Here is an 82,778-nt window from a genome sequence, read left to right as displayed (position 1 = left end):
CCCTCGCTGGTCGAGTAGCCCGTGAGGAACGAACGGGCGTATCGAGACCCCCGCGGTCGTCCACTCGCCGGTTGAGCAGCCCATGGGAAACGCCCTAGCCACCCTCGCCGGTCGAGTAGCTCGCGAGGAACAACCAGGCCTCCCCTCGCCGGTCGAGGAGACCGCGCGCAACGAACGGGCGCCCTGCTCGCCGGTCGAGTAGCCCGTGAGGAACGAACGGGCGCCCTGCTCGCCGGTCGAGTAGCCCGTGAGGAACGAACGGGCGCCCTGCTCGCTGGTCGAGTAGCCCGTGAGGAACGAACGGGCGTATCGAGACCCCCAACCGTCCGCATATCGCCCACACGCGCCCACCACCCCAGGGAACCAGTGGCCCGTCTGAGGGGTTTACCTGTGAGTACGTCTCTTTACTGGCGCCCGGACTAGATCACTGGCCATGATTGATCCCGCCGCCCAGCTCTGGGTTTGGGAGGGAGCTCGGACGGTAGTCCCGGGTCGCGTGTATCCCCGTGTGCGCGACCCGGGCACCCCCCTCGCCTCTGTGTGCGAGGTCGAGTACAACGAAGGCCGGGCCCGCCGCTCTCGCGACGATCCCGGCCTCCTGGCCCTGCTTCCCGCTCCTACGCCGAGCGGGACTCCGCGACGTCCATGCCGCTGTGGTACCTGCTCCGACAGGGGCACGGCCAGCTGTCGGTCGGCTCCCCACACGTCTGTCGCTTGGGCTTCATGCCCGGCACCAGCTTCTTGACCCGCTCTCCAGCGGGCAGCTCGTGGACACGATCGTGCCCACATCGGGGACAGTGGTCCGCCACCGTGAATCACTCCAGGCTTCGCTCGTCGTTCGGGTCCCCGTGCGCCTTCGAGTCTGCCTACGGAAACCGGTGAGCGGAGCGACTACGCAAAGGATCACACCCCAGGGATCCGCGCCTGGGGTCCGCCGGAACGGCCGCACACACGTGGCGCCCACCACTGGCATGATCCGCCCATGCCCAGCGCACTCATCACCGGCATCACCGGCCAGGACGGCCTCTACCTCGCCGAGCTCCTGCTCTCCAAGGGGTACGACGTCCACGGCCTGGTCCGAGGGCAGAACAACCCCAAGGGCTGGCTGGTCGAGCAGCACCTCCCGGCCGTCAAGCTGCACTACGGCGACCTGACCGACATGTCGAGCCTGATGCGGGCGCTGCGCGAGTCCGATCCCGACGAGGTCTACAACCTGGGCGCGGTCTCCTTCGTCGCCTACTCCTGGGAGAACGCCCAGCTCACCACCGACGTCACCGCCAAGGGCGTCCTCAACCTGCTCGAGGCGCTGCGGCTGCACGCCGGCGACCGGCCCGAGCACGTGCGCTTCTACCAGGCGTCGAGCTCGGAGATGTTCGGCAAGGTCCAGGAGACTCCCCAGCACGAGCGCACCCTGCTCTGGCCGCGGTCGCCGTACGGCGTGAGCAAGGTCTTCGGCCACCACATGACGATCAACTACCGCGAGTCCTACGGGATGCACGCCTCGTCGGGGATCCTCTTCAACCACGAGTCCCCCCGCCGCGGCCCGGAGTTCGTGACCCGCAAGATCAGCCAGGCGGTCGCCCGGATCCACCTCGGCCTCCAGGAGGACGTCGTCCTGGGCAACCTGGACGCCGAGCGCGACTGGGGCTTCGCCGGCGACTACGTCGAGGCGATGTGGCTCATGCTCCAGCAGCCCGTGGCCGACGACTATGTGGTCGCGACCGGCGAGACCCACTCCATCCGCGACTTCCTGGACATCGCGTTCGCCCACGTCGGTGTCGACGACTGGGTCCCCTACGTGCGACAGGATCCGCGCTTCATGCGGCCCGCCGAGGTCGACACCCTGATCGGCGACGCGAGCAAGGCCCGCGAGGTGCTCGGCTGGAAGCCCAAGGTCTCGTTCCCCGACCTGGTCGCGATGATGGTCGAGGCCGACCTCGACGCCATCCGCCAGGGCTGGTGACATGCCCCGCGCCTTCATCACCGGCATCAGTGGGCAGGACGGCAGCTACCTCTCCGAGCGCCTCCTGGCCGAGGGGTACGACGTCCACGCCCTGGCCTTCTCCAGCGAGCCGACGCCCTCGTCGCCCGGGGTCGTCCTGCACCGCGGCGATCTGACCGACATCGACCGGGTCCGGAGTCTGGTCGTCGAGATCGCTCCCGACGAGATCTACAACCTGGCCGCGATCAGCTCCGTGGCGCGGTCCTGGCAGGAGCCCGACCTCACCGCCCGCGTCAACGGTCTCGCCGCGGTCGGCCTGCTCGAGAGCGCCCTCCAGGCCCAGGAGGCCACCGGCAACGCCGTGCGTTTCGTCCAGGCCTCGAGCGCCGAGATCTTCGGCGAGCCGTCCCACTCACCCCAGGACGAGCACACCCCGCTCCGCCCGGTGAACCCGTACGGCGCCGCCAAGGCCTACGCCCACCTGATGACCGGCGTCTACCGGGGCAGAGGCCTGCACGCCGTGAGCGCGATCCTCTACAACCACGAGTCCCCGCGCCGCCCGGCCCAGTTCGTGACCCGCAAGATCACCGCCGGCGCCGCGGCCATCGCCCGTGGCGAGGCCGACTCGATCTCGCTCGGCAACCTCGACGCCCGTAGGGACTGGGGCTGGGCCCCCGACTACGTGGACGCCTTGGTCCGCGCAGCCCGGGCCGACCGCGCGGACGACTACGTGATCGCGACCGGTCAGAGCCGCAGCGTCCGCGAGTTCGTCGCCGCGGCGTTCGCGAAGGCCGGGGTGAGCGACTGGGAGAGACACGTCCGGGTCGACCCCGCCTTCGTCCGCCCGGCGGACCCCTCCGACCTGACGGGCGACCCGGCCCGGGCGCGGGACCTCCTCGGCTGGCGCCCCACGACGACCTTCGAGGAGATCGTCGGCCGCATGGTCGAGGCTGACCTGAGCCAGGGTGACTAGACCTTTCTAGGACTTCCCAGGCTGCGCGAACCCCACGTGCACAACATCACTCAAAGAATGCCTCAGTTTTCCTGCACGGCTGCCACCGCTGGATCAAGAATGCGTATGGCAACGAAGCCACCGCATATTCGACTCGCCCTCGCCCGGGCGGATCCATGGGGACCTCCAAATGTCGATCATCTCCGAGCAGCGCGCACGGCTGATCTCGGCGACCCCGAGCCGGTCGCTGCGGTATCTGCCCGCGACCGCGTTCATCGCGGACCTCACGATCATCAGCGCCTGCACCATGATCGCCGTCCTCGGCCGCAAGGAGCTTCGCTTCTTCGACGCGCCGGCGGATGTCTCCGGTGATGTCGCGATGGTCGGCCCGTTCATCGTGCTCGGCTGGCTGATCACCCTCTTCATCTACGGCGCCTACGAGAAGAGCGTCTTCGGCGCCGGCACAGACGAGTTCAAGCGGGTCACGAACGCGACCCTGGTGTCCGCCGCGCTCGTGGGGGTCGGCTGCTACATCGTCAACGTGGATCTCAGCCGAGGCTTCTTCGTGCTCGCTTTCGGGCTCGCCCTCCCCGTACTTCTTCTCGGCCGTGGGGTCCAGCGGCGAGCTCTCCACAGCGCGCGTCGGCGCGGCTTGCTGCGCCACCGCGTCCTGATCGCTGGCTCCCCCTCCCACATCGACGAGATCGCCGGAGTCCTCCGTCGAGAGTCTTGGCTCGGCTATCAGGTCGTGGGTTGCCTGACGCCCGCTCATGACCTCACCGAGGAGACAAGCCTGGGCGTACCCGTCCTCGGCAACTCGGATGACGCGACCTCGGTCGTGCTGGCCTCAGGCGTCGACGTCATCTTCTTCGCAGGTGGTGCACTCGGGTCGGCCAACCAGATGCGCAGGGTCGTCTGGGACCTCGAGCACCACGACGTGCAGGTCGTCGTCGCCCCCAGCGTTAGCGACATCTCCAGCGAACGCGTGCAGGTGCGCCCTGTAGGTGGGTTGCCGCTCATCCACATCGATCCGCCGGCCTGGCGAGACGCCTCGCGCTGGGGCAAGCGGACCTTCGACGTCGTAGGATCCGGGGGCCTGATCCTGGCTTTCGCGCCCATCTTCCTCTTCGCCGCATTGCGGATCTGGATGTTTGACCGGGGCCCGATCTTCTTCCGTCAGACCCGGATCGGCCGTGACGCGGAGCCCTTCGGCTGCTTCAAGTTCCGCACCATGGTGGTCAACGCCGAGGCGATGGTCGCGAAGATGCAGGAGGAGCTCGGACAGAGCGCCCTGCTCTTCAAGATGAAGGACGACCCGCGCATCACGAAGCCCGGCAAGTGGCTCCGACGCTTCTCGATCGACGAGCTCCCTCAGCTGTTCAATGTGTTTCTCGGCGACATGAGCCTGATCGGCCCACGCCCGCAGGTGGCTCGCGAGGTGGAGCTCTACGACCACGCCATGAGTCGACGCCTGCACGTGCGACCCGGCATGACCGGGCTGTGGCAGGTCTCGGGACGCAACGATCTCAGTGCCGAAGAGGCCATGCGGCTTGACCTGTACTACATCGACAACTGGTCGATGGTTCAGGACGTGTCGATCCTCGCCAGGACGTTCGGGGCTGTCTTCTCCAGCCGCGGCGCGTATTGACCCTCCCCGGCCGCTGCCTCTAGCAAGCAGCAAACCCACCGAGATTCACCAGCATTCAAGAGGCATCTTGATTCATGGTGACCTGACTCACGCCCACTGTGCTTGCAACTGCTAGCAGCAGCAAGCACAGTGGAGGCATGGCAAAGGGCAAGGTCGGCAAGACCGTCGAGACCCTCGGCGACTACCTCCGGGAGCAGCGCACCACGGCTCAGCTCTCGCTGCGTCAGCTCGCCGAGCAGGCGGGCGTCTCCAACCCCTACCTGAGCCAGATCGAGCGCGGACTGCGGCGGCCCTCGGCCGAGGTGCTGCAGCAGATCGCCAAGGCACTGCGGATCTCTGCCGAGCAGCTCTACATCAGGGCGGGGATCGTGAGTCCCGAGGACGGCGTCGGCGGGTCGGTCGAGCTGGCCGTCCTCAACGACACCGGGCTCACCGAGCGCCAGAAGCAGTCGCTGCTGGACGTCTATGCGTCCTTCCTGGCGCTCAATGCCGCCTCGTCACCGCCGGAGTCGCCCGACCCGCCGGTCGACGCACCCTGACCATCGCCCCACCACCGAAGGAGATCGACATGGCCAAGACCACGTTCGACATCAAGTCCACCCTCTACGCCGGCGCCGGCGTGGCCGACCTCGCGGTCGAGGCCGTCCGCGACGTCGTGACCGACGTCCAGAAGCGGTTCGTTGACGTCCAGAAGGACGTCCAGACCCGCGTGGCCGACGTCCAGAAGACGGTCACCGGCTTCGAGTTCGAGCCGAAGGCGTTCCGCGACCAGGCCGTGACGGTCGTCAGCGCCCGCGTCGACGCGCTCTCGAAGGACGCCAAGGCCCGGCGTACCGCGATCGAGACCCGCGTGGCCGAGCTCCAGGGCGAGGCCAAGACCTTCCCGGGCAAGGTCCAGGGCTTCGTCGACGACAACGTCGCCACCGCCACCAGCGCGTACGGCGACCTCGCCAAGCGCGGCGAGGTGCTCGTCGGCCGGATCCGCCGTCAGGAGTCGACGAAGGCGACCGCGACCGCGGCCAAGACCACCACCGCCAAGGCCAAGACCACCCGGACCCAGGCCACCAAGGCGACCAAGTCGACCGCCAAGAAGGCGACCTCGACGGCCAAGAAGACCACCGCCGCCACGAAGAAGACGGCCGCCAAGAAGGCCGCCGCTCCGAAGAGCAGCGCCAAGGCGACCGCGACCGCGGCCAAGAAGACCGCCTCCAGCGCGGCCCAGGCGACCACCGAGGCCGCCGCCAAGGTCGGCGACTGACCACTGGCACGAGTCGAGGCCCCGCGGGATTCCCGCGGGGCCTCGTTCGTTCAGTACCCTGACGCCATGCCAGATGTCGACTCCGGGGTGAGCCTCGTCCTGCTGGTGGTGAACTTCGCCATCATCGTGGTGTCGATCTACGCCTTCGTGATGAGCCTGACCTACTCCGCCGAGGCCTACGACGCCGCAGGCAAGTGGAGCAAGCCGGGCTGGACGATCGTGCTCGGGCTGGGCGCCTTCCTCTCGATCATCGGGCTCGGCATCAGCCCGCTCATCAGCATCGCGTTCCTCATCGCCGCGCTCGTCTTCCTCGCGGACGTGAAGCCGGCGCTCGCCGGACTTCGTCGGCGCTGAGGAGCTGGACCGGCGCAGACTGTGAATGTGGTCTCCGCTCGTCCCAATCAAGTTCCGAAGGCTGTCCCAGCCCCTAGGCTCGAAACATGTACCGGCTCCGCAACGGCGTGCAGAACTACCCCTGGGGTTCTTCTGACGCCATTCCGCGCTTCCTCGGCGAGCGGCCCGACGGTACTCGTGTCGCCGAGGTGTGGATCGGCACGCACGCCCTGCAGCCGTCGACGGCGCTGACGGGCGACGGCAGCTCGAAGCCCCTCTCCGACCTCACGGGCGATCTGCCCTTCATGCTGAAGGTCCTGGCGGCCGACCAGCCGCTCTCCCTGCAGGTCCACCCCAGCAAGGCGCAGGCCGAGGCGGGGTACGCCGAGGAGGAGCGGGCCGGTGTCCCCCTCCACGCCCCGCATCGGGTCTACAAGGACGCGAACCACAAGCCCGAGATGGTCTACGCCCTCTCGACCTTCGACAGCCTCATCGGCTTCCGGCCGACGGCGGAGATCCTGCGGGTGCTCTCGCCGTTGGAGACCCCGTTGACGAAGCGGATCGTCGACGACCTGCGCGCCGACCCCGGTTTCGCCGGCATCGTCCGCCGCGTCGAGTGGTTGCTCTCCCAGGAGGTGACCCCGGCCGAGGTCGGCGAGGTGGTCGGCGCCTGCCGTGCGCTTGGGCGGATGGGCCTCGACATCAAGCGCGCGTACTCGACCGCCGTCGAGGTCGCGGAGCACTATCCCGACGACGTCGGCGTGATCATCTCGCTGATGCTGAACCGGATGACGCTGCAGCCCGGCGAGGCCGCGTTCCTCGGCGCCGGCATCATCCACGCCCACCTGAAGGGGCTCTGCCTCGAGGTGATGGCCTCCTCGGACAACGTCCTGCGCGCCGGCCTGACCAAAAAGCACATCGACCGTGACGGCCTGATCAGCTGCCTCGGCGAGACCGGGATGGCCCGACTCGCGCGGGTCAGCCCGGAGTTCGTGCTGGCCGAGACCGAGGTCTTCAGTCCCGCGGGTGTCGAGTTCGCGCTCGCCATCACGCAGGTCTCGAACGCCGATCCCGACGGCGTCGCCGTCGTCAACGCCCAGCAGTCGATCCTCATCTGCACCGGCGGCGAGGTCGAGGTGCGCTGCGCGCGCGGTGAGCGGGTGTCCCTGGGCCGCGGCGACTCGGTCTTCCTCGGCCCCGACGACCGCGACTGCGTCATCGTCGGACTGGGTGAGGTGGCTCAGGCCTACGAGCCGGCTCAGCGGGCCCTGCACTCCCGCCTGGTCGACGTGGTCTGAACCAGTCGCACGTCGGAACGCCGAGACGGGGCCTTTCTGTGTCGCCCGGTGCACAGGTCGTCCTCACCTCGTCAACAACTGTGCCGAGGTTCTTCAACAAGTTGATTCAGCGGTCCCGCAGCCCGTTCGCGTTCCCTAATGTTCGTGTCACCTAGAGACGAGCCGTAGGACGAGCGGCTCGCCTGACTCAGCTGGGGGGCTGACGAAAATGATCGGTGATTCCGACACGCGACCGTGGGGCTCGTGGCACATCCTCGACGAGGGGCCTGGCTACAAGGTCAAGCGCATCGAGGTGCTCCCGCACTCGCGACTCTCCTACCAGACCCACGACCACCGCAGTGAGCACTGGGTGATCACCTCGGGCAAGGCCACCTGCGTGGTCGACGGCATGACCCGGATCGTCGGCCCCGGCGAGTGCGTCGACGTCGAGCTCAAGCAGCCGCACCGGATCACCAACATGGAGGACGAGCTGCTCGTCGTCATCGAGGTGCAGCGCGGGGAGTACTGCGGCGAGGACGACATCGTGCGTCTCGAGGATGACTACGGGCGGACCGTCTGAGCTTTCTTTGCGCCGACCCGGTGGTCGGCGAGTAGTGCGGGGTCCCGACGGTGTCGGGGCCCCGTTCTGCGTTGTGAGGCGCACGCAGGATGGGCGTGCTTCGGAGCCCGTTGGTTGGCTCACCGGGTTTCGAGACGGGACTTCGTCCCTCCTCAACCACCGGGGGGGCGGGAGGTGTGAGGCGGTGGGCCGTCAGCTGGTGCAGTAGCGGGCTAGGGCTGCGAAGGCGTCCTCGGGGACGAAGCCAGTGGCCTCGATCTTGGCGAGGTCCAGCACGCTGTTCGTCGGCCGGGGTGCCATGTCCTTGCCGGCGGTGTACTCCGCCGTGCTGGTCGGCGACACGTCGTCGGACGAGCGGCCACTGAGGCGGTAGACCTCGGCGGCGATCTCGTGCCAGGAGGTGACCTTGCCGCCGTTGCTGAGGTTGTAGGTGCCGAAGGCCGCACCGACGTCGAGCAGGTGCTTCGTCGCGCGGGTGAGCTCCGTGGTGAAGGTCAGGCGCCCCAGCTGGTCGTCGACCACGCTGGGCGAGACGCCGTTGCCGGCGAGGGTCTGCATTGTGCGCACGAAGTTCTTGCCGTCGCCGATGACCCACGAGGTCCGCACCAGGTAGTGGCGGGGCGCCAGGCCGACCGCGATGTCGCCGGCAGCCTTGGTCTGCGCATAGACGCCGAGCGGGCTCAGCGGCTCGTCCTCCGTGTGCAGCTCGGCCGTGCCGTCGAAGACGTACTCGGAGGAGTAGTGGACGAGCGTGAAGTGGTGCTCGGCGGCGAGCCGGGCCAGGGTGGCGGGCGCGGTGGCGTTGGCCGCCCAGGAGATCCGGCGGCCCTCGATCGTCTCGGCGGCGTCGACGGCGGTGTAGGCGGCGGCGTTGAGCACCAGCGCGTACTCGTGCCACGGCCACGCAGCGACGGCAGCGGTGTCGGTGAGGTCGAGGACGGTGACGCCCTCGGCGGCGACCATGTCGACCAGGTCGCTGCCGGGGAACTCGGCGTTCAGCGCCCGGCCGAGCTGGCCGTTGGCGCCGATGATGAGCGTCTTCTTCGGAGCCATCCGCTCCGCGTCCGCCAGTGACGGGTTGGTGCGGTCCTTGTCCGAGATCTCCGCCTCCGCGAGCGGGATCGGCCAGGCGATCGCGGCCGTGGCGTCGGCCAGGTCCAGGGCGGGGTACGGCGTCGCCGGGCGCCAGTGCTCGTTGACGAGGTAGGAGTAGGTCACCCCGTCCTCGAGGGTCTGGTAGCTGTTGCCGACGCCGCGAGGCACGAAGACCGCGGTCGCAGGATCGAGCTCGACGGTGAAGACGGCGCCGAAGGACTCGCCCTCGCGCATGTCCACCCAGGCACCGAAGGCCCGGCCGTTGGCGACGGAGACGAACTTGTCCCACGGCTCGGTGTGGATGCCCCGGGTCGTGCCGCGCTTGGCGTTGAACGACATGTTGTTCTGCACGGGACCGAAGTCGGGCAGGCCGAGCGCGATCATCTTCTCGCGCTGCCAGTTCTCCTTGAACCAGCCGCGGGCGTCCTCGCGCAGATCGAGGCGGAGCACGACGAGGCCGGGGATGGGGGTGGTCTCGAGGGTGGGGAGGCTCATGTGGCGCTGCTTTCCGTCGGGGCTGTGGTCATTCTCGCTGGTGGGCTGCGGGGGTCTCGACGGGCGCTCACCCGCTAGCGCGGCTTCGCTGCTCGACCACCGGCTCCGCTAGGGCGGCTCGATCGCCGGTGGTCTCGATACGCCGTCGTTCGTTCCTCACGACGGCTGCTCGACCAGCGATACGTCTACTGGCCCTTGGCGGCGTAGGTGGCTTCGGTGGCCTGCTTGGCGGGGCGCCACCAGTCGGCGTGGTCGACATACCACTGGATGGTGTTGGTCAGGCCCGCCTCGAAGTCGGCGAACTGGGGCTGCCAGCCGAGCTCGGTGCGGAGCTTGGTGGAGTCGATGGCGTAGCGCAGGTCGTGGCCGGCGCGGTCGGTGACGTGGTCGAAGTCGTCGGCGGCCTTGCCGAAGTGCTGGAGGATCATCTCGACGACCTCGAGGTTGTTCTTCTCGCCGTCGGCGCCGATCAGGTAGGTCTCGCCGATCTCGCCCTTGTTGAGGATCGTCCAGACGGCCGAGGAGTGGTCGTCGGCGTGGATCCAGTCGCGGACGTTGAGGCCGGCGCCGTAGAGCTTGGGCCGGATGCCCTCGATCACGTTGGTGATCTGGCGGGGGATGAACTTCTCGATGTGCTGCCAGGGCCCGTAGTTGTTGGAGCAGTTCGAGATGGTCGCCTGCACGCCGAAGCTGCGCACCCAGGCCCGCACCAGCAGATCGGAGCCTGCCTTGGTGGAGGAGTAAGGGCTGGAGGGGTTGTAGGGCGTCTGCTCGGTGAACCGCTCCGGGTCGTCGAGCTCCAGGTCGCCGTAGACCTCGTCGGTCGAGATGTGGTGGAAGCGCACCCCGGCCTTGCGGACTGCCTCCAGCAGCGTGAACGTTCCGATGATGTTGGTCTGCACGAACGGGCTCGGGTCGGACAGCGAGTTGTCGTTGTGCGACTCGGCTGCGTAGTGCACGACCGCGTCGTGCTCGCCGACCAGTGGCTCGACCACCGCGGCGTCCGCGATGTCGCCCACGACCAGTGAGACCCGGTCCTCGGGAAGCCCGGCCAGCGACTCGCGGCTGGCGGCGTAGGTGAGCTTGTCGAGGACGGTGACCGTGGCGTCGGTGTGCTCCACCAGGTGGTGGACGAAGTTGGAGCCGATGAAGCCGGCGCCGCCGGTGACGAGGATGCGCTGCATGGGCGCCAGTCTAGGGATGACGGGCCGCAGGGCCTTGATTGGCTAGGGTCCCTCCATGCGCGGAATCATCCTGGCCGGTGGCACCGGCTCACGCCTGCACCCGATCACCCTCGGGATCAGCAAGCAGCTGGTGCCGGTCTACGACAAGCCGATGATCTACTACCCGCTTTCCACGCTCATGCTGGCGGGCATCCAGGACGTCCTGATCATCACGACGCCGCACGAGGCGTCGCTCTTCGAGCGGCTGCTCGGTGACGGCTCGCAGTTCGGCATCTCGATCACCTACGCCCAGCAGCCGAGCCCCGACGGCCTGGCCCAGGCGTTCGTGATCGGCGAGGAGCACATTGGCTCCGACAAGGTCGGCCTGGTGCTCGGCGACAACATCTTCTACGGCGAGGGCCTGGGCACCCGCCTGCGGCGCTTCGAGGACCTCGACGGTGCCGCGGTCTTCGGCTATCGGGTGGCCGACCCCACGGCGTACGGCGTCGTCGAGTTCGACGAGAAGGGAGTCGCGCTCTCCCTGGAGGAGAAGCCTGAGAAGCCGAAGAGCAACTACGCCGTGCCGGGCCTCTACTTCTACGGCAACGACGTCGTCGGCTACGCCAAGGACCTGAAGCCGTCGGCCCGGGGCGAGCTGGAGATCACCGACCTGAACCGGATCTACTTAGAGGCGGGGCGCCTGCAGGTCGAGGTGCTCCCGCGTGGCTCGGCCTGGCTCGACACCGGCACGTTCGACGACATGAACGACGCCAGCAACTTCGTGCGCACCATCGAGCACCGGCAGGGCACCAAGATCGGTGCTCCCGAGGAGGTTGCCTGGCGGCTCGGCTTCATCGACGACGATGGTCTGGCCGAACGCGCATCGAGGCTGATGAAGAGTGGGTACGGCGCCTACCTAATGTCCTTGCTGCACTACTAGCGAGGCAACTTTGCCCAAGTGCCAATCGCACTGACCATGAATTCCTACAAGTTGGCCCGTCAGGTCTTCCTGGACTTGAGGATCTTCGCCGGGTTTCCACCCACTACGGAAAACGCCGGCACATCCTTCGTGACAACCGCTCCCGCAGCGACTACTGCGCCACGACCGACCGTAACGCCGGGCAGAATTATTGCCCGTGCACCAATCCAAACATCGTCCAAAATTACGACTGGATCTGGAACCGTCATCCCCTGACGGATCATAGGCCTTGAAATGTCGCTAAACTCGTGACCCAATGCAAAGATCATTACTTCCGGCCCCATCATCACATCTCTTCCGATCTCGACGGGGCCGTCGAGTCGTGAGTTTTGACCAATCCCCGACCGATCCCCGATAGAGACCCGGTCACCCTTACCGAAAGACACTCCCGGCTCGATGTTCACATCGTGGCCAAAACTCTTGAAAAGTGGTCCTACGGTGGAACCGCGAATCCTCTTCCAGAGTCGGCCGCCCGGATAACGAGCCGAGGGAAGTTTCTGGACAATTAGCCAATACAGAGCGAGCCGTATTAGGGTCTCGAGCCTACGCATCATCCGACTCACGTCAGGCACCTCCCAATTCCTATAAGCATGAGCGACCTCCGGACGAACCGACCAAATCTTCAAAAAGCGCGTTCCACTTCTCCAGAATGCCAATCTCCGATAACACCGACCGTCTTTGCCTACGCGATTCAGTCGACATATCAACGGCGCGCGCGAAATCAAACGCCTGGATCGCTCTCGCAAGATCGCTGGCGTCACCATCGTACGTTTCGCCGGGAACGAGAGACGGAATGAACTCTTCCGCAACCCGCGACCGACGGGAGAGCACTGGAACATTCGCCTCGGCGGCCTCGAAGTACACCATGCCGAAGGTTTCACCAGCACTCGGGTGGACCAGTAGATCGCTCGCCGACAATTCGCTGACTACCGCCGGGCCATCAACGCGGCCCGCGAACCGCACCAACGCCGATATCCCTTGACTCTCTGCAAACTTCTCCAATTCCTGTCGCTCCGGGCCGTCTCCAACAATGGTCAACCTATATTTGTCGCCGAGCAGAGTGAGCGCGGACAACACGTCTACAACACCCTTCGTTCGCGTTAGCGCACTGACGACAACCAAGTTCCGCCACGCGGCACTCTGTCGGCACTCTGTCGCCACCAATTCAGGATCGAACTTTATCAAGTTTGGAATTGACGTTACCCGCGACTTGGGCGATAAGCGAAGAACATCTGATTGGGTCACCCCGCTTACCGCTACCACCTCCCGAGCTAAGGGATACAAAAAGCGTGCGAAGTAGGACAGCAATCGCAGCTTTGGAGCAGTCGCAACCTTCTCTCTGATGAGCGAGTGCTCCCACACCAAAACCGAAGACCGAGACGAGAAGGGCCGCGCTAAAAGGCACGGGACCGCCACCCACACTCCTACTAGGATCGCGATGTCCGACCTTCGCATGCGACGGAAAGCGCAGATGCCACGGTACCAACTTTTCCAGCCCCGCGCAGAGCAGACTTCGAACTCCACCCTTGGATCCAATTCGAGGGGCCTCGTCCCCCGAAAAGTCGTGAGCCGCACTGGCCGTTCGCGACACAGTTCGTTCATGAGCCTGATGGCAACTCGTTCCATTCCCATCGATGGAGTGGCGTAGGCCATGATAAAGGTGACTGGATCGCGCCCAGAGATCAACGCAACCTCCCCATTAAAGATTCCATTGTGCCTCTCGACAGCACGCCTGCGAGACCAATCGCCAATGTCGACAAAGAGGGCAGCCTCCGCGCCATACGTAGCTCCTTGAAGACTTCTGCGACCCCTTCCCTATCCCGACCCTGTATCGCATACCGCAGTGTCTGAGCGGCCAAGAAGTCGCAGTAAACTCGTTCATCCACAGGTCGGAGTACAGTGCGCGCCCACAGAAGTGATGGTCGCCAATCCGGAGCCGCTGAAATAGAACCAGCGGAGCCGAGACTAATTTTCACTAGAGGCGTCTCCAATTGGCTCAGGATGACGTTCGGCAACGCCGTAACGCGGATGATCCAATCCCAATCCTGGTGTCGCCGCAACGACTCATCCCAAGGCGCCTCGAGGGCCAGAGAACGCTCAACTAGAAGAGTCGAGGTGTAGATAGAAGGACGCCCGCCGCCGGGGCGCCTCTTACGAAAGAGATATGTAGCGACGTCTCCTCTTCGATAGGCCCTATTAGGTATTGGCCCCGATTCTCGGCCCGATGGATCGATCTGCATGTGCCTGGATGCCAGGACGGGTCTTAACCCCGCCTTCTCTACAACTTTCGCACGCAATACTTGCTGGTTCAGCTTGTCCGGCATCCACGCATCATCGTCATCCAGATACGCTACGTACTTGCCTCTTGCGACCGCCGTCCCCAGGTTGCGAGCAAAAGCGCCCCCCTGCCCTCCGGTCCAAAGCACCTGGTCCGCGAGATCGTCTTGTCCGTCTGGAAGTACGTGCGAAGGATCCTTGTCAACGACAACGATTATCTCGATTCGACCGACTCCGGTTTGAGAACGCGCACTCTCGATGGCCCGGGTCAACGAGGGCCGCCCGGTGGTGGGTATCACTACAGACACCTCAACGGTCTCCACTGTTCGTCCCTTTCAGTCCAGTTCTGCCGTTTCGAAGAAAGAGGATCCAATATGCCGTGGCACCTACGAGCGATGCCCCGGCCAAGCCGAGGGTCGCGCCCTCGGCGCCGTCCACCACAGCCCCCAACGCTGCTAGACCAAGCGAAAGGGGCAACACCATCAGGCGAACCCTCGCCACTGTCCGTACTGAGCCAGCGACACGGAGCCCTTCAGTCGGTGCCACCCCGGCATAGGTAAGCACGAGCCATAAGCCTGTCGGGAGGGCCAGATCTGAAGCCGAACCCCACGTTTCCCCCAACAATTTCACACCAACGTTTGCCGGAATCGTCACGAGAAGGAGCGTAGTAGCGGCGGTCAGCGCGATTAGGATGAGGCTCAGCAGAAGATATTCTCGGGCGTACCCTCGCTCTCCGCCGCGGAAGCTCTTAACGGCACGTGGAGAGACGACCAGGGTCAGGCCCGTGGACATGGCGGTAACAGGCCCAAACAGAGTTTGCGCGCCGCGCAGAGCTCCGACAGAAGACGCGCCCGCTGCCGCTCCCACAATCATTGGAGAGCCATGTCCGATGACGGACATCACAAAATAGTCGAGACCCATTGAGCGGACGGTGGCCGAGTGCGACTTCCACCATCTCATGCAATTGCGAGATGGACCGGTTCGAAGCATCACCATCCCGCTGGCGACGCCTACCGTCGCCCCCGCTGCCCAGGCGAGATAGAGATTAAAACCAGTCGCGTGTCCCGAGAACGCCAAACCAAGCGAGCAGAGAAGTTGAGCGACGAGCCATCCGCCATCGTTCACTAGCGCCGCCGAGGAACGATTTGTTGCGAAAGCAAGGTACCGAAGTGCGTCTTGAAGGCACAGGACCGGCGCTGCTATGGCTATGACAGCCATATATCGTCCCGTCGTCCCGCCCAAGCTTAGGGAGAGTAACCCAAGTAGTCCGGCGCCTGCGAAGCCGTACACGATGGCGCATCCGAGCGCCCGCCTCGCATCGTCACCCCCGCCGGGTGCGCTAACTCCAGATAACGTGAGCGTAATAACGTGGCCCACAAAGCCTCTGCCCATAAACTGCAGGACCAAGTAGAATAGAAAAGCGATGCCGAACGAACCGAATTCCTCGACCGAGGATGACCTGGCCACAAGAATGCTCAGCGTAAGATTCGAGAGACTTGTCAACGCTTGATCTGACACGCCATATAGGGCGCCAGATCGATGCAGTCTGCCTGACATCGGCTATGCGGGTACGTCGCGCGATAACGCACGCACGAAACGAGCGGGAACTCCCGCGATCAAACTGTTAGGTTCAAATTTGCCACGGACAATGGATCCGGCACCTACGACGCACCCCGGGCCAATTGAAGTACCGGGCAGGATGACGGAGTTAGCCCCAATCCAAACGTGATCACCTATTTCGATTGACTCAACATCGTATGCGTCGCGCCACATTTCGGCCGTTGAGTCAATCACATGGTTTCCGTCGTGGAAGGAGACCCGTTCCCCAACACGCACGTCAGATCCTATCTTCAACGACTCGTAGACAGAGATTTGGACGTCCTTGTTCAAGAAGACTCGGTCGCCGAATGAGAGCTTTCCCTGGCAGAAGATCGAAGAGTTCTGCCGGATGTCCAGACCCGGTCCAGCCTCAATCTTTGCCGAACCTCGGAACACCCAAACGGCGCCGGCACCCAATCTCACCGGCGGCATTCCGGACAGGTGCCGGAAGTTCCTATACTTAAGAAGTAGCCACCTAGGCCGACCCCTGAGCTCCCTGACCGCGATCTCGAACTTCGATGCTCGGACCTGGATCACGCGCCGGCGTGCCACGACCATCTACCTCCCTAGACTGCGTTTCGGAACCTACGCGTCGTTCGTGCGCTGTCGCGAAGATGATGAGCGGGAAGAAGAGGAACAGAGTCCCGTCAATCGCCAGCGGGTTCCACGCTAACTCAGTCAGGCCCCGCAGAAGGACGAAACCCACTAATGTGGTCGCCACCACACTCATCCGTGCGTCTCCTTGACTCAGGGCAGCACAGACGACAAGCGCGTAGAGCAGCACGGCAACCGCCCCTCCGCCGTATAAGAGGAGCAGTGATTGGCTGTGCATGTAATTTCGGGCCAGGACCTCCGGAGTCCAAGAAGACAATCCGCGACCGAGGATCCAATCCTCGCCCAGGGCTCGGGTTCCAATGTCCCAGATTAGCCCTCGATTGGAGAAGGCATCAGTAGCCACCGAGTAGTTGAGCCACACGCCCAAGCCTAGAACGGAAAAGGGGACGACCGTTGAAACCATGGGACGGCGACCTATACTTGTTCGCATTGCGAGAACCGCAAGAACAAGTGCGATTGCGACGCCGAGCTGGGTAGTTCGCGAGTTTGACGCGTAAAGGACCACTCCTGCAAGGAGTATCACTAGGACTCTGGTGCGTCCTGTGGCAACAGTCGCCGCAGTGAGCGCGGCGAGCCCGGCCGTGGCCGCGAAGTAGTTCTCCGACGAGAAGGGGCCAGCGAACAACTGACCCAAGGGACCGCACTTGAACTCTGTGCACGAAACCCAAGCTTGCGGCGCGAACGCCGTCATGGCGCAGGCTAGGCCGAACCCGAACATGACGGGCTGGAGGACAGTGTCCGGACCGGGGGGTACGGCCAATATCGGTAGCAAAGCAAGCACAACGATGACCGGGAGCAACCGCGCGAAAGTTCCGGGCCCATCGCCAATCGGGTAGCGAACTACGTCAACGAGAAATAGCCACACTGGCAAGGCGCTGACAAGAAGATGTCGTCCGTTTAGAACTATTCCCTCCGACTGCCGACGCACCACTGTCGTCACGAACATGGCCGAGAGGGCGATCGTTGCCACGCACCCGACCACTAGAGTCACCGTCGATTGAAGCCACGACTGATTCACGATGGCTGTGGCCACGATAGTCAGGCGCGCCGCAGTGACAGTGCGCGCGGGATCCGGTGGGCCAAGTCTCAGTGCCACGACGATAGTCAGGAAGCCGATCGCGCCGACGAGGAGCGGCAGTATCGTCGTCAATTTGATTTCCTGTCAGCGACGTGTCACTAAAAGCTTCGGTCGCCTATCGTCGGGGCGCTAACTCCCAGTATTGATCATTCCTGCGCCAACAGTAACGCCAGTCGCCTCGTCGATCAGGATGAACGAACCCGTGGTGCGGTTCTGCGAGTAGGGGTCGCAGAGCAGCGGCACCGTGGTGCGCAGCTGGACGCGGCCGATCTCGTTGACCCCGAGCTCCTTGGTCTCCTGGTCGCGGTGCAGCGTGTTGACGTCCAGGCGGTACTGGATGTCCTTCACGAGGGCACGAGCGGTGCGGGTGGTGTGCTTGATGGCCAGCTTCTGCCGCGGCCTGAGCGGGGTGGTGGTCATCCAGCAGACCATCGCGTCGATGTCCTGGCTGGGCGTGGGCGCGTTGCGGACCCGGGCGATCATGTCGCCGCGGGAGACGTCGACGTCGTCCTCGAGGCGGACGGTCACGCTCATGGGCGGGAACGCCTCGTCGATCTCGCGGTCGAAGAGGTCGATGCCGGCGATCTTCGAGGTCATGCCGCTCGGCAGCACGACGACCTCGTCGCCCGGCTTCAGGACGCCGCCGGCGACCATGCCGCCGTAGCCGCGGTAGTCGTGGTGCTCGTCCGACTTCGGGCGTACGACGTACTGCACCGGGAAGCGCGCGTCGATCAGGTCGCGGTCGGAGGCGACGTGCACGTGCTCGAGGTGGTGCATCAGCGTCGGGCCGGAGTACCAGCTCATGTTCTCGGAGCGGTTCACGACGTTGTCGCCGGCCAGGGCCGAGATCGGGATGACCTCGAGGTCGGGGATGTTGAGCTTGGTCGCGAACTGGGTGAACTCGGCGTGGATCTTCTCGTAGGTCTCCTGCGAGAAGTCGACGAGGTCCATCTTGTTGATCGCGAGCACCATGTGCGGGACCCGGAGCAGGCTGAGGATCACCGCGTGCCGGCGGGACTGCTCGGTGAGGCCGTTGCGGGCGTCGACGAGCACCAGGCCGAGGTCGGCCGTCGAGGCGCCGGTGACCATGTTGCGCGTGTACTGCACGTGGCCCGGGGTGTCGGCGATGATGAACTTGCGGTTGGGCGTCGCGAAGTAGCGGTAGGCCACGTCGATGGTGATGCCCTGCTCGCGCTCCGAGCGCAGGCCGTCGGTCAGCAGCGCGAGGTCGGTGTAGTCGTAGCCCTTCGACTGGCTGGTGGCCTCGACGGCCTCCAGCTGGTCCTCGAAGATCGACTTGGAGTCGAGCAGCAGGCGGCCGATGAGGGTCGACTTGCCGTCGTCGACGGAGCCGGCGGTCGCGAACCGGAGCAGGTCCATGTTGGTGGGCTGAACGGTGTCGGCCATCAGAAGTAGCCCTCCTTCTTGCGGTCTTCCATGGCCGCCTCGCTGAAGCGGTCGTCGCCGCGGGTCGCGCCACGCTCGGTGAGCTTGGCGACCGCGATCTCCTCGATGATCTCGGGGATCGTCGAGGCGGTGCTCTCCACGCAGCCGGTGAGGCTGATGTCGCCGCAGGTGCGGAACCGGACGGTCCGCTCCTCCACGACCTCGCCCGCGCGCAGCGGGTTGAGCGGGGTCTCGCTCATCAGCATCCCGTCGCGCACGAAGACGCGACGCTGGTGGGAGAAGTAGATGTTGGGGATCTCGATGCCCTCGCGGCCGATGTAGTCCCAGATGTCGAGCTCGGTCCAGTTCGAGATCGGGAAGATCCGCATGTGCTCGCCCTCGTGGAGCCGCCCGTTGTAGAGGCTCCAGAGCTCGGGGCGCTGGTTCTTGGGGTCCCACTGGCCGAACTCGTCGCGGTGCGAGTAGACGCGCTCCTTGGCGCGGGCCTTCTCCTCGTCGCGGCGCCCGCCACCGAAGGCGGCGGTGAAGCCGTTCTCCTCGATCGCGTTGAGCAGGGTGCCGATCTGCATCCGGTTGCGGCTGGTCTTGCCGTCGTCGACCACCACGCCGTTGGCGATGGCGTCGTCGATGCTGGCCACGACCAGGCGCACGCCGAGGCGGTTGACCCAGTTGTCGCGGGTCTCCAGCACCTCGGGGAAGTCGAGGCCGGTGTCGACCTGGAGCACGGGGAACGGGATCTTCGCCGGGTAGAAGGCCTTCTCGGCGAGGCGCAGCATCACGATGGAGTCCTTGCCGCCCGAGAACATCAGGACGGGCTTCTCGAACTCGGCGGCGACCTCACGGAAGATGTGGATCGACTCCGCCTCCAGCTGGTCGAGCTGACTCAGCCGGTAGTCGGCGTGCGTTTCGGTCATGACTAGCGGGGGACCTCTCGTCGGGACAGCAGCGGCCATCGTATCCGTCGGCGCCCCGCTGCCCTCATGCTGGACAAGTCGAGTGTGTTGGGTCACCTAGGGGCCTGTCGACCGAGTCCCGGGAGGTGGGCAGCGGTGTGTGACGTTCCCGTGAATCTGGGCGATACGCCGTACGTCCCACCCGGGCGGCGCCGTACGCTCGCCGGGTGAAGATCGCGATCGCCGGCATCGGCTACGTCGGCCTCTCCAACGCCGTCGTCCTGGCCCAGCGCCACGAGGTGCGGGCCATCGACCTCGACCCCGAGAAGGTCGCGATGGTCAACCGGCGCGAGTCGCCGCTGGAGGACGCCGAACTGGTCGAGTACCTCGCCGAGCGCCCCCTGCAGCTGGTCGCGACGCTGGACAAGCACGAGGCGTACGCCGACGTCGAGCTGGTCGTCATCGCGACGCCCACCGACTACGACGAGCGCACCAACTACTTCAACACCGGCTCGGTCGAGGCCGTGATCCGCGACGTGCTGGAGCTCGCGCCGGACGCGACCATGGTGGTCAAGTCGACGGTCCCGGTCGGCTTCACCGCCCGGATGCGCGAGGAGCACCCGGACGCCCACCTCATCTTCAGCCCCGAGTTCCTCCGCGAGGGCCGCGCGCTCTGGGACAACCTGCACCCGTCGCGGATCGTCGTCGGCGACAAGGGTCCGCGGGGGCGCGCCTTCGCCGACCTCCTGGTCGAGGGCTCCGAGGACGACGACGTGCCCGTCCTGCTCACCGACTCCACCGAGGCCGAGGCGATCAAGCTCTTCGCCAACACCTACCTCGCGCTGCGGGTGGCCTACTTCAACGAGCTCGACACCTACGCGCTCACCCACGGCCTCGACTCCGCCCAGATCATCGAGGGCGTCGGCCTGGACCCGCGGATCGGCAGCCACTACAACAACCCGAGCTTCGGGTACGGCGGCTACTGCCTGCCGAAGGACACCAAGCAGCTGCAGGCCAACTACCGCGACGTACCGCAGAACCTGATCAGCGCGATCGTCGACGCCAACACGACCCGCAAGGACTTCATCGCGGCCGACATCCTGCGTCGCAGCCCCCGGACGGTCGGGATCTACCGGCTGATCATGAAGGCCGGCTCCGACAACTTCCGGATGTCGTCCATCCAGGGGGTCATGAAGCGCCTGAAGGCCAAGGGCGTCGAGGTCGTCGTCTACGAGCCGGCGCTCGAGGACGACCTGTTCTTCAACTCGGAGGTCGTGCGTGACCTCGACGAGTTCAAGAAGCGGTCCGACGTGATCGTGGCGAACCGGCGCACCGACGTCCTCGCGGACGTGGCCGACCGGGTCTACACGCGCGACATCTACGGCCGCGACTGACCTGACCGGTTCCCGGTGGCGACGTACTCCGGGTCCTCGAGCTCCGCGACGGTCGGGGCGCCGAACATCGGCAGGCCCTGCTCCTTGCGCAGCAGGCCCCACACCAGTGGCACCAGGACGAGGGTCGCGATCCCGACGCCCGCGATGAGCATCGGGTGCGTCTCGTCGGCACCGAGGACCGACCAGCCGGACTTGTCGAGCAGCGCGACGCCCGACATGGTCAGCACGACCACGATGCCGCGGCGGATGTAGGACTGCGGGACCTTCGGCGCGAGGGTGCTGCCGAGCAGCGTGCCCGGCACCGAGCCGGCGACGAGCGGGATCAGGATGCCCAGGTCGATGCCGTTCAGGGCGATGTTGGAGATGGCGGCCGCGAGCACCAGCGGGACGGCCTGGACCAGGTCGGTGCCGACCAGCTTCACCGCGGACAGGCCCGGGTAGAGCATCAGCAGCGCGACCATGATCACCGAGCCGGAGCCGACGCTCGTGATGCCGACGAGCAGCCCGCCGAGCGCCCCGACCAGGAGCGTCGGGATCGGGCGCACCGGCGGGTTCGGGTCGCCGGTCGGTCCGCCGGCACGGACCCGGCGCAGGTTGATGTAGAGCCGCAGGGCGTACGTCGAGGCCGCGAGCAGCAGCGCGAAGCCGATGCTGAGGATCAGGGCCTGGTCGAGGTCGTCGGGGTCGGTGAACCAGGCCAGGACGTGCGGGCCCAGCAGCGCCATCGGCACGGAGCCGATGATCAGCCACTTGGCCAGGCTCAGGTTGGGCGAGCCCTCCCGGGCGTGCACGACGGCACCGCCGGTCTTGTAGATCGCCGCCGCCGTGAGGTCGGCCGTCACGACCGTGGCCGCCTCCCCCACCCCGAGGAAGATCAGCGCCGGCGTCATCAGGGCGCCGCCACCCATCCCCGTCAGTCCGACGACGATGCCGACAAGGAACCCGGCGACCAGGATGGACAGTGCGGTCATGGTGACCAGGTCGGTCACCGCGCCGCCTCCCGCGCTCCGAGGAGGGCCGGTACGACGACCCGCAGCAACCGCTCGATCCCGGCGGCGGCGGTCTCCGCGGCCTCGGCACCCTGGCGGTAGGGGTCGCGCACGTCCAGGCCGGCGTCGGCCGCGCCGCGGCGGCGGGCCGCCTCCGTGACGAGCTCGCGCCCGGACAGGTCCGGGTCGAGGGCCTGGACGGTCTCGGCGAACTGTCCCAGCGTGAAGACCTTGCGGAACAGCTGCGGGTGGTCGTCGAGGATGAACGTGCGGTGGGCGGCCTCGGCGGTCAGCACGACGTCGGCCTGCTCGAGGAGGTTGCGGTCGAGCGGGCGCGAGGCGAACGACGCCACGTCCGTGACCCCGCGTGGGGCCAGGGTCGCGGCCATCACGTCGTCCATGGCGTGTGCCTGGAAGCCGTGCGTGCCGGCACCGCTGAACACCACGTGGGCGTCGGGACCGGCCAGGTGGCGGGCCAGGAGCTCCATGAACGGGGAGCGGCAGATGTTGGCGGTGCAGACGAAGAGGACGTTCAGGGGCGCGTCCGCCTCCCCTGCTTCGTCCCCACCGCTGGTTGAGGTGCGAGGCGCGCTAGCGCCGAGCCTCGAAACCCCTTCAGCTCGAGCGTCGTCGTCGGGTGCGGGGGTCTCGACAACGTCAGGACTTCGTCCTCCCTGCTCGACCACCGGCGAACCGCTGGTTGAGGTGCGAGGCGCGCTGGCGCCGAGCCTCGAAACCCCTTCAGCTCGGACGCCGTCGTCGGGTGCGGGGGTCTCGACAACGTCAGGACTTCGTCCCTCCTGCTCGACCACCGGCGAACCGCTGGTTGAGGTGCGAGGCGCGCTGGCGCCGAGCCTCGAAACCCCTTCAGCTCGAGCGTCGTCGCCGGGTGCGGGGGTCTCGACACGGTCGGGCCCGGGGGTCCCTCCCTGCTCAACCAACGGCGGGGCGCCCTGCGTCACCACCGGGGTGGTGAGGTCGAGGAAGCCGGTGGTGCGCAGGGCGGCGATGACGTCGTCGAGCGCGTCCTCGATGGTGCGGCCGGTGGTGTCGACGACGACGTCGGCGTCGGCGGGCTCCTCGTAGGGCGAGGAGATGCCGGTGAACTCGGGGATCTCGCCGCGGCGGGCCTTGGCGTAGAGGCCCTTGCGGTCGCGGCGTTCGCACTCCTCCAGCGGGGTGGCCACGTGGACGAGGAAGAAGGCACCGCCGGCGTCGTCGACCATGGCCCGGACCTGCTGCCGGGTCTCGTCGTACGGCGCGATCGGGCTGCAGACCGCGACACCACCGTGCCGCGAGATCTCCGCGGCCACCCAGCCGATCCGGCGGATGTTGGTCTCGCGGTCCTCCCTGGAGAAGGTCAGCCCGGCCGACAGGTTCCGTCGTACGACGTCGCCGTCGAGGCTGGTGAGCGTGCGACCGCCCTGCTCCAGCAGCCGGTCCATCAGAGCGCGGGCCAGGGTGGACTTGCCGCTGCCGGAGAGGCCGGTGAAGAACAGCACCAGTCCGCGCCGGTCCGGAGCGGGCTGGTCCTCCTCGACGATCTCGGCGACCGCGGCCGGCAGGTCGTCGTCCTCGCCGGGCTCGACCAGCCCGACGACCGGGTCGGGTCCGGCGTAGGTGGCCAGGACCCGGACGCCCAGCTCGTGGTCGGCCTCGGGGTCGTCGTGCGAGGCGAGCGGCACGGCCAGCACGGCGGCGTCGTCGAGGAGCTCGGCGGCGCGGAGCGTGGCCCGGACGAGCGCGACGGGCGACAGCTCGGGGGTGCCGGTGCCGACCAGGGCGACCAGGGCCACCGGTCCGTGCGCCCGCAGCGCCTCGACCTGCCCGCTGGTGAGGGCGTCGGTGACCGGCACGAACGTCCGGCCGGCCAGCTCGGCGCGAGCCGTCGTCGGCGAGAGGTAGAGGTGGCGGAACGGGCCGAACTGAGCGTGGGTCAGCGGCTCGATCTCGCCGCCCGGGACCGCCACGCGCGCCAGGGGCAGCCCCTCCGGGTCGACCAGCTCGACCTGACCGGCCTCGCGGGCCGCCGCGTCGATCGCGGGCGGGAGGGCGAGGGTGACCGGGCTGCCGGGCTCGTCGTACCGCTGGGTGGGGTGTAGTGCCCCGGAGACCAGGAGCTCGAGGTCGTCGAGCTCGCGTGGGGTCGGACAGTGCTGCGGGACGGCTGGAGGCACGGGCGTTATCCTGGCACGCGGCCGAGCCATCACGCTGAGCGATGGGTGACCGTCTCGCGGGAGCGACCACCACCCGCCGCTCGAGCCGCTGCCAGGCTCCCACGCTCGGGCAGGGGGACCTCCTCCGTGCGCTCCTCCACCCTCGGCGAGCGTTGGCCCGAGTCCTCGCGACGGCCGTCTACCTCACGGTTGACTGACCACCGGGGCTAACCTCGCCCCCATGTCGTCCCCGGTGGTTGTGGCAGAGATCGTGCGTTCGGGCTTCGTGGAGGGCCACCACTACGGGTCGGTCGTCGCGCTCGATGCCGACGGCGCGCTGGCCTGGTCGGTGGGCGACGCCGAGCACCAGGTCCTGCCCCGCTCCTGCAACAAGCCGATCCAGGCGCTCGCGATGGTCCGGGCCGGGCTCGACCTGCCACCGGACCTGCTCGCCCTGGCCTGCGCGTCCCACTCCGGCGAGGACTTCCACGTCGACGGCGTACGACGGATCCTGGCCTCCGCCGGACTCGACGAGGGGTCGCTGCAGACCCCGCTCGACTACCCGCTGGACGACACGGCCCGCGAGTCGCTGCTGCGCGCGGGCGGCGAGCGTTCGCGCATCCACATGAACTGCTCGGGCAAGCACGCCGCGATGCTGGCGACCTGCGTCGCCAACGGCTGGGACACCGCGACCTACCTGGACCCGGCCCACCCCCTGCAGGAGCGGATCGCCGCGACGTTCGCCGAGCTGACCGGCGAGACGGTCGAGGTGGTGGCGGTCGACGGGTGCGGCGCTCCCCTGCTGTCGACCTCCTTGGTCGGGTTGGCCCGGGCCTTCCGGACGCTGGCGGTCGCCGAGGACGGTCCCGAGCAGCGGATCGCGGAGGCGATCCGCCGGCACCCGTCGTACGTCTCGGGGACGACGCGGGACGAACTCCGCCTCCTCACCGCGATCCCCGGCGCGATCGGCAAGGCCGGCGCCGAGTCCTGCTACGTCGTGGCCCTGCCCGACGGTCGCGCGTTCGCGCTGAAGACCGACGACGGGGCACCCCGCGTCCGGCCGGTGCTGATGGCGGCCGCGCTCCGGCGCTCGGGGGTCGACGCGGAGGACGGGGTGGACGGCGACGCGGTGCGGGCGACCGGCGAGCTGCCCCTGCTCGGCGGCGGCGTGCGCGTCGGAGAGATCCGCGCCACCTTCTGAGGTCGCCGGCTCGGAAAGGACGGGCGCGGCTCCCGGTCTGTACGTGGAAGACGTCACCTCTGATCCCGCAGTGGCGGGCGTCGCGCGACGATAGAGTGCCGCCCAAGCCTTGATGCAGACCGCCACCTCCGGGGTGGGGTCGCACCAGCGAACGGAGCCTACGTGGAACTGCGGGACTACCTTCGTATCCTGCGACGCCGATGGTTGATGGTGGTCTCGATCGGGCTGGTGGTCCTGGCTGCTGCGGCGCTCTACACCTTCACCGCGACTCCGATGTATCAGTCGACGGCCCGGATGTTCATCTCGACCACGTCCGAGGCGGACGCGGTGCAGAGCAGCAACTTCACCGCGCAGCGGGTGGCGTCGTACGCCGACCTCGTCACCGGCGAGACCCGGGCCCAGGCCGTGATCGACGCGCTCGACCTCGATCTCGGACCCGATGAGCTGGCCGCCAAGGTCACCGCCGAGGTGAAGCCCGAGACCAACAACATCCTGATCCGCGTCAGCGATCCCGAGCCCGCCGAGGCCCAGCGGATCGCCCAGGCCTACGCCGAGCAGATGCAGGACCTGGTCGACGAGCTGGAGACGCCGCCCGGCGCCACCGTGGCCGTCCTCAAGGCCTCGATCGTCGACCCCGCCAACGCGCCCGAGAACCCCTTCTCGCCGCAGCCGGTCCGCAACCTCGGTCTCGGCCTGATCCTGGGCCTCCTGCTCGGCGTCGGCATCGCCGTGCTGCGCGAGCTCCTCGACACCACGGTCAAGTCGCTGGAGGACCTCTCCACGAGCACCGAGACGCCGCTCCTCGGTGCCATCGCGTACGACGCCGGCACCCGCACCCGTCCGCTGGTCACCGACCTGGAGTCGCACGCGCCCCGGGTCGAGGCGTTCCGGGTGCTCCGGACCAACATCCAGTTCGTCGACGTCGACCAGCAGGCGAAGGTCTTCGTGGTCACCTCGGCCGTCCCGGAGGAGGGCAAGACCACCACCGCGGTGAACCTGGCCCTCACCCTGGCCCAGGCCGGCGGGCGGACCCTGCTCGTCGAGTGCGACCTGCGGCGGCCCAAGGCCACCGCGGCCCTCGGCGTCGACAACGCCGTCGGCGTCACCACCGTGCTGGTCGGCAAGGTCTCCCTCGCCGACGCCCTGCAGAAGCACGACGCGACCGGTCTCGCGGTCCTGGCCAGCGGCGCCGTCCCGCCGAACCCGGCCGAGCTGCTCCAGTCCCAGGCCATGAGCACCATGCTGGCCAGCCTGCGGGCCGACTACGACCACGTGATCATCGACGCGCCGCCGCTGCTGCCCGTCACCGACGCCGCGCTCCTGGCCTCGCAGGCCGACGGCGCCGTCGTGGTCGTCCGCTGGGGCAAGACCACCCGCGACCAGTTCTCCTCGGCCATCGAGCGGCTCGGCCAGGTCGGCGCGAGGCCGCTCGGCCTCGTCCTCAACATGGTGCCGAGCAACCGGAAGTCCGACGGCTACGGGTATGGCTACGGCTATGGCTACGGGTACGGCTACGCCCCCATCGCCAAGGACGACTGACCGCTCCTCGGCGGCCCTCAGCAGGAGGAGCGGACGACCGAGGACTTCGACCCGGTCGTCACCCCGGGGGTGACGCCCACGACGGTGTTGCCCGGCTGGTCCGGGCCCGAGGTCATCCGCCAGGTGAGCGTGGCCTTCTGCTGCGGCTCCAGGTAGACGTTGGTCAGCGCGACCTGGCGCTCGCCGTCCTGGACGACGTCGAGCCCGGTCTCCTCGCCGTTGTATCGCAGGTCGGTGATGGTGCCGCCGACCGGGACGTGGATCTCGACCAGCACCAACTGGGCCCCCGGCTCGATGTCGCCGTCGCCGCCCCCGGTGATGTAGGCCGGGAGGTCCGCCGCGTCACGCGGCGCCTCCGACATCAGTCGGGCCTTGGCCTGGTAGCTCTGCACCCCGGCCGACGTGCACGACGTCGAGATGACCGAGACCTTGTGCCGGAGGTAGTAGGACATCTTCGAGGCGGTGCCGTCGTTGAGCGCGACATCGACCACCGGGTTGCTCGTCGCCTCGGTCTGCAGCTCGCCGCTGACGACCCGACCGGCCAGCGCCGCCTGCTCCGCCCCGTCGAAGGAGTGCACGTAGACGCGGCCCTCCCGGGCGCCGCGGCCGAGGGCGCGGAGGAGCGCCTGCGGGTCGGCGCCACCGGCCAGGACGCGGGTGAACGTCGTCCGGGCGACCTCGCGGAAGAACGCGTCCTGGTCGGCCGGGTCCTCGTACTTGAGGTAGACCTTGCTGAGCAGCTCGTCGACGGCGTTCTGCTCGGTCAGGGTGACGTCACCGACCTGCACCGGCCCGAGCACACCGAGAACGTAGGAGAGGACGACCGGGTCGAGGGCGACCACCCCGTCGATCCGCTCGTCGTAGACCTGCTCCCAGCGGGCCTTCATCAGCTCGGCGGCGCGCGGGAAGTCGGGCGTCAGGTTGGCGTTGAGGAAGTAGCGGCCGATCTGCCCGTAGTAGAGACCCATCTCGGCCTCGGTCATCGGCAGCACCGGCTCGTCGGTCGCGCCGAAGGTGTTGGCCGCGACCTGGCGGGTCAGCGCCACCTTCCCGTCCTCGGCCTCCAGCACGGAGACGGCGCCCGGGAGGCCACCGGTCGCGCGGATCTCGGCGTTGTTCTGGAAGATCAGCAGGTAGTCGCGCTTCTCCCCCTCGCCCAGCATGGAGGGCATCATCTGCAGCGCGGCGTCCGCCGAGTCCAGGGCCACCGCGGCCTTGCGGACCTGTCGGCTCAGGTCGCGGTACTTGTCGCGGAAGCGCTGCACGTAGCCGCTGGGGTCCTCGCCGGCCAGCCGCTCCGAGGCCTTCGCCAGCGCGGCGTTCCCCTCGGCGACCGGCCCCTGCAGCTCCCGGAGCGACGCGATCGAGATCTGGCCGTCCGTCGGCAGCAGGGCCTCCAGGTTGCCGGCCGTCTCGACCAGCGGAGCGATGCCGTCGTTGCTCAGGTCGTCGACGACCTCGCTGACCAGCCGGATGCCGTGGGCGTCGTCGCCGAAGGCCGGGACCTTGGTCAGCACGGACCAGGAGATCCCGCCCGTCCGGTCGGCGGCCGACCGGCTGTGGGCCTGGAGGTCGGCGAGGGCGGTGTCGGAGGCCTCGTCGTCCCCCGCGCGTACGGCGTCCTGCAGCGTCTCGACGTCGTCGGCAGCAGCGGTGAGGTCCTTGCTGACCTGCCAGGCGTTCCACCCGAGCCAGGCACCGGCGAGCAGCACCAGACCCAGCAGCACCGGCACCACAACTCGCCACCGGCGCAGGGGTCTCATGCTCGAACCCTATCGGTGGAAGGCGGTCCGGCTGCCCGGTTTGAGATCAACGTCAAAGGCCCCGCGACCAGTGGTCGCGGGGCCTTCGAGAGACGGCTGGTGCTACTTCTTGACCTTGATCGTGGTGCTCGACTTCGACGGCAGCGCGTCCGAGTTCGAGGCCGGCTTGAAGGAGATGGTCACCTTGTAGGTGCCCTTCTTCTTCAGCTTCGGCGTGGTGTAGACGGCCTTGCCGTTCCGGACCTTGACGGTGACCTTGATGGTCTTGCCGCCACCCTTGATGGTGATGGTCACGGTGCCGTTGACCGGCGCCCGGCCGCTGGCCGGCTTGACGGAGACGGAGATCTTGGCCTTCTTGCCGGCCTTGACCGGCTTCGGCTTCGCGGCGGTCGTCTTGGTCTTGACGCAGGGCCGGTACTTGGTGCCGCAGGCCGCGGAGGCAGGAGCTGTGGAGGTGACGGCCACGAGCCCGGCCGTCGTCAGGATGCCCACGAACAGGGCGGCGATGAGCTTCTTCATGGTGTCAGACTCCCCGTGGTAGGCACTGGAGGATGTGCCCGGTGGATACTTCGAGGCTCAAGGAAACCACAGCAGGACAGAGTCCCGCACAACGGATTCGGAAACTGGCTGCCCGACCTGAGGAATTTAATGAAACTCAGGCGTGCGGAAACTCATCCGTTACGTGGAGATGGCCCAGATCACAGTAGTACCGCCTCTCAGGCGCCTTTGTGTCTAGACATTTCTAGGCTTGCGCGGCCTACCCGGCCTGCAGGGCCCGGACGACGAGGACCGCGGTGACGAGGGCCAGGGCGGAGAGTCCGACCCCTTGGAGCACCAGCTTCCGTCGCCTCGCGACCACCGGGTTCAGCGCGCGCCGTCGGCGCCGCGTGTAGCTCATGTCGTTCCTCTCCAGAGCCCCCGTGGCGTCCGTCCACCCTGGCAGGGCAGAGACGGACTTTCAGGGGATCGGGTGAACGGCGGGGTGAATTCTCTGTTTCGATCTTGACATCGGCTGAATGTCGTTCGGTGAGCGGACGGGGGTGGTCTGAATGTGGATGGGTGCCCGGGAATCGGGGCTTGGGGCTGCTTGTCGGGTTGCGGGGTTTCGAGGCTCGCTTCGCTCGCACCTCAACCAGCGTGGGGCGGGGCGGTCGGGCGGCGTCCGGCGGCGCTGGGGATGACGAACGCCGCCCGGGGATCCGGGCGGCGTTCGGGTGAGGCTGCTTGTCACTTGCTGGGTTTCGAGACGGTCGCTGCGCGACCTCCTCAACCACCGGGACCGGTTCGAGGCGGTCTGTGCGCGACCTCCTCAACCACCGGGACCGGTTCGAGGCGGTCGGTGTGCGACCTCCTCGATCACCGACTCAGATGGAGACGGTGACCTCGGCGACGGAGCCGATGGCGGCGCGGACCTGGCGGTCGACCGGGTCGGCCTTCGGGGCGAGCGTGCGCAGCGTCCAGTCGCCCTCGCCGGCGAAGAACCGGAAGTGGCCGGAGGCGGAGGTCGGGACCTCAGCCGTGAACTCGCCGCTGCGGTCGAGCAGCCGGACGTAGGCGTTGCCGACCGGCTCGTCGCCCCGGAGCACCTGCCCCTGGATGACGGCCTCCTTCGCGACGTTCACGCCGTCGAGGGAGAGCCCGCCCTCCTTGGCCCCGCACATCAGGCGTCACCCGGCTCGTCGCCGAGCGCGATCGGGACGCCCACGAGGGAGCCGTACTCGGTCCAGGAGCCGTCGTAGTTCTTGACGTTGGCGTGGCCCAGGAGCTCCTTGAGGACGAACCAGGTCAGCGAGGAACGCTCGCCGATGCGGCAGAGCGCGATGGTGTCCTTGGACTCGTCGATGCCGACCTCGGCGTAGAGCGCCTTCAGGTCGGCGTCCGACTTGAAGGTGCCGTCGTCGTTGCAGTTCTTGCTCCACGGCACGTTCAGCGACGTCGGGACGTGGCCCGCGCGCTGCGACTGCTCCTGCGGGAGGTGGGCCGGGGCGAGCAGACGGCCGGCGTACTCGTCGGGGCTGCGCACGTCGATCAGGTTCTGTACGCCGATCGCGGCGACGGCGTCGTCACGGAAGGCGCGGATCGAGGTGTCCTGCTCGGAGGCGGAGTACGACGTCGCAGGGCGGGTCGGGATCTCGCTGACGAGCTCGCGCGAGTCGAGCTCCCACTTCTTGCGGCCGCCGTCCATGAGCTTGACGTCCTGGTGGCCGTAGAGCTTGAAGTACCAGTAGGCGTAGGCCGCGAACCAGTTGTTGTTGCCGCCGTAGAGGACGACGGTGTCGTCGTTGGCGACGCCGCGCTCGGACAGCAGGGCCGAGAACTGGTCCTTGCTCACGAAGTCACGGCGGACCTGGTCCTGCAGGTCGGTGGTCCAGTCGAGCTTGATGGCGCCCTTGATGTGGCCCTTGTCGTACGCCGTGGTGTCCTCGTCGACCTCGATGAAGACGACACCGTCGGCGTCGAGGTTGTCCTCGACCCACTGGGTCGAGACGAGGGAGTTCTCGCGAGTCATTGCTTTCTACCTTTCTGTTGCGTCGTGCGACGCGGGGTCTTGGGGTTTCAGGTGAGTTCTTGGGTGCGGGGGTCTCGATACGCTCGCTGGCGCTCGCGAGAGAGACCAGCGAGGGTCGGCGGTCAGGCGGCGGAGGCTCGCTTCAGGAGGAGGTAGAGCTCGCAGCCGAGGCAGAACCGGAACAGGGCGTTGAGCAGCGCGGCCACCAGGGCGAACCCGGTGGCGACCAGGCCGAGGGCGGTGACGCCGGTGGCGAACCCGACGAACGCGACCGCCGCGAAGACCAGGCCGACGGCCTGGGCGAAGCGGGGCGGCTGCGGGTCCTCGAGCTCGGTGGGGGCCGAGATCCGGGGCCGGACGACGTGGCGGAAGAGCCAGGCCGTCGGCGTGTGCTGGACGCCGAGGCCGGCACCGAGCGCGAACAGCACCGCCTGCACGCCGATCAGCACCGTCGCGGCCGTCATCGGCAGCAGCAGGACGGCGATCAGCACGAGCGCGGTGACCGCGGCGCTGAACTGCGGGCCGCGCGCGTCGATGCGGTCCGCGGTCACGGGTGGATGGGTGGTGCTGGTCATGGTGGTCTCCTGCAGGGAACGGGCCCGGGCGCGAGGCACGGGATCGGTCAGCGTCGAGGACTGCGACATTACTGCAGTAACTTGCTCGACTTAAAGGAGCTGGAGACCGACCCCGTCAGGACATCCGACACAGCGACGAGCGCACGCGGCAGTGATCCACTGCGCGCCGCTTGGTCAGCCAGGTCGAGGACATGTCGACAACGGTAGAGGCGGCCCCCAGCCCCCGCCTCCATCCGTCTCGCATCGTGGTACATGTGTCCACATTCCGAGAACGGTGATGTCGCGGCCGCACGGGCCCGGAGCCGTTCTTCCCCAAATTTCGCGACGCCCGACTCAGGTGGCCCGTCCTACGGTCGATGCCCCAGGCGACAGACGCCCCGGACGGAACCGGGACCACGTGGAACGCCAGGAAGGCACCCCCATGTCGAGCGATCTCGCCATGCCCTCACGCCGTCGCGCCCTGCGGCTCGCCGGCGGTGCGGCCACTGCTGCATCGGCCTCCGTGCTGCTGCCCTCGCCCGCGGACGCGGCTCCCCGCCGGGCTGCTCCCGACCGCCCGCGCACGCTCGAGGAGGACGACGCCCGGCAGTCGCGGAAGCGCCGGCGGAAGTACCGGCCGGCGCGCTACCGGGCCACCCCGGTGCTGTCCGTGCAGTCGCGCCACCTCGTCAACCGGTTCAGCTTCGGCATCACGCCCCAGCTCGCCGCCGAGGTCCGCGCGGCCGGCGGGCACCTGGCGTGGTTCGACCGCCAGCTGGCGACGCCGTACGACGCCCGCGCGCGGGGCCTGGCCGACTGGTGGCCCGACCTGCACCTGAGCGCCGCCGCGATCTTCAAGCGGCAGACGATGCTCGACCGCGACACCCTCGAGGTCGGCTACGACATCGGCAAGCGGACGGTGGTCCGCCGGATCGTCTCGCCGACGCCGGTGCTCGAGGTGATGACGAAGTTCTGGGAGAACCTCCTGCACGTCCCGATCGCCGCCGACAACGTCAGCGTGTTCCGCGCCGACTACGGCGAGCAGATCCGGGCCCGGGCCCTCGGTCGGTACGACGACCTGCTCAAGACGGCCGTCCTGCACCCGGCGATGCTGATGTACCTCGGCAACGCCGGGTCCACCAAGGCCCACCCTAACGAGAACCTCGGCCGCGAGCTCCTCGAGCTGCACACCCTCGGCGTCGGCCACCACACCGAGGACGACGTCAAGGCGTCGGCGCGGATCCTGACCGGCTGGCGGGTCAAGCTCTACAGCACCTGGGAGCCGTTCTACAGCGAGGTCGACCACTGGACCGGGCCGGTGCGGGTGCGCGACTTCGTCGACGACAACGTCGCGGCCGACGGGCGCGACCTCACCCTGCGCTTCCTCTCCTACCTCTCCCACCACCCCGACACCGCCCGCCGGATCGCCACCAAGCTGGTCCGGACGTTCGTCTCCGACCAGGCGCCGAAGGCCCTCGTCGAGCGGCTCGCGGCGGTCTACCTGGCCAACGACACCCAGATCCGGCCGGTGCTGCGGACCCTGGTCCGCTCCCCCGACTTCAAGAAGGCCGTCGACCAGAAGGTGCGCGACGCCGACGAGGACGTCGCGGCGTCGTACCGCCTGCTGGGGGCGCGGATCAGCCGGCCGCGCAGCGACTTCTCGGCCGCCAACCAGGTCTACTGGCAGGTCGCCGGGCTGGGGCTCGCGCCACTGACCTGGCCCCGCCCCGACGGACCGCCCCTCGACAACGCCGCCTGGTCCACCGCCACCCGGGTGCTCGCCTCCGTGTCGCTGCACTGGGAAATGGCCGGCGGCTGGCCCGAGGACGACGTCACCTTCGCGCGGCGGACGTCGTACCTGCCCCAGAAGGAGATGGCCTTCCGCAAGTTCGTCGACCACCTCTCGCGGGTGCTGCTGCAGCGGCCGTCCACCGAGGACCTGCTGCACGCCTGCTGCCTCGCGACCGGCTACCGGCCGACCACGCGCGTCACGAAGAGGTCGGACCTGTTCCGCGGGCGCTGGCAGAAGCTCATGACGACCTTCCTCGACAGTCCCGCCTACTACCGGCACTGACCGGCACCAGCCAGGAGAGAACCCCATGACCACCACCGACACGGATGTCGCCGGCTGCGGGTGCCCGGAGGGTACGACGTTCGCCACCAGCCGTCGGGGCCTGCTGAAGGGGGCCGCGCTCGCCGGCACCACGACGGTCCTCGGCTCCGCGGTCGTCTCCATGACGACCAGCCCGGCCCACGCCGCGAACGGTTCCGCCGTCGTGGTGATCTCGCTGCGCGGTGCGGCCGACGGGCTCTCGCTCGTGGTGCCGCACGGCGACCCGGCGTACTACGCCGCCCGACCCAAGACGGCCATCCCCCGGGAGCGGCTGCTCGCCGCCGACGGCTTCTTCGGGCTGCACCCCGCCCTCGCTCCCCTCGTGCCGCTGTGGCGCTCGGGCCGGCTCGCGGCCGTGCACGCCACCGGCCTGCCGGTCGCCAACCGCTCCCACTTCGCCGCCATGGAGGAGCTCGAGGACGCGGCCCCCGGGTCGGCCGCCCGGGTCGGCTGGCTGAACCGGATGGTCGGCAGCGACGCCCGCTCCGGTGGCTCCCTCCAGGCCCTCGCCGTCGGCAGCAACCTGCCCGCGTCGATGCTCGGCCCGGAGCCGGTGATGTCCTTCGACTCGATCGACGCCGCCGGCGTGGCCGGGGTCAACCGGGCGGGCGCCAGCAGCGACCGGTTCCGCTCGATGCGTCGGCAGTGGCGCGGCGAGCGCAGCGAGCTGGGCACCGCCTTCCGGACCGCGCTCGACGCCGTCGTCGACCTCGGCCCGGCGAAGCGCCAGCAGGACCGGACCGCGTCGTACCCCCAGACGGACCTGGGTCGGGCCCTCGCGTCGGTGGCCCGCGCCCTGCGCGCCGACATCGGCGTCAGCGCCGTGACCGTCGACAGCGGCGACTGGGACATGCACGTCGGGCTCGGCTCGCCCACCGCCGGCTGGATGGTTCGCAACGCCACCGAGCTCGCCGGCTGCATCGCCACCTTCTTCTCCGACCTCGGTCGTGCCGCCGACCGCGTCACCGTCGTGACCGTCAGCGAGTTCGGCCGCCGGGTGCAGGAGAACGGCAACGGCGGCTTCGACCACGGCTGGGGCAACGTCATGCTCGTCGCCGGGGCGGGGGTGCGGGGCGGTCGCTACTACGGGTCGTGGCCGGGGCTGGAGAACACGCTCGACGCCGACGTCGCCGTCACCACCGACTACCGGAGCGTGCTCGCCGAGGTGGTCGCGGCTCGGACCACGGCGTCCACGGCTGCTGTGTTCCCTGGGTTCAGGCGGGAGCGGGTCGGGGTGATGGTGGGGCAGTAGGACGGCCGTGTCGACGACGCTCAACCGTCCCCGGACCCTCGATCCTCGCCACTAGCATGCGCACGTGCAGATCGAGATCAACTGCTCCTCACCCACCTACGGCGGAGACAGCGTCGGGCGGGTCGGCGACTTCCTCGTCGACGGGCTACCCGACGTGGGGTCCGGCATCGAGAAGATCGAGGTCGACGTGCTCCTGCGCAGCGAGCCTCGCGCTCCTCGTGATCGTGCCGTCGAGGACATGCCGAGCGAGGAGATCGATGCCCTCCTGAACCTGATCTCGGGGGGCCAGGCGATCGGCCCGGACCACCCCGAGTGGAGCCGGGATCACGACGAGCGGCGCTCGAAAGGCCCGTCGCTGACCTTTCGCCGGGCGGCGCGCCGGGTGTCCGTGCGCATCGTCAGCGACCTCTCCGAGCTGGACGTCTACGGCACCGTGGACGTGACTCCCGAGCTCTTCGCGTCGGCAGCCCGCGAGGTCGTCGCCGGGCTCGAAGTCCTTCCACGACGGATCAAGCCGGACGATGACGTCGACGCGCGAACGTTCCTGTCCTTCGTGCGCGCGCGGCTCGACGATCTCCCCCGAACCCAGGACGAGCTGGATCTCGTGCTCGAACAGCTCCATGCGGCCGCCATCCGACGCTGGGACGCGATGGATGGCTGGGAGCGGCTGGACGTCGACTGGTCGGTGTTTGCCGCAGATGCACGTGAACGACTCCCCGACCCCTTCTTCTTCGATCCGGCCGACGACGAGGCCCCCCACGGGAACGACACCGGCGCCGATCTCCTCGTCACCTACCTGGACGAGCTCCCCGGCGACGGAATGGCCTTCGTCGATGCCTATGTGGTGGACATGGGCTGCGAGTCGTTGAGCGATGTCGCCGACATCGACACCTGGGAGCACGACGAACTGGTGATCGCCGCCGCGTTCGCCGAGATCATGGTGCGCGGCAGCACGTCCGCAGCGCTCGCCAACCTGGCGCTGCAAGCGCTCGACCGACGCCAGACTGAAGCCCCGAGCCCACGAAACGAGCAGCTGCGGCAGGCATTGACCTGACAGTGGTTGAGGACGTCGTCTGAAACCGGACGACGTGGTCGACACGGCCGGCCGCCCGCCTCGCCATGAATGGTCGTCACCAGCACCGCGGATCGTCGTCGGCAGGAGCCGACGTTCTCAGGCTTCGATCACCAACGAATCTGAGCCGTGCTGGAAGCCAGCGACGATCACCGTGCTGCGGAGCGATCTCCCGAAGCGCCCCGAACTCCTGCCAGAATCGCGGGTTGTCGCGAGCATCCTCGCTGACCGACCGGGAAGGTTGCGGAGCCAAGAACAACGTGGGCTCGTCGGCGGCCATGGATCGCACTGCGTCAGCCGAGACCAGGGGCTTGACCTCCTGGTCGCGGCAGGCCGCGTCGATGTCGATGCCACCCTTCCCCACACGAGGGCCCCTTCAACTTCTCTGAGTTGCTCAGGGGTGGGCACCCGACCTCGCTACCCAGGATGCGTCCGCTCGTCGGCAGGACCGCGCAGTCGGCGGCCGGTCCGGGAGCGCAGCAGCCATTCAAGCGAGATGGTCGGGCGGAGTCAGTCGCCCGCGGAGCGCAAGCAACGGTGCCGCCCACCCTCCGCGGCAGATCTGAGCATCTGCAGCCACCCTCGACGCGAAAAGAGATGACCGCTGGACGCTTGCCGCGCGTTCGCGTCACGGCTTGACTTCGAACATACATTCGACCATACTGGTGTGGTCATCTCGTGGAGCTCTCGGAGGCTCGCATGGACCACCCCCACCCGATCAGGGTTGCTGCCCGCGAGATCGACCATGCGCTGAAGACGGTCGCTGACGTGAACCCGTCGTTCATGACCACGCCCGACAAGGCCGCTGCGTTGCGCGAGCTCGCGGTGTTGGAGGCGCGGGTGGGTGAGCTGCGGCTGCGGGTCGCGGCGGACGCCTGCGACGTGGCCGAGGAGCACGGGGCGCGTGACGTCGGGGCCTGGACGGCGCACGCCGTACGACGCCGGCGGGCGGACTGTGCGCGCGAGCTGCGGCTCGCGCTGGCGCTGGCCGACCGGCCGGTGCTCGCGGCCGCGGTGCGTGAGGGGGCGGTGAACCTCGACCAGGCCCACGTGATCGCCGACGCCCTCGCCGCGCTGCCGGGTGACGTCGACGTCGAGGTGGTCGACCGGGCCGAGGTCGCGCTGGTGGGCTACGCCGCGGACTTCGACCCCACCGAGCTCCACCGCCTCGGTCGCCGCATCCTGGACGTGGTCGCGCCCGAGGTCGCCGAGGCCGTCGAGGCGCGGCACCTGGCCGACCTCGAAGCCTCCGCCCGGCAGCGGATGCGCCTCGGGCTCCGCGCCTGCGGGGACGGGACCACCCGCATCAGTGGGCTGATCCCGGACACCTCCGCGGCCCGACTCGCCACCTACCTGCACGCGTTCACCAACCCCCGACGTGAAGCCGACCCCACGGCGGTTGAGGTGCGAGCGGAGCGAGCCTCGAAACCCGGCGAGCCGCACGACCGCCGCACCCCCTACGGACGCCAAGCAGCCGCCGCGTTCTGCCAGCTCCTCGAAGCCGTCGACCCCGGGCGGCTCCCCTTGCACGGCGGGGACGCCACCACGCTGGTCGTGACCATGACCCTGGAGTCTCTGCAGTCGAAGCTGGGGACGGCGACGATGGGCAACCCCGGCCCCGGTGACAGCCTCGACCGAATCACCGCCGGCCAAGCACGCCGGCTGGCCTGCACCGCAGGCCTCGTCCCCGCCGTCCTCGGAGCGAAGTCCGAAGTCCTCGACCTCGGCCGTTCTCAGCGGCTCTACAGCCGGTCCCAACGCCGGGCGATGGGACTCCGGGACCGTGAGTGCCGCGCCGAGGGGTGCCACATCCCGGCGCCCTGGTGCGAAGCGCACCACCTCACACCGTGGTCCGCGGGCGGGCGAACCGACCTCGACGACGGGGTGCTGCTCTGCAGCCGACATCACCACCACGTGCATGACGCTGGCTACGACGTCGAGCAGCTGGCCGACGGGGGCATTCGGTTCCACCGGCGGGTCTAGCGGAGTGGTCGAGGTGGGCGGTCGGGTGCGGGGGTTTCGACACGGTCGCTAGCGCGACCTGCTCAACCAACGGTGGCCGCGCGACCTGCTCAACCAACGGGGGCGCGCGACCTGCTTAACCACCGGGGGGCGGGTTCACCCCTGGGGGTGCTCAGGTCGGGGCGGCCGAGGCCGATGGGGTCCGTTGCACGCCATCAGCCACGGAGGGCACCCATGACGAGCAACCTGCTGACCGAGCGCCGGCGGCCGAAGAAGAAGCGGAAGCGGAAGAAGGACGAGGGCAGGAAGCCCGCCAAGTCCAAGAAGCCGAAGAAGCCGAAGCGGCCGACCAAGGCCAAGCCGACGCCGACCCCCGCGAAGCCGACTCCCGCGAAGCCGACTCCCGCGCCGAAGCCGTCCCCCGCGTCGCCGTACGCCCCGGGGTCCTTCCCGGCCACGCCGGTCCTCGCGACCGCGGCCCGGCACCTGGTCAACCGGTTCAGCTACGGCATCACCCCCGCTCTCACCGCCGAGGTGCGGGCCGCGGGCGGGCACCTGGCCTGGTTCGACAAGCAGCTGGAGCGCACGCCGAGCGCGGACCCGTACGCCGAGTGGTGGCCGGACCTGACCCTCGACGCGAAGACGATGTACCAGCGCCAGGTCGACCAGGTGCGCGGCACCTGGGAGGTCAGCTACGACATCGGCCGGCGCACGATGATGCGACGGATCTGCTCGCCCGACCAGGTGCTCGAGGTGATGACCGAGTTCTGGGAGAACCACCTCCACGTGCCGACCAACGTCGACAACATCGCGGTCTACCGGGCGGCGTACGGGGAGGTCGTGCGCGCCGGGGCCCTGGGCCGGTTCGCCGACCTGCTGCCGGCGACGGTCCTGCACCCGGCGATGCTCTGGTACCTCGGCAACACCTCCTCGACCAAGAAGCACCCGAACGAGAACCTCGGTCGCGAGCTCCTCGAGCTGCACACCGTCGGCGTCGGCCACCACACCGAGGACGACGTGAAGAGCTCGGCGCGGATCCTCACCGGCTACCGGGCCAAGACCTACGGCACCTGGGAGCCCTACTACAGCGCCACCGACCACTGGACCGGCACCGTCACCGTCAAGGAGTTCACCGACCCCAACACCGCCGCCGACGGCCGCGACCTCACGCTCCGCTACCTGACCTTCCTGGCCCGGCACCCCGACACCGCCCGACGGATCGCCACCAAGCTGGTCCGCCAGTTCGTCACCGACGACCCGCCCACCGCCCTGGTCGACAAGCTCGCCGCCGTCTACCTCGCCAACGACACCGCCATCAAGCCGGTCCTGAAGGCCCTGGTCCGCTCGACCGAGTTCGCGGCATCCGTCGACACCCGGCTGCGGGACGCCGACGAGGACGTCGCGGCGACGTACCGGATCCTCGGCTCGATCCCGCAGCGCCCGGCCAGCGGCAACTCGTCGGCCAACCAGCTCTACTGGCAGGTCGGCACCCTCGGACTCAACCCGTTCACCTGGCCCCGCCCCGACGGGCAGCCGGTGCGCAACACCGCGTGGGCGTCGCCGACCCGGGCGCTCGCGTCGCTGTCGCTGCACTGGAACATGGCCGGCGGCTGGTGGCCGAAGGCCGAGATGACCTACCGGGCACCGACGACGTACCTGCCCGCCGCGAAGCTGACCTTCCGCGACCTCGTCGACCACCTCGCCCGCGTCTTCCACCAGCGCCCGTCGAGCGAGGCACTGCTGAAGGCCTGCTGCCTCGCCGCCGAGCAGAGCCCGACCACGGTCGTCACCGCCACGTCCGACGTCTTCACCTGGCGCTGGCCCCGGCTGTGTGCGGTCTTCCTCGACAGCCCCGACTTCTACTACCACTGAGGATTCGCGATGACGCTCACCGAAACCGCCGCCTGCGGCTGCCCGGAGGGTACGGCGCTCGCCGCCACCCGGCGCAGCCTCCTGGGCGCGGGTGCCGTCGCCGGGGCCAGCGTGGTCTTCGGCTCGACCGTGCTCACCACCATCGGGGGCGGCGCCGCGGCGGCCGCACCCGCCACCGGCGCCCCCGTCGTCGTCGTGGTCTCGCTGCGCGGCGCGGCCGACGGGCTCTCGCTCGCCGTCCCGTACGGCGACCCGGCGTACTACGCGGCCCGCCCGGGCATCGCCGTACCGAAGTCGGCACTGCTGGCGACCGACGGGTTCTTCGGCCTGCACCCGGCTCTCGCGCCGCTGGTCCCGCTGTGGAACGCCGGGAAGCTCGCCGCGGTCCAGGCCACCGGTCTCCCGGTCGCCAACCGCTCGCACTTCTCCGCCATGGAGGAGCTGGAGGACGCCGCCCCCGGGTCCGCCGCCCGCGTCGGCTGGCTGAACCGGATGATCGGCGCCGACCAGATCACCGGCCGGCTCCAGGCCGTCGCCGTCGGCAGCTCGCTGCCCACCTCGCTGCTCGGCCCCGAGACCGTGATGTCGTTCCGCACCCTCGACGCCGCCGTCGTGGCGGGCGCCGACAAGTGGGACACCAACGGCACCCGGACCCGGTCGCTGAACAGCCTGTGGGGCGCCGGCGGCCGCGAGATGGGCACCGGCATGCGGACCGCCCTCGGGGCCGTCGTCGACCTCGACGCGGCCAAGAAGCAGGAGGACCGCGCCTCGACGTACCCGAACAGCGAGCTCGGCAGGGCCCTCTCCTCGACCGCGCGGACGCTGCGCGCCGACCTCGGCGTCACCGCCGTCACCATCGACACCCAGAGCTGGGACATGCACACCGGCCTCGGCTCGGCGACGTCCGGCTGGATGGTCCGCAACGCCACCGAGCTCGCCTCCGCGATCGCCGCGTTCTTCACCGACCTCGGCCCCGTGGCCGACCGGGTCACGCTGGTGACGATCAGCGAGTTCGGCCGCCGGGTCCAGGAGAACGCCAACCAGGGCCTCGACCACGGCTGGGGCAACGTCATGTTCCTCGCCGGCGCGGGGGTCAAGGGCGGGAAGTACTACGGGACCTGGCCGGGTCTGCAGAACACGCTCGACGCCGACCTCAAGGTCACCACCGACTACCGCAGCGTGCTCGCCGAGGTCGTCGCATCCCGTACGACGGCCTCCACCGCCACCGTCTTCCCCGGGTTCACCCGCGAGCGGGTCGGGGTCATGGTCGGGCAGTAGCCCTGCCGGTGGTCGAGCAGCGAAGCCGCCCTGGCCCACCCGGTGGTCGAGCAGGAAGGCGCCCTGGCGCCCGACGACGTCGAGACCCCCGCAGCCCACCAGTGACCTCAACCCGGCGTCGCCTGCGGGCTGCGGGGGTTTCGACACGGTCGCTAGCGCGACCTGCTCAACCACCGGTGGGACTCGGGCACCGGGCTCGCGGGCTCCCAGGCGCGGCGGTGGGCGGCATTGCGACAGCCGCAGTCGTTGTCACCCGGGTAGCCCAGCGGGTCGTGGACCAGGGTGTGGCAGCAGGGGTCGCGCCAGACCAGCGGCTCGAGGAGCCGGGCGAGCAGGCCGGTGCCGGGGTGCTGGCAGGACGGGCAGGGGCGGGGACGGATCGGGGCCATGACCCATTGACCTCCCCGGCGCGCGGGCCGGACGGGCGCGGCCGTCGTACATCCCCGACATCGGGTATCCGTCAGGGCAGCGCGCTGAGCACCTGCTCCTTGCGGGGCGCGCCGGCGGCCCGGGCGACCTCGTGGCCGACGCCGTCGAGGACCAGCGTGGTGGGCGTGCGCAGGATCCCGAGCTCGCGGACCAGCTCCAGGTGGTGCTCGGCGTCGACCTCGAGGTGGACCACCCCGGGGACGACGTCCGCGACGTCGGCGAGGGTACGGCGGGTCGCGCGGCACGGCGCGCAGAAGGCGCTGGAGAACTGCAGCAGGGTGGCCCGCTCGCCGCGCTCGGCGTCGGGGACCGCGGCGAGGACGGCGGACCAGAGGTCGGCGGTCGGATCACCGGGTTTCGAGACGGGACTTCGTCGCTCCTCAACCACCGGGAGGGCGGCCGCGGCCGGCGGGGCGGACCGGGAGCGGAAGCGGCCGTCGGCGTACTGCCGGTAGAGGCCGAAGGCCACCGCCACCACCAGGGCGGCGAGCGCCACCCCCAGACCGAACGTCATGCGGGAACAAGGCCGGGCGGGGAGCCGGTATTCCGCCGCCCTAGGATCGGAGGATGCGCCGGGAGCTCGCGATCGTCGTCGCGGCGTGCCTCACCGGGCTGATGATGCTGCTGATCGCCGGCCACGGGCCCTGGGCCGGCAGCGTGATCTGGCGGGTCAGCCCCGGCCACGGCCTCAACAACGGCGACCTGCCCGTGCTCGGGCTGTGGATCGTCGGGATGGGCGCGGTCGTGCTGTTGGCGCGGAGGGACTGATCGTCCCTGTCAGCGTTGCTCGTCGGCTACAGGACGAAGTAAAGGATGAGCGCGATCGCGAGGAGGACCGTCAGGCCGATGCCGACGTAGAGCAGCCACGGTGTGCTCTTCTCGGGCACCGGCTCGGGCTCCGGCGGCGGGGCCAGGACCGGGGGCGGGAGCGGGGCCGGCGGGAGGACGGGGTGCAGGTCGCCCTGGCAGCGCAGGCAGTGGGTCTCGGTGACCGGGTTGGACTCGCGGCAGTGCGGGCAGTCGAGCTTGCCGACGGTCACCCGTCCGGCGGTGCCGGGCAGTCGGCGCAGCGCGTCGGAGGACGGACCGCTGGAGGTGTCGAGCACGATCGCGGCCGGCGTCCAGAAGAGCGGGAAGTCGCAGCGGCGGCAGAAGTCCTCGGCCTCGCGGCGGTTGACGGTGATGGTGGCGACGGTGCCGCACTCGGGGCACACGACCTCGCGGCGCGCGCCCTTGGTCTCGGCGACGACGATGATCGGCTGCTCCTCCGGCGCGGGCTCCGGGACGGGCGTGAGCGCGGTGGTCTCGTCGGGGTCCCCGGCGTCACCGAGGTGCTTGCCAGCACTCATCGTGTCGCTCACCAGTCCTCGTCCTCCTCGGAGCTCCACACGCGCTCGGAGCCGACGTACAGCTCGGCCCGCACGTGCGCTGGAACCTCATCCTTCACCATGTCGACAAACGCGTCCCGCTCCAGGGACCCGGTGTCCGCGACGCTCATCGAGACCCAGGCCGTGTCCTCCGGGACGTCGCCGGCGCGCCAGACGCCACCGCCCTCCCGGACCTCCGCCGGACCGCCGCTGAGCAGCTCGAGGAAGGAACGCAGACCGTCCACCGTGCCCCGCGTCGCGAGGGTGTGGGCGGCGGTGGCCACGATACGGCGCCGCAGCGCCACCGGCATGGAGTTGTCGAGACTGTCCACGCCGATCCACGACCCCAGCCAGGCGATCGAGTCCTCCGGCGCGACCGACAGGTCGGCGACGTGGTCGACGTTGTCGGCGTCCTCGAGCAGCGTGGTGCCGATCTCCTGGAAGATCGAGACGAATCGGACGAAGAAGTCCTGGCTCAGCATCTGCACCGGCAGCTGGCGCAGCAGCCAGTCGTCGGCCCGGCGTGGCTGCCGGTGACCGCTGGTCAGCGCCGCGGACGCCCGGACCAGGGAGGTCACCGCACCACCACCTGGTGCACGGCCGACAGGAACAGCGACTGCCGGTCCAGCCGGATGACGTCCTTGGCGGCGCCGAGGCGGCGGCCCGAGCGGAGGTCGTACTCGAAGAGCAGCGCCTCCTCGACCCGGTCGACGCCTTCGACGGACTCCAGGATCTGGGTCACCGTCGCGACGTTGAGGTCGGCGTCGAAGGGCCAGCCGGTGCCGTCGGGGCCGCCCACGAGCGGGTTGACGTAGCGGTTCAGCGCGTCGACCGCGCGCTGCCGGACGATGCCGGGCGGGCGCCCGGGGGCGCCGTACACGCGGGCGACGACGGAGACGCCCTGGTAGAACGGCGTCGTCACCTCGACCGCCGTCCCGATCACCCGGTGCCGGTCGAGGTGGTCGGAGATCTCCTCCATCAGCGGCTGCGAGATCGCGTAGTCGTCGATCTGGTGGCCGCCGACGTCGCCGCGGGCGTGCGGGACGACCAGCAGCTGCACGGTGCCGTTGCCACGACCGGCCGAGCGGCAGCGGGCACGGGCGACCTGGGGCGAGGCCTCGAGGGTGAGCCGCTCGTAGTCGCCGGCGGTGACCGCGCGGCGACCGGTGCGCAGCGACAGCGGGCCGCGGACCTTGGCCTCGGCGACGGTCTCGGCGTCGACACCGCCGGTGGCCGCCTCCAGGTTCACGACGCCGCTGACGAACGGCAGCGTCGAGCGGAGCAGGCTCAGGGTCCGGGCGCCGACGTTGCCGCGCGTGCCGCCGCCGTGGCGGTACGACGTGACCTCGATCCGCGCGCCGTCGCGCGGGATGGCGCCGTGCTGGCGCACCGAGCCGTCGGGGTAGCGGACCCGGGGACCGAAGTGGATGGTGCCGGTGCCGCTGTCCCAGACGTAGTGCTGGTCGCCGGCGTGCGACTCCGAGAAGTCCGCGACCTCGGTCCAGGCGTACCCCTGGTCACCGTCGACGACGCGCACGACCTCGTCGGCGCGGCGCGGCAGGACCGGCGTACGAGAGACCCCGAACACCTGGCCGGCGCCGCCGTCGCTGCGGCCGATGACCTCTGCAGGAGCGGTCTCGGCATGCTCGGCACGCACCGTGCCGCCCAGCGCGGCGACCTCGATGCTCTGCACGCGCGGCGAGGCCTTGTACGTCGGCTGGCCGCTGGCCGGCGACAGCAGCCGGGCGCGCAGCCAGTACGCCGAGGTGTTGCCGACGCTCATCGGCACGTGGACGGTCGGGACCATCAGGACGATCTCGCCGGCCCGGTTGAGCCCGCCGGTGGTGTCCTCGTAGACGTCGGTGGCGATCCAGGCGTCGCCGTTCCAGACCTCCCAGGCGAGCGGGGGCCGGCGCGGGTCGACGCCGATGCCCTCGGCCTCGGCGGCCACCGAGATGCGCAGCACCATGCCGGCGAGCGAGTCGTGGAAGCCCAGGCAGAACGCGTCGCCGGGGGTGAGCTGGTCGGAGGCGAAGATCGCGACCCCGGCCGGGTTGAACCGGAGGTCCTCCCAGACGTCGCGGGTCCGGCCGTCGCTGACCGTGACGACCTGCGCCGACTCCAGGACCGGCGGCGCGATGACGAGCTCGGTGTCGGTGCTGAACACGACCGCGTCGGCCCGCTCGGCCGCACCGGCGACCGTCATCACCTCGGTGTTCGCGGGGACCACGACGGGCGAGTCGAGGACGGCCGAGAGCCAGAAGGTCAGGTCGGTGCTCGCGACCGCGGGCGGGAACGGCTCGATGCCCACCATGTTGAGGAAGTGCGTGTAGAGCCGCTCGGGCACCTGGTTGACCCGGAAGAGCACCATCTCGCTCATCCAGGCGAACAGCTCGATGAGGGCGACGCCGGGGTCCGAGACGTTGTGGTTGGTCCACTCGGGGCAGTAGCGCGGGATCAGCCGCTTCGCCTCGTCGACGATGTCCTGGAAGGTCCGGTCGTCGAGGCCGGGGGTCGGCAGTGGCATGGGGGCTCGCTCTTCACTCGGCGTCGTGCGGGATGACGTAGAACGGGTAGACCAGGTTGCGCCGGTCGTTGGTGGCGCGCACCCGGTAGGTGATGCCGATCCGGACCAGGGAGGGGTTGTCCGCGTCCGGCTGCGGGTCGACGTCCTCGACGATCACCCGCGGCTCCCACTGGGCCAGCGCGTCGCGCACCGCCTGGGAGATCAGGCCGAGGAGGTTGGCGGTCACCGGCTCGAAGAGCAGGTCCCAGATCCGGCAGCCGAACTGGGGGCGCATCAGCCGCTCGCCCGGCGCGGTCATCAGCACGATCTCGATCGAGCGGTCCAGTTCGGGGATGCCGTCGGAGAGCCGGATCGAGCCGGTGTGGTCGACGCCCAGGGGCCAGCCGAACCCGCGGCCGACGAACAGGCTGCTGTCGCCGTCGTTGCTGCCGGGCAGCGCGATCTCGGACATCAGTTGATCGCCACCATCGCGCCCTTGATGGTCAGCGGACCGCCCGCCTCGACCTTGCCGGTCGCCGAGGCCTTGACCTCCACCTGGGCCCCCTCGAGGGACGCCTTGGTGTTGCCCTTGAGGCCGACCTCGGTGCCGCCGGAGACGTCGACCTTCTGCTTGGCCTTCAACGTGATGTTGTTGCCCTCGATCGTGACGTCGCCCGAGTCGCTGAACTTGATCGTGGCCTGGCCGTTGGTGATCGTCACCGGCTTCTTGTCGATCTCGATGTCGAACTTGTCCTCGCCCAGCCGGATCTTGTGCTTCTTGCCCTTGAGGGTGATCAGGATGTGCTGCTCGGCGGGCTGGTCGCCGTCGGCGAGCTCGATCAGGTGGCCCAGCCGCGAGGTGATCCGCCGGTACTTCACCTTGTTCTGGTCGACGTCGTCGGCGGTGGGCAGGCCCTTGTTCTTCGAGAACAGCCCGCCCAGGATCACCGGCCGGCGGGTGTCGCCCTGCTCGAAGGCGATCAGCACCTCGTCGTTGACCTCGGGGGTGAAGACCATGCCGCGCTTGTCGCCGCCGCCCAGGGTCACCAGGCGGGCCCAGTGGGACTCGACGTCGCCGGAGATCGTCGTGTACTTCACCTTGGCCCGGCCGATCTTGTCCGGGTCGGCCAGGTCGGTGACCAGGGCCGGCAGCACGCCGCTCATGGTCAGGCCCGGGTCGCGACGGCCGGCGCCGAGCACGTCGACCATGTCGGCCGGCCGGTGCGGACCGGCGGCGAACTTCGTGAGGAAGCCCTGGCTGTGGTTGTAGGTGTGCTCGACCTTCGAGACCAGGTAGCTGCCGGACGTGGGCCCGGCGTTGGCGACCTTGACCGTCACGCCGGGGGCGATCGCGGCGTTGGCCTCACCGGTGCCGCGGGCCAGCACCCCGGCGGCGCGCACGTCCGCCAGGAACGACTTGGCGAGCGTGGTGGCCTCGGCGGAGTCCAGCGGCGGCGGGTCGGCCACCAGGGCGTCCTTGCTCCAGCCGCGCGAGCCCGCCCCGCTGCGGCCGGGGACGTGGGTGACGAAGGTGGACTCAGCCGACGACTTCACCTCGGACTCGCCCTTGATCGCGGCCTGCTGCGACTGGTCCCAGCCGGTCACCGACACCTTGTCGGGGCCGCCGGCCGAGGCCTTCACGGAGAACGACCACAGCTGCGCCGTACCGAGCTCGACGTTGACCGTGGCGCTGGAGGTGCCGGCGGCCTGGACCTTGAGGCTGGTGCCCTCGACGAACCACACCAGGCCCGCGCGGGCGGCCAGCGCGTTGAGGTAGTCGAGGTCGGAGCCGGCCTGGAGGAGGTAGGGGTGCGAGCCGGTGGCGCCGCTGACCGAGGCGCTCAGCCCGGTGCCGGCGACCAGCTTGGAGATGATGTCGCTGTAGGTCTGGTTGAGGAACGCGCGGCTCTTGACGCTGCCGCCCATCCGGTGCGCCTTGTCGTCGACGGTGACGATGAGCTCGGGGGTGTGCAGGCCGTCCTGGTCGAGGGCGATCCCGGTGACCTCACCCTTGAACAGCGACTTCGTCCCGGCGAGGACCTCCACCTCCGCGCCCACCTTGAAGGCCGCCGAGGTGGCCAGCGCGTAGCCGTTGTCGACGAACCGCAGCGTTGAGCGACCGACCAGGCCGAGCGCGCGCTCGACCCGGACCGACACGAGGTTCTCCAGCCACTTCTGCGCCAGCGACGCGCCTTCGAGCTTGATGGACGGCGCGGTCAGGACGGCCGGCATCAGGCCTCCAGCCGCGGGATGTCGAGGAGCGCACCGGCCTTGATGGCCAGTGGGTCCTCGAGGCCGTTGGCGCTGGCCAGCACCCGCCAGCGGGTGGCGTCGCCGTAGTAGCGGGCGCTGATCCGGTCGAGGGTCTCCCCCGGCTGCACCCGGTGCACCCGGCTCGGGTTGGGGGTGCCGGACGTCGGGTTCTGCGGACCGAACGCGTTGGACCGCTCGTACTGCATCAGCTCCAGGTGCAGCTGCGCCCGCAGCGGCACGCCGGTCGAGGAGAAGTAGGTGAAGGTGAGTCGCAGGTCCTGGACGACGGCCTTGAACGAGTGCAGGTCGCCCCAGTGGAACGTCACCGTCGGTGGCCGCGCGTTGTTGGTGGTCTCGTCGGAGCCGGGCAGGCTCGGGTCGACCTCCATCAGGCCCAGGATCTTCCCGGTGTGGGCGGTGACCGCGGTGCCGACGTCGGTGGTGTCGAAGATCAGGTCGAGGGCCATCCAGCCGGAGCTGGCGCCGGCGTACTGCAGGGTCGGGACGCCCTTGCCGGGCATCGGGTTGGACACCCAGTTGTTGCGGCGCCCGATGCTGAGGGTCTCGGGGTTGTAGAGGCAGGGCACCCGGGTGCCGTCCTCGGTCTCCAGGAACGCCTTCTCGAGCTCGGCCATCAGAACGCCGCCCAGTCCTGGCGCCGACCGCGCCGCTCGAGCTCGTCGATGACGCGCTGCTCGACCCGCTCGACGACCGCGTCGACCAGGCCCTCCAGGGCCCCGCCGGGCTGCAGGGCCTCGCGGAAGCCGCCGTCGCCACCGCTGGAGATGGCGGTGGGGCTGGACTCCTCGAGCGTCGACAGGGAGCGACGGATCACCGGTCCGGAGGACGACGGGCCCCCGGCCGACCACGAGTGCTGCTGGTGACCGGACATGGAGGATCCTCCCTCGTCGAGGAGACGTCGTACGACGCCCTCGGGGACCGAGCTGAACAGGTGGGCGGTGGACTCGACCAGCGACTGCGGGGCGCCGCTCGGGCTGGTCGAGGAGGTGGACGGGCTGCTGGTCGCGCTGCTCGCCGGGGCGCTGCTCGCCGGGGTGCGGCGGGCGACGTCGGGGACGGGCGGGGCGTCGGACGCACCGTCGACCCGCGACGGGCTGATGCTGATCCGGGGCGGGGCCACGGTCATCCGGCTGATCCGGCCCGCCGGGGCCGCACCGGGTCCGCCGGTCGGACCGGCTCCGGGTGGGGCGATCAGGCCGACCGCCGGGACCGGCGGGGCGGAGTCGACCGAGCGGAGGACGGTGCCGGGGACCGTGACGGGACCGGGGACGGCGGCCGCCGGTGTCCACGGGCCGGCGCTGCTGGCCGCCGGTGCGGACGGCGACCCGGCAGGGGTACGACGCAGCACCTCGCCACCGCGGTCGGCACGGGCGAGCAGGCCGGGGACCGGGACGCCACCCGGGGTCGGCGGCGCGGCGTACGACGTCCGGGCCGCACCGAGCACCGGTCCGCCGGCCAGCGACGCGGAGGCGCTCGAGGCCGTGGAGCCGGGGGCGCCGGGGCGGGCCCAGCGGAGCACGGTGGTCGGCGAGGCCGCCGGGGTGGCCACCTCGCGGGGCGCGGCCGGGGTGGGGTAGAGCGGCGTCGAGGCGGTCGACGCGGCGGGGGTCGACGTGGCGCCGGTCGACGTGGCCGGGATCGACGTGGCCGGGGCGTTGCTCCGGCTCGCGTCGGCCGGGGCGGCCTGGGGGTTGATCGAACGTTCGATCAACCGCGCCGGCGCGGTCGCGGGGGCCGTAGACCCGGCCGGCGTCGTCGCCGAGCTGGCGGTGGCGGTGGCGGCCGCCGGGGTCGTCGGGCGGGCGGGGGCCCCGGCCGGGGCGCTGCCGGCGCCGGCCGCGGGAGCGGAGGCGCTGCGGCGCAGCGGCGCAGCGCTCGCGGCGGCGGCCCGGGCGGGCGCCGTACCGGAGCGCGGGGTCGGCGTGGTCAGCGGCCGAGTGGCCGCGCCCGAGGTGGTCGCGCCGGTGACCGGGCGGATCGCCTCGGCGCCGGCGAAGCCCGACGCCAGCGAACGGCGCGCGTCGACGCCGAAGGCCGTCCGGCGCCGCACGGTCATCAGTTCGGGCATCGCGATGGAGCCGCTGGTGGTCGCCGTGGCGGGTGAGAAGGACCCGGACAGCAGCGAGGCGACCGGACGAGGCGGCTCGCCGACCTGCTGGGTGGTGACGCGTCGGACCTGCTCGGGCGCCTGCTCGCGCGCCGGGGTGGACGGCGGGATGGACGCCGTCGTGGGCGACGGCGCGGGCGACGAGGTCGCGGCCGCTGGTGCCGCGACCGGGGTCGGGGTCGGGGTGGTTCCCGACGTCGCGGCGGGACCGACGGCCGGGCTGCGGCGGAGCTCCCCCGCGGTGGCCGGGCTGGGCGGAGCCGGGCTCGCGACCGCGGGACTCGACGCCCCCGGAGCGGCCGGGCGCGCGGTCGGCGAGGTGCTCGACGAGGTGGCAGCGGTGGGCGCACCCGACGCTGCCGGGGCCGGGGAGGTGGCCGGCGAGGTGGCCGGCGAGGTGGCCGGCGAGGTGGCCGGCGGCGGGGCGGAGGGACCGGCGGAGGCGGGGGTACGGCGTACCTCGGGCGGGGCGACGGCGACCGCCGGGGTGCTCGTGCGGGCGGCCGAGCTGCTGGAGGCCGGTGCCGGGGCGGACGCCGCAGCGGCGGCGATGCCCGGGGCGACCGCGGAGCGACGGACCTCGGTGGCGGGCCGGATCGCGGTGTCGGCGACCTCGGGGCTCCACATCCGGCGGATCGAGCGGGCGGTGGTGCGGAACAGGTTGCCGGGTGCGCCGCCGAGCGGGGCAGCCAGGACCTCGCGCGCGCTCCGCAGCAGGGTCGGGCCGGTTGCGGGCTCGGGCACGGTCGCCGACGCCGACGACGCGGCCGGGGCGGTCGACGCGGCGGCGGTGCCCGGGACGGTCGCGGACGCCGCCGGCGACGGCGCAGTCGCCGCGGCCCGCGCTGCCTCGGCCGCGGGGACGGGGACCGAGGGGTCGGCCGGCAGTCGGTGGATGGTGGGCCCGACGGCGGGGGCCGGGGTCGCCCCGGACGGCGCCGAGGCCGAGGGCGAGGTCGAGGCCGGAGCGGACGGCGCGGCCGGGCTGCTGCCGGCGACCGACGGGCCCGAGGTCGGGTCGGCGGCCGCGGACGGCGCGGCGGGGGCGGGGGTCGCCGACGGAGCCGGGGCAGACGCCGGCCCGGCGGTCGAACGACGGACCGGGCTCGCCGGCGCGGACGAGGGACCTGCGGCGGCCGAGGACGCCGGGACCGCGGTCGGACGCGCGGTGGCGGCGGGCGCCGTGCCCGGGGGCGCCGCGGCCGCGGCGGAAGCCGCAGCGGCCAACCGGCGCGTCTCGGCGGCCTGACGCATCACCACGCTGGTGGCGCCCCAGAGGTCGCGCCGCGACGAGGGGGCAGCGGCGTGGGAGCGGGAGATCAGGTCGGAGCCACCGGCGCGGATCGCCACCGGCGTCGAGACCCCGCTGGCCAGCGAGCGGTCGCCGGTGCTGGTCGACGCGGTCGCGAGCTGGTCGAGGGCCTGCGGGCCGCGGCCGGCGACGGGAGCCCGGCGGACGACGCTGCTGAACCGCGGCCGGGTCGGCGAGAGCTGCCAGGCCGACCGGCGGACCGCGGTCGTCGAGATGGCGGACGATGGCACGGACGTGCCCGACGCGCCCGATGTGCCGGACGAGGTCGGGACCGCGCTCGCGGGCGGACCGCCCGCAGCGGGCGCCGAGGGCGCGGCCGGGCCGGCCGGTGTGACCGGCATGGCCGGAGCAGCGGGCGCGGCGGAGCCGGCGCTCGGAGTGCGTCGTACGGCGGGAGCCGGACCGGCCGGGGCCGACGGCACGGCCGCCGATGCGCCAGCAGCGGAGCCGGACGGCGCGGAAGCGGTCGGAGCAGGCGGGACGGAGGGCACACCGGGAGTCGACGACAGCGGAGCCGTCGGAGTGGGAGCCGTCGGGGTGGGAGCCGTCGGGGCGGCAGCCGCGGGACCGGCGGTCGGACCGCCGCGCTCACCCTCGGGGCCGGACCCCGAGTCACCTGCGCTCGCCCGCGGACCGGAGGGACTCCCGCCGCCCGGCGACCGGGGGGCGGCCGGGGGCGTGGCGGGGCTGGGGGCGGGCGCCGAGGCGGCGGGCGGGGACGGCGGGGCGGGCGCGGGCGGCGCCGACGCCGCAGGGGTACGGCGGACCGGGGCCGGCGGGGGCGCGGACGGGCGGGCGGGCGCCATCGAGGCCGGGGCGGAGGCGGCGGCCTCGGCGTTCTTGCGGGCGACCGTGGCGGCGTGCAGCCGGGCCTGGTCGGCGGCCATCAGCATCGGGCCGGCCGCCACGGTCTCGGTGTGGCGGCGGACGTTGGCGACCTCGGCCTGCAGCCCGCCGACGATGCCGCCGGGACTCCAGCTCTGCTCGTTGGGGACCGACCGGGCGGCCCGGGGCAGCTCGCGGCCGCCCAACTGCTCGACCGGCACGGAGCGCGACGGCGCGAGCCAGCTCGGGGTCGACGACGCGGCGGCGACCGCGCGGCGCAGGCCGACGGCCCGACCGGGAGCAGCCGGCGCGGAGGCGGCGACCTCCGGCGAGGCCGGCATCGGGACCCACCAGCGCGGCGGACGGACGTAGCCCTCGAGCGAGGCGGTGGGATCGGGGCCGGCCAGCGCGCGCCGTACCTCGACCGGGCGGGAGGTGGCGGCGGCGAACCGGCTCACGCCGGAGGCCAGGCTGCCGATCCGCGACGGGAGCGGGCGACCCAACGGCGGGCCGGGCATCCGCATGCGACGCACCGCTGCCGCGCCCAACCAGTGGCTGGGCGCCTCGGGGGCGGTCTCGATCGTCGTCTCGCTCATGGTCACGCACAGCCTGCCACGGTCGGGGGTCCCAGGTCTGCGAACTCGGAAAGGTCCCGGACCGGCTAGGACTGGGTCTTGGCCCGGAAGCCGTGGTGGGTGATCTCCAGCTCCTCCTCGAGCGCGTCGCGGCTCTCGACGGAGAACTCGGGACCCTTCCAGCGCACGGGGAACACGTCGATCAGCTCCCAGGCCCGCAGCCGGGTGCCGTCGCCGCCGAGGGCGGTGATCGCGCCGGTGGACCGGGTCAGCTTGTTGCTCGACGCCGCGAAGCCCTCGCCGGAGGACTTGTTGAGCCAGTCGAAGAGCGCGTTGCTCTGGGTGATGCCGCGCTTGAAGACCACGTTGGGCCAGGTCATCCGGCCCGGGACGCGGTGGCTGAAGCCGTTCTGGCCGCCCTCGCGGAACTCCTCGACCCCGACGGTGACCTGCAGGCCGTGGATCTCGCGGAAGATGCCGAGCTCGACCCCGTCGAGCTCGAAGAGGAAGCGGGCAGCGGTCGGCAGATCACCGCCCAGCATCTGGGTCGCCGGGTCAGCCATGGTCACGCACCACCTGCCATGCTCGCTCGTTCAGGGAGACGACCGCGCGCACCATCCGCACGCGGTCCATGTGCTCGAGGTCGAGCAGCTCGTCGAGGCTCCAGTGCAGGTGGTACGCCAGGTAGGCGATCTCCTGCCACAGGGCGTCGGTCGGATAGCGCAGCATCCGGCGACGCCTACTGCGTCCGCCGCGGGAGCTCCTCGATGCCGCGACGCATGTGGGGCCGGGAGACCGTGGGCGGCGGCGTGGCCGCTGCCCCCGGCTCCGACTCGCCGTCGAGCCCGTCCGCGCCGTCGGACGCGCCGTCGGCGGCCGGCTCGGGCTCGGGTGCCGGCGTCGCTGCCGGGGCCGCCGCGGGGGCGGTCCCGAGCAGCGCGCTCGACTCCTGGGCGTTGATCAGGGCGTCGTACTCCTCCTGGCTCCCGAAGTTGATCACTCCGTAGAAGTCCTGGAGGAACGCGAGGTCGACGGCGAAGAGGCCTTCGATCTCGTGTGCGGTCACCATCTCGAGGCTGCCGAGCTTCTGGACCACCCGGGTCAGCACCAGGATGGTCAGGCGCGGGTCGTCGGGGCCGGTGATGCGCGGGTCGCGCAGCGGCTCCAGCTCGTCACGGGCGGTCGCCAGACGCATGGTGCCGGTCTTGTGCAGACCGCCGTCCTGGTCGACGTAGCCGCGCGGGAGGGTGAACTCGTACGACGTCTTGAGGGTCACGAACCCAGTATCACTTCTTCGTGGTGGTCCCCGAGGGGAACTGGCTCACTTGACCCGCTGGAGGCGCTCGATCACCAGGGTGATCGTCTCCTTCAGCGGGTCGTTGGAGTCAGCGGAGACGCCGTCGGTCGCGATCTTGCTCGGCCAGGCGCTGAAGAAGTTGAAGCGGCCGACCTCGGTGCCGACGACGTCGTACAGCACGATCGAGCCGTTCTTGCGGTTGTTCGTACGGTCGGCGGCCGCGAAGCCCTTGTCACGGACGTCCGTGAACCACTTCCAGATCGGGTCGCTCATGGCGTCCAGCGGAGCCATGCGGGTGATGGAGAGGTCAGCGACCTTGGTGGCGGTGCCACGGGTCTTGACCAGCTCGCTCATGCCGTTGGCGCCCACCTGGGTGGTCTCCACGACGTCGATCTCCTGCTCGAAGCCCGAGACGCCGGACAGCACGATCGCCACGTCGTCGATCTCGAGGAAGAAGTTCTGGGATACGACCGGGTCGGTCGAGATGAGGCTCATCTGTGTTCCTTATCTGTGAACAGGGGCGAAGGTCAGGAGGACTGCTTGTGCTGGGCGATGCGGAAGACCACGAACTCCGCGGGCTTCACCGGGGCGATACCGACCTCGACGATCAGCATGCCGGCGTCGACCGACTCCGGCGGGTTGGTCGAGGCGTCGCACTTGACGTAGAACGCCTGGTCGGCGCTCGCGCCGGACAGCGCGCCGGCGGTCCACAGACCGCGCAGGAAGCCGCTGACCGTGCGGTTGACGCCCTCCCACAGGGTGACGTCGTTGGGCTCGAAGACGGCCCACTGCGTGCCGCTGAGGATGGCGGTCTCCACCATGTTGAACAGGCGGCGGACGTTGATGTAGTTCCAGTCGGTGTCCGAGGCCAGGGTGCGGGCGCCCCAGATGCGGATGCCGCGGGTGCCGAACGGGCGGATGCAGTTGATGCCGATCGGGTTGAGCAGCGACTGCTCGTTCTGGGTGACGCTGCGCTCGATGTCGAGCACGCCGCGCATCGTGTCGTTGGCCGGGGCCTTCCACACGCCGCGGGTGTCGTCGGTGCGCGCCCAGACGCCGGCGATGTGGCCGGACGGGGGGATCAGGATCTCGTTGTCGCCGTTGGTCGGGTTCGGGTTCTCGACCTTGATCCAGGGGTAGTACAGCGCGGCGTAGGCCGAGTCGTACATCGCGACCTCGGAGCGCCACTCCTTGATCTGCTGCGGGTTGAAGCCCGGAGGGGAGTCGAGGATGGCCATCCGGTTGCCGTTCTGCTCGCAGTGCGAGATCAGGGCGGTCTGCACGGCCTTCCAGAGGCCGAGGTCGATCGACCCGTCCTCCTTGGTGGCGGCGGTGATCAGGTCGGGGACGACCACGATGGTGACGTCGTCGGCGACGGCGAGGCCGTTGATGCCGGCGCGGGCCGACTCGGAGCCGGCGAACTTGCGGCCGGTGACGGGGACCGGGACCGGCGCCTCCTTCTCCAGCGGGTAGACGCCCGGCTTGACGAGCTCGAGCTGGGCCGACAGGTCGGCGTCCTCGTCGAGGTTGAGCTCGATCTTGACCTTGGTGGAGGTCGCGTTGACCTTCGTCGCGACGTTGGAGTCGCCCTTGCCGAAGTCGAGGCCGGAGTACTCCTCGACGGGCGAGCCGCCCTCGAGGATGGTCAGCGTGAAGGTGGCGGCACCCTCGTCGTCGCTGTCACCGGCGTCGTCGGTCGAGATCGCGATGGCGATGTCGGCGTCGGGCTCGATGCTCTCGACGGCGACGGGCAGGCCGAGGGCGCGGTCCGAGGCGGGCAGCGCGGCCTTGGCGGGCGCACCGGCGGGCTCGGTGTTCGGGACCCGGCAGATGTAGGCGATCGAGCCGCCGTTGGCGAAGTAGCCGTAGACCGACAGCGGGAGCACGCAGCCGGGGGCGAACCCGCCGTACAGCGCCTCGAACTGGGTCCAGCTGGTGACCAGGCGGGGGGCCAGGCCCTGCGGGTCGTTCGCGTCGTCGGTGGGGAACGTCTCGGTGAAGCCGACGAAGGCGGCGACCGCCGTCGGGGCCGCGCTGAGGATCTTCTGAGAGGAGGCGACCTCCTCGATGTACACGCCCGGGGCGGTGTAGGTAGGCATGGGATCTCCGCTTGTCGAAAGGAAGGGGTGGAGCAAGAAGTTCTGCCGGACCAGATCCTTGATCCCCCTGGGGCCGTCCGGGCGAGAACGGCGCAACGTAGTCCGAAGTGACCACCCTTTTGTCCCGAAAGTCCTTTGCCGCGCCGCTCGGTGCGCGAGGATGCGGAGCGTGCTCACCGGCCCCCTGGACGACCCCCTGGACGCCGCGGCCCGCGCCGACCTGGATGCGCTCGCGACCTGCGGTCGACCCGCGATCGAGGTGCGCGCCCGGATCGTGCTCGCCGCGGCCGGTGGGGCCGGCGACGCCGCCGTCGCCGGGACCCTCGGGGTGAGCCGGCCGACCGTCACCACCTGGCGACGCCGGTACGACGAGGGCGGGATCGACGCGCTCCGCGACCGGCCCCGCGCCGGCCGTCGGCGGCACCTCGACGAGCGGGCCATCGTGACCGCGACGCTCGAGCCGCCGCCCCGGATGCTGCGCGCGACGCACTGGTCGGCGCGCCTGCTGGCCGGCCAGCTCGGCGTCGGGCACAGCACGGTGGCGCGCGCGTGGGCGTCGTACGGCGTCCGGCCGCACGGGAGCGAGACCTACCGGTTCGCCACCTCGCCCGAGCTGGTCGCACACGTCGCCGACGTCATCGGCGTCGCCGTCACCCCCGACGCCCGGATCCTCGCCCTGCGGGTCCACCCGACCGGCCGGCAGGGCCGGCACGTCCAGCGCGAGGCGGCCCGGGCGACCGGCATGGGCCCGATCGGCATGTACGTCGCACTGCGCGCCGCCCTCGACGACCCCGCCGCCCACGCCGCGCAGCCCTCCCCCGACCTCGGCCGGTTCCTGCAGGTCGTCGAGCGGGCGCACCTGACCGCCGAGCAGCGCGGCCCGACCCTCGCCCTGGTCGTCGACGACCCGGCCGTCCTGGAGCGTCCCGACCTCGCCCCGTGGGTCGCCGCCCACCCCCGCGTCGCCCGCCACCACGCCTCCGGCGCCGACGCCTGGCTCGACCTGGTCGAGGTCTGCCTGACCATCGTCGAGCACCCCGCGACCCAGCGCGGCGCCGACGGCTGCGTGCCCGAGCTCGACGAGCTGCTCCGCGGGGTCTCGCAGGACGGCGCGGGCCTCACCGCCCCGTTCGTCTGGACGTCGCGGATCCGGCCGCTGCGACGCTGAGGCTCAGCCGGCGGTGGTCCTCACGGCGCCGGTCATCGTCATGCTGACGACGCCGCCGAACGCGCAGCTGCAGGTCGAGCCGGAGACCAGGGCCGGCTTGCCGCCGATCGTGGTCTTGGCCGCACCGGGCGCCCAGGGACCGGCGATGGTCGGCACGCACGGCATCGGGGTGAGCACCCCGAGGGCGGCGGAGGTGGCGGCCGCGACGGTCGGGTTGGACATGCTGGTGCACATCCCGAACGGCATGACGTTGACCATCGGGGCGATGTCCATGATGGTGCCGGCCGGACGCCCCTCGATGGTCACCCGGCTGATCGGCAGGAAGCTCAACGACGACGGTGCGACGCCGAAGGAGCACGTCGCGATGGCTCCGGTCACGGCCGATGTGCCCACAGGGTCCTCCTCGATCGAACGTTCACGACGGTTCCTCGGCGACCATCGTGGCCCGGTTCCGCGCCGGTGTCACAGCTTCGAGCCCTTCACCGAGTCCTCGCGCTGCTCCCCGGTCGCGGCGATCAGGCAGATGACCGATCGGTCGTCCTCCTGCCAGCTGCGCGCCGAGGGCAGCAGGTAGGTGTAGAAGAGCGTGGAGTCGAGGTAGTCGACCCCGACGTAGGCCTTGAACTCCTGGGCGCACGCTCCGTCGGCGAACTTGGTCAGCGCCTCGTCGCCGGGGAACTCGTCGCTCGGCTCCTCCTCCCCGGCCGAGGCGAACCGGACGACGGCGTACGCCTCGTGGTCGTGGGGCTTGCCGCAGCTCACCTCCTCGAGGTCGCTGATCTGGGCCTCGACGTCCTCGGGGGCCAGGAAGCACTCCCCCGGCTTGATGGAGAAGACCGAGGCCTCGTCGTCGTCGCCGGAGCAGGCGCCCAGGAGGAGGGTCGTGGCGAGCAGGGGCAGCCCGGCCCGGAGGACCCGACGGTGGATCGCGGCTCTCATGGGGTGGCCCGGTCCATCCGATCGGCCATCGCGACGACCCGCTCGACCGACGGCGGCGCCTCGGTCCACGCGAACGAGTCGGTGCCGACGGTCACCTGCAGCGTCGTCGAGGCCTTGAGCTGGCCGCCGGCGGCGGTCCACAGCTCACGGGGCAGGCTGCGCTCATCACCGAGCGAGAGCGTGACCGAGGTCGTCATCGCGGCGGTCAGGAACTCGGCCGGCACGTGGTCGGCGGCCGCGAAGAGGCTGACCAGGTCGCCCAGCAGCTGGTGCTCGTCGCGCGGGCTGCCTGCCCAGGCACTCACCAGGTAGCCCAGCTGCACCATCGGCTGCGGCACCCGGCGCTGCGGCGACCCCTGGTCGGGCGTGCGGGTCATCTGGGAGCGCGACGGCTGGTTGCTGCGCTGCACGTCGTACAGGAAGAAGTTGACCGTGATCCGCGACAGCTGCGCCGACCAGTTGCCGGTCGGGGCGTCGAAGGCGACGTCGCCGATCTCCTCGGGAAGCGGGAGCCGCGCACGGACCAGCTTCTCCAGCCCGGAGTCGACGTTGCTGATGAACACCTGCGCGAGTCTGGCACGGACCGCTCGGCCGCACGGGCGAAATCGGCGGCGTCCCGCGCCCGACACGCGGACGACGAGTGGACTAGACACCTTTTTCGCCATTCCGCCACGCGCACAGATCAGCCTCCCTAGGCTGATCTGGCTCCCGCTCCCACGCACCGCACGCCCGCGAACCCTCGGTAGGTCACCGTGTCTCCCTCCACCTCGCTCCTCTGCGCGGTGGATCGACCCACCCCGGAGTGGGAGACGACGTGCGGGTAGCCACCGAGGACCGGGTCGTCCAGGCCGAGCCGGGGACCACCGTCGAGCTCGTGGTCGACGTCGTCAACACCAGCGACCTCATCGACGGCATCACCGCCCAGCTGATCGGCCTGCCCGACGCGACGGTGGTCGTCGAACCGCAGCTGCTCCCCCTCTTCCCGGGCGCCCAGGGCCAGATCCGGCTGACCATCGAGGTGCCGGCCACGCAGCCCGCCGGGTCGCACCCGTTGACCGTCGAGGTCGTCTCGCACGGCGCTGGATCGGTCAGCCAGCACGTCGACGTCGACCTGTCGGTCTCGGCGCGGCCCGCCGTACGCCTGGGGCGGACGCCGCACACCGTCCGCGGGCGGCGTACCGGTCGCTTCGTGCTCGACGTCGAGAACACCGGCAACACCGCCCTCGACGTGGCCCTCGACGCCGCCATCGAGGACAGCCGGACGACGGCTCGCTTCACCCCCCGCACCCTGCGCGTCGAGCCCGGCATCACCGCGCCCGCGATCCTGGTGCTCCGCGGCCCGCGGATGTTCACGGGGGCCGAGATCGACCGCACCGCCGCGATCAACCTGACCGCCCGGCGCACGAACGTCATCTCGGCGATGCAGGAGGCCGAGCAGGAGCCGGAGCTCGCGGCCAGCACCACCGTCGTGCTGCGTCAGCGCCCGACCGTCAGCCGGGGCGTGCTCACCGCGCTCGTGCTGATGCTCATCATCGGCCTGTGGGCCGCGGTCTTCCTGCTCGGCCTGACCCAGGTCCTCTCCGGCGACCCGCTCACCAAGACCGCTCCTGCCTCGTTCTTCCCCGTCAGCGCCGAGAGCGGCGCGGCGGAGGGCGACTCCGCCGCCGGCGGTGCCGGTGGCGGCGCAGCCGGGGGCGACGCGGCCGCCGCGGCACCGGCCGGAGCGATGCCGAAGGACGGCCTGCTGCCGCCGGGCGTGGGCGGCACCATCACCGGCACGGTCAGCGCCACCAGCAACGAGCTCCCCGTCGGCCGGATCCTCGTCGAGGCCTACCGCGACGGTCGCGACGGCATGATCGCCAAGCCGATCAGCTCGGCGGCCACCGAGACCGACGGCAGCTACGAGCTGCCCGGCCTCTACCCCACGTCGTACCGCCTGAAGTTCAGCGCGAAGGGCTTCGACCCGATCTGGTACCCCGCGCGCAACGCACCGCGGCGGGCCACCCAGGTCGCCGTCACGCCGCAGAAGAAGGTCGAGGGCATCAACGCCGTGGTCACCGGCCAGCCGGCGTCCATCTCCGGCTCGGTCGACCCCGGCTCCTCGCTGACGCCGGTCGAGGCCGTCGTCACCGCACGGCCCCTCGACATCCTCACGCCCGAGGGCCTGCCGGCCGGCGTCGTCGCGCGCACCACGACCACCGCAGGTGCCTACACGCTCACCGACCTGCCCGCACCGGCGACGTACGAGCTGGCCTTCCAGTTCGAGGGGTACGCCGTCAAGAAGGTCGTCACCGCCGTCTCGGGCGGCGAGCGGCGGCTGCAGCCGAGCGTGGTGCCCACCGCTGCGGCCGGCACCATCGCTGGCACGGTCACCGACGGGACCGGCAACGCCCTCGGCGGGGTGACCGTCTCCACCACCGTCGCGGGCGAGGACATCGCCATCGTGACCCCGACCGTCGGCACCGTCGGCGCCTTCACGCTCGGCAACCTGCCCACCCCGGGCACCTACGTCCTCACCTTCACCGCGGAGGGACGGGGCTCCACCTCGCAGGTCATCGAGCTGAGCGCGGGTCAGAACCGGCCGGGCCTGGCCGTCGACCTGGTCGCCGGCACCGGCAGCGTGACCGGGCGCCTGCTCGGGCCGGACGGCGAGGGACTCGGGGGCGCCACGGTCACCGTCGGCGGCGCGACGAGCATCCCGACCGCCGCCGACGGAGCCGGCGAGGCGACCGCTCTGGTGCCGACCGCGACGACGCTGACCACCGGCCCGCCCAGCTCGATCGGCACCTTCAGCATCAGCGGCCTCGCGGCCCCCGGCGAGTACACCGTGACCTTCACCCTGGAGGGCTACACCTCCCAGTCGGTCCCGATCGAGCTCGGCGCGAGCGGCCCGGGCCAGACCGTGGACGTCACCCTCACCAACGAGCTCGGCACCCTGTCCGGGATCGTCCAGAACGGCTCCACCCCGTACGCCGGCGCGACGATCACGGTGACCGACGGTCAGCGCATCTGGACGGCGACCTCCGGCGACCAGGGCAACGGCGACCTCAAGAGCGGCGGCTACCGCATCGACGGCCTGCCGCCGGGCAGCTACGCCGCGACCGTCACCGCACCGGGCATGCGGCAGCAGACCGCACTGGTGACCATCGTCGCCGGAGTCGAGACCAAGCAGGGCCTCCGCGTCCGGAAGGCGAGCTGACGTGCACGTCGAGATCACCCCGCGGCGCTTCGACGTCCACCCGGGCATCCCCCAGCCGGTCCAGGTCACCATCAGCAACACCGGCACCGTCATCGGTGGATACGCCGTCCGCGTGCTCGGCGCCGACCCCTCGTGGGTCACGCTGCCCGACGACGAGGTCTCGCTCTTCCCCGAGGAGAGCCGCACGCTCAGCGTGATGATCACCGTCCCCGAGGGGATGACCGCGGGCGAGCGGCGGCTCTCGGTGCAGGTGCGCGAGCTCACCCCGCCGGAGGAGAGCGTCGTCGAGGAGATCACCCTCGTCGTACCGGAGGCGGCGGCGACGAAGGTCCGCCTCGACCCGATGGCCATCCAGGCGGGTCGCACCGCCCGGCTCAACGTGCTGGTCGACAACACCGGCAACACCCCGATCCACCAGCGCCTGCACGGCCAGGACCCCGAGGGCCGGGTGCGCTTCCGCTTCGACCCGCCGGTGCTGCGGCTGGAGCCGGGCGAGCACGCCCTGGTCGACATGCGGGCGACGGCGAAGCAGCCCTTCCTCGGCAACCCGGTGGTCCGCCCGCTGGAGCTGCGCCTGGTCGATCCCGACTACGTGCCGATCGCGCCGCCGCCGGAGAAGAAGGACGACGAGCAGAAGCTCTCCCGGCCGACGCTGCGCCGCAAGCGGCCGGTGCCGCGCATCGACGACGAGGCGATCCCGATGATCGCCAACGCCACGTTCATCCAGAAGCCCCGGATCTCCCGGGGCCCGGTCTCTCTGCTCGGCCTGCTCCTCGCCGTGACGGTCTTCGCCATCGTGATCACGCTGTCGCTGTCGCGGATCGTGGGGCAGTCGGCCGCCGACCGCAACCTGGCCCTCGAGATCGCCGCCGCCCGCGACGCCGGCGCCGGCACCGGCACCGCCGGACTCGGCGGCACCGTCAAGCAGCTCACCTCGGGGGAGCCGGTCGAGAGCGTGACCGTCAGCGTCTTCGCCGCGGACGACACCGAGGCTCCACTGGCCACCGACGCCACCGACGCCACCGGTCGCTGGGAGGTCGGCAACCTGCCGGCCGGCGACTACAAGGTGACCTTCCGTGGCGCCGGCTTCGTGCAGGTCTGGTACCCCGCCGCGCTCGACGCCGCCGACGCCGAGACGGTGACCGTCGAGGCCGGCGCCCAGTCCCTCGGCCTCGACGTCAACCTCGGCGGCATCCCTGCCTCCATCTCCGGCACGATCGACGGCCCGGACGTCTCGGCCGCCACGCTCACCCTGCGGGTCCCGCTCAGCGGTCAGGCCGCGGCCGGCAGCACCGCGGGCACGCCGGGCACGGCCGCCAGCGCCGAGCAGGGTGCGGTCGTCATGTCGGTGCCCGTCGGGGACGACGGGACCTTCACCCTCGAGAACGTCCCGTCGCCGAGCGTCTACGACCTCGTCGTCTCCAAGCCCGGGTTCGCGACGTCCACGCAGTCGGTCGACGTCGCGGCCGGCGAGGCCCGCTCGGGGGTGGAGATCACGCTGCGCCAGGGCGACGGTCTGATCAGCGGCGTCGTGCGCTCGGCCGGTGGCCCGCTCGGTGGTGCGACGGTCACCGCGACGTCGGGCCAGACGACCGTCACGACGATGTCGGTCAGCAAGGTCGGGACCTTCACCCTGCGCGGCCTGCCCACCCCCGCGATGTTCTCGGTCGTCGTCAGCCTCGACGGCTACGCGTCCCAGACCGTGCGGGTGACCCTCGACGACGGCCAGCGGCTCTCCGGGGTCGGCGCCACGCTCTCCAGCTCGTCGGGCAAGCTCTCCGGCCGGGTCCTCACTGCGGCCGACGAGCAGCCGGCCTCGGGCGTCCTGGTCTCGGTCACCAACGGCCAGCAGACGGTGCAGACCGCGACGACCAGCCCGTCGGAGGACAGCGACGGCGGCAAGTGGAGCGTCAGCGGCCTCACGCTGCCGGGCAGCTACACCGTCACCTTCAGCAGGCCCGACCTCGCGCCGCAGATCTCCGCCCTGAGGCTCAACGCCGAGGGACGGATCGTGGAGCCGGACGGCACGACCCTCGAGACCGCGCGCGACGTCCAGATGCGCTCGGCCACCGCCGTCGTGCAGGGCACCGTCCTGCAGGAGCAGCGGCCGACGGCGGCCAACCCCCGGCCCGCCGCCCTCCCGGTCGGTGAGGCGACGGTGACGCTGTCGTCGAACACCTCGACCTACACCGTCACCACCGCCAGCGTCCCGCAGCGCAACGCCGGGCAGTACCGCCTGGCCGGTATCCCGCCCGGCACCTACACGCTGAGCATCAGCCGCAACGGCGTCAGCCCTGTCTCCGACCCCATCAAGGTGGACGCGGGCACGCCGTACAACAAGACGACGACGCTCTCGGTCGCTGCGTCGGTCAAGGTGCAGGCCGTCCGCGCCAACGGCGCCTCGGTCGGACCGGGCTGGATCGTGGAGCTCTACCGCTACGACGAGTACAACCGCGTCGTCTACCGGACCGGCGTGACCGGCCAGGACGGCACCTACACCTTCCAGGACGTGGACGCCCCCGAGGCCTACATCGTCCAGGTGATGCCGGTCCGCGGCAGCACCGCACGAGGGTCGAAGACGATCAGCATCGACGCCAGTCAGGCGTTGACGACCAAGGTAGAGGCCCGCTCCGATGGCTGACAGCCCGCACTCCGGACCCGAGCCGCGGCCCCTCGTCGGAGTGGCGGCGCAGGTCGGCACCGCCGCCGACGTGGCCCTCACCCTCCGGGTCGCCGTCACCAACGCGGCGGCGCTCCCCCGGGTGCTCTCCGTGGCCGTCGTCGGCATCGACGCCGCGTGGACCCAGGGCCCCGTGCGCACCGAGGTGCTCGCCCCCGGCGCGTCCGCCGTGGTCGAGCTGCCGCTGCACCCCCCGCTGGGCACCCTGCCGGCGAGCTACCCGATGGTGGTCGCGGCCCAGGCTCTCGACGTCGCCACCGGCCGGCCCTCGGGAGCGCCGACCGGCAGCGCCGAGTCGGTGCTCGTCGTCAACCCGCGCAGCCAGCTGGCGGTCGACCTCAAGCCGCGTCAGGTCCGGGTGATCGGCTCGCGCCGCTTCACGGTCGAGCTGAGCAACACCGGCGCCGTCGCCTCCACGGTGCAGCTGCAGCTGAAGTCCACCTCGCACGTCGCCTTCTCGTTGCAGCGCGACAAGGTGAAGATCAAGCCCGGCGCCACGGTCAGCGTCCGCGGCCGCGCCCGCGTCAAGCGCCCGACCATGGTCGGACCGCGCTCGGTGCACTCGTTCACCCTCAGCGCCCGCGGGTCGGAGGCGGTCAAGCACGTCGACGGTCAGGTGCTCCAGCGCTCGCTGGTCGGGCCGTCCGTCCTGAAGGCGCTCTGCCTGCTCCTCGTCCTGGCGGTGTGGGCCGGGGCGGCGATCGTCTTCATCCCCGCGCTCGCCGAGAAGGTGCGGAGCACCTCGGAGGAGACCGCGGCGGCGGAGGGTCCCGGCGGCGACTCCTCCGAGGACGGGGGCGACAGCGGCAAGGACGGCGGCTCGGACGGCGGCTCGGAGGACGAGAAGGGCGAGGCCGAGCCGGCGAAGGCCGACGAGAAGAAGGGCCTGCAGCTCAGCGGGACCGTCGCGGGCGAGCGTCCGGACGGCGTCGCGGTACGCCTCGAGAAGACCTCCCTGGTCGACGAGCAGGCCGAGGGGGCGCAGGGCGTCGGCGTCCCCGACGACACCCTCGACGGCACCGGCATGCGACTGGCCTCCGCGCTGCTGCGCAGCGCGCCCGAGCGCGCGTTCCGCGACCGCAACGTCCAGACCGCCGCTGACGGGTCCTGGGCGTTCCCCGCGGTCGAGACCCCGGGCTACTACCTGGTCAGCTTCAGCAAGCCCGGCTACCAGACCCAGCGCTTCGTCGTCGACTCCAGCAGCGCGGCGGCCGCCGAGCCGCTCGAGGTCGACCTGAAGGCCGGCGAGGGCTCGCTCTCGGGCCGCATCACCGACCAGGACGGCAAGCCCGAGGGTGGCGCCACCGTCACCATCACCGACGGCACCAACACCGCGGTGACCAGCAGCAACTCCGAGGGCGACGTCGGCGCCTGGTCGATCGAGGGCCTCTCGACCCCCAGCACCTACGTCGTCACCGCCACCCAGCACGACATGAGCAGCGAGGCCCGCGTCGTCGCCCTCGCCGCGGGCGGCACCGCCACAGCCGACCTGAAGCTGGCCGCGGGGGTGACCACCCTCCAGGGCGCCGTGACCGGCCCGGCCCTGAACGGGGGCACTACCGGCGTCGGGGGCATCACCATCAGCGTCACCGACGGCAAGGGCGACGTGCGCACGGCCACGACCCTCACCCAGAGCCCGGTCGGCACCTACGCCCTGCCCGGCCTGCCGGCCCCCGGCACGTACGCCGTCACCGCCAGCGGCATGGGCTTCCAGGCCCAGACCCACCGCCTGCGGCTCAAGCGCGGCCAGGCCGCGGCCACGGTCGACTTCGACCTCGCCTCCTCGACGGCTCGGCTGAGTGGTCGGGTCCTCACCACCAACGCCTCCGGCACCTGGGTGGGCCGGCCCAACGCCGGGCTCACCCTGAGCAACGCCGAGCACAGCTACAAGACGATGAGCACCAACGGCGACAGCGGGAAGGGCCAGCGCAGCGGGGACTACGAGTTCACCGGCGTCGTGCCCGGCGACTACATCCTGACGACGCGCTACTTCGGCAAGAAGACCGTCCACCAGAACGTCGAGGTCGCCACCGGCGACAGCAAGCCGTGGAACGTCCGGCTCGGCGACGACGGCTCCGACGGCCTGACCGCCACCTCGACGATCGAGGGCTCGGCCATCGACATCAGCACCCAGCTCCCCCTCCCGGCCACCGTCTGCGCGACCGCGGACCCCTGCCTCACGGCCACGGTCCGGCAGCCGAAGATGCCCGAGACCACCCCCGAGACCTACGACGAGTACAAGACGAAGTTCTCGCCGGGTGCCAACTACCTGCTCCCCGACCCGGAGATCGACCCGGGCGCCGGTCTGCGCCCCGGCCTGCACACGGTGACGATCAGCGCCCCGGGCTACGAGATCGGCACCGTCGACGTGGAGCTCGGTGTCGCGACCGCCGCGACCGCCCCGCTCGCCCAGCTCTACCCGGCGCCGGTCGTGCGCGGCACGATCACCTCGCCGTACTCCGGCACCCACCCGGTCAGCTGCGTGTGGATCCTGAAGGGCAAGAAGCTCATCGGGGACACGACCGCCCTCGGCGAGTGCAACGCGAACCCGGCCACGAGCCCGTGCAAGACGGCGGTGCAGCAGATCACGGAGGCCTCCGCCCGGGAAGAGCAGTGGTGCGCGCTCAGCGACGCCTCGGGCAACTACAGCGTCCAGGTCCCGACCACCGGCGACTACACCCTCTGGGTCCAGCCGCAGGCCGTCGACTACCTCGACGCGCCCCCCGAGCACCTGCACCTCGACCGTGGTCAGGTGCTGCCCAAGGACATCTCGATCCGGCGGTACGGCGTCCTGAAGCTCACCGTGCTGCGTCCCGGCCCCGGCGACGCGATGGTGCCCGTGACCGACAAGGTCCTCGACATCAGCCACACCCGCCTCTTCCCCGACGAGCTCAAGACCGACGGGCTGGGCCAGGTGGAGGTCACCGGCCTGCTGCCCGACCAGGCCTACACGATCGGCGGCAGCTACGAGGTCAAGGGCTCCGGTGCCGGCACCCCGGTGCTGGCGACGATGACCGGGTCGCTGACCCGGACGGTGCCGATCGACGGCGTCGTGACCGCCCGGCTGCGCCTCACCGACCCGCTGCCCGGCGTGGTCGGTCGGGTGACCAGCAGCGTCGACGACCTCCAGGAGCCCTGGACCCCCCAGAGCCTGAAGAACGCCACGGTCACGCTGCAGATCGCTTCGTCGTACGACGGCGACGAGCTCACCGACAGCGTCCGCTACGAGACGATCACGGTCTCGTCCGACGAGCTGGGCTGCTTCGGCATCGCGTCGACGACCGTGCCGACCCGCGTCGCGCCCTGCACCAACGACCGGCTCCGGGACCTGGTGTGGGACCCCGGCACCCTCTCGTCCGGAGTGCCGATCGCCACCAACCGGGTCAAGGTGCTCAGCATCAACGCCGACGGCTACCTCCCCCTTCCGGTCGCCCAGACCCAGGACGTGGAGTTCTCCACGGCCGGCGTCACCTCCTTCGTGCTCGACCCCAAGCCGATCGACTTCGCCGCGACCATCGGCATCGACCCCGCGACGCCGACCAGTGCCGACATCGACCTGGACTGGGACAAGGTGCAGCTCCGCGTCGACGACAAGCCCGCCGCCTCCGGTGACGTCAAGCTCGACGTCACCGCCACCGACGACGACGCCACTCGAGGCGCCGTCACCCTGACCGATCCCTCGCTCCCGTCCGGCCAGGTGCTGCCCGGCACCTACCGCGTCACCGTCGACGGACTCGACGACTACCAGCCGGTCACCGCCGACCTGGTGTGCCGTCCCGGCGCCGACCGATGCCTCTGGAAGGACGCCGGCGACGGCATCCTCAGGATCCAGGAGCTCGGCTCGCTGAAGCTCCGGCTCCAGGGCGCGACGTACCCGCAGAGCGCGGGCCCGGTGGACCTGGGCGACGACCACCAGGTCAGCCTGGCGATCCCCCCGACCCAGGACGTCCCCCTCCGCAGCACCACCGACGACAGCATCGCCACCTTCACCCGGCTCGCGCCGGGCACCTACGACGCGGACGAGTACCTCCTGTCCACCGAGGTCGGTGGCTACACGCCGGGCACCAGCGCCGGTGACACCCTCGCGGTGCGGTGCCCCGCGCCGGGCGGCGGCACCACGTCGGCGATCAAGATCGAGCCCGGTACGCCGACCAGCTGCACCGTGGTGCTGACGAAGAAGCTGGGCTCGATCAGCGGCACCCTCAAGGGCCTGATGGCCCCCGACGGCACCGCTCCGGAGGACCTCGACGACGCGGGGACCGTCGGCCCCGGCGAGGAGCCGAACTACGAGCACCTCGGCAACGTCACGCTGACCCTCGAGCGGTGCCAGGACGACGCGACCGCCTGCGACGCGCTGGACACGTCCTTCCCCGCGCGGACCCGTGTCACCGCCCTCACCACGGGCACCCCGCGGACCGGCGGCACCTTCACCTTCGCGGAGGTCGGCCCGAACGAGCGCGGCCTCCCGGAGGGCGACTACCTCCTGAGCGTCAAGAGCGGCGCCGTCCCGGCGGGCTACTCCCGCCCGCAGACCCCGCCGCGGGGCACGATCGTCACCCTCGACGGCGGTCAGGAGCGCGCGAACGTCGACGTCCCGCTCTACGCCTCGACGGTCGACCTCGTCGTCACGGTGACCGACGACACCGGCGCTCCCGTCAGCGGCGCGGACGTCGTCCTGCACCGGCGCGCGATGAACCTGCCCCGTGACTCGGGCAAGGAGACCGTGCCGGTGAAGTCCGGCAACGTCTACACCTTCGCCGACGTGGTCCCGGGCTGGGCGACCGTCCTCGTCGACGCCCCCGGTCTGACCCTCACCGAGCAGCGGGTCCGCATCCTCACCAACCGGGCCGGCCAGAGCCAGGACCTGGCGATGCCGGTGCAGCGGCCCCGCGGCGCGGCGACCGGCGTGGTGACCACCACCGCGCCCGACACCGGCAGCACCGCCGTCCGCGGTGCCGCGGTCACGCTGACCTGTGCCGAGGACGACGGTCCCGACGACGCCTTCTGCCCCGACGACGAGCCGGCCATCGACCTCGACGGCACCCCGCTGTCGACCACGACCGACACGGACGGGCGCTTCACGTTCACCAACGTCGCCGTCGGTCGCTACGTGGTGACCTACGGCAAGCGAGGCTACGGCGCCGCCGCCCCGGTCGAGGTGGACATCACCGCCAGCGACCCGTCCGCTCCGGTCCCCGTGACCGTCACGACGGTGCCCCTCAGCGGCAACGGCCGTCAGGTGACCGTCACCCTCACGTCCAGCCACGACGACCCGGACGGCGTGCTCGCCGCGACCACGGTCACCGTCACCGGCCGTCCCGGCACGCCCGGCACCTTCACCAGCACCGTTCAGCGGGCGGCCGACGGCACCTACGCCGTCACCTTCGACAACCTGCGCTGGGGGTGCTACGACGTCACCCTCACCACCCCCTCCGCCTGGCGGGGCGCCATCACGGGGCCGACCGGCTCGCCCACGCAGGACGACCTGGAGTGCGGTGACGCCGATCTCGTCGTACCCGACACGACGGGCGGCGACATCGCCCTCGCCTACGGCCTGTCCAGCGGTCTGCTCCAGTGGTCCCTCGAGACCGTGCAGAAGCCCGCCGGCCACCTGCGCCCGACGACGGTGCTCGACATCGACCAGACCGACGGGTCCTACGAGACGCAGGTGACGGTCGACGACCCCCTCGTCACCACCGGCAAGCTGTTCGTGCCCGCGGGCACCTACCAGATCACGGCCTCGGTCCCCGACGACGACGCCGACTACTGGACCGTCGACCAGCCCGCGCCGGTGACCGTGGCGGACGGCGAGGACGGCGAGCTGCGCATGGCCCGGTTCACCGAGACGTTCTTCACCATCGTGGTGTCGGTCGCCGGTCTCACCGACCCCGCCTCGAACGACGAGGCCGAGATCCGCTACCTCGCCGGCACGGGTCAGAGCGGTGTCGCTCCGGCCGACAACTCGAAGACCACGGTCAACGGCACGACGACGTTGTCCCTGCCGCGCGGCAACTGGCAGATCCGGGGCGCGTGGCCTGCCGGCCCGGGCAACGTCTACATCAACGTCACGACCGACGGTGACCACCAGGTGGTGATCCAGCCCTTCAACTCCGGGCTCGTCGCCCCGGCGGCGCCCACGGCCGAGGGCGCCTCCACCCCGCCCACGACCGCGCCGTCGGCGCCGGAGCCCGCTCCGTCGTCCACGCCCCCGAGTCCCACCGCCACCCCGACGCCCTGACGCCCCGCGCCCGGACGACGGCGACCGACCACCTGGAGGACACCCGGTGAACCGCCGACTGCTCACGCTCGCGCTCACCACCGGACTGCTGCTCGGCGGCGGGCCGGTGGTGGCGCTGCCGACGGCCGCCGCCGACCCCGCCCCGATCACGACCGCGACCGCGCTCGTCGCCACCCCGACGACGACCCCCGTCGGCGGTGACGTGGTCCTGGCCGCCACGGTCTCCACCACCGCCGACGGCCGCCCCGCCGGCACCGTCACCTTCCACCGCATCGGCGCCGCGGACACCAGCGGCGACGTGGTCGAGACCCTGCCCGCCACCGGACCCACCGCCGACTCCGCGACCATCAGCACGACCGTGCGCCCCGACGGCGCCGGCAGCACCGGCTACTCCGCGACCTACGCCCCCGCCACCGCGACCTGGGCCGCCAGCGACGACGACGCGAGCGTGACGGTGGTCGAGACCGTGAAGATCTCCGTGACGGTCCCCACCGCCGTCGGACGCGGCACCCAGCAGCCGATCACGATCGCCGCCACCGACCTGCGGGCGGGGCACGTGGGCTCCCCGGTCGCCGGCACCGGGACCGTCGACGTCGGCAGCGGCACCGTCCCGGACCTGACCTGGGAGGACGGCGCCACCACCTTCTCGTACGACGCCGCGACCCTCGGGCAGCAGAGCGTGAAGGTCCTCTTCACCCCGAGCGACACGACCACCTTCGGGCGGCCCACCCGGGTGACCCAGCCGTTCGAGGTCGTGGTCCACGACACCGAGACCTCGCTCAGCGGGGCGCCGGCGAGCCCGCTGGCCGGCAGCGACCTCGTGCTCACCGCCACGGTCTCCTCCCCCGGCGGCGTCCCCGCCGGCAAGGTGCTGTTCACCCGTTCCGACGCCGAGGCCGGGGACGCCCCCCTGGAGATCGCGCTCCCGACCTCCGGCGAGGGGGTCGGCACCGACTCGGCCACCGTGTCCACGACCGTCCGGCCCCGGCGCCACGGAGCGCTGTCGTACGACGCGACGTACCGGCCCGCCGACGGCTCCGCCTGGGACGGCAGCGTGGCCACCACGCTCGACGTCACGGCCGCGGCCCGCACCGCGAAGGCGACGGTCACGATCACGCCGCGACCCGCGGTCCAGGGCCGGCGGAGCATCGTCACGGTCACAGCGGTGGACAAGGTCGGAGGGCTCGGCGTCGCGCCCGACGCCGACGCCACGCTCCTCGAGATCGGCGGCGACCCGGTCGAGCTGGAATGGACCGGCACGACCGGCCTCGGCGAGTACACCCCGGCCGAGACCGGCGACCTCGACGTCACGCTCGACTTCGTCGCCGCTTCCCCCCTCTTCGGCCCCTCGGAGGTCCCGACCGACGAGAAGCTGCACGTCGTCGCGCCCACGCTCACGTCCCTCGCCCTCGACCACGACCGGCCCCTGGTGAGGAACCGCCTGAGCGTCGTCGCCGAGGTCACCTCGTCGGGAGCCGGCCGGCCCGACGGCCAGGTCCAGCTGGTTCGGATCGGCGACCCCGCCGACCCCCTCGACGACGAGGTGGTCGACACGGACACCACCCTGGTCGCCGCCGAGACCGAGGACGAGGACGGCGACCCGGTCACCTCGACCGACACGGTCGTCGCCGAGCTCTCGGTCGTCGTCGACGACGCCACGGTCCGCGACTACGTCGCCCGCTACGTCCCGGCCGGCACGTCGACCACCGCGACGTACGCCGCCAGCGTCTCGGGCCCGGCCGCCCGGGTCACCCCGGTCAAGCGCACCGTCGACCTGGCCGTGCGGGCCCTCTCCTCGCCGATCCTCGCCGGGGTCCCCACCGACGTCGTCGTCACGGCGACCGACCCGGCCGACGACGACGAGCCGGTCGAGGCCTCGAGCAGCACGCTGACGATGGGGGGCGTGACGGTGCCGCTGACCTGGCAGGCCGACGGCACCGCGACCGGCGAGTGGACGCCGACCGCCAGCGGGTCCGCGGTCGCCGTCACGCTCGACTTCACCCCGTCCGAGTCGACCGTCTTCGCGACCCCGCCGTCCACGCTGACCCCTCTCGTCGTCCTCGACCGGACCACGACCGGGCTCACCGCCGGTGACACCAGCCCACTCGTCGGCGACGAGGTCACCCTGGTCGCCACCGTGACCGCGACGACCGGCGGCGTCACCCCGACCGGGAAGGTGGCCATCTACGACCCGGCCAGCGAGGACCCCACGGACCCCGACCTGCTGTTCACCCTGGTGCCGACCGGGACCGACGGCGTCGCCCGGGCCGAGCGGAAGATCACCCCCGGGAACACCACGGCCCGCGGCTTCCGGGCGTCGTATTCCACGCCGGACGCCACGCACCACGCGAGCGCGAGCACCGTCGGCGCCGCCTCCACCGTCACCGCCCGGCTGCGCACCATGGACGTCGTCGGGGGGGCGCCGCCCCCGGCCCCCCCCGGCGCCACCCCCCCCCCCCACCCCCGGCAGCGGAGCGACCCCGCCGCGCCCCCCCCCGGCGCCCGCCCCGCCCCCCGCGCGCGCGCGCACCGGCGCCGCCCCCCCCCCCGCCCCCGCCCGCCGGCGCCCCCGGGCCGGCGGCGGCGCCCCCCCCCCCACGGCCCACGAGGTCGACACCCAGGCCACCTTCACCGTGACGCTGCGCGACCACGCGGACCCCGACCGGGCGATCGCCACCTCGGCCGGCCTGGTCACGGTCTCGGTCGGCGCCACCGTGCTCCCCGCGCCCACCTGGGTCGGCCAGCAGGCGACCTTCCACCACACCCCGACCGCGACCGGCTCCGCCACGGTGACGGTCACCGTCGCCCCCGGCGCGGCGTACGCCGTCCCGACCGTCCCGACCGCGACCCTGGTCGTCAAGCGGCACCAGCAGCCCACCGCCTCGGCGCCCGCCGGCCCGCACGTCGTCGGTACGCCGGTCCAGCTCGACGTCGACGGGGCGTACGGCGGCCTCACGGTCACGCACCGCACGGGCGCACCGGTGAACTGCTCGATCTCCGGCACCACCGTCACGCCGAACCGCGCCCCGGGGACCTCCCCGACCTGTGCCCTCCAGGTGGTGGCGGCCGGCGACGGCGAGCACTTCGCATCGGTTCCCGTCCCGGTCGACGTCGCCATCACGCCCCGGCCGGTCACCCTCGCCGTGACCGTCGACCCCGAGGAGTCGGTGTACGGCACCCGGGTCGTCGTCCGGGCCGTCGCCCGCGACCAGGCCACCGACGCGGTCCTCACGGGTGAGGGCACCGTGACCGTCACCCCCCGGGCCGGCGGCCCGGCCGTCTCGCTCGGCAGCTACACCTTCGGCGGGGCCGACAAGGTCATCTCGGCACCCGGCCAGCTGCGCGACGCCAACCTCTACCACGCCACGGTCACCTACGCGCCCCTGCCGGCCGACGACGGCGTGTACGCGACGGCGACCAAGACCCGGTCCTTCGACATCACCAAGGCCACCCAGGAGGTGGGGTTCGGCCCCCCCGGCGACGTCCTCTACGTCGGGGAGCGCTGGCGCGGCGTCGCCCGCAACCTGACCGTGTCCGGGGAGCCGGTGCTGCTGAAGGTCGACGACGACGCCCCCTGCGAGGTCGTCGGCGGCACCGACGTGCTGTTCCTGCGGCCGGGCTCGTGCGAGATCGAGGCCGAGGCTCCGGAGAGCACCAACTACAACAAGGACACCGACACCACCACCGTCACGGTCGCGCCCCGTCCGCTCGCGGTGGTCCTGACCGCGACCGGTCCCGACGCCGACCACGTGGCCCGCTACGGCAGCCCCGTGGACGTCGAGGTCAGCTTCGTGGACCGGCTGGCGCTGCCCGGCACCACGGTCAAGGTCGTCGGCGACGGCACCGTCCGGATCGTCGGGGCCGACGACCCCACCGGAGCGGTCACGACGCTCGACGTGGTCGACGGCGTGGCGAAGGGACAGCTCTCGCCGGCGTCGATCGGCACCCACCGCGTCACCGTCGACTTCGTGCCGGACGAGGTGGGCGACATCGAGCGCTACGCGACCCTCGTCGCGGACCCGGCGCAGCCGCACACGACCTTCGAGGTCGCCCGGGGCAAGCAGCGGATCCTCTGGGGTGCCGACGGGGAGGAGGGCGCCCCGACGCCGTACGACGGCGGCACGGCGACGGTCGACGTCGCGTGGAACGGCGGCGTCGTCGGTGGCGACTCGGGCGAGGACGTCGTCCTCGAGCCCGTCGGCTCGGCCGGGATCTGCACCACCTCCGGCCTGACGATCACCGTGGTCAAGGCCGTCACCGCGGGCACGACGTGCGTCGTCGAGGCCACGCAGGGCGGCGGTGAGTTCTACGAAGCAGCACCGGCGAGCCGGATCACCCTCACCCCGCAGCGGCGCGACGTCACCGTCTCGGTGGCCGTCCCGACCGACGCGGTCTACGGCGACGGCGTCCGGCTCACCGCGACCGCCACCGACGTCCTCGACGAGGCGCCGGTCCCCGCGGTCGTCGACCCCACCGACCCGCCCCGGAAGCGCTCGGGCCGCGGCACCCTGACCATCACCGGCCCCGGCGGGTTCCTGAAGACCTACGCGCTCGACTACCGCGACGGCACCGCGACCATCCCCGAGGACTTCACCCCGCCGTCCGCCCAGCGGTACGACGTCGCCGCGACCTTCGTGCCCACCCGACCGGACGCCTACGACGTGACGGACGCCGCGGGCACGCCGCTCCCGGTCGACGTCGCACCGCAGGAGATCAAGGTCGCCGTGATCCCGGCCGACCGCAACATCGACGACACCTGGGACCCCGAGGCCCGGGGCGGCGCGTCGAACGAGCCCGTGACGATGGAGATCCTGACCCCGAGCGTGTGCGACCGGCCGGTCACCGACCCGCCGCTGTCGCCGACCGACCTCACCCCGGGCCCGGTCCAGCTACTCCAGGTCGGCGACTGCGAGCTCGTCTTCCGCCAGCCCGGCATCGAGGGCAAGTACGCGCCCGCCGATGCCCTGCCGGTCACGGTGGTCGTCGAGCGCCGCAAGGTCGACCTCGCCGTGCCGGCCGTGAGCGGCCGCACCTACGAGACCGGGGTGACGCTGTCCCTGACCGCGACCGCGCGTCGTGGCACCAACGGCGCGGTGCCCGGCACCACGAGCGCCGCGATCAGCGACGTGACCGGCCCCGGACCGGCGGTACCGGTCACCGACACCGGCACCGTGACCAGCCAGGAGGCCGCCGGCAAGGCCTCACACACCATCGCCGGCCGGACCCTGCTCGCCGGCAGCTACGTGGTGACCTACACCTTCACGCCCAGCGACCTCGACAACTGGGCGCCCAACACGGTCCAGCGCACGCTCGAGGTGGACGTGGCCGCCCAGTCGTTCACCCGCACCGGGACGCCGCCGAGCCCGGCCGAGGTCAGCGAGTCCTGGACCCCGGCCTTCGACGTCCAGCCGAACAACCAGCAGCCGGTCGTCCTCTCCGCGGGCGCCCACGCCAACACCCCCACCTGGTACGACGACTACTCCGCCCTCCCGGTCCCCGCGCGTCCTCAGCTCACCTGCCGGGCCGCCGACAGCGCCGCCCGGAACGTGACCGACGATCCCGCGGTGCCGGACCGGGTCGTCCAGCTGCTGGCCGAGGGGACCTGCGTGCTCGACGCCCAGCTGCCCGCGATGCCGCGTCGCTACGCCGCCTCCGCGGTCGCCACCGTCACCGTCCCGGTCGTGCGCAAGCCGACCCAGCTGACGGTCCTCGTCCCGACCCTGACCCCGCCGGCGACGCGTTGGCCCCGGGTCGACGAGATCGTGGACGTCACCGCGGTCGCGCGGGGCGGCGGCAGGGCCGCGGTGGGCACGGGCGAGTTCAGCGTCGCCCGACGCTCGACCGACGGGTCCTACGAGAACCTGCCCGACCTCCCCGCTCCGTCCGCCGACTGGTTCGGGGGCGGGCAGTTCCACCAGTTCCGAGCGACCCGCTCGGGCGAGTACCGGGTGATCGGCGCCTTCAAGCCCAAGGACCCGGTCACGTTCGCGCCCCCGTCGGCCGCGGACACCACCCGGACCTTCCGGATCGACCTCGCCCCGCAGATCGTCACCGTGCCCGTCGCTCCGCCGGCCGAGGTGAAGGTGCACGACACCTGGTCGGGCACCGCCACCGGCGGTGCCTCGGGCAAGCCGGTGGTCCTGACCGTCGACACCACCAAGACGACCCCGGTGACCGGAGCTCCCGCGGGCGTGCCGCCGTACGCGTGCTACGTCACCGCCGCGAAGGTGCTGCGGTTCGCCGGCCACGGGGACTGCTACTTCTCCTTCGAGCAGGAGGGCATCGCGGACCGCTACTCCGCCGGTGTCTCCCCGGAGCAGCACGTCTCGATCCGGCAGACCACCACGTCGGTGTCCGTCGCGGGGCCGACGGCGCTCGAGGTGGGCGTCCCGGCCCGGTTCACCGCCACCGCACGCACCAGCGACGGGTTCGCCTCCGGCACCGGCAGCCTGGAGCTCCTGCGCGACCAGGTGCCGGTCCTCTCCGTTCCGGGCACGTGGCGCGACGGCGTCGGCACCTTCGACATCGTCCCCGACATCGCGGCCGGCGACCTCACCGCCCGCGTGGCCTTCACCCCGACCGACCCCGCGGCCTTCGCCGGCTCGACGGGCAGCCTCGCCGACCCGGTCGACATCGCCACCGGCACGCAGCGCATCACGCCCGCAGCCGTCCCGACCCCCGCGTACGTCGGCGGCACGTGGGACCCGCGGGCGACACTCGTCGGACCGCTGGGAGCCGCGGCCTCGGTCACGGCGACGCCCTCGGCCCCGGGTGTCTGCGCGGTGGACGGCTCCAGGATCACGCTCGACGCGGTCGGCACCTGCCAGGTCACCCTGCACCTCGCCGAGGTGGCGGGCGCCTACGACCGCCCGACCTGGAACGCGGCCACCTGGACGTCCGGGGCGATCTCCGTCAGGACCCACCCGGTGACGATCCGGCTCGCGTCGATCCCCGAGGACAAGCTGCGCTACGCCCGAGCGATCCAGGTCAGCGCGCAGGTCCTCGGCCGGCCCAACAACCTGGGCGACGGCGACGGGGTGCCCGGCCGGCTGGCCTTCCTCGTCGATGACGTCCAGGCCACCGACCCCGACGGTCTCCCCGTCGAGCCGCAGCGGGTCAACGCCGCGGGGCAGGCCGCCGCGACCATCCAGATCACCCGGCAGAACCCCCCGGTGCGGGCCGACGACCGGCACGTCGTCTCGGTCCGGTTCATCCCGGACCAGCCCGCCTACTGGTCCGGCCCGACCGAGGAGGCGACGTACACGATCCAGCGCACCTCGCAGACGGTCGAGCTCGACCGAGCGACCCCGGCGGGCGCGCTCCGGGTGGGGCAGAGCTGGACGCCGCAGCCCTGGACCTCCCCGCGCGGGCGCCGGGTCGTCGTCCACGTCGACCCGGAATCGGCCGAGGTGTGCCGCACCGACGGAAGCACCGTGACCATCGTGAGGTCCACCCCCGCCCCCGCACCGACGTGCCGGATCTCCTACTCCGCCCTGGGCGACGACGTCTACGCCCCGGTGCCGGCCGCGAGCGCCCACCACCTGCCGACCACGCTGCGCTCGGTGAGCGTGTCCGTCGAGACCGGGACCGCGCAGGTCAACCAGCAGGTCGAGGTCGCCGCCCGGGTGAGCGCCCCCGAGGTCGCCGCGGTCGCCTCCACCCACGTGGGCGGGGTCGACGCCGCGCTGCCGACCGGGGAGGTGACCTTCACCGTCGCGGCCGACGTCGGCGTCCCGGCGATCAGCCAGACCGTGCCGGTCGTCGACGGTCGGGCCGTGCTCACCAGCGCCTACGCCCCGACCACCGCGGCCGCCCGGGCGGTCACCGCCACCTTCGTGCCCACCGGCACGGACGCCGGGGTGTTCGCCGCCTCGACGACCGGGGAGGGGACGCTGGGCGTCGAGAAGGTCGCCACCACCACCGCCGTCCCGACCGTCACCGCCGGCGGCGTCAGCGCCCAGGTGACCCGCAGCAGGGTGCCGAGCGCCTCACTGGGGGGCCGGGTCCGCTTCGCCTGGGCGCCGTTGAGCTCCCCGACCGACCTCACCGACCTGGGGACGGCCGAGGTCGGGGCCAACGGCGTGGCCGCGGTGAGCGCCGTCCCGCCGTCACCGTCGGTCGACGTGCGGATCACCGCGACGTACCTCGGCGACGACAACCACCAAGGGAGCTCCCAGCTCTACACCCGCCGGGCGCCGACCATCACGGTCAGCCCCGGGCGGGTCAGCGGCTGGCACACGAAGCCGCTGCGGTTCAGCTTCAGCTGCACCCGGGGCAGCGCGGCGCTCGTCCGCGCCTGTCCGACGGCGTACACGCTGGGCGCCGACCAGCGCGACCGGACGATCTCCGAGGAGATCACCGCCGCCGACGGCGCGACCGCCCGGGTCGTGGTCAGCGGGATCAACATCGACCGGACCGCGCCCAGCATCGCGATCACCGGAGTCAGCAACGGCCAGCGCTTCATGACCACCCCGCCGACCGTCGGCTGCCGGACCGCGGACGCCACCTCGGGGTCCACCTGCCGGGTCCGCCAGTCCCCGACCATCGAGACCGGGGAGCTGTACGCCGGCGACGTCACCGTCGTCGCCACCGCGACCGATGCGGCGGGCAACACCCGCGTCGCACGGCTCACCTACGAGATGCGACAGTCCCGGATCGCCGGCGCGCCCGAGGTGCGGGGCGGCTACCAGGTCAAGCCTCGGTCGAGGGTGCGGGTCGTCGCCCAGACCGACGGGGCCACGCCGCAGCTGATGCTGCCCGGCGCCGGCGGCAAGCTGACGCCGCGGGCGGTCTTCCGAGCGTCCGCCGTGGACGACGGTGTCATCACCTGGTACGCCGTCGTCACCGTTCCGCGCTCCGTGAAGGTCGGTCGGAGCTGGACGATCGGCTACCGGCTCTCCGACGACCGCAAGCGGGTCGTGCGGATGCGGCTCGACGTGGTGCGCAAGCCGGCCCGCCGTCCCCGCCGCTGACGGGGGCCCGGCCTGAGCCGTGGTCCAGACCATGGCTCAGGTCGCCGCTCCGGCGGCCGATGGGGGTCCCATGATGCTCGTGATCGCGCTCGTCATCGTGTGCTGGATCATCCTCCCGCTGCCCGTCGCGGTCGCTGTGGGCCGGTCGTTCAACGCCGGGAACCGCGGGCCGGTCCCGCCGTCGTACGGGCCCGACGGGGTCGACGCGGCCGCCGGCGGTACGCCGGACCGCCCCGGCGACCTCGCGGCCTGATCCCTCCCCGCGTGGGCTCAGCCCACGCGCGCTGCCGGACGAGTTGCCGGACGCGCTGCCGGACGCGCCGGCTTGGGTGCCGTCCGACCCGCGGCGAGGCGGGCCAGCAGCAGGAGCACCGCGGTCTCCTGGGGCTCGCGGCCGCCCTCGTGCGGGGTGGTCAGCAGCAGCCGCTGCAGCCAGTTGCGGAGTCCGGTCTCGCCGATCTCCATCTCCACCACCACCGCACCCCGGTCGTCGTGCAGCACCAGCCGCCGGCGCCGGGCGTCGAAGAGCGCCCGACCGTCACTGAGTCGCTGGATGTCCTTGCCGAGCTCCGCCATCACGTCCCCTTGGTCCGATGTCTGCGACGGGTGGACGTCGGTGTCCGGGATCCATTACGCCCGGGCCGACCCGGTCCAGACCGGCGGATCAGGGTGAACACGCGGGTGATTCGTCACGGTGGATGGTCGTACCGCGCCGGTTCGAAGGGCGTACCGGCGGGTACTCATTCGTCTACGCTCGGGCCCAGGCGACCGATACGCCTTCAGGGACGAGCCCCCCACGCAGACTCTGGTGACAGGTGACGATGGCGCGACTGTTGACGCTCAACCCTGCGGGTCGTCGTCGCTGGTTCCTCATCTGGCAGGCCCCCGTCCTGTTCCTGGTCGCGCTGCTGACCCTGGCCCTGGCGATCACCGCCCCCGACCTGCTGACGACCACCTCGACGCTGGCCGGCGCCGCCGCCCTGGCCCTGGGCGCCGCGATCGCGCTGCCGCTGCCCGTCCGCTTCCTGGCCGTGGTCCCGGTCCTCGACATCGTCGCCATCGCGGTGATCCGCTCGCAGGACGTCGGGACGCTGATCTCGATCAGCTCGATCGCGCTGATCCCGATCCTGTGCCTCGGCTTCCACTTCGGCCGGACCGGGGTCGCGCTCGCGTCGTGCGGAGCGGTGCTCATCACCGCGCTCCCCTACCTGCGCGCCTCCGAGGCACCCCACGCGACCCAGTGGATCGGCCTGCTCGCGCTCCCGACTGTCTCGGTGATGCTCGCCCTGGTCGCCCAGCTCGGGTCCTCGATCCTCGCCGACCGCTCGGCGAAGCTCACCCAGGCCTTCAAGACCTCCACCGAGCAGCTGGAGATCACCCGCTCGCTGATCGAGGTGCTGCCGGTGGGCCTGGCCTACCACGGCCCCGACGGCGAGCGCCGCCTCGCCAACCGCCGGGCGTTCGAGTTCGCGCTGCTCGCCGGCATGGACGTCGAGAACCCCGATCGCCCCGGCACCTCGGTGTGGCGCGAGGACCGGATCCGCCGGGTGCCGCCGGAGGAGCAGTTCGTCACCCGTGCCCTCTCCGGCGCCGAGATCGAGGCCGAGCTGGTCTGGCTCGGCGAGCCCGGCTCCCAGGCGGCGGTCGCCGTCTCGGCCCACCAGGTCACCTCCGCGGCGGGCGAGTCGCTCGGCACCGTCGTCGTCTCGCTCGACGTGACCGAGCTCGTCGAGTCGGTGCGGGTCCGCGACCAGTTCCTCGCCACGCTCTCCCACGAGCTGCGCACGCCGCTGGTCTCGGTCGTCGGCTACCTCGACATCATCTCCGAGGAGCTCGAGGGGGGCGACCCCGAGCTCGTCGAGATGCTCGGTACGGCGCGCCGCGGCGCCCGGACCCTCACCGACCGGATCTCGCACCTGCTCGTCGCCGGCTCCCAGGACCGGCTCACCCTCGACCTCGACCGGGTCGACCTCAGCGAGCTCGTCGGCGCGGTCGCCGAGCGGCACCGCCACCCCGCCGGCACCCGGGGCGTGCAGCTGAGCTGCGACCTGCTCCCCGTGGTCACCACGGCCGACCCCCACAAGATCGAGCTGGTCGTCGACAACCTGGTCTCCAACGCCGTCAAGCACACCACCACGGGCGGGACGGTCGAGATCAGCCTCCAGGCCGCCGGGCCACAGATCGTGCTGATGGTCGGCGACACCGGGTCCGGTCTGGCCCGGCACGAGCGCGAGCGCGCCTTCGACCGCTTCTACCGCACCGACTCCGCCCGGCGCGACGCCGTCCAGGGCCTCGGCCTGGGGCTGAGCATCTGCAAGGCGGTCGTCGAGGCGCACGGCGGCGAGATCTCCATGGTCACCAGCCCCGGCCAGGGCACCACCGTCACCGTGCTGCTCCCCGCCCTCGCCGGCTAGCCGCCCGAGCCGGACCAGACCGGGGTGAGCGTCCGGGTGAATTCCACCCCAGGCTGCACTGAATCGTCGGCAGGGGCCTGCGCGATCCCCGATGATGGGACGTCGTACCCGTAGACCTGGAAGGTGGACCTGGTGACGGCGTTCCTCGAGCCGGACCACGCCACGAGTGACCTCGACCTCATCGGTCGGGCCCGCCAGGCCGACCGGGACGCCATCGAGGAGCTCTACCTCCGCCACCGCGAGCCCGCGCTGCGCTACGCCCGCTCACTGACCGACCCGGTCACCGCCGAGGACGTCGTCGCCGAGTCCTTCGCCCGGGTCCTGGAGACCCTCCGTGCCGGCGGCGGCCCCACCCTGGCCTTCCGGCCCTACCTGCTGCGGACGGTCCGCAACGTCCACGTCACCCACGTGCGCGGCGACAGCCGGTTCGTCTGGGTCGAGGACGAGGCCGTCCCCGACGACCCGCTGCCGCGCGACGAGGCCGCCGAGCGGCAGGAGTCGACGGTGCTGGCGAGTGCCTTCTCCTCGCTCCCCGAGCGGTGGCAGGCGGTGCTGTGGCACACCGCGGTCGAGGACGACGACCACGCCACCGTCGGCCGGCTCCTCGGCATCAAGGCCAACGCCGTCGCCGCGCTGGGCTTCCGCGCCCGCGACGGGCTGCGGAAGGCCTACCTGAGCGCCCACCTGGCCGCGGTCCGCGACGAGGCGTGCCGGCCCTACCGCGAGCAGCTCGCGCCGTACGTCCGCGGTCGGCTGCGCCGCGAGACCCGCGCCGACGTCGAGCGGCACCTGGACGGCTGCGCCGACTGCAGCGCGGGCGTGCTCGAGCTCGGCGCCCTCAACTCCCAGCTCGGCGCCGTGCTCGCGCCGGCGCTGCTGGGCGCCTCCGCCACCGGGTACGCCGCCGCGGCGACCGCGGCCGCCACCGGTGGCTGGGCCGGCCTGGTCGCCTCGCTCGGACGCCGGTTCCAGCGGTTCACCAACCCGGCCGTGGCCGCCGGGGCTGCGGCCGTCACGGCCGTCGCGGCGGTCGCCGTGACCGCGTTGGTGGTCACCAGCGCGCCCGAGGCACCGCCCGAGGCCGCGCCGCCGCCCGCGGCGAGCGCCCGCCCGACGGCGGTCCCGCCGCCGG

61 protein-coding genes and 1 pseudogene are annotated in these 82,778 nt (G+C 71.1%); 27 read left to right on the top strand and 35 right to left on the bottom strand.

The genetic code is table 11. The features are described 5' to 3' along the window. Positions 1-982 precede the first annotated feature (982 nt). The 8 genes from gmd to V7S47_RS00265 all read left to right on the top strand — a co-directional run bounded on the left by gmd (position 983) and on the right by V7S47_RS00265 (position 7,990). Positions 983-1,963: a GDP-mannose 4,6-dehydratase gene (gene gmd / locus V7S47_RS00300; protein WP_336559753.1), complete on the top strand. Its 981-nt coding sequence runs from the start codon at positions 983-985 to the stop codon at positions 1,961-1,963. Between the two features lies 1 nt (position 1,964). Continuing rightward, positions 1,965-2,915 carry a GDP-mannose 4,6-dehydratase gene (locus V7S47_RS00295; protein WP_336559752.1) on the top strand — a complete coding sequence of 317 codons (951 nt, stop codon included), beginning with the start codon at positions 1,965-1,967 and terminating at the stop codon, positions 2,913-2,915. Between the two features lie 169 nt (positions 2,916-3,084). Then, positions 3,085-4,542, top strand: coding sequence for a sugar transferase (locus tag V7S47_RS00290; protein ID WP_336559751.1), 1,458 nt, complete (start codon positions 3,085-3,087; stop codon positions 4,540-4,542). A 137-nt stretch (positions 4,543-4,679) separates the two neighbouring features. Further along, the gene (locus V7S47_RS00285; protein ID WP_336559750.1) at positions 4,680-5,081 is read left to right on the top strand and encodes a helix-turn-helix domain-containing protein; all 402 of its coding nucleotides are present in this window, start codon (positions 4,680-4,682) and stop codon (positions 5,079-5,081) included. Between the two features lie 29 nt (positions 5,082-5,110). Further along, positions 5,111-5,800: a hypothetical protein gene (locus tag V7S47_RS00280; protein WP_090860726.1), complete on the top strand. Its 690-nt coding sequence runs from the start codon at positions 5,111-5,113 to the stop codon at positions 5,798-5,800. Positions 5,801-5,866: 66 nt separating this feature from the next. Continuing rightward, a complete protein-coding gene (locus tag V7S47_RS00275; protein ID WP_090860727.1) occupies positions 5,867-6,154 on the top strand; it encodes a DUF2516 family protein in 288 nt (95 codons plus the stop codon). Positions 6,155-6,240: 86 nt separating this feature from the next. Continuing rightward, on the top strand, positions 6,241-7,431 hold the full coding sequence (gene manA / locus V7S47_RS00270) for a mannose-6-phosphate isomerase, class I (protein WP_336559749.1): 1,191 nt from the start codon (positions 6,241-6,243) through the stop codon (positions 7,429-7,431). 208 nt (positions 7,432-7,639) lie between these two features. Beyond that, positions 7,640-7,990: a phosphomannose isomerase type II C-terminal cupin domain gene (locus tag V7S47_RS00265; RefSeq protein ID WP_336559748.1), complete on the top strand. Its 351-nt coding sequence runs from the start codon at positions 7,640-7,642 to the stop codon at positions 7,988-7,990. A 192-nt stretch (positions 7,991-8,182) separates the two neighbouring features. Here the strand turns inward: V7S47_RS00265 and V7S47_RS00260 are convergent, their stop codons facing one another. Both V7S47_RS00260 and rfbB read right to left on the bottom strand, forming a co-directional pair. Next, on the bottom strand, positions 8,183-9,580 hold the full coding sequence (locus tag V7S47_RS00260; protein WP_336559747.1) for a sugar nucleotide-binding protein: 1,398 nt from the start codon (positions 9,578-9,580) through the stop codon (positions 8,183-8,185). A 185-nt stretch (positions 9,581-9,765) separates the two neighbouring features. Beyond that, a complete protein-coding gene (gene rfbB, locus V7S47_RS00255) occupies positions 9,766-10,764 on the bottom strand; it encodes a dTDP-glucose 4,6-dehydratase (protein WP_090860731.1) in 999 nt (332 codons plus the stop codon). 55 nt (positions 10,765-10,819) lie between these two features. On the opposite strand from rfbB, the gene rfbA reads away from it, so the two are divergent. Continuing rightward, a complete protein-coding gene (rfbA, locus tag V7S47_RS00250; protein WP_336559746.1) occupies positions 10,820-11,683 on the top strand; it encodes a glucose-1-phosphate thymidylyltransferase RfbA in 864 nt (287 codons plus the stop codon). 59 nt (positions 11,684-11,742) lie between these two features. On the opposite strand, the pseudogene V7S47_RS25660 reads toward rfbA, so the two are convergent. The 7 genes and pseudogenes from V7S47_RS25660 to cysD form a co-directional block, all read right to left on the bottom strand. Beyond that, positions 11,743-11,910: pseudogene (locus V7S47_RS25660) on the bottom strand (DapH/DapD/GlmU-related protein); the annotation flags it as partial. 394 nt (positions 11,911-12,304) lie between these two features. After that, positions 12,305-13,348 carry a glycosyltransferase gene (locus V7S47_RS00240; protein ID WP_442945327.1) on the bottom strand — a complete coding sequence of 348 codons (1,044 nt, stop codon included), beginning with the start codon at positions 13,346-13,348 and terminating at the stop codon, positions 12,305-12,307. A gap of 56 nt (positions 13,349-13,404) precedes the next feature. Next, a complete protein-coding gene (locus V7S47_RS25655) occupies positions 13,405-14,298 on the bottom strand; it encodes a glycosyltransferase (protein ID WP_442945326.1) in 894 nt (297 codons plus the stop codon). Between the two features lie 1,261 nt (positions 14,299-15,559). Beyond that, complete coding sequence (locus V7S47_RS25650; protein WP_442945325.1) at positions 15,560-15,772, bottom strand: acyltransferase; 213 nt, start codon at positions 15,770-15,772, stop codon at positions 15,560-15,562. 301 nt (positions 15,773-16,073) lie between these two features. Then, positions 16,074-17,363: an O-antigen ligase family protein gene (locus V7S47_RS00235; protein ID WP_336559744.1), complete on the bottom strand. Its 1,290-nt coding sequence runs from the start codon at positions 17,361-17,363 to the stop codon at positions 16,074-16,076. A 57-nt stretch (positions 17,364-17,420) separates the two neighbouring features. After that, positions 17,421-18,698 (bottom strand): sulfate adenylyltransferase subunit 1, encoded by a 1,278-nt coding sequence (locus V7S47_RS00230; RefSeq protein WP_336559743.1) that lies wholly within the window; start codon positions 18,696-18,698, stop codon positions 17,421-17,423. Beyond that, positions 18,698-19,612 (bottom strand): sulfate adenylyltransferase subunit CysD, encoded by a 915-nt coding sequence (cysD, locus tag V7S47_RS00225; protein ID WP_090860735.1) that lies wholly within the window; start codon positions 19,610-19,612, stop codon positions 18,698-18,700. Before cysD ends, V7S47_RS00230 begins: the two co-directional genes overlap by 1 nt. Before the next feature lie 206 nt (positions 19,613-19,818). Here cysD and V7S47_RS00220 point away from each other — a divergent pair, with 206 nt between their 5' ends. Beyond that, the gene (locus V7S47_RS00220) at positions 19,819-20,985 is read left to right on the top strand and encodes a nucleotide sugar dehydrogenase (protein WP_336559742.1); all 1,167 of its coding nucleotides are present in this window, start codon (positions 19,819-19,821) and stop codon (positions 20,983-20,985) included. Here V7S47_RS00220 and V7S47_RS00215 read toward each other — a convergent pair. Both V7S47_RS00215 and cysC read right to left on the bottom strand, forming a co-directional pair. After that, on the bottom strand, positions 20,970-21,974 hold the full coding sequence (locus V7S47_RS00215; RefSeq protein WP_336559741.1) for a sulfite exporter TauE/SafE family protein: 1,005 nt from the start codon (positions 21,972-21,974) through the stop codon (positions 20,970-20,972). The genes V7S47_RS00220 and V7S47_RS00215 overlap by 16 nt on opposite strands. Continuing rightward, the gene (cysC, locus tag V7S47_RS00210) at positions 21,971-24,151 is read right to left on the bottom strand and encodes an adenylyl-sulfate kinase (protein WP_336559740.1); all 2,181 of its coding nucleotides are present in this window, start codon (positions 24,149-24,151) and stop codon (positions 21,971-21,973) included. The genes V7S47_RS00215 and cysC overlap by 4 nt, the downstream gene beginning before the upstream one ends. Before the next feature lie 220 nt (positions 24,152-24,371). Between cysC and V7S47_RS00205 the strand changes: the two genes are divergently transcribed. Together V7S47_RS00205 and V7S47_RS00200 are read left to right on the top strand one after the other, a co-directional pair. Beyond that, positions 24,372-25,331 carry an asparaginase gene (locus V7S47_RS00205; protein WP_336559739.1) on the top strand — a complete coding sequence of 320 codons (960 nt, stop codon included), beginning with the start codon at positions 24,372-24,374 and terminating at the stop codon, positions 25,329-25,331. A 162-nt stretch (positions 25,332-25,493) separates the two neighbouring features. After that, positions 25,494-26,870 (top strand): polysaccharide biosynthesis tyrosine autokinase, encoded by a 1,377-nt coding sequence (locus V7S47_RS00200; protein ID WP_336559738.1) that lies wholly within the window; start codon positions 25,494-25,496, stop codon positions 26,868-26,870. A 17-nt stretch (positions 26,871-26,887) separates the two neighbouring features. Here V7S47_RS00200 and V7S47_RS00195 read toward each other — a convergent pair whose 3' ends face one another. From V7S47_RS00195 to V7S47_RS00170, 6 genes are all read right to left on the bottom strand, one after another. Continuing rightward, a complete protein-coding gene (locus tag V7S47_RS00195) occupies positions 26,888-28,633 on the bottom strand; it encodes a DUF4012 domain-containing protein (protein ID WP_336559737.1) in 1,746 nt (581 codons plus the stop codon). Between the two features lie 102 nt (positions 28,634-28,735). After that, positions 28,736-29,152 carry an Ig-like domain repeat protein gene (locus V7S47_RS00190; RefSeq protein ID WP_336559736.1) on the bottom strand — a complete coding sequence of 139 codons (417 nt, stop codon included), beginning with the start codon at positions 29,150-29,152 and terminating at the stop codon, positions 28,736-28,738. 238 nt (positions 29,153-29,390) lie between these two features. Then, positions 29,391-29,531 (bottom strand): hypothetical protein, encoded by a 141-nt coding sequence (locus V7S47_RS00185; protein WP_170867228.1) that lies wholly within the window; start codon positions 29,529-29,531, stop codon positions 29,391-29,393. A 466-nt stretch (positions 29,532-29,997) separates the two neighbouring features. Then, entirely contained in the window at positions 29,998-30,294 is a 297-nt protein-coding gene (locus V7S47_RS00180) for a DUF1416 domain-containing protein (RefSeq protein WP_090860743.1), read from the bottom strand. Next, positions 30,294-31,142, bottom strand: a complete 849-nt coding sequence (locus tag V7S47_RS00175; RefSeq protein ID WP_090860744.1) for a sulfurtransferase — start codon at positions 31,140-31,142, stop codon at positions 30,294-30,296. The genes V7S47_RS00180 and V7S47_RS00175 overlap by 1 nt, the downstream gene beginning before the upstream one ends. 122 nt (positions 31,143-31,264) lie before the next feature. Beyond that, positions 31,265-31,717, bottom strand: a complete 453-nt coding sequence (locus V7S47_RS00170; RefSeq protein WP_336559735.1) for a DUF4395 domain-containing protein — start codon at positions 31,715-31,717, stop codon at positions 31,265-31,267. Positions 31,718-32,156: 439 nt separating this feature from the next. On the opposite strand from V7S47_RS00170, the gene V7S47_RS00165 reads away from it, so the two are divergent. From V7S47_RS00165 to V7S47_RS00140, 6 genes are all read left to right on the top strand, one after another. After that, positions 32,157-33,770: a DUF1800 domain-containing protein gene (locus V7S47_RS00165; RefSeq protein WP_336559734.1), complete on the top strand. Its 1,614-nt coding sequence runs from the start codon at positions 32,157-32,159 to the stop codon at positions 33,768-33,770. A gap of 25 nt (positions 33,771-33,795) precedes the next feature. Next, on the top strand, positions 33,796-35,061 hold the full coding sequence (locus tag V7S47_RS00160) for a DUF1501 domain-containing protein (RefSeq protein WP_336559733.1): 1,266 nt from the start codon (positions 33,796-33,798) through the stop codon (positions 35,059-35,061). A gap of 64 nt (positions 35,062-35,125) precedes the next feature. Further along, positions 35,126-36,115: a hypothetical protein gene (locus V7S47_RS00155; RefSeq protein WP_336559732.1), complete on the top strand. Its 990-nt coding sequence runs from the start codon at positions 35,126-35,128 to the stop codon at positions 36,113-36,115. A 717-nt stretch (positions 36,116-36,832) separates the two neighbouring features. Then, on the top strand, positions 36,833-38,116 hold the full coding sequence (locus tag V7S47_RS00150; RefSeq protein WP_336559731.1) for an HNH endonuclease signature motif containing protein: 1,284 nt from the start codon (positions 36,833-36,835) through the stop codon (positions 38,114-38,116). A 213-nt stretch (positions 38,117-38,329) separates the two neighbouring features. Continuing rightward, entirely contained in the window at positions 38,330-39,967 is a 1,638-nt protein-coding gene (locus V7S47_RS00145; protein ID WP_336559730.1) for a DUF1800 domain-containing protein, read from the top strand. Positions 39,968-39,976: 9 nt separating this feature from the next. Further along, complete coding sequence (locus V7S47_RS00140; protein WP_336559729.1) at positions 39,977-41,245, top strand: DUF1501 domain-containing protein; 1,269 nt, start codon at positions 39,977-39,979, stop codon at positions 41,243-41,245. A gap of 152 nt (positions 41,246-41,397) precedes the next feature. Here the strand turns inward: V7S47_RS00140 and V7S47_RS00135 are convergent, their stop codons facing one another. Both V7S47_RS00135 and V7S47_RS00130 read right to left on the bottom strand, forming a co-directional pair. After that, positions 41,398-41,634, bottom strand: a complete 237-nt coding sequence (locus tag V7S47_RS00135; RefSeq protein WP_336559728.1) for a hypothetical protein — start codon at positions 41,632-41,634, stop codon at positions 41,398-41,400. A 71-nt stretch (positions 41,635-41,705) separates the two neighbouring features. Continuing rightward, positions 41,706-42,188, bottom strand: coding sequence for a thioredoxin family protein (locus tag V7S47_RS00130; protein WP_336559727.1), 483 nt, complete (start codon positions 42,186-42,188; stop codon positions 41,706-41,708). A gap of 53 nt (positions 42,189-42,241) precedes the next feature. Here V7S47_RS00130 and V7S47_RS00125 point away from each other — a divergent pair, with 53 nt between their 5' ends. Further along, positions 42,242-42,442: a hypothetical protein gene (locus tag V7S47_RS00125; protein ID WP_336559726.1), complete on the top strand. Its 201-nt coding sequence runs from the start codon at positions 42,242-42,244 to the stop codon at positions 42,440-42,442. A 26-nt stretch (positions 42,443-42,468) separates the two neighbouring features. On the opposite strand, the gene V7S47_RS00120 is transcribed toward V7S47_RS00125, so the two are convergent. The 12 genes from V7S47_RS00120 to V7S47_RS00065 all read right to left on the bottom strand — a co-directional run bounded on the left by V7S47_RS00120 (position 42,469) and on the right by V7S47_RS00065 (position 56,036). Further along, a complete protein-coding gene (locus tag V7S47_RS00120; protein WP_336559725.1) occupies positions 42,469-43,035 on the bottom strand; it encodes a hypothetical protein in 567 nt (188 codons plus the stop codon). Next, positions 43,032-43,619: a phage tail protein gene (locus V7S47_RS00115; RefSeq protein WP_336559724.1), complete on the bottom strand. Its 588-nt coding sequence runs from the start codon at positions 43,617-43,619 to the stop codon at positions 43,032-43,034. The genes V7S47_RS00120 and V7S47_RS00115 overlap by 4 nt, the downstream gene beginning before the upstream one ends. Further along, complete coding sequence (locus V7S47_RS00110; protein ID WP_336559723.1) at positions 43,616-45,568, bottom strand: putative baseplate assembly protein; 1,953 nt, start codon at positions 45,566-45,568, stop codon at positions 43,616-43,618. Before V7S47_RS00110 ends, V7S47_RS00115 begins: the two co-directional genes overlap by 4 nt. Positions 45,569-45,581: 13 nt before the next feature. Continuing rightward, the gene (locus V7S47_RS00105; RefSeq protein WP_090859676.1) at positions 45,582-46,019 is read right to left on the bottom strand and encodes a GPW/gp25 family protein; all 438 of its coding nucleotides are present in this window, start codon (positions 46,017-46,019) and stop codon (positions 45,582-45,584) included. Next, positions 46,019-47,779, bottom strand: coding sequence for a phage baseplate assembly protein V (locus tag V7S47_RS00100; protein ID WP_336559722.1), 1,761 nt, complete (start codon positions 47,777-47,779; stop codon positions 46,019-46,021). The genes V7S47_RS00105 and V7S47_RS00100 overlap by 1 nt, the downstream gene beginning before the upstream one ends. Next, on the bottom strand, positions 47,779-48,435 hold the full coding sequence (locus tag V7S47_RS00095; protein WP_090859680.1) for a CIS tube protein: 657 nt from the start codon (positions 48,433-48,435) through the stop codon (positions 47,779-47,781). The genes V7S47_RS00100 and V7S47_RS00095 overlap by 1 nt, the downstream gene beginning before the upstream one ends. Then, positions 48,435-52,661 (bottom strand): hypothetical protein, encoded by a 4,227-nt coding sequence (locus V7S47_RS00090; protein ID WP_336559721.1) that lies wholly within the window; start codon positions 52,659-52,661, stop codon positions 48,435-48,437. Before V7S47_RS00090 ends, V7S47_RS00095 begins: the two co-directional genes overlap by 1 nt. A 65-nt stretch (positions 52,662-52,726) precedes the next feature. Further along, positions 52,727-53,203 carry a phage tail protein gene (locus V7S47_RS00085; protein WP_090859684.1) on the bottom strand — a complete coding sequence of 159 codons (477 nt, stop codon included), beginning with the start codon at positions 53,201-53,203 and terminating at the stop codon, positions 52,727-52,729. Then, positions 53,196-53,369: a DUF6760 family protein gene (locus tag V7S47_RS00080; protein ID WP_170867144.1), complete on the bottom strand. Its 174-nt coding sequence runs from the start codon at positions 53,367-53,369 to the stop codon at positions 53,196-53,198. Before V7S47_RS00080 ends, V7S47_RS00085 begins: the two co-directional genes overlap by 8 nt. A 10-nt stretch (positions 53,370-53,379) precedes the next feature. After that, positions 53,380-53,916 carry a hypothetical protein gene (locus V7S47_RS00075; RefSeq protein ID WP_336559720.1) on the bottom strand — a complete coding sequence of 179 codons (537 nt, stop codon included), beginning with the start codon at positions 53,914-53,916 and terminating at the stop codon, positions 53,380-53,382. 45 nt (positions 53,917-53,961) lie between these two features. Next, complete coding sequence (locus tag V7S47_RS00070; RefSeq protein WP_090859686.1) at positions 53,962-54,432, bottom strand: phage tail protein; 471 nt, start codon at positions 54,430-54,432, stop codon at positions 53,962-53,964. A 32-nt stretch (positions 54,433-54,464) separates the two neighbouring features. Next, a complete protein-coding gene (locus V7S47_RS00065; RefSeq protein WP_336559719.1) occupies positions 54,465-56,036 on the bottom strand; it encodes a phage tail sheath family protein in 1,572 nt (523 codons plus the stop codon). Positions 56,037-56,205: 169 nt separating this feature from the next. Here V7S47_RS00065 and V7S47_RS00060 point away from each other — a divergent pair, with 169 nt between their 5' ends. Beyond that, positions 56,206-57,204: a helix-turn-helix domain-containing protein gene (locus tag V7S47_RS00060; RefSeq protein ID WP_336559718.1), complete on the top strand. Its 999-nt coding sequence runs from the start codon at positions 56,206-56,208 to the stop codon at positions 57,202-57,204. A gap of 3 nt (positions 57,205-57,207) precedes the next feature. Here V7S47_RS00060 and V7S47_RS00055 read toward each other — a convergent pair whose 3' ends face one another. The 3 genes from V7S47_RS00055 to V7S47_RS00045 form a co-directional block, all read right to left on the bottom strand. Continuing rightward, entirely contained in the window at positions 57,208-57,597 is a 390-nt protein-coding gene (locus V7S47_RS00055; protein ID WP_336559717.1) for a DUF4280 domain-containing protein, read from the bottom strand. Between the two features lie 69 nt (positions 57,598-57,666). Next, on the bottom strand, positions 57,667-58,143 hold the full coding sequence (locus V7S47_RS00050; RefSeq protein WP_336559716.1) for a septum formation family protein: 477 nt from the start codon (positions 58,141-58,143) through the stop codon (positions 57,667-57,669). After that, positions 58,140-58,706, bottom strand: a complete 567-nt coding sequence (locus tag V7S47_RS00045) for a DUF4255 domain-containing protein (RefSeq protein WP_336559715.1) — start codon at positions 58,704-58,706, stop codon at positions 58,140-58,142. The genes V7S47_RS00050 and V7S47_RS00045 overlap by 4 nt, the downstream gene beginning before the upstream one ends. A gap of 251 nt (positions 58,707-58,957) precedes the next feature. Here V7S47_RS00045 and V7S47_RS00040 point away from each other — a divergent pair, with 251 nt between their 5' ends. The 5 genes from V7S47_RS00040 to V7S47_RS00020 all read left to right on the top strand — a co-directional run bounded on the left by V7S47_RS00040 (position 58,958) and on the right by V7S47_RS00020 (position 79,485). Beyond that, a complete protein-coding gene (locus V7S47_RS00040; RefSeq protein WP_336559714.1) occupies positions 58,958-61,342 on the top strand; it encodes a carboxypeptidase-like regulatory domain-containing protein in 2,385 nt (794 codons plus the stop codon). Between the two features lies 1 nt (position 61,343). Beyond that, positions 61,344-63,983: a carboxypeptidase regulatory-like domain-containing protein gene (locus V7S47_RS00035; RefSeq protein WP_336559713.1), complete on the top strand. Its 2,640-nt coding sequence runs from the start codon at positions 61,344-61,346 to the stop codon at positions 63,981-63,983. Further along, the gene (locus V7S47_RS00030) at positions 63,976-70,260 is read left to right on the top strand and encodes a carboxypeptidase regulatory-like domain-containing protein (protein ID WP_336559712.1); all 6,285 of its coding nucleotides are present in this window, start codon (positions 63,976-63,978) and stop codon (positions 70,258-70,260) included. Before V7S47_RS00035 ends, V7S47_RS00030 begins: the two co-directional genes overlap by 8 nt. A 2,633-nt stretch (positions 70,261-72,893) precedes the next feature. Continuing rightward, a complete protein-coding gene (locus tag V7S47_RS00025) occupies positions 72,894-79,232 on the top strand; it encodes a hypothetical protein (RefSeq protein ID WP_336559711.1) in 6,339 nt (2,112 codons plus the stop codon). 70 nt (positions 79,233-79,302) lie between these two features. Then, complete coding sequence (locus V7S47_RS00020) at positions 79,303-79,485, top strand: hypothetical protein (protein ID WP_090859706.1); 183 nt, start codon at positions 79,303-79,305, stop codon at positions 79,483-79,485. Between the two features lie 17 nt (positions 79,486-79,502). On the opposite strand, the gene V7S47_RS00015 is transcribed toward V7S47_RS00020, so the two are convergent. Further along, the gene (locus tag V7S47_RS00015) at positions 79,503-79,808 is read right to left on the bottom strand and encodes a hypothetical protein (protein ID WP_336559710.1); all 306 of its coding nucleotides are present in this window, start codon (positions 79,806-79,808) and stop codon (positions 79,503-79,505) included. A 257-nt stretch (positions 79,809-80,065) separates the two neighbouring features. Between V7S47_RS00015 and V7S47_RS00010 the strand changes: the two genes are divergently transcribed. Beyond that, positions 80,066-81,646 (top strand): sensor histidine kinase, encoded by a 1,581-nt coding sequence (locus tag V7S47_RS00010; protein WP_336559709.1) that lies wholly within the window; start codon positions 80,066-80,068, stop codon positions 81,644-81,646. A 132-nt stretch (positions 81,647-81,778) separates the two neighbouring features. Beyond that, positions 81,779-82,778 (top strand): sigma-70 family RNA polymerase sigma factor (locus tag V7S47_RS00005; protein ID WP_336559708.1); only part of this gene is annotated, 1,000 nt, incomplete at its 3' end.

This window comes from Nocardioides sp. CCNWLW216, assembly GCF_037120545.1.
In the GTDB taxonomy this organism is placed as follows: Bacteria; Actinomycetota; Actinomycetes; order Propionibacteriales; family Nocardioidaceae; genus Nocardioides; species Nocardioides lianchengensis.
This window is presented reverse-complemented; position numbering and strand designations above follow the sequence as displayed.

What these genes read in the sequence shown, in the direction of transcription:
- V7S47_RS00190 (WP_336559736.1), bottom strand. Translation starts at nt 29,152, where the DNA reads ATGAAGAAGCTCATCGCCGCCCTGTTCGTGGGCATCCTGACGACGGCC.
- V7S47_RS00230 (WP_336559743.1), bottom strand. Translation starts at nt 18,698, where the DNA reads ATGGCCGACACCGTTCAGCCCACCAACATGGACCTGCTCCGGTTCGCG.
- V7S47_RS00125 (WP_336559726.1), top strand. Translation starts at nt 42,242, where the DNA reads ATGCGCCGGGAGCTCGCGATCGTCGTCGCGGCGTGCCTCACCGGGCTG.
- V7S47_RS00100 (WP_336559722.1), bottom strand. Translation starts at nt 47,779, where the DNA reads ATGCCGGCCGTCCTGACCGCGCCGTCCATCAAGCTCGAAGGCGCGTCG.
- V7S47_RS00240 (WP_442945327.1), bottom strand. Translation starts at nt 13,348, where the DNA reads ATGGAACGAGTTGCCATCAGGCTCATGAACGAACTGTGTCGCGAACGG.
- V7S47_RS00165 (WP_336559734.1), top strand. Translation starts at nt 32,157, where the DNA reads ATGCCCTCACGCCGTCGCGCCCTGCGGCTCGCCGGCGGTGCGGCCACT.
- V7S47_RS00130 (WP_336559727.1), bottom strand. Translation starts at nt 42,188, where the DNA reads ATGACGTTCGGTCTGGGGGTGGCGCTCGCCGCCCTGGTGGTGGCGGTG.
- cysD (WP_090860735.1), bottom strand. Translation starts at nt 19,612, where the DNA reads ATGACCGAAACGCACGCCGACTACCGGCTGAGTCAGCTCGACCAGCTG.
- V7S47_RS00285 (WP_336559750.1), top strand. Translation starts at nt 4,680, where the DNA reads ATGGCAAAGGGCAAGGTCGGCAAGACCGTCGAGACCCTCGGCGACTAC.
- V7S47_RS00015 (WP_336559710.1), bottom strand. Translation starts at nt 79,808, where the DNA reads ATGGCGGAGCTCGGCAAGGACATCCAGCGACTCAGTGACGGTCGGGCG.
- V7S47_RS00140 (WP_336559729.1), top strand. Translation starts at nt 39,977, where the DNA reads ATGACGCTCACCGAAACCGCCGCCTGCGGCTGCCCGGAGGGTACGGCG.
- V7S47_RS00135 (WP_336559728.1), bottom strand. Translation starts at nt 41,634, where the DNA reads ATGGCCCCGATCCGTCCCCGCCCCTGCCCGTCCTGCCAGCACCCCGGC.
- V7S47_RS00295 (WP_336559752.1), top strand. Translation starts at nt 1,965, where the DNA reads ATGCCCCGCGCCTTCATCACCGGCATCAGTGGGCAGGACGGCAGCTAC.
- V7S47_RS00205 (WP_336559739.1), top strand. Translation starts at nt 24,372, where the DNA reads ATGTCGTCCCCGGTGGTTGTGGCAGAGATCGTGCGTTCGGGCTTCGTG.
- V7S47_RS00290 (WP_336559751.1), top strand. Translation starts at nt 3,085, where the DNA reads ATGTCGATCATCTCCGAGCAGCGCGCACGGCTGATCTCGGCGACCCCG.
- V7S47_RS00050 (WP_336559716.1), bottom strand. Translation starts at nt 58,143, where the DNA reads ATGAGAGCCGCGATCCACCGTCGGGTCCTCCGGGCCGGGCTGCCCCTG.
- V7S47_RS00195 (WP_336559737.1), bottom strand. Translation starts at nt 28,633, where the DNA reads ATGAGACCCCTGCGCCGGTGGCGAGTTGTGGTGCCGGTGCTGCTGGGT.
- V7S47_RS00090 (WP_336559721.1), bottom strand. Translation starts at nt 52,661, where the DNA reads ATGAGCGAGACGACGATCGAGACCGCCCCCGAGGCGCCCAGCCACTGG.
- V7S47_RS00030 (WP_336559712.1), top strand. Translation starts at nt 63,976, where the DNA reads ATGGCTGACAGCCCGCACTCCGGACCCGAGCCGCGGCCCCTCGTCGGA.
- V7S47_RS00065 (WP_336559719.1), bottom strand. Translation starts at nt 56,036, where the DNA reads ATGCCTACCTACACCGCCCCGGGCGTGTACATCGAGGAGGTCGCCTCC.
- V7S47_RS00070 (WP_090859686.1), bottom strand. Translation starts at nt 54,432, where the DNA reads ATGAGCCTCATCTCGACCGACCCGGTCGTATCCCAGAACTTCTTCCTC.
- manA (WP_336559749.1), top strand. Translation starts at nt 6,241, where the DNA reads ATGTACCGGCTCCGCAACGGCGTGCAGAACTACCCCTGGGGTTCTTCT.
- V7S47_RS00280 (WP_090860726.1), top strand. Translation starts at nt 5,111, where the DNA reads ATGGCCAAGACCACGTTCGACATCAAGTCCACCCTCTACGCCGGCGCC.
- V7S47_RS00085 (WP_090859684.1), bottom strand. Translation starts at nt 53,203, where the DNA reads ATGGCTGACCCGGCGACCCAGATGCTGGGCGGTGATCTGCCGACCGCT.
- V7S47_RS00020 (WP_090859706.1), top strand. Translation starts at nt 79,303, where the DNA reads ATGATGCTCGTGATCGCGCTCGTCATCGTGTGCTGGATCATCCTCCCG.
- V7S47_RS00105 (WP_090859676.1), bottom strand. Translation starts at nt 46,019, where the DNA reads ATGTCCGAGATCGCGCTGCCCGGCAGCAACGACGGCGACAGCAGCCTG.
- V7S47_RS00145 (WP_336559730.1), top strand. Translation starts at nt 38,330, where the DNA reads ATGACGAGCAACCTGCTGACCGAGCGCCGGCGGCCGAAGAAGAAGCGG.
- V7S47_RS00080 (WP_170867144.1), bottom strand. Translation starts at nt 53,369, where the DNA reads ATGCTGCGCTATCCGACCGACGCCCTGTGGCAGGAGATCGCCTACCTG.
- rfbA (WP_336559746.1), top strand. Translation starts at nt 10,820, where the DNA reads ATGCGCGGAATCATCCTGGCCGGTGGCACCGGCTCACGCCTGCACCCG.
- V7S47_RS00170 (WP_336559735.1), bottom strand. Translation starts at nt 31,717, where the DNA reads ATGACCAGCACCACCCATCCACCCGTGACCGCGGACCGCATCGACGCG.
- V7S47_RS00175 (WP_090860744.1), bottom strand. Translation starts at nt 31,142, where the DNA reads ATGACTCGCGAGAACTCCCTCGTCTCGACCCAGTGGGTCGAGGACAAC.
- gmd (WP_336559753.1), top strand. Translation starts at nt 983, where the DNA reads ATGCCCAGCGCACTCATCACCGGCATCACCGGCCAGGACGGCCTCTAC.
- rfbB (WP_090860731.1), bottom strand. Translation starts at nt 10,764, where the DNA reads ATGCAGCGCATCCTCGTCACCGGCGGCGCCGGCTTCATCGGCTCCAAC.
- V7S47_RS00180 (WP_090860743.1), bottom strand. Translation starts at nt 30,294, where the DNA reads ATGTGCGGGGCCAAGGAGGGCGGGCTCTCCCTCGACGGCGTGAACGTC.
- V7S47_RS00110 (WP_336559723.1), bottom strand. Translation starts at nt 45,568, where the DNA reads ATGCCACTGCCGACCCCCGGCCTCGACGACCGGACCTTCCAGGACATC.
- V7S47_RS00275 (WP_090860727.1), top strand. Translation starts at nt 5,867, where the DNA reads ATGCCAGATGTCGACTCCGGGGTGAGCCTCGTCCTGCTGGTGGTGAAC.
- V7S47_RS00265 (WP_336559748.1), top strand. Translation starts at nt 7,640, where the DNA reads ATGATCGGTGATTCCGACACGCGACCGTGGGGCTCGTGGCACATCCTC.
- V7S47_RS00260 (WP_336559747.1), bottom strand. Translation starts at nt 9,580, where the DNA reads ATGAGCCTCCCCACCCTCGAGACCACCCCCATCCCCGGCCTCGTCGTG.
- V7S47_RS00095 (WP_090859680.1), bottom strand. Translation starts at nt 48,435, where the DNA reads ATGGCCGAGCTCGAGAAGGCGTTCCTGGAGACCGAGGACGGCACCCGG.
- V7S47_RS00150 (WP_336559731.1), top strand. Translation starts at nt 36,833, where the DNA reads ATGGACCACCCCCACCCGATCAGGGTTGCTGCCCGCGAGATCGACCAT.
- V7S47_RS25650 (WP_442945325.1), bottom strand. Translation starts at nt 15,772, where the DNA reads ATGTGGCGCGACGCATACGATGTTGAGTCAATCGAAATAGGTGATCAC.
- V7S47_RS00160 (WP_336559733.1), top strand. Translation starts at nt 33,796, where the DNA reads ATGACCACCACCGACACGGATGTCGCCGGCTGCGGGTGCCCGGAGGGT.
- V7S47_RS00185 (WP_170867228.1), bottom strand. Translation starts at nt 29,531, where the DNA reads ATGAGCTACACGCGGCGCCGACGGCGCGCGCTGAACCCGGTGGTCGCG.